At 64.3% G+C, this 113239-nt stretch carries 105 protein-coding genes (2 of these 105 cut by a window edge); 53 read left to right on the forward strand and 52 right to left on the reverse strand.

Annotated features, from left to right (window positions below; translation table 11 throughout):
• The 8 genes from QM470_RS17030 to QM470_RS17065 form a co-directional block, all read right to left on the reverse strand.
• Nucleotides 1-285: the start of a hypothetical protein gene (locus tag QM470_RS17030; protein WP_283340082.1), read on the reverse strand. 861 nt of this gene lie to the left of the window's left edge; 285 of the gene's 1146 nt are visible here — the first part of the coding sequence; its start codon is at nt 283-285; the stop codon falls past the left edge of the window.
• A gap of 84 nt (nt 286-369) precedes the next feature.
• Nucleotides 370-1281 (reverse strand): alpha/beta hydrolase, encoded by a 912-nt coding sequence (locus tag QM470_RS17035; RefSeq protein ID WP_283340083.1) that lies wholly within the window; start codon nt 1279-1281, stop codon nt 370-372.
• Nucleotides 1278-2009: a DUF4136 domain-containing protein gene (locus QM470_RS17040; protein ID WP_283340084.1), complete on the reverse strand. Its 732-nt coding sequence runs from the start codon at nt 2007-2009 to the stop codon at nt 1278-1280. The genes QM470_RS17035 and QM470_RS17040 overlap by 4 nt, the downstream gene beginning before the upstream one ends.
• 179 nt (nt 2010-2188) lie before the next feature.
• Nucleotides 2189-3151 carry a tRNA 2-thiocytidine(32) synthetase TtcA gene (ttcA, locus tag QM470_RS17045; protein WP_370626162.1) on the reverse strand — a complete coding sequence of 321 codons (963 nt, stop codon included), beginning with the start codon at nt 3149-3151 and terminating at the stop codon, nt 2189-2191.
• Nucleotides 3152-3156: 5 nt separating this feature from the next.
• The gene (locus tag QM470_RS17050; protein WP_066541042.1) at nt 3157-3531 is read right to left on the reverse strand and encodes a dihydroneopterin aldolase; all 375 of its coding nucleotides are present in this window, start codon (nt 3529-3531) and stop codon (nt 3157-3159) included.
• On the reverse strand, nt 3528-3968 hold the full coding sequence (locus tag QM470_RS17055) for a dihydroneopterin aldolase (protein ID WP_283340085.1): 441 nt from the start codon (nt 3966-3968) through the stop codon (nt 3528-3530). Before QM470_RS17055 ends, QM470_RS17050 begins: the two co-directional genes overlap by 4 nt.
• A 43-nt stretch (nt 3969-4011) precedes the next feature.
• On the reverse strand, nt 4012-4800 hold the full coding sequence (locus tag QM470_RS17060) for an SDR family oxidoreductase (protein WP_283340086.1): 789 nt from the start codon (nt 4798-4800) through the stop codon (nt 4012-4014).
• Nucleotides 4797-5537: a hypothetical protein gene (locus QM470_RS17065; protein WP_283340087.1), complete on the reverse strand. Its 741-nt coding sequence runs from the start codon at nt 5535-5537 to the stop codon at nt 4797-4799. The genes QM470_RS17060 and QM470_RS17065 overlap by 4 nt, the downstream gene beginning before the upstream one ends.
• Nucleotides 5538-5647: 110 nt before the next feature.
• On the opposite strand from QM470_RS17065, the gene QM470_RS17070 reads away from it, so the two are divergent.
• The 3 genes from QM470_RS17070 to trxC all read left to right on the forward strand — a co-directional run bounded on the left by QM470_RS17070 (nt 5648) and on the right by trxC (nt 7463).
• Nucleotides 5648-6697: a class I SAM-dependent methyltransferase gene (locus tag QM470_RS17070; RefSeq protein ID WP_283340172.1), complete on the forward strand. Its 1050-nt coding sequence runs from the start codon at nt 5648-5650 to the stop codon at nt 6695-6697.
• Between the two features lie 22 nt (nt 6698-6719).
• Complete coding sequence (locus QM470_RS17075) at nt 6720-6926, forward strand: DUF2905 domain-containing protein (RefSeq protein WP_066541035.1); 207 nt, start codon at nt 6720-6722, stop codon at nt 6924-6926.
• A gap of 96 nt (nt 6927-7022) precedes the next feature.
• Nucleotides 7023-7463 carry a thioredoxin TrxC gene (trxC, locus tag QM470_RS17080; protein WP_283340088.1) on the forward strand — a complete coding sequence of 147 codons (441 nt, stop codon included), beginning with the start codon at nt 7023-7025 and terminating at the stop codon, nt 7461-7463.
• 57 nt (nt 7464-7520) lie between these two features.
• On the opposite strand, the gene QM470_RS17085 is transcribed toward trxC, so the two are convergent.
• The 8 genes from QM470_RS17085 to QM470_RS17120 form a co-directional block, all read right to left on the reverse strand.
• Nucleotides 7521-8699, reverse strand: coding sequence for an aminotransferase class V-fold PLP-dependent enzyme (locus tag QM470_RS17085; RefSeq protein WP_283340089.1), 1179 nt, complete (start codon nt 8697-8699; stop codon nt 7521-7523).
• A 121-nt stretch (nt 8700-8820) separates the two neighbouring features.
• Nucleotides 8821-9141 (reverse strand): hypothetical protein, encoded by a 321-nt coding sequence (locus QM470_RS17090; protein WP_283340090.1) that lies wholly within the window; start codon nt 9139-9141, stop codon nt 8821-8823.
• 158 nt (nt 9142-9299) lie between these two features.
• Nucleotides 9300-9665 carry a hypothetical protein gene (locus tag QM470_RS17095; protein ID WP_283340091.1) on the reverse strand — a complete coding sequence of 122 codons (366 nt, stop codon included), beginning with the start codon at nt 9663-9665 and terminating at the stop codon, nt 9300-9302.
• Nucleotides 9666-9728: 63 nt separating this feature from the next.
• Nucleotides 9729-10103, reverse strand: coding sequence for a DUF779 domain-containing protein (locus QM470_RS17100; RefSeq protein WP_283340092.1), 375 nt, complete (start codon nt 10101-10103; stop codon nt 9729-9731).
• A gap of 79 nt (nt 10104-10182) precedes the next feature.
• On the reverse strand, nt 10183-11217 hold the full coding sequence (gene adhP, locus QM470_RS17105; protein ID WP_283340093.1) for an alcohol dehydrogenase AdhP: 1035 nt from the start codon (nt 11215-11217) through the stop codon (nt 10183-10185).
• A 295-nt stretch (nt 11218-11512) separates the two neighbouring features.
• The gene (gene exaC, locus QM470_RS17110) at nt 11513-13033 is read right to left on the reverse strand and encodes an acetaldehyde dehydrogenase ExaC (RefSeq protein WP_283340094.1); all 1521 of its coding nucleotides are present in this window, start codon (nt 13031-13033) and stop codon (nt 11513-11515) included.
• A gap of 197 nt (nt 13034-13230) precedes the next feature.
• On the reverse strand, nt 13231-14484 hold the full coding sequence (locus QM470_RS17115) for a multifunctional CCA addition/repair protein (protein ID WP_283340095.1): 1254 nt from the start codon (nt 14482-14484) through the stop codon (nt 13231-13233).
• Between the two features lie 62 nt (nt 14485-14546).
• On the reverse strand, nt 14547-15263 hold the full coding sequence (locus QM470_RS17120; protein WP_283340096.1) for a glutathione S-transferase family protein: 717 nt from the start codon (nt 15261-15263) through the stop codon (nt 14547-14549).
• A 100-nt stretch (nt 15264-15363) separates the two neighbouring features.
• Between QM470_RS17120 and queC the strand changes: the two genes are divergently transcribed.
• Nucleotides 15364-16068, forward strand: coding sequence for a 7-cyano-7-deazaguanine synthase QueC (gene queC / locus QM470_RS17125; protein ID WP_283340097.1), 705 nt, complete (start codon nt 15364-15366; stop codon nt 16066-16068).
• Between the two features lie 108 nt (nt 16069-16176).
• On the opposite strand, the gene QM470_RS17130 is transcribed toward queC, so the two are convergent.
• Nucleotides 16177-16608, reverse strand: coding sequence for a hypothetical protein (locus QM470_RS17130; RefSeq protein ID WP_283340098.1), 432 nt, complete (start codon nt 16606-16608; stop codon nt 16177-16179).
• An 8-nt stretch (nt 16609-16616) separates the two neighbouring features.
• Nucleotides 16617-17207 (reverse strand): 5-formyltetrahydrofolate cyclo-ligase, encoded by a 591-nt coding sequence (locus tag QM470_RS17135; protein ID WP_066541015.1) that lies wholly within the window; start codon nt 17205-17207, stop codon nt 16617-16619.
• Between the two features lie 14 nt (nt 17208-17221).
• Here QM470_RS17135 and QM470_RS17140 point away from each other — a divergent pair, with 14 nt between their 5' ends.
• The 6 genes from QM470_RS17140 to QM470_RS17165 all read left to right on the forward strand — a co-directional run bounded on the left by QM470_RS17140 (nt 17222) and on the right by QM470_RS17165 (nt 25562).
• Nucleotides 17222-19210: a lytic transglycosylase domain-containing protein gene (locus QM470_RS17140; RefSeq protein WP_283340099.1), complete on the forward strand. Its 1989-nt coding sequence runs from the start codon at nt 17222-17224 to the stop codon at nt 19208-19210.
• A gap of 485 nt (nt 19211-19695) precedes the next feature.
• Nucleotides 19696-20028, forward strand: coding sequence for a hypothetical protein (locus QM470_RS17145; RefSeq protein ID WP_283340100.1), 333 nt, complete (start codon nt 19696-19698; stop codon nt 20026-20028).
• A 58-nt stretch (nt 20029-20086) separates the two neighbouring features.
• On the forward strand, nt 20087-22855 hold the full coding sequence (gene mgtA, locus QM470_RS17150; RefSeq protein WP_283340101.1) for a magnesium-translocating P-type ATPase: 2769 nt from the start codon (nt 20087-20089) through the stop codon (nt 22853-22855).
• A gap of 64 nt (nt 22856-22919) precedes the next feature.
• Nucleotides 22920-23648 (forward strand): MgtC/SapB family protein, encoded by a 729-nt coding sequence (locus tag QM470_RS17155; RefSeq protein ID WP_283340102.1) that lies wholly within the window; start codon nt 22920-22922, stop codon nt 23646-23648.
• Nucleotides 23649-23802: 154 nt separating this feature from the next.
• Nucleotides 23803-24894 (forward strand): sensor histidine kinase, encoded by a 1092-nt coding sequence (locus QM470_RS17160; protein WP_283340103.1) that lies wholly within the window; start codon nt 23803-23805, stop codon nt 24892-24894.
• Nucleotides 24891-25562 carry a response regulator transcription factor gene (locus tag QM470_RS17165; RefSeq protein WP_283340104.1) on the forward strand — a complete coding sequence of 224 codons (672 nt, stop codon included), beginning with the start codon at nt 24891-24893 and terminating at the stop codon, nt 25560-25562. Before QM470_RS17160 ends, QM470_RS17165 begins: the two co-directional genes overlap by 4 nt.
• Here the strand turns inward: QM470_RS17165 and QM470_RS17170 are convergent, their stop codons facing one another.
• Together QM470_RS17170 and QM470_RS17175 are read right to left on the reverse strand one after the other, a co-directional pair.
• Complete coding sequence (locus tag QM470_RS17170; protein WP_283340105.1) at nt 25563-26498, reverse strand: MBL fold metallo-hydrolase; 936 nt, start codon at nt 26496-26498, stop codon at nt 25563-25565. It abuts the gene before it with no gap.
• Between the two features lie 74 nt (nt 26499-26572).
• Nucleotides 26573-28270, reverse strand: a complete 1698-nt coding sequence (locus QM470_RS17175; protein WP_283340106.1) for an AMP-binding protein — start codon at nt 28268-28270, stop codon at nt 26573-26575.
• 189 nt (nt 28271-28459) lie between these two features.
• Here QM470_RS17175 and QM470_RS17180 point away from each other — a divergent pair, with 189 nt between their 5' ends.
• Nucleotides 28460-29443, forward strand: a complete 984-nt coding sequence (locus tag QM470_RS17180; RefSeq protein WP_283340107.1) for an esterase/lipase family protein — start codon at nt 28460-28462, stop codon at nt 29441-29443.
• Between the two features lie 42 nt (nt 29444-29485).
• Here the strand turns inward: QM470_RS17180 and QM470_RS17185 are convergent, their stop codons facing one another.
• The 3 genes from QM470_RS17185 to hppD all read right to left on the reverse strand — a co-directional run bounded on the left by QM470_RS17185 (nt 29486) and on the right by hppD (nt 34381).
• Nucleotides 29486-31978, reverse strand: coding sequence for a DUF3772 domain-containing protein (locus QM470_RS17185; protein WP_283340108.1), 2493 nt, complete (start codon nt 31976-31978; stop codon nt 29486-29488).
• A 365-nt stretch (nt 31979-32343) separates the two neighbouring features.
• Complete coding sequence (gene phhA / locus QM470_RS17190; protein ID WP_283340109.1) at nt 32344-33195, reverse strand: phenylalanine 4-monooxygenase; 852 nt, start codon at nt 33193-33195, stop codon at nt 32344-32346.
• Nucleotides 33196-33253: 58 nt separating this feature from the next.
• Nucleotides 33254-34381, reverse strand: coding sequence for a 4-hydroxyphenylpyruvate dioxygenase (gene hppD, locus QM470_RS17195; RefSeq protein ID WP_283340110.1), 1128 nt, complete (start codon nt 34379-34381; stop codon nt 33254-33256).
• A gap of 187 nt (nt 34382-34568) precedes the next feature.
• Here hppD and QM470_RS17200 point away from each other — a divergent pair, with 187 nt between their 5' ends.
• From QM470_RS17200 to fabB, 6 genes are all read left to right on the forward strand, one after another.
• Nucleotides 34569-35051, forward strand: a complete 483-nt coding sequence (locus tag QM470_RS17200; RefSeq protein WP_066541005.1) for an Lrp/AsnC family transcriptional regulator — start codon at nt 34569-34571, stop codon at nt 35049-35051.
• Nucleotides 35052-35264: 213 nt separating this feature from the next.
• The gene (locus tag QM470_RS17205; protein ID WP_066541003.1) at nt 35265-35969 is read left to right on the forward strand and encodes a GNAT family N-acetyltransferase; all 705 of its coding nucleotides are present in this window, start codon (nt 35265-35267) and stop codon (nt 35967-35969) included.
• A gap of 214 nt (nt 35970-36183) precedes the next feature.
• Nucleotides 36184-37050, forward strand: a complete 867-nt coding sequence (locus QM470_RS17210) for a CorC family transporter (protein ID WP_280011188.1) — start codon at nt 36184-36186, stop codon at nt 37048-37050.
• A 206-nt stretch (nt 37051-37256) separates the two neighbouring features.
• Complete coding sequence (lnt, locus tag QM470_RS17215) at nt 37257-38795, forward strand: apolipoprotein N-acyltransferase (protein WP_283340173.1); 1539 nt, start codon at nt 37257-37259, stop codon at nt 38793-38795.
• A gap of 142 nt (nt 38796-38937) precedes the next feature.
• Nucleotides 38938-39462 carry a bifunctional 3-hydroxydecanoyl-ACP dehydratase/trans-2-decenoyl-ACP isomerase gene (fabA, locus tag QM470_RS17220; protein ID WP_066540995.1) on the forward strand — a complete coding sequence of 175 codons (525 nt, stop codon included), beginning with the start codon at nt 38938-38940 and terminating at the stop codon, nt 39460-39462.
• On the forward strand, nt 39459-40682 hold the full coding sequence (gene fabB / locus QM470_RS17225) for a beta-ketoacyl-ACP synthase I (protein ID WP_066540994.1): 1224 nt from the start codon (nt 39459-39461) through the stop codon (nt 40680-40682). Before fabA ends, fabB begins: the two co-directional genes overlap by 4 nt.
• Before the next feature lie 111 nt (nt 40683-40793).
• Here fabB and QM470_RS17230 read toward each other — a convergent pair whose 3' ends face one another.
• Complete coding sequence (locus QM470_RS17230) at nt 40794-41675, reverse strand: LysR substrate-binding domain-containing protein (RefSeq protein ID WP_283340111.1); 882 nt, start codon at nt 41673-41675, stop codon at nt 40794-40796.
• Nucleotides 41676-41907: 232 nt separating this feature from the next.
• On the opposite strand from QM470_RS17230, the gene QM470_RS17235 reads away from it, so the two are divergent.
• From QM470_RS17235 to QM470_RS17270, 8 genes are all read left to right on the forward strand, one after another.
• On the forward strand, nt 41908-42954 hold the full coding sequence (locus QM470_RS17235; protein ID WP_283340112.1) for a putative 2-aminoethylphosphonate ABC transporter substrate-binding protein: 1047 nt from the start codon (nt 41908-41910) through the stop codon (nt 42952-42954).
• A gap of 132 nt (nt 42955-43086) precedes the next feature.
• Complete coding sequence (locus tag QM470_RS17240; protein WP_283340113.1) at nt 43087-44163, forward strand: ABC transporter ATP-binding protein; 1077 nt, start codon at nt 43087-43089, stop codon at nt 44161-44163.
• Nucleotides 44163-45938, forward strand: a complete 1776-nt coding sequence (locus QM470_RS17245; RefSeq protein WP_283340174.1) for a putative 2-aminoethylphosphonate ABC transporter permease subunit — start codon at nt 44163-44165, stop codon at nt 45936-45938. The genes QM470_RS17240 and QM470_RS17245 overlap by 1 nt, the downstream gene beginning before the upstream one ends.
• Before the next feature lie 116 nt (nt 45939-46054).
• A complete protein-coding gene (locus QM470_RS17250; RefSeq protein WP_283340114.1) occupies nt 46055-47170 on the forward strand; it encodes a TIGR03364 family FAD-dependent oxidoreductase in 1116 nt (371 codons plus the stop codon).
• A gap of 336 nt (nt 47171-47506) precedes the next feature.
• Nucleotides 47507-48076, forward strand: a complete 570-nt coding sequence (locus QM470_RS17255) for a D-glycero-alpha-D-manno-heptose-1,7-bisphosphate 7-phosphatase (protein ID WP_283340115.1) — start codon at nt 47507-47509, stop codon at nt 48074-48076.
• Nucleotides 48077-48143: 67 nt separating this feature from the next.
• The gene (locus QM470_RS17260; protein WP_283340116.1) at nt 48144-48917 is read left to right on the forward strand and encodes a lysophospholipid acyltransferase family protein; all 774 of its coding nucleotides are present in this window, start codon (nt 48144-48146) and stop codon (nt 48915-48917) included.
• 32 nt (nt 48918-48949) lie between these two features.
• Nucleotides 48950-49804 carry a M48 family metallopeptidase gene (locus tag QM470_RS17265; protein WP_283340117.1) on the forward strand — a complete coding sequence of 285 codons (855 nt, stop codon included), beginning with the start codon at nt 48950-48952 and terminating at the stop codon, nt 49802-49804.
• 271 nt (nt 49805-50075) lie between these two features.
• Nucleotides 50076-50501 carry a rhodanese-like domain-containing protein gene (locus tag QM470_RS17270; protein ID WP_283340118.1) on the forward strand — a complete coding sequence of 142 codons (426 nt, stop codon included), beginning with the start codon at nt 50076-50078 and terminating at the stop codon, nt 50499-50501.
• Nucleotides 50502-50562: 61 nt separating this feature from the next.
• Here the strand turns inward: QM470_RS17270 and lysM are convergent, their stop codons facing one another.
• A complete protein-coding gene (lysM, locus tag QM470_RS17275) occupies nt 50563-51033 on the reverse strand; it encodes a peptidoglycan-binding protein LysM (RefSeq protein ID WP_283340119.1) in 471 nt (156 codons plus the stop codon).
• 176 nt (nt 51034-51209) lie between these two features.
• On the opposite strand from lysM, the gene QM470_RS17280 reads away from it, so the two are divergent.
• The 5 genes from QM470_RS17280 to rfbC all read left to right on the forward strand — a co-directional run bounded on the left by QM470_RS17280 (nt 51210) and on the right by rfbC (nt 55558).
• A complete protein-coding gene (locus QM470_RS17280) occupies nt 51210-51983 on the forward strand; it encodes a type III pantothenate kinase (RefSeq protein WP_066540972.1) in 774 nt (257 codons plus the stop codon).
• A gap of 154 nt (nt 51984-52137) precedes the next feature.
• A complete protein-coding gene (gene rfbB, locus QM470_RS17285; RefSeq protein ID WP_283340120.1) occupies nt 52138-53205 on the forward strand; it encodes a dTDP-glucose 4,6-dehydratase in 1068 nt (355 codons plus the stop codon).
• Between the two features lie 2 nt (nt 53206-53207).
• Entirely contained in the window at nt 53208-54101 is an 894-nt protein-coding gene (rfbD, locus tag QM470_RS17290; protein ID WP_283340121.1) for a dTDP-4-dehydrorhamnose reductase, read from the forward strand.
• Nucleotides 54102-54119: 18 nt separating this feature from the next.
• Nucleotides 54120-55007 (forward strand): glucose-1-phosphate thymidylyltransferase RfbA, encoded by an 888-nt coding sequence (rfbA, locus tag QM470_RS17295; RefSeq protein WP_283340122.1) that lies wholly within the window; start codon nt 54120-54122, stop codon nt 55005-55007.
• Nucleotides 55004-55558, forward strand: a complete 555-nt coding sequence (rfbC, locus tag QM470_RS17300; protein ID WP_283340123.1) for a dTDP-4-dehydrorhamnose 3,5-epimerase — start codon at nt 55004-55006, stop codon at nt 55556-55558. Before rfbA ends, rfbC begins: the two co-directional genes overlap by 4 nt.
• Nucleotides 55559-55627: 69 nt before the next feature.
• Here rfbC and QM470_RS17305 read toward each other — a convergent pair whose 3' ends face one another.
• Both QM470_RS17305 and QM470_RS17310 read right to left on the reverse strand, forming a co-directional pair.
• Nucleotides 55628-56722 (reverse strand): TFIIB-type zinc ribbon-containing protein, encoded by a 1095-nt coding sequence (locus tag QM470_RS17305; protein ID WP_349307070.1) that lies wholly within the window; start codon nt 56720-56722, stop codon nt 55628-55630.
• A gap of 212 nt (nt 56723-56934) precedes the next feature.
• Entirely contained in the window at nt 56935-58050 is a 1116-nt protein-coding gene (locus QM470_RS17310; protein WP_283340125.1) for an SPFH and helix-turn-helix domain-containing protein, read from the reverse strand.
• Nucleotides 58051-58420: 370 nt separating this feature from the next.
• On the opposite strand from QM470_RS17310, the gene glyQ reads away from it, so the two are divergent.
• Together glyQ and glyS are read left to right on the forward strand one after the other, a co-directional pair.
• A complete protein-coding gene (glyQ, locus tag QM470_RS17315) occupies nt 58421-59359 on the forward strand; it encodes a glycine--tRNA ligase subunit alpha (protein ID WP_283340126.1) in 939 nt (312 codons plus the stop codon).
• An 86-nt stretch (nt 59360-59445) separates the two neighbouring features.
• Complete coding sequence (gene glyS / locus QM470_RS17320) at nt 59446-61560, forward strand: glycine--tRNA ligase subunit beta (protein ID WP_283340127.1); 2115 nt, start codon at nt 59446-59448, stop codon at nt 61558-61560.
• Between the two features lie 105 nt (nt 61561-61665).
• On the opposite strand, the gene QM470_RS17325 is transcribed toward glyS, so the two are convergent.
• The 19 genes from QM470_RS17325 to QM470_RS17415 all read right to left on the reverse strand — a co-directional run bounded on the left by QM470_RS17325 (nt 61666) and on the right by QM470_RS17415 (nt 82134).
• Complete coding sequence (locus QM470_RS17325) at nt 61666-62820, reverse strand: glycosyltransferase (protein WP_283340128.1); 1155 nt, start codon at nt 62818-62820, stop codon at nt 61666-61668.
• Between the two features lie 38 nt (nt 62821-62858).
• The gene (locus QM470_RS17330) at nt 62859-63791 is read right to left on the reverse strand and encodes a GDP-mannose 4,6-dehydratase (protein ID WP_283340129.1); all 933 of its coding nucleotides are present in this window, start codon (nt 63789-63791) and stop codon (nt 62859-62861) included.
• A 1-nt stretch (nt 63792) separates the two neighbouring features.
• Complete coding sequence (gmd, locus tag QM470_RS17335; RefSeq protein WP_283340130.1) at nt 63793-64830, reverse strand: GDP-mannose 4,6-dehydratase; 1038 nt, start codon at nt 64828-64830, stop codon at nt 63793-63795.
• Between the two features lie 42 nt (nt 64831-64872).
• A complete protein-coding gene (locus QM470_RS17340; protein WP_283340131.1) occupies nt 64873-66003 on the reverse strand; it encodes a glycosyltransferase family 4 protein in 1131 nt (376 codons plus the stop codon).
• A gap of 5 nt (nt 66004-66008) precedes the next feature.
• Entirely contained in the window at nt 66009-67334 is a 1326-nt protein-coding gene (locus QM470_RS17345; RefSeq protein ID WP_283340132.1) for an O-antigen ligase family protein, read from the reverse strand.
• Nucleotides 67331-68503: a glycosyltransferase gene (locus QM470_RS17350; RefSeq protein WP_283340133.1), complete on the reverse strand. Its 1173-nt coding sequence runs from the start codon at nt 68501-68503 to the stop codon at nt 67331-67333. The genes QM470_RS17345 and QM470_RS17350 overlap by 4 nt, the downstream gene beginning before the upstream one ends.
• Nucleotides 68504-68505: 2 nt before the next feature.
• A complete protein-coding gene (locus QM470_RS17355; RefSeq protein WP_283340134.1) occupies nt 68506-69456 on the reverse strand; it encodes an NAD-dependent epimerase/dehydratase family protein in 951 nt (316 codons plus the stop codon).
• A gap of 18 nt (nt 69457-69474) precedes the next feature.
• Complete coding sequence (locus QM470_RS17360) at nt 69475-70182, reverse strand: acyltransferase (protein WP_283340135.1); 708 nt, start codon at nt 70180-70182, stop codon at nt 69475-69477.
• Nucleotides 70179-71468: a lipopolysaccharide biosynthesis protein gene (locus tag QM470_RS17365; protein ID WP_283340136.1), complete on the reverse strand. Its 1290-nt coding sequence runs from the start codon at nt 71466-71468 to the stop codon at nt 70179-70181. Before QM470_RS17365 ends, QM470_RS17360 begins: the two co-directional genes overlap by 4 nt.
• Nucleotides 71465-72409, reverse strand: coding sequence for a glycosyltransferase family 2 protein (locus QM470_RS17370; RefSeq protein WP_283340137.1), 945 nt, complete (start codon nt 72407-72409; stop codon nt 71465-71467). Before QM470_RS17370 ends, QM470_RS17365 begins: the two co-directional genes overlap by 4 nt.
• A gap of 13 nt (nt 72410-72422) precedes the next feature.
• Entirely contained in the window at nt 72423-73493 is a 1071-nt protein-coding gene (locus QM470_RS17375; protein ID WP_283340138.1) for an NAD-dependent epimerase/dehydratase family protein, read from the reverse strand.
• Nucleotides 73490-74434, reverse strand: coding sequence for a transketolase family protein (locus QM470_RS17380; RefSeq protein ID WP_283340139.1), 945 nt, complete (start codon nt 74432-74434; stop codon nt 73490-73492). The genes QM470_RS17375 and QM470_RS17380 overlap by 4 nt, the downstream gene beginning before the upstream one ends.
• The gene (locus tag QM470_RS17385; RefSeq protein ID WP_283340140.1) at nt 74431-75285 is read right to left on the reverse strand and encodes a transketolase; all 855 of its coding nucleotides are present in this window, start codon (nt 75283-75285) and stop codon (nt 74431-74433) included. The genes QM470_RS17380 and QM470_RS17385 overlap by 4 nt, the downstream gene beginning before the upstream one ends.
• On the reverse strand, nt 75285-76637 hold the full coding sequence (gene rfbH, locus QM470_RS17390; RefSeq protein ID WP_283340141.1) for a lipopolysaccharide biosynthesis protein RfbH: 1353 nt from the start codon (nt 76635-76637) through the stop codon (nt 75285-75287). Before rfbH ends, QM470_RS17385 begins: the two co-directional genes overlap by 1 nt.
• Nucleotides 76634-77707, reverse strand: a complete 1074-nt coding sequence (gene rfbG / locus QM470_RS17395; protein ID WP_283340142.1) for a CDP-glucose 4,6-dehydratase — start codon at nt 77705-77707, stop codon at nt 76634-76636. The genes rfbH and rfbG overlap by 4 nt, the downstream gene beginning before the upstream one ends.
• Nucleotides 77704-78477: a glucose-1-phosphate cytidylyltransferase gene (rfbF, locus tag QM470_RS17400; RefSeq protein ID WP_283340143.1), complete on the reverse strand. Its 774-nt coding sequence runs from the start codon at nt 78475-78477 to the stop codon at nt 77704-77706. Before rfbF ends, rfbG begins: the two co-directional genes overlap by 4 nt.
• A gap of 14 nt (nt 78478-78491) precedes the next feature.
• Nucleotides 78492-79490, reverse strand: a complete 999-nt coding sequence (locus tag QM470_RS17405; RefSeq protein ID WP_283340144.1) for a 2Fe-2S iron-sulfur cluster-binding protein — start codon at nt 79488-79490, stop codon at nt 78492-78494.
• Between the two features lie 68 nt (nt 79491-79558).
• Nucleotides 79559-81025 (reverse strand): mannose-1-phosphate guanylyltransferase/mannose-6-phosphate isomerase, encoded by a 1467-nt coding sequence (locus tag QM470_RS17410; protein ID WP_283340145.1) that lies wholly within the window; start codon nt 81023-81025, stop codon nt 79559-79561.
• On the reverse strand, nt 81022-82134 hold the full coding sequence (locus tag QM470_RS17415) for an MraY family glycosyltransferase (protein WP_283340146.1): 1113 nt from the start codon (nt 82132-82134) through the stop codon (nt 81022-81024). The genes QM470_RS17410 and QM470_RS17415 overlap by 4 nt, the downstream gene beginning before the upstream one ends.
• A 188-nt stretch (nt 82135-82322) precedes the next feature.
• Here QM470_RS17415 and argB point away from each other — a divergent pair, with 188 nt between their 5' ends.
• From argB to QM470_RS17485, 14 genes are all read left to right on the forward strand, one after another.
• Nucleotides 82323-83216 (forward strand): acetylglutamate kinase, encoded by an 894-nt coding sequence (argB, locus tag QM470_RS17420; RefSeq protein ID WP_279997767.1) that lies wholly within the window; start codon nt 82323-82325, stop codon nt 83214-83216.
• 337 nt (nt 83217-83553) lie between these two features.
• A complete protein-coding gene (locus tag QM470_RS17425; protein ID WP_283340147.1) occupies nt 83554-84276 on the forward strand; it encodes a response regulator transcription factor in 723 nt (240 codons plus the stop codon).
• A 298-nt stretch (nt 84277-84574) separates the two neighbouring features.
• Nucleotides 84575-86008: a sensor histidine kinase gene (locus QM470_RS17430; protein ID WP_283340175.1), complete on the forward strand. Its 1434-nt coding sequence runs from the start codon at nt 84575-84577 to the stop codon at nt 86006-86008.
• A gap of 393 nt (nt 86009-86401) precedes the next feature.
• Nucleotides 86402-87082: a nucleoid occlusion factor SlmA gene (slmA, locus tag QM470_RS17435; RefSeq protein ID WP_066540943.1), complete on the forward strand. Its 681-nt coding sequence runs from the start codon at nt 86402-86404 to the stop codon at nt 87080-87082.
• Between the two features lie 233 nt (nt 87083-87315).
• Nucleotides 87316-88008, forward strand: a complete 693-nt coding sequence (locus tag QM470_RS17440; protein ID WP_083520602.1) for a TetR/AcrR family transcriptional regulator — start codon at nt 87316-87318, stop codon at nt 88006-88008.
• Nucleotides 88009-88057: 49 nt separating this feature from the next.
• Nucleotides 88058-89854 carry an acyl-CoA dehydrogenase C-terminal domain-containing protein gene (locus QM470_RS17445; RefSeq protein WP_283340148.1) on the forward strand — a complete coding sequence of 599 codons (1797 nt, stop codon included), beginning with the start codon at nt 88058-88060 and terminating at the stop codon, nt 89852-89854.
• 89 nt (nt 89855-89943) lie between these two features.
• Entirely contained in the window at nt 89944-90390 is a 447-nt protein-coding gene (locus QM470_RS17450; RefSeq protein ID WP_283340149.1) for a DUF2147 domain-containing protein, read from the forward strand.
• A gap of 84 nt (nt 90391-90474) precedes the next feature.
• Nucleotides 90475-92877, forward strand: a complete 2403-nt coding sequence (locus QM470_RS17455) for a 3-hydroxyacyl-CoA dehydrogenase/enoyl-CoA hydratase family protein (RefSeq protein ID WP_283340150.1) — start codon at nt 90475-90477, stop codon at nt 92875-92877.
• 20 nt (nt 92878-92897) lie between these two features.
• Entirely contained in the window at nt 92898-94091 is a 1194-nt protein-coding gene (locus QM470_RS17460) for an acetyl-CoA C-acyltransferase (protein ID WP_283340151.1), read from the forward strand.
• Nucleotides 94092-94095: 4 nt separating this feature from the next.
• Nucleotides 94096-95160: an alpha/beta hydrolase family protein gene (locus QM470_RS17465; protein WP_283340152.1), complete on the forward strand. Its 1065-nt coding sequence runs from the start codon at nt 94096-94098 to the stop codon at nt 95158-95160.
• The gene (locus QM470_RS17470; protein ID WP_218334222.1) at nt 95157-95996 is read left to right on the forward strand and encodes an acyl-CoA thioesterase; all 840 of its coding nucleotides are present in this window, start codon (nt 95157-95159) and stop codon (nt 95994-95996) included. The genes QM470_RS17465 and QM470_RS17470 overlap by 4 nt, the downstream gene beginning before the upstream one ends.
• 66 nt (nt 95997-96062) lie before the next feature.
• Entirely contained in the window at nt 96063-96848 is a 786-nt protein-coding gene (locus QM470_RS17475; RefSeq protein ID WP_283340153.1) for an enoyl-CoA hydratase, read from the forward strand.
• A gap of 229 nt (nt 96849-97077) precedes the next feature.
• On the forward strand, nt 97078-97560 hold the full coding sequence (locus tag QM470_RS17480; protein ID WP_066541517.1) for a thioesterase family protein: 483 nt from the start codon (nt 97078-97080) through the stop codon (nt 97558-97560).
• 241 nt (nt 97561-97801) lie between these two features.
• Nucleotides 97802-98425: a bactofilin family protein gene (locus QM470_RS17485; protein WP_283340154.1), complete on the forward strand. Its 624-nt coding sequence runs from the start codon at nt 97802-97804 to the stop codon at nt 98423-98425.
• A gap of 110 nt (nt 98426-98535) precedes the next feature.
• On the opposite strand, the gene QM470_RS17490 is transcribed toward QM470_RS17485, so the two are convergent.
• Complete coding sequence (locus QM470_RS17490; protein ID WP_066540928.1) at nt 98536-98958, reverse strand: acyl-CoA thioesterase; 423 nt, start codon at nt 98956-98958, stop codon at nt 98536-98538.
• Nucleotides 98959-99002: 44 nt separating this feature from the next.
• Between QM470_RS17490 and QM470_RS17495 the strand changes: the two genes are divergently transcribed.
• A complete protein-coding gene (locus QM470_RS17495; RefSeq protein WP_066540926.1) occupies nt 99003-100859 on the forward strand; it encodes an ABCB family ABC transporter ATP-binding protein/permease in 1857 nt (618 codons plus the stop codon).
• A gap of 90 nt (nt 100860-100949) precedes the next feature.
• Nucleotides 100950-101924, forward strand: a complete 975-nt coding sequence (locus QM470_RS17500) for a 2-hydroxyacid dehydrogenase (protein WP_283340155.1) — start codon at nt 100950-100952, stop codon at nt 101922-101924.
• A 71-nt stretch (nt 101925-101995) separates the two neighbouring features.
• On the opposite strand, the gene QM470_RS17505 is transcribed toward QM470_RS17500, so the two are convergent.
• The gene (locus QM470_RS17505; protein ID WP_283340156.1) at nt 101996-103108 is read right to left on the reverse strand and encodes a malate/lactate/ureidoglycolate dehydrogenase; all 1113 of its coding nucleotides are present in this window, start codon (nt 103106-103108) and stop codon (nt 101996-101998) included.
• Between the two features lie 262 nt (nt 103109-103370).
• Between QM470_RS17505 and QM470_RS17510 the strand changes: the two genes are divergently transcribed.
• Nucleotides 103371-105212, forward strand: a complete 1842-nt coding sequence (locus QM470_RS17510; RefSeq protein WP_272971411.1) for a Na/Pi cotransporter family protein — start codon at nt 103371-103373, stop codon at nt 105210-105212.
• A 127-nt stretch (nt 105213-105339) separates the two neighbouring features.
• On the opposite strand, the gene QM470_RS17515 is transcribed toward QM470_RS17510, so the two are convergent.
• The 4 genes from QM470_RS17515 to QM470_RS17530 form a co-directional block, all read right to left on the reverse strand.
• Nucleotides 105340-106377 (reverse strand): DctP family TRAP transporter solute-binding subunit, encoded by a 1038-nt coding sequence (locus tag QM470_RS17515; protein WP_066540912.1) that lies wholly within the window; start codon nt 106375-106377, stop codon nt 105340-105342.
• Nucleotides 106378-106421: 44 nt separating this feature from the next.
• Nucleotides 106422-107720, reverse strand: coding sequence for a TRAP transporter large permease (locus tag QM470_RS17520; protein WP_218334229.1), 1299 nt, complete (start codon nt 107718-107720; stop codon nt 106422-106424).
• A complete protein-coding gene (locus QM470_RS17525; protein ID WP_218334230.1) occupies nt 107717-108280 on the reverse strand; it encodes a TRAP transporter small permease in 564 nt (187 codons plus the stop codon). Before QM470_RS17525 ends, QM470_RS17520 begins: the two co-directional genes overlap by 4 nt.
• Nucleotides 108281-108691: 411 nt before the next feature.
• A complete protein-coding gene (locus QM470_RS17530; RefSeq protein WP_283340157.1) occupies nt 108692-109387 on the reverse strand; it encodes a hypothetical protein in 696 nt (231 codons plus the stop codon).
• Between the two features lie 284 nt (nt 109388-109671).
• Between QM470_RS17530 and QM470_RS17535 the strand changes: the two genes are divergently transcribed.
• From QM470_RS17535 to QM470_RS17550, 4 genes are all read left to right on the forward strand, one after another.
• Entirely contained in the window at nt 109672-110613 is a 942-nt protein-coding gene (locus tag QM470_RS17535; protein ID WP_172591766.1) for a LysR substrate-binding domain-containing protein, read from the forward strand.
• Nucleotides 110614-110901: 288 nt separating this feature from the next.
• On the forward strand, nt 110902-111801 hold the full coding sequence (locus QM470_RS17540) for an amino acid ABC transporter substrate-binding protein (protein WP_192334791.1): 900 nt from the start codon (nt 110902-110904) through the stop codon (nt 111799-111801).
• Nucleotides 111802-111907: 106 nt separating this feature from the next.
• Nucleotides 111908-112663: an amino acid ABC transporter permease gene (locus tag QM470_RS17545; protein ID WP_218334232.1), complete on the forward strand. Its 756-nt coding sequence runs from the start codon at nt 111908-111910 to the stop codon at nt 112661-112663.
• A 1-nt stretch (nt 112664) separates the two neighbouring features.
• A protein-coding gene (locus QM470_RS17550; RefSeq protein WP_066540906.1) for an amino acid ABC transporter permease crosses the window boundary here: on the forward strand, nt 112665-113239 show its 5' portion. The gene runs 97 nt beyond the window's last position; only the first 575 of its 672 coding nucleotides appear in the window; it begins with the start codon at nt 112665-112667; the stop codon falls past the right edge of the window.

A 113239-nucleotide genomic window follows, 5' to 3' on the forward strand; every position in this document is an offset into this window, starting at 1 on the left:
CAGGGCCACCGGGAACAGCACGCGCGGGTCGGCATCGTCTTCCACCAGGGTGCCGCACATCAGGGCCAGCATGGCCGCGCGCTGGGGCGGCAGCTTGGGCAGCAGGGTGGCGCAGCCTTGCAGGATGGATGCGGTGTGCAAGGGGTCGCGGGCCCGCTGGTAGAGCGTGGCCAGCGCGGGCCGGGCGAAGAAGGTGGCGATGGTTTCCTGTGCATCGGCGCAGGTCAGGGGCTGGCGCAGCAGGGCCAGCAGATCGGCGGGGAAGTCGGCGGTGTCCAGAGGCATGGCGGTGGATGGTAGCCGAGTGCGTGGCCTGCGCCGCGCAACCGTGCGGCTGGTGGCGCCTCCTGCTGGCGCCGCCGGCAGCGATCACGCAGGCCGCAACTGGCCGCGCAGGTCGATGCGCAGCCTGCGCGGCCCCTGGGTCGGCTGCGGGGCGTGCAGCGCCTGCTGCATCAGGCCCGCCAGGGTGCGGGCCACGGCCGGGTGTTGCTGCAGGTGGGCGGCCACGCGGTGGTCGGCCCCTTCCAGCACGATGTGCTGCAGGCGGGCGCCGGCGGCATCGGCCAGGGCGCTGAACACCTCGGCGGGGATGGGGCTCCACACGGTGTGGTGGCTGCCGTCGGCCCGCTGCAGCGTGGTCTCTCCGGCGGCCCGGCCGGCGGGGGCACCGTGGGCCGTGGCCTGCAGGCCGTCCCATTCGCCCTGGATCAGCAGCAGCCGGCCAGCAAAGCGGCGCACAAAGTCCAGCGAGCGCGACTGCAGAAAGCCGAAGGGGGTGGAAATCGCCTCCCGGAACGGGGCGCCGAAGTGCGTGGCGCTCCAGGCGGCTTCCGGGTACAGCGCAGGGCCGCACAGGGCCAGCACCTGCACCTGGTCGGCATGGTGTTCGGCCACGCGCATGGCCAGTGCGCCGCCCATGCTGGAACCGTAGACCATGCGCAGCTGCGGTCCCAGGCGTGCGGCAAAGCGCAGCGCTTCCTGCAGGTTGTGGGCCAGCGATGTCTGCTCCACCGGCATTGGTGAATCCGGCCCGTGGCCCGACAGGCTGGGGGCCAGGCTGCCCACGCCCAGCTGCTGCAGCGGCGCGAGCAGGCCGTTCAGGCGCTGCAGATTGGAGCGCGCACCGTGCAGGGCCAGCAGCGGGCAGTCGGCTGCCGCCCCGGCGGGACGCAGCTGACCGGGCAGGCGGTAGCCCGCAAATGCTTCGGAACAGGCGGTGGTGTCAGCCGTCAGGGCGTCCGGGGCCTCATCGGCCTGCTGTGCGCCGCGCGCGTTCACGGCGTGCTGCGCGGCGCAGTGGCGGGCGTGGCACCTGCCGGTGTGGCGGCCGGCGCCGCCGTGGCGGGAGCCCCGGTTGCCCCCGGGGCCTGGTTGGCTGGCAGCTGCTGGATGGTGGAGCGCACCGCGCGGTCGCCCTGGGGCGGATGGGGGAAGCCGGTCAGCGCAGCGTCAAACAGTACGCTGTAGATCACGCGGTCGTCGGTCCAGACCTCGTCGTAGGCGGCCGAGGTCTCGTAGACGATTTTCTGGGTCTGCTGGTCGCGCATCACCAGCTTGACGGAGCGGTAGTACACCATGGGGGGGGCGTCCATCATCCAGCTCATGCCCATGCCGCCGCCCCAGCGGCCGCCATAGCCCAGGCCCCAGCCAAACATCGGGCCGGGCGGCCCGTAGTACGGCCAGTTGTTGGCCCGGCCATAGCTGGCTGCAGCCATCACCTGGACCACCAGCTTGGCCTTGCCCGGGGTTTCGTCGCGGGTCAGGCCCACGCGCTGCAGCGACTGTTCCGCCTGGCGCTCGATCAGTGCAAAGCTTTGCTGCTGGGCCATGGAAGGCAGCAGCTCCATGCGGTAGGTGGGGGGCACGGGCAACTGGGCCAGCGTGGAGTAGCTGCTGACACTGCTGGTGATCTCGCGCGGGCCGGAGGCGCAGCCGGCCAGCGCCAGTGCGGCGGCTGCGACGGCGGCCAGTGCCAGGCGGCGGGATGTCAAAAGGTGGTGCGACATAGAAAGCTCCCGGTCGGTGCGGCGGCCGTGCAGGCCGCCTTCATGCAGATTGTGACCCGTTTGTGGCCCGGCAAGTTCCGGGCTGCTGCGCAGGCGCGGGCCGACGGGCACAAAAAAGCCCCGCAGAGCGGGGCTGGATGCCGGGGCAGGCGCGGGCCTGCCCAGAGGGCACAGGGCGGTCAGCCCAGCTGCACCACCTGCAGGCCGCCGGGCAGGGCGGAGGCGGTCGGCAGCTCTTCGTGGTCGAAAGCCATGTCGCCATTCGGGTCGGCAATGCCGGTGGCCTTGGCGTCCTTGAAGTTGTGCAGCTGGGGATCCATCATGTGCGTGGTCACGATGTTGCCCATGGCGCGGAACATGCTCTCGATGCGGCCGGGGAATTTCTTGTCCCACTCGCGCAGCATCTCGCCGATGGCCACGCGCTGCAGGCCGTCCTGGCTGCCGCAGAGGTTGCAGGGGATGATGGGGAAGTTCTGGTACTGCGCCCAGCGGGTGGTGTCCTTCTCGGGCACATAGGCCATGGGGCGGATCACCACATGCTTGCCGTCGTCGCTGACCAGCTTCGGGGGCATGCCCTTCATGCGGCCGCCGTAGAACATGTTCAGCATCAGCGTCTGCACGATGTCGTCGCGGTGGTGGCCCAGCGCCACCTTGGTGCAGCCCAGCTCGTCGGCCACCTTGTACAGAATGGCGCGGCGCAGGCGCGAGCATAGGCCGCAGGTGGTCTTGCCCTCGGGCACCACGCGCTTGACCACGCTGTAGGTGTCCTGGGTTTCGATGTGGTAGTCCACACCGATGGACTTGAAGTACTCGGGCAGGATGTGGTCGGGGAAGCCGGGCTGCTTCTGGTCCAGGTTCACGGCCACCAGGTCGAACTTCACCGGCGCGCGCTTTTGCAGCTTGCGCAGGATGTCCAGCAGCGTGTAGCTGTCCTTGCCGCCGGACATGCAGACCATGATCTTGTCGCCTTCTTCAATCATGTTGAAGTCGGTGATGGCCTTGCCCACTTCGCGGCACAGGCGCTTTTCCAGCTTGATCTGTTCGCGTTCGATCTTGATCTTGCCGGGCTTGGCGTCGGCGGCGGTGGTTTCGTCTGCCGCGGGTTCTTCGGCAATCCAGGGGTTGTCAGTCACAGCATTCATGGGGTTCACCATTGTCCGGTTTCGATGCGAATGGCCACTTCGCAGTCGTCAAAAATTTCCAGTTTCGCAATCTTCACGCGCACGCCGTACACGCCGGGCAGCAGCATCAGGCGCTGGGCCAGCTTACCGATCAGGCTTTCGAGCAGGTTCACATGCTCGGCGGTGCACTCGTCGATGATGATCTGGCGCACCTTGCGGTAGTCCAGCACATGGGTGATGTCATCGTCCTGCGGGCGCAGCGGCTGGGGGCCCAGGTTCAGCTCCGCGTCCACCTGAATCGGCTGGGGCGCGGTTTTCTCGTGGGCCAGAATGCCCAGATTGGCGTTGAAACGCAGGCCGGTGAGGGTCAGCGTCTGGCTGCCTGTCGCAGCGTGGGTCATGGTTGTGCTTCGGTTAAAAGCGCTGCGGCGTTCGGGCGCAGACGGAAAGTCTCCACGCCCACGGCTTCGCAGTCGGGGTATACATCGGGTTTGCTGGTGGCCACGCGGGCGGCCACCACACCGGGGTGGGCCAGCAGCGCGTCCAGGATGGCATCGCCCAGGGTTTCCTGCAGCCCGATGTGTCCCTGGCCCACGGCCCGGTGCACCACCTGGCGCACAAAGTCGTAGTCCACCACTTCCTCGATGGCATCGCGCTGTGGCGTGCTGGTGTGCAGCGGCACGTACAGATCGATGTCAAAGCGCATGCGCTGGGGCGCTTCGCGTTCGAAACCGTGGATGCCGATGGACGCCTGCACCTGCAGGCCGCGCAGAAACAGCCGGCGGCATTGTGCCAGCAAGGCGGAAACAGCGTGCGGGCTGGGAAATGGCGAGGTCATGGGGAAATGGTAAAAAAGTGGGCGTGGGTGCCTCTGGCGGTGCTCAGGCGTCGTGGTGGACCATGAACATCACGTCGCGCTCCAGCGGCACCAGATGCTGGCCATTGTCCACGCTGAGGGATACGCCCGTGATGGCCGGGTTTTCGGCCAAGAATACCGCCGTGCCCGCCACATCGGCTGCCGCCAGCGGGCGGCGCAGCAGGTTGACGCGGGCGGCGCGCTGGTAATTGGCTTCGCTTTGCGGGCCGCTGGGGTACATCAGTCCCGGCGACAGGCCCACCACCCGCACGGCGGGCGCCAGCGCCTGGGCCTGCAGCACCACGGACCGCTCCAGCGCCAGCTTGCTCAGGGTGTAGGAGAAGTAGTCGGGGTTGAGGTTGTGCACCTTCTGGTCCAGCACATGGATGGCCACCGGGCTGTGGGGGCCGGCCAGCGGTGTCTGGCCCAGGCGCACCGCCCATTCGCCGGCCAGGGACAGCGGCGCCAGCGTGTTGGTGTGCAGCTGGCGGTCGACCCGGCCCCAGTCCAGGTGAAAGTCCTGGGCGCTGTCGGGCTCGAAGGTGGAGGCACTGTTGACCAGGGCCGTGGGCAGGGTGCCGGTGGCAGAGGTGAAGGCATCCAGCAGCGCAGGCAGGGCAGCGCGGTCGGCCAGATCCGCTTGCAGGGCCACGGCCTGCACGCCCAGGGCGCGCAGCTCGGTGCAGGTGGCCTCGGCCGCCTCGCTGCTGCGCAGGTAGTGGCAGGCCACGTTCCAGCCGGCGCGGGCAAAGGCCAGACAGAATTCGCGGCCCAGGCGCAGGCCGCCGCCGGTGATCAGAACCCAGGGTGTCATGTGCGGGGGGCTTTCGTGTGCAGCGCGTGCCAGACGCCGGCCATGAAGAAGGACAGGTCTTGTATGAAATACAGGCGCTGTGCCGGTTCCAGCAGGAAATCCTTGGGCAGGCTGCGGTAGAGGATCAGCGCCTGGCAGTCGCTGCCGTCGGCGCACTGCAGCTTGCCGGGGCTGGGGTTGAGCAGGTAGCCCTCGGCCTCGGCGCCCTGCAGGGTGTGGGACAGCGGGCCCAGCACGGGGTCGCCCAGCTGCACGCGGGCGGGCAGCTCGAACGGCACGGCCAGCACTACATTCACCTTGTAGACATTCAGCTCCACCTGGAACTGCACGCCCGCCAGCCCGTTTGCGTGCATGCGGTAGAGCCCGCAGCAGCCGCGGACCTGGGTGTCCAGCTGCACGCGCTCATGCAGTTGCTGGCCCAGGGTGCGGGGAAAATCCTTGCCCAGCAGCTGGTGGGTCAGGGCCAGCAGCTTGGCGTCGCTGTTCTGGCCGAAAACCAGGGCCAGCACGACCACCAGCACCGGCAGCGACAGGGTGATGAGTTGCATGGCGCGCGAGGCCATATCGTCTTTTTGTGCCCAAAGCCCGTAGGCCAGCATGGTCAGGCCGCCGACAACGACGACAATCATCAACCCGAAGATGACGACGCGCGCCCACAACGGCAGCACCAGCAGGCGCAGCCAGCGCAGCAATTCACTCGAAAGACCCAGTTGGTTGGTAGAGGCAGCGTCGCTCACAAGGCATACATTGAAGGTGGAAGACCCAGGTCTTCCGTCGGGAAGAGACCTGCATGATGGAAAGCTCCGAAAGTTTACCGGGCGCCCTGGCGTCGCACATCCAAAACGCCATGGCCCAGCAGGGCGGCTGGCTGCCGTTCGACCGGTTCATGGCACTGGCGCTGTACCAGCCGGGCCTGGGCTACTACGCCAACGACCGCGCCAAGTTCGGCCAGATGCCCCAGTCGGGCAGCGATTTTGTGACCGCGCCCGAACTGTCCCCCATTTTCGGCCAGTTGCTGGCTGTCCAGCTGGCCGAGGCGCTGGCCCAGACCGGTACCGACGAGCTGTGGGAATTCGGTGCCGGCACCGGCGCGCTGGCGTTGCAGGTGCTGCAGGCCTTGCGGGCGCAGGGCGTGCCCGTGCGCCGCTACACCATTGTCGATCTGTCTGGCACGCTGCGGGCGCGCCAGCAGGAGACGCTGGCCGAATTTGCCGGTCTGGTGCATTGGGCGGATGCCTTGCCCGCACAGTTCAACGGCGTGGTGCTGGGCAACGAGGTGCTGGATGCCATGCCGGTGCAGCTGCTGCAGCGCACCCAGGGGCGCTGGCATGAGCGCGGCGTGGTGGCGGACGGCGTCGGCTTTGCCTGGCAGGACCGGCTGACCGAGCTGCGCCCGCCCCAGGAGATCGAGGGCGCGCACGACTACCTGACCGAGATCCACCTCCAGGGCGACGCCTTTGTCCGCACGCTGGGCGAGCGGTTGCAGCGTGGTGCGGCCTTTTTCATCGATTACGGCTTTGGCGAGAGCGAGTACTACCACCCGCAGCGCCATATGGGCACGCTGGTCTGCCACCACCTGCACCAGGTGGACAGCGATCCGCTGGACAAGGTGGGCCTGAAGGACATCACCGCCCACGTCAACTTCACCGGCACCGCTGTGGCGGCGCAGGACGCCGGCTTTGACGTGCTGGGCTACACCACCCAGGCGCATTTCCTCATCAACTGCGGACTTCAGCAGAAACTGGAGCAGCTCACGCTGGCGCAGCGCGCTCCCGCGCTCAAACTGATGCTGGAGCACGAAATGGGCGAGCTGTTCAAGGTGATCGGTCTGGTCAAGGGCGTGGAGGCCTGGGAGGCCCGCGGTTTTGCCCAGGGCGACCGCACCCACCGCCTGTGACGGCGAGAGAAAGCCTTCTCCCATGATCCGCTGGATGCTGCTGATGTTCATGGTGCTGGTGCTGGTCAACAGCGCCACCGGCTGGGTGCGCAAGATCGGCCTGGGCCGGCTGCCGGGCGATGTCACCCTGCGCCTGCTGGGGCGTGAGATTTTTCTGCCCTGCGCCAGTTCGGTGCTGCTGACGGTGGGTCTGTTCAGCCTGGTCAAACTGGTGGCCTGGCTGATGTGAGGCGGACCCGGGCAGCCTGGGGCTGCACCCGGCTTGCAAAACCGGCATCCGGCGTCACCTACAGACATTGCTTTCGACCACGGAACGAGGAAACGCATGACCACGCCCGAGACCCTGCACATCGTCTGCCCCCATTGCCACAAGACCAACCGGGTGGCGGCGGAACAACTGGCCAGCGCGCCCGGTTGCGGCAGCTGCCACCAGCCGCTGTTCACCGGTGCTCCGGTCGAACTGGACGCCGATAGCTTTGCCCGGCAGGTGGGGCGCAACCAGATTCCGGTGGTGGTGGACTTCTGGGCGCCCTGGTGCGGTCCCTGCCGCATGATGGCCCCGGGCTATGCCCAGGCCGCCCAGCAGATGGAGCCGGCCGTGCGTTTTGCCAAGCTGGACACGGAGGCCTTCCCCCAGGTGGCCGCACCGTTCAATGTGCGCAGCATTCCCACCATGATCGTCTTCAAGGGCGGCCAGGAAGTCGCCCGCGTCTCCGGCGCCATGCCACCGGGCGAGATCATGCGCTGGGTGCAGTCGGTGGTGTAGGCCCCAGGCGGGCCGTCCAGCGAGGGAAGGCCTGCGGGTACCAGACCACGCCGCCGCTCAGGCCGGCACGGTCTGCGAAGCCGCCAGCCGCTGCAAGGCCGACACCAGCGCGGTGATGTCCGCGTCGCTGGTGTGCCAGGCCACCGAGGCGCGCACCACGGCGGTCAGGCCCCGGGCCTGCATGTCCAGCGGGGTGTAGCCCATGCCGCTGGCGGCCACCTGGATGTCCTGGGCCAGCAGGGCCTGCTGCACCTGGGCGGGGGTGTAGCCCTCCAGCGTGAAAGGCACGATGCCGCAGCCCGCAGGCGCATCCGGCAGGCTGTGTAAGGTCAATCCCGGCACCTGCGCCAGGGCAGCACGCAACTGGGCGGCGCGCTGGGCAATGGCGGCAAAGCGCTGCGGCCAGCCCTGGGCCTGTGCGGTATCCAGTGCGGCCAGCAGGCCGAGCCGCAAGGCCATGGAGGCTTCCGACTGCTCCAGCACCCGCGCATCCTGGCGCAGCACCGGGCCGGTGGGCATGATGGGGCAGGACACATGGTCCACCGTCATGGGCTGCAGCTGGGCAGCAAAACCGGGTTTCAGGTACACCAGCCCCGTGCCGCGTGGGCCGCACAGCCATTTGCGGCCGGGGGCCGTCAGCGCATCGCACTGCAGCGCCTGGACGTCCACGGGGATGTGGCCCAGTGCCTGGGCCGCGTCCACGATGTAGGGAATGCCGTGGCGGGCACAGAGTTGGCCCAGGGCGGCGGCGTCATACACCGTGCAGCCGTTGGCGGGCACCCAGGTGAGGGCGACCAGCTTGACGCGTGTATCCAGCGAGGCCTGCAGTGCCGCCATGTCCAGTGCGCCGCCGGGCGTGCAGGGCATTTCCTCGACCACGCAGCCGGTGCGTGCCTGCAACTGGCGCAGCATGGCGTAGTTGCCGCCCCATTCCCCAGGCGTGACCAGCACGCGGTCACCGGCCTCCAGCGGCAGCGCACCTACGACGGCGCACCAGCCATGGCTGTTGCCGGTGGTCAGTGCGATATCAGCGGGCTGGCAGTGCAGCAGTTCGGCCAGCCGGGCATAGAGCTGCTGGAGCTGGGGCTGCACCTGCTGGGAGGCAATGTAGGCACCCAGCGCCTGCTCGCGCTGCATGTAGTGGGAGACGGCGTGGAGCACGCTGTCCGGCATCAGACCGCCGGCGGCTTGGTTCAGGTAGTGCATGGAGTCGGTGGTGGGCAAGGGTGCCTCCATGCTAACGCCTGGCTGCGGGTGGCCGACCCCGACGTGGGACGCTGACCGTGTTTTCTGGGCAGGGTGCGCATCGCCGCCCCGGACGACCGGATGGCTCCTGCGGGGTGTGGCTTGCGGGGCCTCAGTTCCAGGAGCGGCCGGAGCCCAGCTGCTGCCAGGCTGCCGGCGCCGGTATGCCGTGCTGGAACACCCCATCCCAGGCAATCAGCGCCTGCTGGCGCAGCGGCTGGCCCAGTTCGTCGGCCAGCAGCAGTTCGGCGCAGGCGTAGACGCGGGAGATCAGGCCTTCGCGCGTGCGGGCGCGCACCAGCAGGCCGGGCAGGCAGCTGCTGGTGGCGCTGTAACAGCCGGTATCGGAATTCCGCTGAACCTGCACACGCAACAACAGGACTGCACCTTGGCGGCCGCACCAGCGCCACAGCGGAAAGCCTACGGGATACATCGTTTTCTCCTGCCCGGCGCGATGGTCCGCGGGCGTGATTGCGGGGGCTGCACGTCTCCAAAATGAGGGCGCTACTGCCAAGATTGCGCGTATCGTGCGTTGCCCAGATGAATATTGGATGAATGCAGGAACGGAAGTGGGGGACTTGCCTGGGCCGTTCAGCAGCGCAGCACCGTGTAGCGCAGGCGGGCCAAGGCCAGGGTGTGTTCCGCTTCGGCCTTGACGTCGGGTTTGGCGCGTCGGACGGCGCGCTCCAGCACCGGCAGGCGGGTATCGAGGGCGCTGCATTCCAGCTTGGCCGCAAAGGACAGCTGGCTGCGCCGTGCCGCGATGGCCAGCTGTTCAGGGGTGAGGTTGAGGTTGGGCGACAGCGCCACGGGCCGCAAGGGCTGGGCGGCAGGGGCGGATTCCGGGCGGTACAGCAGTTGCAGGCGTGCGTCTTCCACCGCCAGGCTGCCCGCATGGCTGCCGCCGAGGCCCAGGGCCAGCGCAATGCCAAGGATCACAGCGTGCAGAGAGGGCATGGTGGAGTGGAGGTGGAACAAGACCCCCCATGGTGCGCGCGGTACCGTGGCATGGCGCAGGCCTCAGCCGGGTTCGGACGTCCGCAGCGCGGCCAGTTCCGCGTCGGTGAACACCCGCGACCGGGTGAGAAAGGCCTTGCCCTCCGGCCCTTCCAGGGAAAAGGTGCCGCCGCCGTGGGTTTCGATCACGTCGATGATGAGCTGGGTGTGCTTCCAGTAGGCAAACTGCGAGACGCTCATGTAGAACGGCAGGCCGCCGATCGTGCCCAGCTGCACGTCGCCGGGGCCGATGGTCAGCTCCCCTTCGATATAGCAGTTGGCAGCGCTGTTGTCACAGCAGCCGCCGGACTGGTGAAAGAACAGGTGCGGCCCGTGCTTGGCCCGGAGCAGCTCGATCAGCTCCAGCGTCGCCGGGGTGGCAATGACACGCTCGACCATGGTTGTCTCCTGTGAATGCACCGCCACCAGAGAAGGCCGCTGTTGGCGGTGCAGGCGTTGCTGCCGCTGCGGCCGGGGCTCAGGTGGCGATGTCCAGCACCACCCGGCCTTCGATTTGGCCCTGGTGCATGCGGGCGAAGATGTCGTTGATGTTTTCCAGCTTGTCGGTGGAGACCGTGGCTTTCACCTTGCCCTGTGCGGCAAAGTCCAGCGACTCCTGCAGGTCCAGCCGGGTGCCGACGATGGAGCCGCGCACCGTGATGCCCTTGAGCACCATGCTGAAGATGGGCAACGGGAAATCCCCCGGGGGCAGACCGTTGAGGGAGATGGTGCCGCCGCGGCGCACCATGCCCAGCGCCTGCTCGAAGGCCTTGGGTGAGACGGCCGTGACCAGCACGCCGTGCGCCCCCTCGATTTCCTTTTGCAGGTAGGCCGCCGGGTCGGTGTTCCTGGCGTTGACCGTCACCGTGGCGCCCAGCTTGCGGGCCAGTGCCAGCTTGGTGTCATCGATGTCCACGGCCGCCACATTGAAGCCCATGGCCTTGGCGTACTGCACGGCCATGTGGCCCAGCCCGCCCACGCCGGAGATCACCACCCAGTCGCCGGGTTTGGCCTCGGTCACCTTCAGGCCCTTGTAGACCGTGACGCCGGCGCACAGCACGGGCGCGATCTCGATGAAGTTCACATTCGACGGCAGGTGGCCCACATAGTTGGGGTCGGCCAGCGCATAGTCGGCAAAGCCGCCGTTGACCGAGTAGCCGGTGTTGGTCTGCGATTCGCACAGCGTTTCCCAGCCGCCGATGCAATGGCGGCAGAAGCCGCAGGCGCTGTGCAGCCAGGGCACGCCCACGCGGTCGCCTTCCTTGACGTGCTTGACGTTCTTTCCCACCGCCGCCACATAGCCCACGCCCTCGTGGCCGGGGATGAAGGGCGGGTGGGGTTTGACCGGCCAGTCGCCTTCGGCAGCGTGCAGGTCGGTGTGGCAGACCCCCGAGGCGGCGATCTTCACCAGGATCTGGTCGTCGGCCGGGCGGGGGACAGGCATTTCTTCGATGGTCAGCGGTTTGCCAAAAGTGCGCACCACGGCAGCTTGCATGGTCTGGGGAAGCGTCATCCGAACATCTCCTTGAAGCAAGGGGCGCAGCCGTCGCCATGCGGCAGGGGTACGCCCTGGACAGGATCCTGCACACTTCAGGTCTGTGTCTGCTGGTATGGCAGGGCAAGGTGCACCGGGGCCAGGTTGCCCGGTGCGGCATTCATCGTGGAAACCGATAAAAGGTAGGTTGCCGTGGTGCAGCTTGCGCACCATCGGAATGGGTGTCAAGTGCGGGGAGGGGGAGGGAGGCGCCTGCTGCAGGCCTTGTCTGACCTGCAGCAGGAAACAGCAGGAAACAGCAGGAAACAGGGCTTCAGAAGAAGCCGAGTTTCTGCTCGGAGTAGGACACCAGCAGGTTCTTGGTCTGCTGGTAATGGGACAGCATCATCTTGTGGTTCTCCCGTCCCACCCCCGATTCCTTGTAGCCGCCGAACGCGGCGTGTGCCGGGTAGTGGTGGTAGCAGTTGGTCCACACGCGACCGGCCTTGATGGCGCGGCCCATGCGGTAAGCGACGTTGCCGTTGCGGCTCCACACGCCCGCACCCAGGCCATAGAGGGTGTCGTTGGCCAGGGCCAGGGCTTCTTCCTCGGTCTTGAAGGTGGTCACCGCCAGCACGGGGCCGAAGATTTCCTCCTGGAAGATCCGCATCTTGTTGTGGCCCTTGAAGATGGTGGGCTGCACGTAGTAGCCGCCTTCCAGCTCCGGGCCCAGCTGGGCCTGGGCGCCGCCGATCAGCACCTCGGCGCCTTCCTGCTTGCCCAGATCCAGATAGGACAGGATCTTGGTTAGCTGCTCCTTGCTGGCCTGCGCGCCCATCATGGAGCTGGGGTTCAGCGGGTCTCCATGCTGGATGGCGGCCACGCGTTTGAGCACCCGTTCCATGAATTTTTCATAGATGGATTCCTGGATCAGCGCGCGGCTGGGGCAGGTGCAGACTTCGCCCTGGTTGAAGGCAAACAGCACCAAGCCTTCGATGGCCTTGTCCAGAAAGCTGTCGTCCTGGTCCATCACGTCGGCAAAGAAGATGTTGGGCGACTTGCCGCCCAGCTCCAGGGTGGCCGGAATCAGGCTGTTGGCCGCTGCCTGGGCAATCACCCGGCCGGTGCTGGTGGAGCCGGTGAAGGCGATCTTGGCAATCCGCTTGCTGGTGGCCAGCGGCATGCCGGCTTCACGGCCAAAGCCGTTGACGATGTTCAGCACGCCCGGTGGCAGCAGGTCGCCGATCAGGCTGACCAGCACCAGGATGGAGATGGGCGTGGATTCCGCGGGTTTCAGCACCACGCAGTTGCCGGCGGCCAGCGCAGGCGCCAGCTTCCAGGCGGCCATCAGGATGGGGAAGTTCCAGGGAATGATCTGCCCGACCACGCCCAGCGGCTCGTGGAAGTGGTAGGCCACGGTGTCGTTGTCGATCTGGCTGATACCGCCTTCCTGGGTGCGGATGGCGCCGGCAAAGTAGCGGAAATGGTCGGCCGACAGCGGGATGTCGGCATTCAGCGTCTCGCGGATGGCCTTGCCGTTGTCGATGGTTTCCACATAGGCCAGCAGCTCGCGGTTGGCATCGATGCGATCGGCAATCTGCAGCAGGATGTTGCTGCGCTCGGTGGCCGAGGTCTTGCCCCAGGCATCGGCCGCCGCATGGGCGGCGTCCAGCGCCTTGTCGATGTCGGCAGCCGTGCCCCGGGCCACCTGGGTATAGACCCTGCCGTTGATGGGCGTGACCACGTCGAAGTACTCGCCATTGCTGGGAGGCACCCACTGGCCGCCGATGTAGTTGTCGTAGCGGTCTTGGTATTTGTGCAGCGCACCGGACTGACCGGGAAGGGCATAGGCCATGGCAAATCTCCAGCAACAAGAGGACACAGGGGGTGGATGGGTGTGGGCGTGTTCCCACGAGGCTGTGGGACCCAACCCCTCCATATTCCTCCGTCGTCCTGCCCCCGGGAGAGGCGGTTTTCCCTTGCGGGTGTTCCCGCAGCGCAGCACACCTCCCAGGCGGGCCGCAGTGGCCCGGCTGCCGCCTGGCGCTGGGTTCAGTCCGTCGGGTGCAGGGCGCGCAGTGCGGCGGCCACGGCCTGTTCCCGGGCCTGGGCCACGGCATCGCCAATGGCCTTGCCTTTCAGCCCCCGCTGGGCGGCGGCCTGGGCCACGGGGGCGGTCTCCACTGCCAGGGCCGCATCCAGCGCGGCCTGCAGGCGCGGGCGCTGGGGGTAGGCCGCGTTCTCAAAGCCGGTGCGGCCACGGGCGTCGCATTCGCAGGCCAGCAGGGCTTCGGCAAAGCGCGCCGGCTTGCGGATGGCATCGCAGCGTTCCAGCAGGCGCAGCACGGCGGCGGCATTCAGCTCGCTGCTGCGGTGGATGTTGCCGTGCTCGCGCGCCACCACATCGGCCAGTTCCCGGCAGTCATTGGGAACGCGCCAGCGCTCGCACACGGCCTGCAGCAGCCGGGCGCTGCGCTGCTCGTGGCCGATGTGGCGCGGCAGCACATCGGCCGGCGTGGTGCCCTTGCCGAAATCGTGGCACAGGCAGGCAAAGCGCACCGTCAGCGGGGCGTCCAGCCGGGCCGCCATGTCCAGCACCAGCATGGCGTGCACGCCGGTGTCCACCTCGGGGTGGTATTCGGCGCGCTGGGGCACGCCCCACAGGCGGTCCAGCTCGGGCAGCACGCGTTCCAGCGCGCCGCAGTCGCGCAGCAGGCCGAACATGCGCGAGGGCTGTGCTTCCATCAGCCCGCGACTGATCTCCTGCCAGATGCGCTCGGGCACCAGGTGGTCGACCTCGCCGGCGTCCACCATTTCGCGCATCAGCTGCAGGGTTTCGGGGGCCAGCGTGAAATCGGTGAAGCGCGCCGCAAAGCGCGCCACGCGCAGGATGCGCACGGGGTCTTCGCGGAAGGCGTCGGTCACATGGCGCAGCACGCGGGCGGCCAGATCGGCCTGGCCGCCATAGGGGTCGCACAGGGCGTCTGTGCTGCCCCAGTCGGCTGGCGCGGCGATGGCATTGATCGTCAGATCGCGCCGCGCCAGGTCTTCCTCCAGCGTCACATCGGGGGCGGTGTGGACCACAAAGCCGCGGTAGCCGTGGCCGTTCTTGCGCTCGGTGCGGGCCAGCGCATATTCCTCGTGCGTGTCGGGGTGCAGGAATACGGGGAAGTCGCGTCCCACCGGGGTGTAGCCCCGGGCCGCCATGTCCTCGGGTGTGGCACCCACCACCACCCAGTCGGTGTCGTGGAAAGGTCGTCCCAACAGGCGGTCGCGCACTGCGCCGCCAACCATATAGATCTTCATGGCCGAAGTGTAGGCGGGGGCGCCATGCCCTGCAGCCGGTACCCGGGCACCGCTGCGGGGCCTCAGGGCTGGGGCAGGCTGCGTTCGGCCAGCATCCCGCTGGCGGTGCGGTAAGGCTCCTCGAACTCGCGGAAGTCTTTTTCCTCCAGTGCGGCACGGGTCCATTCGCGCACGGACGGCAGGGCCAGCACGCGCTGCACATAGGGCTGGATGTGCTGGGGCAGCGGCAGGGCATAGCGGTCCAGCCGCAGGCAGACCGGGGCGAAGAAGGCGTCGGCTGCACAGAAGTTGCCGAACAGCAGCGGGCCGCCGTGGGTGGACAGCTGCTGGCCCCACATGTCGATCAGGCGGTAGACATCGTCGCGCACGCCGGCCTGCTCGGCCCAGATCCGGGCGCCCACTTCGGGCAGGTGGGCTTCCACATTCATGGGGCAGTGGCTGCGCAGCGCGGTGAAGCCGCTGTGCATTTCGGCGCACAGGCTGCGGGCGCGGGCACGGTCGGCCACCGGGGTGGGCCAGACGCCCGCTTGCGGAAAGCGCTCGGCTAGGTACTCGGTAATGGCCAGGGTATCCCAGATGGCCAGCCCGTCGTCCACCAGCAGCGGCACCTTGCCGGTGGGGGTCAGCCCCAGCATCGTCTGCTTGAAGTGCGAATCCGGGGCAAAGCTGTCGAAGCGCACCTTCATCTCTTCAAATGGAATGCCCAGCTGGTGCAGCACCAGCCAGGGCCGCAACGACCAAGATGAGTAGTTCTTGTTGCCTATGTACAGCTGAAGCATGGGCCGACCTTTCTGTGCCGAGAATGCGTGCAGTGGGCGGGGGAGCGCAGATGTCCTACTGTAGCCGCAGCGCTACATTTGCGGTGTGTAATCGGGCGCTATGCATACCTCGGCCCTTGTCATGTTCTCGGGCGGTCAGGACTCCACCACCTGCCTGGCCCACGCCCTTTCCAAGTACGACCGCGTCGAAACCCTGGGGTTCGACTACGGCCAGCGCCACCGGGTGGAGTTGCAGGCGCGCCACACCGTGCGCGACCGGCTGCGCGCCCAGTTCCCGCAATGGGCGCCCCGGTTGGGTGAAGACCATGTGCTGACGCTGGATGTGCTGCAGCAGATCGGCGGCTCGTCGCTCACCGAGGACGTGGCCTTTGCCATGCAGGCCGACGGCCTGCCCAACACCTTTGTGCCCGGGCGCAATCTGCTGTTTCTGACCCTGGCCGGTGCACTGGCCTACCGGCGCGGGCTGCAGGTCATCGTCACCGGCGTGTGCGAGACCGATTTTTCCGGCTACCCCGACTGCCGTGACGACACCATGAAGGCCATGCAGCTGGCGCTGAACCTGGGCCTGGAGCGGCGGCTGCGCATCGAGACGCCGCTGATGTGGATCGACAAGGCCCAGACCTGGCAGATGGCACAGGACCTGGGAGGCGAAGCGCTGGTGGAACTGATCGTGCGCGACACCCACACCTGCTACCAGGGCACGCGCGATGCACTGCACGACTGGGGCTACGGCTGCGGCAGCTGCCCGGCCTGCGAGCTGCGCGCCAAGGGCTGGCAGCGCTGGCGGGCGGCGGCAGTGGACTGAGCGACTGCCGCGCGGCAAGTCCACAGCCCACAGCCTGCTCACCAGGCGTTTTTTATCCGGAGTGGGTACTTCCTTGTGATATACCGCAGGCCCGATTGGGCGTGCGGCTCAACGCGCCGTGTGGGGGTGTTGCCGGGGACGCCGGCCGCGTTCCTGCAGCTCGCCCTGCAAGGCGGTGAGCTGGGCCGCCAGCCAGGCCTGGCTTTCGGGCAGTTCCCGCAGGCAGTCCCAAAGGGCATGGTGCTGGTCCGGTGTCAGCGCCTGCGGACCCTGGCTGCGGCCAATGGCCATCAGCCGCTGTGCTTCGGCGTAGCTGATGCGCGGCCCGGAGGTGGGTGGCGCAGAGGCATCTTCCGCAGGACGGCTTTCCTCCAGGGGAGGGATGGCAGCGCCGGAGGGGGAGTACTCCTCAGCGCAGACGGGAGCAGGCGGCGCCGCGGGTTCCGCATCCAGGTCGGCAAACAGGTCGCGCGTGGGGTCCATGCCCTGCCCGCTGGCGGCGCGGGCGTCGTTGGCAGCGGGACGGGTGGGCCGGGCCATGGCGGGCCTCAGCGTGTTGGCAGATCCGGCAGGGGCCAGACCACACCGTTGTCGTTCAGCAGGGCGTCCAGTGGCTGGTCGTGGGCCTCGGGCTCGAAGTCGTCCACATAGGCTTCACGAAAGCCCAGGCCCACGGTGAAGGGCTTGGGCCGCAGCGTGGCCAGGGTGCGGTCGTAAAAGCCGCCGCCATAGCCCAGGCGGTAGCCGCCGGTGCCGTAGCCCACGCAGGGCACGAACAGCAGCGTGGGCTGGATCACCTCGGTGTCCTTGGGCTTGGGAATGCCGTAGGCGTCTTCCTCCATGGGGCAGCCCGGGTACCAGACGTGGAAGGTCAGCGTCTTGTGTTCCTTGTTGATCACCGGCAGGCCGATGCGACGGCGCAGGGGTTTGTCCAGCAATTCCCCGTCTTCCTTCCAGCGGTGCAGAATGGGCAGCGGATCGAATTCGCCCTTGATGGGCCAGTAGGCGCCGATCACGGTGTCCGGGCGATCCACCAACCAGATGCGCATCACCTGCTGCAGCAGGTCGCTGCGGTGTAGGCGGTCTTCCATATTCCGGCGCTGTTCCACCAATCGGCGGCGTAGGGCTGTTTTGTCCATCACATAATTCCCCCATGCATTGGCTGAAGATTCTGACACCGCTTTGCGCGGCCTCCCTGCTTTCCGTCGTTCCCTCTTTGGGTTTTACCCAGACGACCGGGGATGATGTGCTACTGCAAATGCAGCAAGCCTTCCGCAAGGGCGACAAAGCCGCGCTGGCGCGGCTGCTGCCGGCCGCCCAAGGCCATGCGCTGGAGCCCTGGGCCGCCTACTGGGAGCTGCGTGTGCGTCTGGATTCCGCCACACCGCAGGAGGTCCAGGCCTTTTTGCAGCGCTGGCGCGGTACCTACCAGGAAGACCGCTTGCGCAACGACTGGCTGCTGCAGCTGGGCAAGAACCGCGACTGGACCACCTTTGCGCAGCAGCACGCGGATTTCCGCATGCAGGACGACCGCGAGGTGCGCTGCTATGCGCTGACGGCGGATCTGCTGCAGGGCAAGGCACCGCAGAACGTGGCAGAAGAGGCCGTGCGGCTGTGGCACACGCAGGGCGCGAACGACGACGGCTGCGCCAACCTGGCCGCCACGCTGTACGCCAACAAGCAGCTCAAGGAAGAGGTCATCTGGCAGCGTGCGCGCCTGGGCGCAGAACTCAACCGCCAGGGCCAGACCAGCCGTGCCGTGGGCATCGTCGCGCCGGAGATGCAATCCCAGGTGGGCGATGTGTTTGCTTCGCCCATCAAATACCTCAGCGGCACCAGCAAGAACGCGCGCGGCAATGTGCGGCGTGAACTGGCCCTGCTGGCCATCATCCGCATGGCCGCCAACGACCCATCCCAGGCCGCCGATCAGATGAACGCGCGCTGGGCCAACCAGCTGCGCACCGAGGAACGCAACTGGGCCTGGGGCGTGATCGGCAAGATGGCCGCACGCAAGCTGGACCCCACGGCCGTGACCTACTTTGACAAGGTCACGCGCAGCAGCGATCTGGACGACGACGCCCTGGCCTGGAAGACCCGCGCCGCGCTGCGCGCCGGCAACTGGAGCCTGGCCCGCAAGGCCATCGACGGCATGAGCAACACTGCCCAGGCCGATCCGAGCTGGGTCTACTGGAAGGCCAAGGCGATCGCCTCCGGCCGCGTGGTGACCGAGCACGAAAAGAACGAATCGCGGGCCCTGTTCGAGCGCATTGCCGGCGTGGACGGCTTTTACGAGCAGCTGGCACTGGAAGAGCTGGGCCAGCGCGTGACCGTGCCGCCCGCCCCGCAGCCGCTGACGCCGGCGGAAAAAGAGGCGGCCGAGAAGAACCCCAGCCTGAGCCGCGCGCTGTACGCCATCCGCATGGGGCTGCGCAGCGAAGGCGTGCGCGAATGGAACTACGCCACCAATCTGCATGACAGCGGTGGCATGGGCGACCGTGCGCTGTACGCCGCCGCCGACCGTGCCTGCCGCGCCCAGGTGTGGGACCGCTGCATCAACACCAGCGAACGCACCCGCGGCTTCATGGACTGGAAGCAGCGCTACCCCATGCCTTTCCAGGAGACGGTGCTGGCGCGCTCGGGCAACATCGGGTTGGATCCGGCCTACGTCTATGGCCTGATCCGCCAGGAGAGCCGGTTCATCATGGATGCGCGCTCCGGTGTGGGCGCTTCCGGTCTGATGCAGGTGATGCCTGCCACGGCCAAGTGGACGGCACGCAAGATCGGCATGAACGACTTCACGCCGGGCATGATCAATGACCGGGACGTCAACATCCAGATCGGCACCGCCTACCTGAAGCTGGCGCTGGACGATTTCCAGGGCTCCATGGCCATGGCCGCTGCCGGCTACAACGCCGGCCCCGGCCGCCCGCGCAACTGGCGCAACGGCCCGGTGCTGGATGGTGCCATCTGGGCGGAGAACGTACCCTTCACCGAAACGCGTGACTATGTGAAGAAGGTGCTGGCCAACACCACCAACTACGCCGCACTGATCACCGGCCAGCCCCAGAGCCTGCGCGCACGGCTGGGCACCGTGGGGCCCAAGCCGGTGGAGGCACCGGCCGACAACGCCGAGCTGCCGTGACTCCTCGTGTCCGCCGGCATGCTGCTGGCGGCGCTGGTCGCGGTGGTGCAGGCCGTGTTGCGGAAAGCACGGCGTTGCCCGGCACCTCCTGATGCATGAGTTGCCTTTGGCAGCTCCAAGTGGTTTCACCGCGAGCCAGAGTGAACGTACCGGTGAATGGACGAAGGCGGCTCTGTGGCAAGAGCGGCCCACCGGCGTTGGGCGCTATACCAAGGTATAGCCCTGCCTTCCCAAAAGTGGCTGGGCAATGCGGCTGTGGCACGGGACAATGCCACCCAGCGCAGCATCCGTAACTGCTGCATTCAGCCCCTCTCTTCACACTTTTTGCAATGGAGGACCACGCCATGGAAACAGACCCTGACGGGCGCTTGTGCGCCACCTCCCATCTGTCCCCATCGTTGCATCCGGCCGCCCTGGTCCGGAGGTTCTCCATCGTCTGACGCATGCGAGGTCTCCACCCGGGTTGCCCACCCAGGAGAACTCCCATGCACTGCTCCAACACCTTGCAGATCGACCTGCGTGCGGCCCTGATGGCCCGCCAGGCAACCCAGGTCCGTGCACTGCTGGCCACCCATGGCCTGCCTGCGTTTGCACGCGCCATTTCCCGTTGCTCAGCCCGTGTGGCCGCGGATGCGCTGAGCCTGCTGTGCCCCGATGACCGCCAAGCCGTGCTGCGCCACCTGCCGCATCCGGTGTGCGACAGCCTGCGTCCACTGGGCATCGCATTGGTGGTCGCACAGCGGGGGGCGCCGCTTGTCGCCTCGACAGCGCAGTGCCAGCCGCTGCGTACCGACGCCCGCCTGCGCGTTGACGCCTGACCCGGGACGTCCCCGTATTGTTTATTGCGTTGCTCCAGGCCGCGCAAGGAGCCCTCCCATGCACTTTCTCACCACCTGGTTTGGTAGTTTTCTGCGCCGCCGCCACAACCTGCGGCTTTTTCGCCGCAGCGCCTTGCCGGGCATGGAGCGCGGTCCCGGCGGCAAGCCGCTGGCGCCCGGCGTCGTGCCGGAACAGCTGACCCGTGCGCTGTGGCGTGCGGCTTGCGACGACATTCCCGGCGCGCTGGCACGCCTGCAGTCGCACGAGCAAGGTCTGAGCGAGGCCGAAGCCGCCGAGCGCCTGCGCCATGTGGGGCCCAACGAGGTGGATCACGAAAAGCCGCTGCCGTGGTGGAGCCACCTGTGGCAGTGTTACCGCAATCCGTTCAATGTGCTGCTCACGCTGCTGGCGGTGGTGTCCTATCTGACCGAGGACGTGCAGGCCACCGTCGTCATCGGTGCCATGGTGCTGCTGTCCACGCTGATCCGTTTTGTGCAGGAAGGCCGCTCGCAGCGCAGCGCCGAACAGCTCAAGGCCATGGTCAGCAGCACGGCCACTGTGCTCCGACGCCCTTTCGACCCCGAGATCGGTGCCGCGCACGGTCATGCCACCGCCGTGCGCCGTGAAGTGGCCATGCGTGCGCTGGTGCCGGGCGACCACATCCAGCTGTCTGCCGGCGATATGGTGCCTGCCGACTGTCGCGTGCTGGTGGCCAAAGATCTGTTCGTCGCCCAGGCCGCGATGACGGGCGAGTCGCTGCCGGTAGAGAAGTTTGCCGAGCGCCAGCAACTGTCTGACGGCATTCTGGAGCAGACCAACCTGTTGTTCATGGGCACCACCGTGGTGTCCGGCGTGGCCATGGCCGTGGTGGTGGCCACAGGCAACCAGACCTACTTTGGCCAACTGGCCCAGCGCGTGGTGGCCACAGACCGGGCGCCCACCGCATTCCAGGCCGGGGTCAACAGTGTGTCGTGGCTGTTGATCCGCTTTGCGCTGGTGATGGTGCCGCTGGTACTGCTGCTCAATGGCTTTACCAAGGGCGACTGGATGGAGGCATTTCTCTTTGCGTTGTCGGTGGCCGTGGGCCTGACGCCGGAGATGTTGCCCATGATCGTGACGTCCACGCTGGCCAAGGGGGCGGTGGTGCTGTCGCGGCAGAAGGTCATCGTCAAGCGGCTGGATGCCATCCAGAACTTCGGTGCCATGGACGTGCTGTGCACCGATAAGACCGGTACGTTGACGCAGGACCGTATCGTGCTGGAGCGCCATACCGATGTCTTCGGCCACGAATCGCAGGAGGTGCTGAATCTGGCCTGGCTCAACAGCTACCACCAGACCGGATTGAAGAACCTGCTGGACCGTGCCGTCATCGAGCACCTGCAGCAGCACCCGGAACCCGGTCTGGAAGCCGCTTGGCGCAAGGTGGACGAGATTCCCTTTGACTTCGAGCGTCGGCGCATGTCAGTGTTGCTGCAACCCCAGGCCGGGGGTGACACGCTGCTGGTATGCAAAGGGGCGGTCGAGGAAATGCTGGCCGTGTGTACCCAGGTACAGGTACTGGGGGGCGGTGGCGAGCAGACCGTGACGCTGGATGCAGCCATGCTGGAACGTGTGCGCGGCGTGACCGAAGGTCTGAACCTCCAGGGCCTGCGCGTGGTGGCCGTGGCCTGTCGCCAGCTGCCGGTGGGGCCGCTGTCGGCATACAGCTACGGCGTGGCCGACGAGGCCGGGCTGACCCTGGTGGGCTATATCGCCTTTCTGGACCCACCCAAGGAATCTTCGGCACCGGCGCTGCAGGCCCTGGCGGCACATGGCGTGCAGGTGAAGGTGCTGACGGGGGACAACGAACTGGTGGCCGCCCGTGTGTGCGAGCAGGTGGGCCTGGATGGCGGCCCTGCGGTGACCGGCCCCCAGGTGGAGCGGATGGACGATGCGGCGCTGGCCGCCGCGGTGCAGCGCCACCAGCTCTTTGCCCGGCTGACGCCGCTGCACAAGGAGCGCATCGTGCACGTGTTGCGCGGCCAGGGGCATGTGGTGGGGTTCATGGGCGATGGCATCAATGATGCACCGGCGCTGCGCGCGGCGGACATTGGCATCAGCGTGGACAGTGCAGTGGACATCGCCAAGGAAGCGGCCGACATCATCCTGCTGGAAAAAAGCCTGATGGTGCTGGAGCAGGGCGTGGTCGAGGGGCGGCGCACCTTCTGCAACATGCTCAAGTACATCCGCATGACTGCCAGCTCCAACTTCGGCAATGTGTTTTCGGTGCTGGTGGCTTCCGTCTTTCTGCCGTTTCTGCCCATGTTGCCACTGCAGCTGCTGGTGCAAAACCTGCTGTACGACATCTCGCAGATCGCCATCCCTTTCGACCGGGTGGATGAAGAACTGGTTCGTCTGCCGCTGCGCTGGAGTCCGCAGGACATCGGCCGCTTCATGCTGTGCTTCGGTCCGCTGAGCTCGCTGTTCGATATCCTGTGCTTTGCCATGATGTGGTGGGTCTTTCAGGCCAACACGCCGTCGCAGCAGACATTGTTCCAGTCCGGCTGGTTCGTGCTGGGCCTGCTGACGCAGACGCTGATCGTGCACATGATCCGTACGCCACGCCTGTCCTTTGTGCAAAGCCGTGCTGCCTGGCCGTTGCTGTGGACCACGGCCGCCATCATGGCGGTGGGAGTGTTCCTGCCCATGGGGCCGCTGGCCGGCTACTTCAAGCTGCAGGCGTTGCCGCCGCTGTACTGGCCGTTGCTGGTGCTGATTGTGCTGGGCTATGCGGTGCTGACCACGGTGGTCAAGCGCTGGTACAGCCGCCGCTTTGGCTGGCAATGAGCGGACTGTCATCTTCTGGCGCTACGCTGGTGTTCTTTTTTGCTTCGCCCTGCAAGGATTTCGCATGAGCCAATGGCCCGCCTTTGATGTGTCTGCCTCGTTGAGCACGCTGGCCAGCCTTCTGCTGGCCTTCGTGCTGGGGGCAGTGATCGGTTTCGAACGCCAGGTGCGCCAGCGCACGGCGGGCCTGCGCACCAACACGCTGGTGGCCGTTGGGGCCGCGGTTTTCGTCGATCTGGCCGTGCGCTTTCATGGTCTGTATGGGGGCTCGCCCAGTCCGCTGCAGGTGATTGCCTATGTGGTCTCGGGTATCGGTTTTCTGGGGGCCGGTGCCATCATGAAGGAAGGGGCCAATGTCTCCGGCTTGAACACGGCGGCCACGTTGTGGGGCTCGGCGGCCGTGGGCTGTTGTGCCGGTGCCAAGCTGTTGCCCGAGGCGGTGCTGGCCGCACTGTTCGTGCTGGCGGCCAACACCTTGCTGCGCCCGGTGGTCAACCGCATCAACCGCCAGCCCATGCAGGAGGAGTTCAGCGAAGCCACCTATGCCGTCTATGTGATCTGCCGGCGCGATCGCCAGTCGGAGGTGCGCGAACAGCTCACCGCCTGGCTGGACGCGGCCAATTACCCGGTGCGCGACCTGGACCACCATGCCTTCGGTCAGGGCGATACCGAGATCGCCGCCACGCTGTACGCCACCGCAGTGGACGGGGTCGAGCTGGACCAGATCATGGCGCGCCTGGAAGCCGAGGAAGGCGTGCTGCAGGCCTTCTGGAATGCCCGCGCCGAAGACTGAGCCGGTAGCCGCACAGGCGCTTGCGTGGCATGGCACGCACGACGCGCCGTTGATCGGAGGCGGATGGCGCAGAAGCCGCCCATTTTCTGCAAGAGGCATTTGTTTCCATCCGCGCCACAATGCGGGCCATCACGCCCTGTTTCTGGATACCGCCATGCCTGCCCGACTGCACTTTCCCTCCCATGTGCGCCGCGTTCTGATGGCGCTGTTGCTGGCCCTGGCCATGGCTGCCATCTTTGTGGCGGACACGATCACCGAGTACGCCGTGGCGGCGGCCGTGTTCCATTCGGCGGTGATTCTGGTGGCGGTGCGCTGGTTTCGTCCGCGCACCGTGGTGGCGTTGGCGCTGCTGTGCATGCTGCTGACCGTGGTCAGCTTTGCGCTCACTCCCGGGGGCTTGTACCGCGTGGGCCTGGTCAACACCGGCATCAGCATGCTGGCCATTGCCATGACCGCCTATCTGGGGCTGAAGATGGTGGCGGCACAGGCCGATGCCCACGCTGCCCAGGCGCGGCTGTTGCAGATGGCACGCGCCACCAGCCTGGGCACGCTGACCGCCTCCATCGCCCATGAGGTGAACCAGCCGTTGGCGGCCATTGTCACCAGCGGCCATGCCTGCCAGCGCTGGCTGGCCCAGCAGCCACCGCAACTGGAGAAGGCGGGCCAAGCGCTGCAGCGCATCCTGGCCGATGCCGAGCGCGCCAGCAACGTCATCACCCGCATTCGCGGCCTGGCCCGTGGCGAGGCCCCGCATTGCCAGCGCGGGAGTCTGCAGGCGTCTGTGCGCGAGGTCGTGCAACTGTCGCACGGTGCGCTGGACGCACAGGGCATTGTCGTGCGCTGGGATTTCGAGCCGGGCCTGCCCGATGTCTGGACCGATCCCGTGCAACTGCAGCAGGTGGTGGGCAATCTGCTGTTGAACGCCATCGATGCCATCGGCACGGCGGCTGCCACCCGTCCCGCCGGGGCCGTGCTGGAGATCGTGCTGTCTGCCCACCGTCTGGGCGAGGACCAGGTGCAGCTGACCGTGACGGACAGCGGCATCGGCTTGTCGCCTGCCGTCAGTGCCCACCTGTTCGATGCGTTCTGGACCACCAAGGACCAGGGCATGGGGCTGGGCCTGACCTTGAGCCGCAGCATGCTGGAGGCACAGGGCGGCCGCATCTGGGCCGGGCCGCGCAGCGATGGCCGCATGGGCAGTAGCTTTCACATCAGCCTGCCCGTAGCGCGGGAGAATGGGGTATGAACACCACTGCTTCTTGCACCGATGAGGCCGCCATGGTCTACGTGGTCGATGACGACGCTTCGGTGCGCGCTGCGATCGAGGATTTGCTGGCCTCCGTCGGCCTGCAGGCGCAGGGCTTTGGCGCCACGGCCGACTTCGTGGCCCATTGGCGCCAGCATGGCGACAGCGCGCCAGCCTGCCTGGTGCTGGATGTTCGCATGCCGGGGCAAAGCGGTCTGGACTTCCAGCGCCAGATGCAGACCCTGGGCGTGCAGCTGTCGGTGATTTTCGTCACCGGTCACGGCGATATTCCCATGAGCGTGCAGGCCATGAAGGGCGGCGCCATCGAGTTTCTGACGAAGCCATTTCGCGATCAGGACCTACTGGATGCGATCCAGCAAGGTATTGCGCACGACCGTGACCGGCGGGCGCAGGCCGGTGCTGCGCAGTCGCTGCAGGCGCAGTGGGGCGGTTTGACGCAGGGCGAGCGGGATGTGGTGCGGGGCGTGGTGGCCGGACAGCTGAACAAGCAGGTGGCGGCCGCACTGGGGGTCAGTGAGATCACCGTGAAGGTGCGCCGCGCTCAGGCCATGCGCAAGCTGCAGGTCAAGACACTGGCCGAACTGGTGCGGGCGGTGGACCGGCTGGACCCGGGCGAGGCCGGTGGGCCCGGAGAGGTCACTGGCTGATCATCGGTTGTGCAGCACCCCGCCCTGCACGGCGGCGGCGCCGGAGCGCTCCAGCTCATGTACCAGGCTCTGTGCCCAGTCTTCGGGCGTGTCGGCGGCAAAGTAGAGGGTGTGCAGCGTGCGGAAGTAGGGGGTGGCCAGCATCCATTGGAGGGCGTCGGTCGTGGCAATCTGCTGCCACTCCAGCAGCTTGTATTTCAGCAGCACCTTGGCGGCATAGCGTGCGTGTTTGCGCGGATCGGCCACAAAGCCGGCCAGCTTGCGCCGCGCTTCGACCAGGGCTGCGGTCACGTCGGTGAACAGTGCGCCGTGGCCGGGCAGCACCACGGCGGGCTGCAGTGCCTCGATGATGTCCAGCGTGGCGCCGACATCGGCAAAGGCGTGGATGCCTTCGATCTCGGGGAAGACCACGCCAAAGCCGTGCTCCCACAGCGCGTCGGCCGAGATCAGCAAGCGCCGCTCGGGCTCGAACAGGATGACGGAGTGCGGGTCGTGGCCCGGTGCCGCATGCACCTGCCAGGGGCGGCTGCCCAGCATGACCTCGGTGCCGGCCTGCAACACTCCCTCCACGCGAAAGCGCGGGCAGTCCTGGCCGGTGGGGCGGTAGCTCAGCCTCTCTTCGTCCCAGGCGCGGACGGCGGCGGCTTCGCCAGGGGGGATCCAGGTCTGCACGTCCGGGTAGGCGGCCTGCAGCGCGGCATTGCCGCCGCAGTGGTCGCTGTGCAGATGGGTGTTGAGGATGCGTGCCAGCGGCTGGGCCCCCAGGCTGTCCTGCACCAGGGCCACGGTCTGGTCGGCATGGAGGCAGTAGCCGGTGTCCACCAGCGCGGCGCCGCCGTCAGGCCCGCTCGCCTGGAACAGGTAGTTGTTGGCGGACAGCCAGCCGCGTTCGAGGACGGTGATTTCGGGCCAGAGCAGGGAGGCAGCAGCAGTCATGCAATCTCAGCAAAGCAAACCCCGCGCCACCAGAGCGGGCGCGGGGCATCGGTAGGGACACCGTAGGGGCAGGATCAATGCGGTGCGGTCGCAGCCGGGCTGCGCAGCTCGCGCCGCAGGATCTTGCCCACGTTGGTCTTGGGCAGCTCGTCGCGGAACTCCACGAAGCGCGGGCATTTGTAGCCTGTCAGGTGGGCATGGCAGTGGCGAATCACGGCCTCTTCGGTCAGCGACGGGTCATTGCGCACCACAAACACCTTCACGGCCTCGCCCGAGTGTTCATCCGGCACGCCGATGGCCGCACATTCCACCACACCGGGGCACAGGGAGATGACGTTCTCGACCTCGTTGGGGAAGACGTTGAAGCCGCTGACCAGGATCATGTCCTTCTTGCGGTCGATGATGCGGGTATAGCCTTGCTCGTCCATGACGCCGATGTCGCCGGTGCGCATGAAGCCGTCGGCGGTGAAGGTCTTGGCGGTTTCCTCGGGCTGGTTGTAATAGCCGGCCATCACATTGGGGCCGCGGATGCAGATCTCGCCGGATTCGCCCAGCGGGCGGTCGTTGCCTGCGTCGTCCTTGATGGCGATGTCGATGCCCGGCAGCGGCAGCCCGATGCTGCCGCTGAAATGCTGGGATGTCACCGGGTTGTTGGTGCCGATGGCGCAGGTCTCGCTCATGCCCCAGCCTTCGATCATGGGACAGCCCGTCACCTGCTGCCACTGCTTGGCCGTGCCTTCGCTGGCGGCCATGCCGCCGGCCTGCGAGGCGCGCAGCTGCGAGAAGTCCAGCGTGCGGAACTTGGGGTTCTGCAGCAGGGCGTTGAACAGCGTGTTCACCGCCGGCAGGATGTGGAAAGGCCGCTTGGCCAGCACATCGACAAACTTGGGGATGTCGCGCGGGTTGGGAATCAGGCTCAGGCTGGAGCCCTGGCGAATGGCGAGCAGGCACAGCGTGAGCGCGAAGATGTGGTACAGCGGCAGCGCAGCGATGCTGTGGACTTTCGACAGGTCGGGCAGGCCCTTGAGCGCGGGGGCAAACCAGGCTTCGGCCTGCAGGGTGGCGGCGATGATGTTGCGGTGGGTCAGCACCGCGCCCTTGGACAGGCCGGTGGTGCCGCCGGTGTACTGCAGAAAGGCGATGGAGTCGTGCGTGGCCTGGCTGGGCTGCAGCGTGCGGTTGGCACCCTGGGACAGCGTATCGCGGAAGTGGGTGAGCGTGCGCCCTTGTAGCGGCAGGTCGAAGGCCGGCACCATCTTGGCCAGGTGGCGCACGGCAAAGGTGATCCAGCGGCCGAATACCGGGCCCAGCAGATCGCCCATGGCGGTCAGACACACATGCCGGACCTGGGTGCGTTCCAGCACCTGGCCCAGCGTGTGGGCAAAGTTCTCCAGAATCACGATGGCCGTGGCGCCCGAATCCTTGAGCTGGTGTTCCAGTTCGCGCGGGGTGTAGAGCGGATTCACGTTCACGCAGGTGTAGCCGGCACGCAGCACGGCGGCCATGGTCACCGCGAACTGCGGCACATTGGGCAGCATGATGGCCACGCGCGCGCCCGGTTCCAGCCCCAGGCTTTGCAGCCAGGCGCCCAGGCGGGCGGAGAGCCGGTCCAGCTCGGCATAGTCCATCCACACGTCCATGCAGACCGAAAACGGATGGCTGGCATGGCGCTTGAAGGACTCTTCCAGCAAATCGGCCACCGAGCGGTACTGGGTGGTGTCTATGTCGGTGGGTACGCCTTCGGGGTAGTGCGGCAGCCAGATGCGGTCCATGCTTTCTCCTGTTGCGGGGAAATGGGTGACGGAAAGTGTGTTCATTCTGTGTGGCTGCCGGGGTCGCGCCATCGGGCTTGTCCTAGGAATTAGGGAAGGTCCGCAAAGGGTGCGCGGGGCGGCCCGGGCCTGCATGGTCACAATGCAGGCAGGAGGTGCTGACACATGGTGGCCTGGTGGTTGCGGGGAATGACACTGCTGAATCTGGCGGTGCTGGTCGTCTGGCTGGCCTGGGCCTGGCCCCAGTCGGTGCCATGGGCGCTGGGTGGTGCCGTGCTGTGGGCGCTGGCCGGGCGCTGGTGGCTGGGGCAGCAGTTTGTCTGCCTGGCCCTGGTGCGGCGCAGCCGGGGCGAGCCACCGCTGGCGCTGGCCACACTGCTGCGGGCCTGGAATGCCGAATGCCGGCTGATGCTGCGGGCCTTTGGCTGGGACATGCCCTGGGCTGAACATGCCCAGGCGGACTACGTGCCCGACCGCCCGGCGGGCCGACCGGTGGACCACGCTGGCGTGGTGCTGGTGCACGGCTGGCTCTGCAACCGCGCCATCTGGGCCGATGCGCTGCACCAGCTGCGTGCCGCAGGGGTGCCTTGCATTGCGGTCAGCATGCCGTTGCTGCTGCACCGTGTGGGCACGGGCCGGGCGGTGCTGGACGGGGCAGCACGGCGCATGCAGGCGGCCACGGGCCGGGCGCCGGTGGTGGTGGCGCACAGCATGGGCGGGCTGGTGGTGAGGGACTGGTTGCGCAGCCTGACGGATGCCGATGCGCCCCACTGCCCGCAGCAGGTGGTGACGGTGGGCAGCCCCCACCACGGCACCTGGATGGCCCGCTGGGCACTGGGGCCGAATGTGGCGCAGATGCGCCCCGGCAATGTCTGGCTGCAGCAGCTGCAGCGGGACGAGGCCCGGCCCGGTAGCGCGGCCAGCCGGGTGCAGTGGCACTGTGCGCTGTCCGACACGGACAATATGGTCTTCCCCGGCACCACAGCCTTGCTGGATGGCGCCACGCCGCTGTGGCTGAACGGCATGGCCCATGTGGAGATGCTGCAGGACCCGGCGCTGTGGACGCTGGTGCGCCAGTTGGTGGTGCAGGCGCCGCAGGCACCGTCAGTGGGTCGCCCGGTGGGAGAGATGGCGCCTGGGACTGCGCAGGCCGAGCCTCGGTCCATCATGTAGACGGCCGAACTCGGCGCTGCCTGTGCGTCAGGCGCTGCGAGGTCAGTCGGTTGGCGTGTGGCTGGCGGGCTCTGGCGCAGCCGGCGTGGCCGGGGGCACCGGCGCCGCATCGGCGCGGTCGGGCACCAGGTGGATGTCCGTGGCCGAGGACAGCGCAATGCCTTGCTCGGCGGTCTGGCGCAGCAGCTCGAACAGCAGGTCGCTGCGCGTGCTGTAGACCTGGCGCGGGCTGGAGACATGGCCGAAGCTGGTGATGTTGATCACGCTACCGCTGAGCGAATCCACGTACATCGACGGAGCCGGGGCCTCCAGCACGGCTTCGTGGCTGCGGTAAATACCCAGCAGCAGTTCCTTGAGGCGGACCACATCGGTGCTCAGCGGCACCGCAAAAGCGATGGAAATGCGGCCCAAGGCGCCGTCCATCGTCAGGTTCTGCACGGACTTGGTGATCAGCTCGGAGTTGGGAACGATCAGCGTGGACTTGTCGTCGGTCTGGATTTCGGTGGCCCGCACGCTGATGCGGCGGATGTCGCCCACCTGGTCGCCGATGCGTACGCGGTCGCCCAGCTTCACCGGGCGTTCGGCCAGCAGGATCAGGCCGGAGACAAAGTTCTGCGTGATGGCTTGCAGACCGAAACCGATACCCACGGACAGTGCACTGGCCAGCAGCGCCACTTTCTCAAAGCCGATGCCCAGAGCGGCCAGGGTCCACAGGCCCGAGAGGATGATGCCCACATAGCGGGCCACCGTGCTGATGGAGTTGCGCGCGCCGATGTCCAGATCGGTCTTGGGCAGATAGGTTTCCACCAGCCAGTGCTGCAGCACGCGGAAGACGGTCAGGCCGATCACCAGCACCACCAGCGCGCGGCCGATGGCCATGGGCTTGAGCACGGTGTCTCCGATCGGCAGCCCGCCCTGGGCGGCGCTGGCCGTCCAGCCCAGCAGGCTGCTGGCGTTGCCAAAAGGCGCGGTCAGCGCGGCCAGGCCCAGCAGCAGCAGGGACACCCGCAGCAGGGCCGACAGCAGCACGCCCACCTGTTCCACCCGGGTGGGGCGCAGGCCCATGCCCTGGGCCAGACCGCGGCCGGGGCGACTGTCCGGTGAGAAGAACCAGGTGCACAGGTCGTCGACAAACTTCATCAGCAGCGACGTGGCCAGCACCACCACTGTGATCCACACCATCTGCGTGGCCACGAACACCGAGAAGTTCAGATAGCCCAGCAGGGCCGCCACCAGGGCGGCCAGCACCGTCAGATGTCCGCCCAGCCAGGCGAACATCAGCCAGCTGCTGCGCTGCACGGGACGGCCGGCGTCCCCATGTTCGCCCTTGGTAGCGGGCGCGGCCAGGCGCTGGCGCTGCTGGGTGATGGTGACCAGCACCGACAGGATCAGGCCCACATAGGTCAGCGCGATCAGCCCGTCCAGCGCCACCGTGCTCACCGCGCTGGTGCGCGCGGCAATGTCCACGGCATTGAGCATCATGGCGAACCAGGTCAGGAAGGCAGCGCCCCAGGCGTAGCGGGTGAGGGTGGGGGCGGCAATGTCGTCGATCGCCAGCAGGCGCCAGCTGGGGCGCTTGGGCACCAGCGTGCTGGCGCTGATGGACAGGAAGAAGGCCGCCACGAAGGCCGCCTGGATCCAGGCGTCGGCCACGCTTTGCAAGCGCGGCGTGATGGCATCGATGGCACGCAGGTGTTCGATGAACACCAGGCTGGCCAGACCGGGCAGCACCGTGCCCACCAGCAGCAGCCACACGGCCAGGCCGGTGCGGCGCAGGCGGCCGTCCGGGGCGCGCTCCGACGCGGCATAGCGGTAGCCCAGGTGGCGCAGGCCCATGCGCAGCGGGAACAGCAGCAGCAAGGCCAGCACGATGCCGCGCAGCGGCATGGCCCAACCATGTTCGGCAATCGCCGCGCGGAAGCTGGCCTGGCCCAGGCGGGTGAGCCCGCTGATGCGCTGCAGGTCCAGCGGCAGCTGTTCGGAGAATTGCTTCCACAGCGCGGGCGACAGCGGCGACAAGGCCTTGCTGGCGATCTGGGCGTTGAACTGCTGGGTGCGCAGCTTCTCGATGGAATCGGCCGTCTGCGCAGCTTCCACCGACAGCAGCTTGCCGCGCTTGATGGCGGAGTCCAGGTCGCTGTGCTCCTGGGCCAGTTCCTTGCGCTGGCGGGTGAGATCGGTGCTTTCCTCCACCCCGTCGACCTTGGTGCCGAGCTGTTCCACCCGCTGGTCCAGCTGCTTGAGCAGCGGCTCCAGGGCGGTGACGGCGGCATCGGCGTCGCGCTTGGATTTCAGCGCCTGATCGGCCAGGACCTGCAGCGTGTCCGAGGTCTCGGCGTCGTCCAGCGATTTGCGCACCTTGTCGAGCGAGGCCGCGGCGGCCTGGATCTGTGCCTGTGGCGTGATCTGGGGTTCGGGAGGGAGCAGCGCGTCGGCTGCATGGGCCAGACCCACGCAGCCCAGCAGGGCCAGATGCAGGGCCAGCAGCCAGCGCAGCAGGCGGGTGGGGCACAAGGACAGGATGGAAGTCGGCACAGTCAAAGCGGTGAAAAACAAGGGGTGCGGTGGATGGGACACAGGCGCTGCGCGCGGCACAGCCGTGCCGGCCTGCGCAGAAAAGCCGATGGTCGTGACTATAGGCACTGTACGTGCATAGCGGTGTCGGCGTGTGACGTCTGGACGGGACGGCGCCGCTGCGGCAGGTTCCTGGTCCGCAGAGACCGGCCTTGTGCGGCGCACGGGCGGGAGCGGAGCGCAGGTGTGCTGCTTGCAAAAGCGGCGCTGCCGGTGGGGTTGTGCGGGCGGTTGGTGATGCAAATGCACACCAAATGAAGCACGATCGCACAGCAGCTGCTATGAAAAACAGACTGCCCCCAGTGGCATGTGCCGCTGAGCGCGGCTCAGACCGGAATGCTGGCTTCGCCCGGCAGCCGTTCATCGGCCGCGATCTCCGGCAGCTGGCGCAGCCGGTCATACAGCGGTGCAAAGTCGCTGCTGGCAAAGTCCAGCAGCTGCTGCAGGTCGTCGATGACGAAATAGGTGTGCTGGTAGTCGTCGATGCGGTAGCGCGTGCGCATGGTGCGCTCCAGCTGCAGCGGCAGGCGCTGGGGAATGGGGCTGGTCACGCTGTAGGCCAGCTCGCCGGCGGAGCTGAGGATGCCCGCGCCATAGGCCTTGATGCCGTCGGCTTCACGCACCAGGCCGAATTCGATGGTGTACCAGTACAGGCGCGCCAGCAGCTCGGTGGCGCCCAGGTCGGCCGCCTTGAGCCCCCCCGCGCCGTAGGCCTGCATGTAGTCGGCCAGCACCGGATGAAAGAGCAGCGGCACATGGCCGAACAGGTCGTGAAAGATGTCCGGCTCGACGATGTAGTCCAGCTCGTCCCGGGTGCGGATCCAGTCGGTCACTGGAAACCGGCGCTGGCTGAGCAGGCGGAAGAAATCCACTTCCGGAATCAGCCCGGGCACGCCGACGAGCTGCCAGCCGGTGGCAGCCTGCAGGCGGGTGTTGATGTCCTCGAAGTGCGGAATGCGCTCGGACGCCCCGAGCAGGGGCAGGCAGGTGATGAAGTCGCTGCTGGCCCGGCCGGGCAGCAGCGCCTGCTGGCGTGCATACAGCTGGCGCCAGGTGGCGTGCTCCACCTCGGTGTAGGCCGCATAGTTCTGCGTGCAGGTGTAGTCGCTGGCCGCACGGCTGTAGTCTCCGCGCGGCGGGCGGCTGGACTGGCCGTAGACGACAGGGCGGACTTCCATGGTGGCTCTCCTGACAGATTGGATATCGCAACGTGGCTGGAAGTTCGGGTGTCCCCGCTCAGAGCACGCCCCGGCGCATCTGGTCGAGTTCGATGCTCTCGAACAGCGCCTTGAAGTTGCCGTTGCCAAAGCCGTCATCGCCCTTGCGCTGGATGAACTCGAAGAAGATCGGTCCGAGCTGGTTCTCGCTGAAGATCTGCAGCAGCAGCTTCTGGCCCGCGCCGTCGATCAGGATCTTGCGTCGCTTCAGCTCGGCCAGCGGCTCGCCATGTTCGGGCAGGCGCTTGTCGATCAGTTCGTAGTAGGTGTCGATGGTGTCGAGCAGGCGCACGCCGCTGGCACGCAGGTGGTCCACGGTGGTGTACAGGTTGTCCGATCCCATGGCGATGTGCTGGATGCCTTCGCCCTGGTACATGTCCAGGTACTCCTGGATCTGGCCGGCTTTTTCCTTGCCTTCCTCGTTGATGGGGATGCGGATCTTGCCGCAGGGGCTGGTCATGGCCTTGCTCTTGACGCCGGTGACCTGGCCTTCGATGTCGAAGTACTTGATCTCGCGGAAGTTGAACAGGCGCTCGTAGAAGCTGGCCCATTCCACCATGCGGCCACGGTGGACGTTGTGGGTCAGGTGGTCGATATAGGTCAGGCCATGGCCGGGCACGTGCAGCATGTCCTGGCTGCTGATGCCGGGCAGTGGCACAAAGTCCACGTCAAAGAAGCCAATGTTGCCGATATCGCCGGGCTGTGCGTCGCCTTTGCCGCGCCAGCGGTCCACCAGATAGATCAGGCTGTCCCCCACGCCCTTGATGGCGGGGATGTTCAGCTCGCCCGGGGTGGCCGTGCCGGCATAGCCCCAGGCGCCCAGGGCGATGGCCCGCTCATAGGCGGCCTTGGCATCGTGCACGCGGAAGGCAATCGCGCAGACGCTGGGGCCGTGCAGGCGGGCGAAGCGCTGGGCAAAGCTGTCGGGCTCGGCGTTGACGATGAAGTTGATCTCGCCCTGGCGGTACAGCAGCACGTTCTTGTGGCGGTGGCGGGCCACGGCGCGAAAGCCCATGCTTTCGAACACCTTGCCCATGGCCTGGGGGTCGGGGGCGGCAAATTCGATGAACTCGAATCCGTCCGTGCCCATGGGGTTGTCCCAGGCTGAGGTGCTGTCGGAAGCGGCGGCGGGCAGGGGGGCGTTCATGGCGGTCTCCTGTGTGCTGTGGGGCAGTGATGGTCACCAATGTAGATTTGCTGCGCGTCAAGAAAGCTGCGTCCTGTGCGGAAGGTGGGTGGTGGGTGGCAGGAAAAATGCGCCGAATGTGGTTTTGCTGCATATTTCCCAAGCATCTAGGGTTAATACTTAGCTGTTTGGTATAAAATCCTGCGTCATGAGTTCACTCCACGCAATAGACAAGCTTGACCGCGCCATCCTGCGCCGGTTGATGGAAAACGGGCGCGAAACCTATGACGTCATCGGCGAGCAGGTGGGCCTGTCGCCCAGTGCGGTGCTGCGCCGGGTCAAGCGGCTGGAGGAGTGCGGCGTCATCGACCGCTATGTGGCCCTGGTGCCGCCCGAAAGCGTGGGCCTGGGCCTGACGGCCTATCTGAACGTGCGCCTGGAGAAGAACACCGAGACGCACAAGCGCAATCCCATGGACCTGTTCAAGGCCAGTGTGCAGACCTGGCCGGAAGTGGTGGAATGTGCTTCGCTGACCGGAGAGATGGACTATCTGCTGCGCGTGGTGGTGTCCGATATGCAGCACTACAGCCGCTTCATCATGGATACGCTGCTCAAGCACCCCAGTGTGTCGGACTGCAAGACCAGCTTTGTGCTGGACCGTGTCAAGGGCACTACGGCAATTCCGCTGTAACTGCGGCCCCGACCGAAGGGGCAGCTTGTGGCAGCGCAAACAAGGGCGGTGCAGGGGTAGATTCCGGGTAAACCCTGTGGCAATGTTGCCACCGGACGGCGCAACGTCCTTATTTATGTTGCAATGCAGCAATTCGTGCAGGCCGGCACTTTCCGGCCACAGGTTGGTCAACGTGCCCCGAGGGGGCCTAAACGGAAAGAGTGGGGAAGTGTCATGAGCAGTGAATGGCTGTCTGCCTCGTTGAGAGCGGGATCGAGCATCTTTTTGCCCCGGTTCGCCTCGAACCGCCTGCCCAGTCTGGTGCCCATCCGTGAGCTGGCACCGCGCCACCGCGACCGCATCCTGGCCCACCTGCTGAAGCTGGACACCGGTGACCGCTATCTGCGCTTCGGCTATGCCGCCAATGACGAGCAGGTCAAGCGCTATGTGGAGCAGCTTGATTTCGAGCGCGACGACATCTTCGGCATCTTCAACCGCCGCTTGGAGCTGGTGGCCATGGCCCACCTGGCGTATGTGGACCTGGCCAACCACAGCAACTGCGCCGAGTTCGGCGTATCCGTGCTCAAGAGCGCCCGGGGCAAGGGCCTGGGTGGCCGTCTGTTCGAGCGTGCGGCGCTGCATGCGCGCAACCATGGCGTGGACATGATGTTCATCCATGCCCTGTCCGAAAACACGCCCATGCTGAAGATTGCCCGCAGCGCCGGGGCCAAGGTGCAGCGTGACGGCACCGAATCGGAAGCCTATCTGCAGCTGCCGCCGGGCGATTTCGACTCGCGCATGGCGGAGATGGTGGAGACCCATGTGGCCGCCGTGGACTACCAGTTCAAGAAGCAGGCCAAGCAGTTCTGGGAGATCCTGGCCGATGTGCAGGAAATCCGCAAAGGTGTGCAGGAAGGCCGCCACCAGGCCGGCGAATAAGGCCCGCCGCCTCTGTCATCCATAAGGGCTGCCCACGCTGGGCGGCCCTTTTTCATGGGCAGGCCATGCCTGCCCTGGGGGGCTGCGGTGGGCCGGCGTGTGCCATGCCGCAGCAGTGCCTGGGCCATGGGCTTGCGGGGCGTATGGGGCCTGTGCGGGGGAATCCGCTATCCTAGGAGCCTGTTTCACTACCGCACGTCCTGCACCTCTGTCTGTGTCAGACCCCCACCCGCAGCGCTCTTCCGACCGCGAAGACAAGCGCAGCTTTCTGCAGAAAGTCGTCGAGTTCATCAATCCCGGTCCCGACAGTCCCGGTGAACTCATCGAAACCCTGGCGGATGCCGAAGACAACGAAGTCATTGGCGCCGACTCCCGCGTGATGCTCGAAGGCGTCATCCGCATGGCCGATATGACAGCCGGTGATGTGATGGTGGCTGCGCCGCGCATCGACTTTCTGGACATCAACGAAACCTACGAAGCCCTGCTGCACCAGGTGATCACCACGGCGCACTCGCGCTTTCCGGTGTACGAGGGCGAGCGTGACAACATCATTGGCGTGCTGCTGGCCAAGGACCTGCTCAAGCTGCAGCGTTCCCCGGGCCTGAATCTGCGCGCGCTGCTGCGACCGGCCATTTTTGTGCCGGAGAGCAAGCCCCTCAACGATCTGTTGCGCGTTTTCCGCAGCAACCGCAACCACCTGGCCATGGTCATCGACGAGTTCGGTGCCACGGCCGGTCTGGTGACCATCGAGGATGTGCTGGAAGAGATCGTCGGCGAGATCGAGGACGAATTCGACATTCCGGAGGAAGAGGGCGACATCTTTGCGCTGGCCGATGCCACCTACCGTGTCGCCGGCCGCACGCCGGTGGAGCGCGTGGCCGAATTCTTCGGCGTGGCGCTGGTGGCCCGCGACCCGGAAGAGGAATTTGACACCATCGGCGGTCTGGTGGCCCATGCGCTGGGGCATATGCCGCGCCGCGGCGAGCACTGGGAGAGTGCCGGTCTGCGCTTTGAAGTGCTGCACGCCAAGGGCGGCGCGGTGCACTGGTTCAAGGTCACGCGCCTGGGCGCGGGCGATTAACTGCTAATCTGCGGGGCCCGCGCCGCTGTGGCGCAGCCCTTGCGGTGGCAGCGCGTCCTGATCCTGGAACCAGGGAGCGGCCGCCGGGGGCCACCCGCGCCGTGCCAGCTGTTCCCTGACTTCACCCGCCCATGCCTTCCGTGTTTGCCCCTTCTTCCCACACCGCTGCCACCCACCGTTTTCTGGGTTGGGGCTGGTCCGCCGGCATGCTGCTGGCCGGTGAGCTGCAGGCCATGTCCCTGGCCTGGCCGGGCTCGGGCCAGGCTCTCTGGTGGCTGCAGCTGCTGAGCCTGGCGGCACTGGCGACCGGCCTGCTGCATGCGCCCACGGCGCGCAGCGCGGCCTGGCGCGGTTTTGTCTTTGCCACGGCCTGGCTGGCAGGCACCTTCTGGTGGCTGTTCATTTCCATGCACACCTATGGCGGCCTGCCGGCGCCGCTGGCGGTGCTGGCGGTGCTGGCGCTGGCGGCCTTTTTGGGCGCGTACTACGCGATTGCCGCCTGGGGCTTTGTGCGCCTGCGGCCCATGCAGCCTGCCTGGGCTGCCCTGGTGTTTGCCGCCTGCTGGACGCTGGCGGAGCTGGCACGCGGAACGCTGTGGACCGGTTTTCCCTGGGGCGCTGCCGGCTACGCGCATGTGGACGGGCCGTTGGCGGCCCTCCCGCGCTGGGTGGGCGTTTACGGCACGGGCGCTGTCGCGGCCTGGTTGGCCATGCTGCTGGCCCAGGTGCTGGCCACGCCGGCACGCCGTGCGCTGCGCTGGGCAGCCCCGTTGGTCCTGACGGCCGGTGCCGTCGCCGGTTTAGGGGTCTGGCAGCAACGGGCCCTGGCCGAAGGCGATGCCCAGGCCCTGGCCGAAGGCCGCCCGGTGCTGGACGTGGCCTTGCTGCAAGGCAATATTCCGCAGGATGTGAAGTTCGAGCCCGGCGAAGGCATTGCGCTGTCGCTGAACTGGTACGGCCGCCAGTTGCTGCAGCCGGCCGCGCCGCTGGTGGTGGCGCCCGAAACCGCCATTCCGCTGCTGCCGCGCCAGCTGCCCGAAGGCTATCTGGATGCCGTCACCGCGCCCTACCGCTACCAGGAAGCCGGAACCGGCGCCCATGCGGCGCTGGTGGGCATGCCGCTGGGCGACGAGGAGCAGGGCTACGCCAATGCGGTGGTGGGCTGGCAGCCCGGTGCCGGTAGCAGCTACCGCTATGACAAGCACCATCTGGTGCCGTTTGGCGAGTTCATTCCCCCGCTGTTTCACTGGTTTGTGCGCATGATGCACATTCCGCTGGGCGACTTTGCCCGGGGCGCCGTCGCCCAGCCTCCCATGCTGTGGCGGGGCGAGCGCCTGGCGCCGAATATCTGCTACGAGGATTTGTTCGGCGAGGAGCTGGGCGCACGCTTTGCCGACCCGGCCCAGGCGCCCACGGTGTTCGTGAACATCAGCAATATTGGCTGGTTTGGTGACAGCCCGGCCATTGACCAGCATCTGCACATTAGCCGCATGCGCTCCTTGGAATTCGAACGCCCCATGCTGCGCGCCACCAACACCGGCGCTACAGTGGCGATCGATCACCGCGGGGTGGTCACCCACCAACTGCCGGCTTTCGAGCGGGGCGTGCTGCTGGCCACCACCCAGGGCAGGGAACATTTGACCCCTTATGCCAGATGGGTGGCTGCGGCCGGTCTGTGGCCGCTGGGCCTGCTGTGCGCCGCTGTGCTGGCGCTGGCGGGGTGGCTGCTGCGCCGCAGCAAATAGAAAGTTCGACCTGGGTCACAGGGTTTGTGGTGCACAGACAACAAAGAGCTTCGATAATGCCCGCCTGCGGCGCCCGTACACTCAGCGGCGAGCACAACATAAAAACGCGCTGGCAATCCGCCGCGCTGGAGTAAGTTTGACAATGGCCGAATCTTTTTCCTACGAACAACTGATCGCTTCCGGTGAAGGCAAGCTGTTTGGCGCCGACAGTGGCCGCCTGCCCCTGCCTCCCATGCTGATGTTCGACCGCATCACCCATATCTCCGAAGATGGCGGTGCCCATGGCCTGGGCAAGATCGTGGCCGAACTCGACGTGAACCCCGATCTGTGGTTCTTCAAGTGCCACTTCCAGGGCGACCCCGTCATGCCCGGCTGCCTGGGCCTGGACGCCATGTGGCAGCTGATCGGTTTTTACCTGACCTGGCTGCGCCTGCCCGGCCGCGGTCGCGCCCTGGGGGCCGGCGAAGTGAAGTTCACCGGCGAAGTCGGTCCCGACGTCAAACTGGTGACATACGAGATTGATATCAAGCGGGTGATCAAGCGCAAGCTGAACATGGCCATTGGCGATGCACGCCTGCTGGCCGATGGCAAGGAAATCTACGTGGCCAATGACCTGCGCGTGGGTCTGTTTCTGCGCGAAGGGGACGGCCAGGGAACGGCAGCATGAGCAAGAAGCGGGTAGTCATCACCGGCGCGGGCATCGTCTCGTGCATTGGCAACGACCTGGAGACGGTCGAAGCGTCGCTGCGTGCCAGCCGCTCGGGCATCAAGGCCGTGGCCAAGTTCACTGAACTGGGCTTGCGCAGCCAGGTGGGCGGTGTGCCGGAAATCGACATCGAAGCACGCATTGACCGCAAGCAGCTGCGCTTCATGGGCGACGCCGCGGCCTACTCGCAGATTGCGCTGGAAGACGCCATCAAGCAGGCAGGGCTGACACCCGAGCAGGTGAGCCATCCGCGCACCGGCCTGATCATGGGCTCGGGCGGCGGCTCTCCGGCCAACCAGATCGAGGCGGCAGACACGCTGCGCGAGAAGGGCATCCGCCGCGTGGGACCGTACCAGGTCACGCGCTGCATGAGTTCCACAGTGTCGGCATGCCTGGCGACCAATTTCAAGGTCAAGGGCATCAACTACTCCATCACCTCGGCTTGCTCGACTTCGGCCCACTGCATCGGTGCGGCAGCCCAGCAGATCGCCTGGGGCATGCAGGACGTGATGTTCGCCGGCGGCGGTGAAGAACTGTCCTGGGGCATGTCGCTGCTGTTTGACGGCATGGGTGCCATGTCCAGCAAGTACAACGAGACGCCCGAGAAGGCCTCGCGTGCCTATGACGCCAACCGCGACGGTTTTGTGATTGCCGGCGGTGGCGGTGCGGTGGTGCTGGAAAGCCTGGACCACGCTCTGGCCCGTGGCGCCCATATCCTGGCGGAAGTGGTGGGTTTCGGCGCCACCAGCGACGGTGAGGACATGGTTGCCCCTTCGGGTGACGGCGCCATTGCGTGCATGAAGCAGGCCATGGAAAACGTGGATGCGCCCGTTGACTACATCAACACGCACGGTACATCGACCCCGGTGGGCGATATGCAGGAAGTGCGCGCCATGCGCGAGCTGTTCGGCGACAAGGTGCCTCCGTTCTCGTCCACCAAGTCGCTGACCGGCCACTCGCTGGGTGCGACGGGCGTGCAGGAAGCGATCTACTGCCTGATCATGCTGAACAAGGGCTTTATCGCCGGTTCGGCCAATGTGGAAACACCCGATCCGCTGCTGGGCGACATGCCGCTGGTCACGACCACGCGCGATGCCCAGCTGAAGACCGTGCTGTCCAACAGCTTCGGTTTCGGCGGCACCAACGCATCCCTGCTGCTCCAGCGCTGGGACGGCCAGTAAGCCGGTTGCGGACCAGCCGGCTGCGGCCCGTAGAGGCCGCTCTCCATGACAAAGCCCTGTGTGCACACACAGGGCTTTTTTCTTGGGCTGCGGCGGGACCATTCGCCGTGGTCAAGGCGGGGTGGTGCCGGGGCGGCCCCGGCTGGCCGCCAGGAAGGCTGCAATCAGCGGCGCCTGGCTGCGGCTGTGCAGGCAGTACAGGTATTCGGGCAGGTGGGGCACGCTGCCGGCAAAGGCCAGCACCACCAGGTCGGGGTGGGCCGAGGCCTCATGCCGGGCAAACACGCTGATGCCCATCTGGCGAATCACGGCCTCGCGTATGGCCTCGCGGCTGGCAATCTCCAGCACGCGGCCTGGGGGCACGCCGGCGTCGGCCAGCAGCTGTTCGGTCAGCCGGCGGGTCACCGAGCCGGGCTCGCGCAGGATCAAGGTTTCGCCGGCCAGGTCCGCCACGTCCACGGACGGGCGGCGTGCCAGACGGTGGCTACGGTGCACCAGCAGGGCCAGTGGGTCCTGGCCCAGTTCCAGCCGCAGCAGGCGCGGATCGCTTTCCGGGGTGGACGAGGTGGCCAGGTCCACCTGGTAGGCCGCCAGTGCCTGGCCCATCTGCAGAGAGTTGCCGCTGACCATTGACATCTGCACGCGCGGGTACTGCTGGGTAAAGCGCTGCACGATGTCTAGCACGTAGTACGGCGCCGTGGCACCGATGCGCAGCTGCCCGCCCTGGCTGCCATCGCCTGCGTGGCGCAGTGCGGACTCCACCTCCACGGCGCGCAGCAGCAGCAACTCCACCTGCGGCAGCAGCTGCAGGCCTTCCTCCGACACGGTCAGCCGCCCGCCCTGGCGGTGGAACAGCTCCACGCCGTAATGTGCCTCCAGCGCGCGGATCTGCGTGGTGACGGTGGGCTGGCTCAGCCCCAGGTGGCGTGCCGCCAGCGTGATGCTGCCCAGCCGGGCCACCCAGAAAAAGGATTGCAGTTGCGTGACGAACATGGTGTGTGGCGCCGTCCGGCAGGGACGGCTGCCGCATTTCACCATGGCGGCCTGGACCGTGGAGCATCTCCCACTGCGAAGAAGACCCAAATTTGCCAATAGGCGCTTCGGCAGATTTCGGTTCTGTGACACGCAGATTTCACATGCGATTTCTAGAGTGCAGGGCAGGGAGTTGGCCGTGTGGGCCGGCTCCGCAAAGGTTTCCATTCCCACCATTTTTCAGGAATCTGCCATGCGCCTTGCCCTTGTTTCCCACCCCCGCCGCCTTGCCCTGTGGACCGCTGCTGCCTGTGCACTGCTGGGTGCCGCCGGTCAGGCGCTGGCCGCCAAGACCGAGCTGCTGGTCTATTCGGCCCTGGAAGCCGACCAGATCAAGGCCTACAAGGTCGGTTTCGAAAAAGTGCACCCCGAGATCGAGCTGAAGTTTGTGCGCGACAGCACCGGCATCATCACGGCCCGCCTGCTGGCCGAGAAGGCCAATCCCCAGGCCGATGTGATCTGGGGGGTGGCGGCCACGTCGCTGATGCTGCTGGACAAGCAGGGCATGCTGGCTCCCTACGCCCCCAAGAACCTGGGCAAGGTGCGCTCCACCATGCGCGACCCGGCAGCCACGCCCACCTGGGTGGGCATGGATCTGTGGTCGTCGGCCGTGTGTGCCAACACCGTGGAGGCAGCCAAGCGCAAGCTGCCGGCCATCACCAGCTGGGCCGATCTGACCAAACCCGAATTCAAGGGCACGATCACCATGCCCCACCCGGCTTCCAGCGGTACCGGCTACCTGATGGTGGCGGCCTGGTTGCAGATGATGGGCGAGGACAAGGGCTGGGCCTATATGGACGCGCTGCACCAGAACATCGGCGTCTATACCCACAGCGGCTCCAAGCCCTGCCGCCAGGCGGGTGCGGGTGAGTTCCCCGTGGGCCTGAGCTTCGAGTACCGGGCCAACAAGACCAAGAAGGACGGTGCGCCCATCGATATCGTCTTCCCCAGGGAAGGCCTGGGGTGGGACGTGGAAGCCACGGCCATCATGAAGACCAGCAAAAAGCAGGAGGCCGCCAAGGCCCTGGCCGACTGGGCCGTGACCCCCGAGGCCAATCAGCTCTATGCCGCCAACTTTGCCGTGCTGGCCTTGCCCGAGGCCCAGGAAAAGCATGAATTCATTCCGGCGGACCTGGAGAAGCGCCTGGCCAAGAACGACTTCAACTGGTCGGCCGCCAACCGCGAGCGCATCCTGACCGAATGGGCGCGCCGCTATGAAGCCAAGGCGGAAAAGAAGTAACCACCGCTGATGCCTTCTCTCTGTGGCTCGTGCTGCAGGAGAAGGCGGAGCACGCTCGGCGGAACGGCCTGGTCATGGCGCCGTGGCCGGGCGGGTGGGCTGTCTGTTGTTTTTGCACGTTGAAAGAGATACATGCTGCGCATTGACCATATCGCCAAGCAGTACAAGGACACGCCGGTGCTGCGCGGTATCGACCTGGCGGTCGATGGCGGCGAGTTCGTCAGCCTGCTGGGGCCTTCGGGCTGTGGCAAGACCACGCTGCTGCGCATTCTGTGCGGCATTGAGCAGGCGGACGAGGGCCGAGTCCTGTTTCAGGGCGAGGACATCACGCGCTGGCCGGCGGCACGCAGGGGATTCGGGGTGGTGTTTCAAAGCTATGCACTGTTCCCCAATCTGACGGCGGCGCAGAACGTGGCGTTCGGCCTGCGGGGACAGCCTGCGCACCAGGTCCAGGTCCGTGTGCAGGAAATGCTGGCCCTGGTGGGCCTGGGCGCGCAGGCGCAGCGCTACCCGGCGCAGCTGTCCGGCGGGCAGCAGCAGCGTGTTGCACTGGCCCGTGCGCTGGCCCCCCGGCCCTGCCTGCTGCTGCTGGATGAGCCCCTGTCCGCACTGGATGCCCAGGTGCGCACCGAGCTGCGTAGCGAGATCCGCCGATTGCAGCGTCAGCTGGAGATCACCTGCATCATGGTCACACACGACCAGGAAGAGGCGCTGTCGATGGCGGACCGGGTGGTGCTGATGCACCAGGGGCGCATCGAGCAGCAAGGCTCGCCCGAGCAGCTCTATGCCCAGCCGGTCAGTCACTTTGCGGCCGGGTTTGTGGGGCGCATGAACCTGCTGCCCGCGACGGCGGAGGTGGGTCACATGGTGCGCGTGGGGGAAGGACGGCTGGATTGCAGCACGGCGGGTTTTACACCCGGTGATGCGGTGCTGGTGGGTGTCCGGCCCGAAAGCGTGGTGCTGCACCCGGCCCAGCCGATTGCACTGGCCAATCTGTTCCGCGCCCGGGTGATGGAGTCCTCGTTCCTCGGTTCGATGGTGCTGGTGCGGGTGTGCAGTCCCACGCTGCAATGCCAGATCGATGTGCAATGGCCGCTGCGCCACGATGCCCGGCTGCCCGAATGGTTGCAAGGGGAGGTGCTGGTGGAACTGCCCGCCGCAGCGCTGCAGGTGCTGGCGGCGCCAGAGGCCTTGCGGAGGGCTGCATGATGGCGGTCGCGACACCGGCCTTGCTGCTGGGGGCAGATCCGGTGGCCCCCTCTGCCGTGCCGCACACTGCCCGGCGCCAACAGGATGCAGGTCCTGCCGCGCCGCGGCCATCCCGCACCTTCCATGGGGAAAGGCTTTGGCTGGGGGTGTTGGTGCTGGGCCTGCTGGGTGTGCTGCTGATCGCGATTGCCTTGCCGGTGGGGGCGCTGCTGGGCCGCAGTTTCTGGTCGGCCGACGGACAGTTCTCGGGCCTGGCGCAGTACGTGGCGTATGCCCGAACACCGGGGGTAGCGCAGTCCCTGTTCAACAGCCTGTGGCTCTCGGCCGCCAGCAGCACACTGTGTGTGGCACTGGCCTATGGCTATGCCTACGGGGTGGTGCGCTGCTGCATGCCGCTGGCCGCATGGTTCCGCGCCATCGCCCTGGTGCCGCTGCTGGCGCCGTCGCTGCTGATGGCCATCAGCCTGATCTACCTGTTCGGCGCCCAGGGGCTGCTGAAAAGCTGGTTGCTGGGTGGTTCGGCCTACGGGCCTTTCGGCATCATCCTGGGCTCGGTGCTGTGGACTTTTCCGCATGCACTGATGATTCTGTGCACCACGCTGGCGTCGGGCGATGCGCGGCTGTATGAGGCCGCAGCCACGCTGGGTGCGGGCCGCTGGCGCAGCTTCTGCCAGGTCACGCTGCCGTCCAGCCGCTACGGGCTGCTGATTGCCTGGATCGTGGTGTTTGTGCTGGTGGTGACGGATTTTGGCGTGCCCAAGGTGATTGGGGGCAACACGCCCATGCTGGCCACCGACATCTACAAGCAGGTGATTGGCCAGCACAACCTGTCCATGGGGGCGGTGGTGGCCATGCTGCTGCTGGTGCCTGCCGGCCTGGCGTTCGCTGCCGAACGCCATCTGCGCGCGCGCCAGGCCGCCACCATGGCGGTGCGTGCCGCACCGCTGGTGCCACAGCCTGCGGCGCTGCGGGACCGTGCGTTGCTGCTGTACTGCAGCCTGGTGGCCATGGGGCTGCTGGCGGTGATGGGCACGGCCGTGCTGGCTTCGCTGGTCACGTTCTGGCCCTACAACCTGAGCCTGGGGTTCAGGCACTACCAGTTCGACATGATGGACGGCGGCGGCTGGGCCAGCTATGGCAATTCGCTGGCGATGGCGGCGGCAACCGCTGTGGTGGGAGCGCTCCTGAGTTTCCTGAGTGCCTACCTGGTGGCCAAACCCACGGGCTGGGCGCGTGCGCGCCAGTGGCTGCATGCCGTGGCCACGCTGCCGATGGCGGTGCCCGGGCTGGCGCTGGGGCTGGGTTACATCCTGTTCTTCAATGCCGCCAGCAATCCGCTGCACTTTCTGTATGGCTCGCTCGGCATTCTGGTGCTGTGCTCGGTGGCGCATTTCTTTTCGGTGGCGCACATCACCCAGCTCACGGCCTTGCAGCAACTGGATGCCGAATATGAACGCGTGGCCGATTCCATGGGCGTGCCGTTCTGGACGGTGCTGTGGCGGGTGCACTTGCCGGTGTGCCTGCCGGCCGTGATGCAGGTGGCGGGCTACTTCTTTGTGAATGCCATGACCACGGTGTCGGCCGTCGTCTTTCTGTATGCACCCGAAACCTCGCTGGCCTCGGTGGCGGTGCTGGCCATGGACGATGCCGGCGACATTGCGCCCGCTGCCGCCATGGCCACGCTGATCTTTGCCACGGCGGCGGTCGGGCGCCTGCTGATTGCCGCACTGGACGCCTGGACACAGCAACGCACCCAGCACTGGCGCCACCGCTGACCGCGCCGCGCGGCCCGTTCCCCACTCTCCTCCCGTGGACTTCCCTGTGCCCTGCCGTCGGGTGGGGCGCCAGGGTGTTCCTTTGCCTTTTGTTTCCTCTCTTGGCTGTTCATGCTATGAAAAATTACGATCTGATCGTCGTCGGTGCCGGTATCGTCGGCCTGGCCCATGCCTATACCGCGGCGGTTCGCGGCAAATCCGTGCTGGTGATTGAACGCGACAGTGCCTGTCTGGGTGCCTCCATCCGCAACTTCGGCTTTGTCACCATCACCGGCCAGCGTGCCGGTGACCACTGGCAGCGTGCCCTGCGTTCACGCGCCATCTGGGCCGATGTGGCGCCGAAGGCGGGGATCGATGTGGTCCACTCCGGCCTGTGGCTGACCGCACGCCGCCCGGCAGCCGCGGCTGTGCTGGATGCCTTCATGCGCACCGACATGGCTGCGGACTGTGCGCTGCTCACGCCGGCCCAGGCCGCCGAGCGCCACCCGGCACTGCGCACCGAGGGGCTGCAATCGGTGCTCTACAGCCCGCACGAGCTGCGTGTGGAGTCCCGCACCGCCATTCCGATGCTGGCGCAGTGGCTGCAGCAGGCGCTGGGGGTGGATTTCCGCTTCAGCGAGACCGTGACGCAAGTGGCCACGCCGCGTGTCACCACGTCACGCGGCAGCTACCACGCCGAGCGTGTGGTGGTTTGCAACAATGCCGATCCCGGAGGCCTGTTTGCAGACGCCTGGACGGAGCACCAGGTGCAGCTGTGCCAGTTGCAGATGCTCAGGGTGCAGCCGCAGGCCGGTTTTGCGCTGCAGGGCTCGGTCATGGGCGATCTGAGCCTGGTCCGCTACGAAGGCTATAGCGCACTGCCGGAAGCGGCGGTACTGCGTGCCGAGCTGGAGCGGGACGAGGCCGAAAGCCTGGCCCATGGCATCCACCTGATTGCCGTGCAAAGCGCGGACGGCTCACTGGTGGTGGGCGACTCCCACCACTACGGACCGGCGCCGTCGCCTTTTGCCAGCGAGGCGGTGGACCGGCTGATGCTGCGCCATCTGCGCGAAGCATTGCGCCTGGAAGGCGAGCATGTGGTGGAGCGCTGGGTGGGGACCTATCCTGTGTCGCCCGATGCGCCCTGTCTGGTCAAGGCCCCTGACGATGCGACGCGGGTGGTGGCGGTGACCAGCGGCTCGGGCGCCAGCACGGCGTTTGGCCTGGCCGAAGAGGTGTGGAGCGGCTGGTAAGCCGGTGGAAGCTGCCGCGCAGCTGAAAGTTGCGGCAGCGGCCTGGAATCCGACCGGGTACCGGGACCCACCGCAGTACCCGGGGCGTTGGCAATCCGGAAAAGCGCAGGCTGCGCTGGAATGTTGCGCAAAAAGAAGTGGCTTCCCTGCGGGAGGCACTGCTGCGGCGAGCGAATAGTTGCTGCGCTGCATCATTGGTGGGTGCTCACGGGCGGTTGCACCTGCACGCTGGGCATGGCGCCCTAGAATGCGTGCAGGCGCCGAGCCGGTTTTTGCACGCAAAGCCGGGTCTGGCGGTTTTGTCTGCCACCGCTGCGGGTTTTGCCCGAATCCACCATGAAGCTCGCGATCCTGGACCGAATTGGCACCCTTCACCCCGAGGGGGAGGACGCCGTGGTGGGCGCGCGGGACTGGCAGCCCCAGGCCGGGGTGCTGGATGCGATTGCCCAGCTCAACCGTGCCGGCTGGCATGTGGTGGTCGCCACCAACCAGCCGGGGTTGGGACGTGGCAACTTCGATGTGAACGAGCTCAATGCCGTGCACCAGCGCATGCAGCGCGAACTGGCCGCTGCCGGCGCCCGGGTGGAGGCCGCGTTCTTCTGTCCCCATGCTCCGGACGAGGGCTGCGCCTGCCGCAAGCCCGCGCCAGGTCTGCTGCAGCAGATTGCCGTCCGCTACGGGGCCGAGCCACATGAAATATGGGTGATTGGCCAGGACCATGCCCATCTGCAGGCCGGAGCGGCCATCGGTGCCCACCTGGTGTGGGTGGAGCAGGGCAGTGGCGTGGCGACCATGCCGGCACCGCCCCTGCCACAGGCAGTACAGCGCTATGCCGACTGGGCGGAACTGGCCCAGGCTCTGGCCCCTGCGGCGACCGAAGCGCCTGCACCGTCCCCTTCCGTCTGACGCAAAACCGCGCAAGCCTTATCCTCTAGGGTCTGACGCCTGTGTCAACCGACTGTTTCTGACATCCATGCCTTTTCTCCGTTCCCTGTTGCACATGCTGTTCATGTGCGTCACCGTCATTCCCTACACCCTGGTCATCCTGCTGTTGCGGGTGTGCGGTGCCTCGCCCGACGCGCGCTGGAAAGTGGCCCGGGCCTGGCTGGCACTGTGCGTGGACGCGGCGGGCTGGTTCTGCGGTGTGCGCTACCGTGTGCAGGGCATGGAGCATCTGCCGGACAGCGATACCGAAGGTGTGGTGCTGCTGTCCAAGCACCAGTCGACCTACGAGACCTTCCTGTTGCCGGCCATCATGCCGCGGCCGCTGGCCTATGTGTTCAAGAAGGAGCTGCTGCAGATTCCGTTCTTCGGCTGGTCCATCGGCAGCCTGGACATGATCCACATCGACCGCAAGCACGGTTCGCGCGCGTTCCACAAGGTGGTGGAGCAAGGCAAGCGCCTGCTGGAAAAAGGGGTATGGGTCATCATGTTCCCCGAGGGAACCCGCATGGCACGCGGCGAAGTGGGGGAATACAAGACGGGCGCCACCCGCCTGGCCATCATGGCCGGCAAGCCGGTGGTGCCGGTGGCGGTGACGTCGGCCAAATGCTGGCCACGCAAGGCGTTTGTCAAGACCCCTGGCGTGGTGGATGTGTCCATTGGCCAACCCATTCCCACGGTCGGGCGCAAGCATGAAGAGCTGATGGCCGAGGTGCAGGCCTGGATTGAAGCCGAGATGCGCCGCCTGGACCCGGAGGCCTACCCGGCCGTCCCGGCACCGCTGCCCGCACCTGCGCAGGACTGAGCCACCGCGCGCGCACGTCCACGGCAGGCAGCATGCCCCATCGCTTTTCCACACCAGCCCGGCGTGCGCCAGCGGCACTGGCTTCTGTCGCCAAGCCGGTGTCGCAGGTGGGTGGCCAGGCGCTGCTGTGGGGCGGGCAGGACTTTCAGCACCCCGCGGCCACGCACCAGATTCTGCTGCGGGACGGCACGCGTGTGGCCTACCGGCTGGAACGCGCCATGCGCCGCAGCATTGGTTTTCAGGTGGGCGCAGAAGGCCTGGCCATCCGCGCACCGCGCTGGATCTCGCTGGAGCAGCTGGACGCTGCCATCCATGAAAAAGCGCACTGGATTGTGCAAAAGCTGCAGGAGCAGCGCGAACGCACCGAGCAGGCGCAGACGCAACGCATCGCCTGGGCCGATGGCGCCGTGCTGCCTTTTCTGGGCGGCCAGATCACCTTGCACCTGCACCCGGCTGCACCGCGCGGCGGAAGTTTGCTGGCGATCGGTGAAGGTGCCTGGGCGCTGCATCTGCCGGTGGCCGCGGACGCCGGTGCTGCCCAGGTGCGCGCTGCAGTGGCCGCCTGGTGGCTGCGCCATGCGCGCAACCTGTTCACCGAACGCCTGCGCCACTATGCCCCGCAACTGGGGGTGGAGTGGCGCAGCCTGCGTCTGTCCAACGCGCGCACGCGCTGGGGCAGCGCCAAGAGCGACGGCAGCATCATGCTGAACTGGCGCTTGCTGCACTGTCGCATGGCGGTGCTGGACTATGTGGTGGTGCATGAGCTGTCCCATCTGCGGGTGATGGACCACAGTCCGCGCTTCTGGGCCACGGTGGCAGAGACCACCCCCGACTATGCGGCACTGCGGGCCGAGCTGCGCGAGCACGCTTCGCCGTTGTGGGCCTGAGCGGCGGTGCTTGGTGGCTGGGAAATGATGGAAAGCATCGCCCCTGGCAAGCAGGGTGCGCCGATAAACGGTGAACTCCCCGGCAAATAGCGAGAGGCGGCAGCCGCGCATTGTTTGCATGGGTCGGGGCCGGCAGCTGGCTGAAACCCGCATGATGGCAGTGCTGCGCGCTGTGCAGCAAGCTCCGCAGCGCGCACAATGCGCACTAGCGTTGCCTGGCCGCACATGGCCTTGGCATGATTTGACGGATTTTTTGCTTCAGGACCCGCATATGACAGCCTCCGCTACCGATCTCCAGGTCACTCCCGCAGCGGGCTATGCCGGCGATATTCCTGCGCCTCTGGCCTGGCAATGGGTGCAGGCCGGACAGGCTGTGCTGGTGGATGTGCGCACCGATGCCGAGCGCGCCTGGGTGGGCCAGGTGCCCGGGGCCATTCCCGTGGCGCTCAAGCAATGGCCGGGCATGCAAGCCAACCCCGACTTCGATGCCCAGCTGCGCGCCGCGGTACCGCCCGGAGGCAAGGTCGTGCTGCTGTGCCGCAGCGGCGTGCGTTCCGTCGCAGCGGCCCAGCGTGCGGCGGCGCTGGGCATCGAGGCCTACAACATCCTCGAAGGCTTTGAAGGTAATCTGGACGCCCACAACCAGCGTGGCCAGAAAAGCGGCTGGCGCAAGCAGGGCCTGCCCTGGCACCAGTGAAGCGCCAAGCACCCATGAAAAAAGGCTCCCGACGGGAGCCTTTTTGACAGCGGCACAGGGCTTACAGGGCCGGGATGCGCAGTTTCTGGCCGGGGTAGATCTTGTCGGGGTGCGACAGCATGGGCTTGTTGGCCTCGAAAATCGCCGGGTACTTGTTGGCATCGCCGTAGTACTTCTTGGCGATGGCCGACAGCGTGTCGCCGCGCACCACGTCGTGGTACTGGGCTTCGGGTTCGGGGTTGGTGACGGACATCTGGTTGTCCACACTGGTCACACTGGAAACATTGCCGCAGCACAGGGTGACTTTTTCCTTGGCACCCTGGGTGGGCGCCACGCCGGTTACGGTGACCTTGCCCTGGCTGCCGTCATAGGCGATCTGCAGATTGCTCACACCCAGGTTCTGGGCATTGATGTAGGTGGCAATGGCCTGCGCGGCCTTGGCATTCAGGTCGTCCGCTGGGGTGGCTGCGTTGGCATCCTTGCCGCCGAACAGCTTTTCGCCGGCTTCCTTGATGAAACTGAAAAGTCCCATGGATTGACTCCTTGAAGTGGTGGACAGGGAAGAAAACCGCCCCACTGTAGCGGCAAATCCGCGCTTGGCAAGACAGGGCCGGCGGCTGTTCCATTTGTTCACAATTGCCCGCGTCGCGTGTCTTGTATGAGACGTTGCTGTCCGGTTGGGAAACAAAAATACAGATAATCCGCCGCATGACTTTTCTGGCCATTGACATCGGCAACACCCGCTTGAAGTGGGCCATGTACGACGATCACCGCCCCGGGGCTGCGCTGCTGGCCCATGGCGCGGAGTTTCTGGAACATATCGAGCGCCTGGCGGAGGGCTGCTGGGCCGGCCTGCCAGCGCCCACGCGCATGCTGGGCTGCGTGGTGGCGGGGGATACCGCCAAACGCCGCGTGCACGACCAGATCGAGCTGATGCTGGGCTGGACCCTGGAGCCGCAATGGGTGGTGCCGTCGGTGGAGGAAGCCGGTGTGGTCAATGGCTATGACCATCCTTCGCGCCTGGGGGCCGACCGGTGGGTGGCCATGATCGGTGCGCGCCACCAGATGCTGCAGCAGGGGCCGGCCAGGCCCCTGATTGTGGTGATGGTGGGCACGGCGGTGACGGTGGATGCGCTGGATGCCGAAGGCAATTTTCTGGGCGGCTTGATCATCCCCGGCCACGGCATCATGCTGCGCGCGCTGGAAGGCGGGACGGCGGGTCTGCATGTGCCGACCGGCGAAGTCAGGCTGTTTCCCAAGAACACCAGCGATGCACTGACCAGCGGCGGGACCTATGCCATTGCGGGGGCAGTGGAGCGCATGTACCAGCATCTGTCCCAGCACTGCGGGGCGGAGCCTGCCTGCATCATGGCCGGGGGCGCCGGCTGGAAGATGGCCCCCAGCATGACGCGTCCCTTCCAGTTGTTGGACAACCTGATTTTCGATGGCCTGCTGGTGATGGCGCAACGGCGCTGGGGCTGACAGCGGGGCAATGCCTGCGGGCACGTGCGCCGCAGGAGAATATCTGGGGTCGATGCCATCCCCACGTGGGGTCGCGCGGGGCAGAAAAAGCTGCTTGCCCAGGTTGGAGAGTGCCGCGGGATAATCGGCCCACATTCTCAAAAAAAATCCTTCCATGATTCTTGTCACCGGTGGCGCCGGCTTTATTGGCGCAAATTTTGTTTTGGATTGGCTGGCCACTCACCAGGAGCCGGTGGTCAATGTGGACAAGCTGACCTATGCCGGCAATGTGGAAAACTTGGCCTCGGTGCAAGGCGATGCACGGCATGTGTTCGTGCAGGCGGATATCGGGGACAGCGTTGCCATGGAGGCGTTGCTGGCCCGGCATCGGCCGCGTGCGGTGATCAATTTCGCGGCCGAAAGCCATGTGGACCGTTCCATCCATGGTCCGGAAGACTTCATCCAGACCAATGTGGTGGGCACGTTCCGCTTGCTGGAAGCCGTGCGGGGCTACTGGAACGGGCTGCAGGGCAACGCCAAGTCGGATTTCCGCTTTCTGCATGTGTCGACGGACGAGGTCTACGGCACGCTGTCGCCTTCCGATCCCGCTTTCACGGAAGAGCACAACTACGAACCCAACAGCCCGTATTCGGCCAGCAAGGCCGCCAGCGACCATCTGGTGCGTGCCTGGCACCACACCTATGGCCTGCCGGTGCTGACCACCAACTGCAGCAACAACTACGGCCCGCTGCATTTCCCCGAAAAGCTGATTCCGCTGGTGATCGTCAATGCGCTGGCCGGCAAACCGCTGCCGGTGTACGGCGACGGTATGCAGGTGCGCGACTGGCTCTATGTGCGCGACCACTGCAGTGCCATCCGTCGCGTGCTGGAAGCGGGCAAGCTGGGCGATACCTACAACGTCGGGGGCTGGAACGAACAGGCCAATATCGACATTGTCAAGACCGTGTGTGCCCTGCTGGACGAGCTGCGTCCGCGCGCCGACGGCAAGGGCTATGCCGAGCAGATCATCTATGTGACCGACCGTCCGGGGCATGATCGCCGCTACGCCATCGATGCCCGCAAGCTGGAGCGCGAACTGGGCTGGAAGCCGACAGAAACATTTGACACAGGCATCCGCAAGACCGTGCAGTGGTATCTGGACCACCCGCAATGGGTCGCCAATGTGCAGTCCGGCGCCTACCGCGACTGGGTGCAAAAGCAGTACACCGCCGCCGCAGAGTGAACATGAAGATTCTGCTGCTGGGCAAGGATGGTCAGGTGGGTTGGGAGCTACAGCGCAGCCTGGCACCGCTGGGGGAACTGGTGGCACTGGGGCGGCACGGTGCGGACGGACTGTGCGGTGATCTGGGCCATCTGGAGGGTCTGGTGCAGACGGTGCGCCAGCTGCGGCCCGATGTGATTGTCAATGCCGCCGCCCATACGGCGGTGGACAAGGCCGAGTCCGAGCCGGAACTGGCACGTACGCTCAATGCCCTGGCGCCAGGGGGGCTGGCCCAGGAAGCCAAGGCCTTGAATGCTTTGCTGGTGCACTACAGCACCGACTATGTGTTCGATGGCAGCGGCTCCGTGCCACGGCTTGAGACCGATGCCGTCGCGCCGCTGTCGGTGTACGGCCGCACCAAGCTGGAAGGGGAGCAGCGCATCCAGGCTTCCGGCTGCAGGCACCTGATCTTTCGCACCAGCTGGGTCTATGCGGCGCGGGGCGGCAATTTTGCCAAGACCATGCTGCGCCTGGCGCAGGAGCGGGAGTCGCTGACGGTGATCGATGACCAGTGGGGAGCCCCCACCGGAGCGGACCTGATTGCCGACGTGACGGCCCATGCCATCCGGCAGGTGATTCGCTGCCCACAGGATGCGGGCCTGTACCATCTGGTGGCGCAGGGCGAAACCACCTGGAACGCCTATGCCCGCTATGTGCTGGCGCAAGCCCAGCAGGTGCAGTCTGCGCTGGCGATCCAGGTCAGGGAAGTTCGCCCGGTGCCCAGCAGCGCCTTTCCGACGCCGGCCCAGCGACCGCACAACTCGCGGCTGGACACCCGCAAGCTGCAAGCCACATTCGGCTTGCAGCTCCCTTCCTGGCAGCAGGGCGTGACGCGCATGCTGCATGAAATTCTGTAATTCCACTAATTCAACGCCATGGCATCTGCACGCAAAGGCATTATTTTGGCGGGTGGCTCCGGCACCCGTTTGCATCCTGCCACCCTGGCCATCAGCAAGCAGCTGCTGCCCATTTACGACAAGCCCATGATTTACTACCCGCTCAGCACGCTGATGCTGGCGGGGATTCGTGAAATTCTGATCATCAGCACGCCGCAAGACACGCCGCGTTTTCAGCAGTTGCTGGGTGATGGCAGCCAATGGGGCTTGCAACTGCAATACGCGGTGCAGCCTTCCCCCGATGGCCTGGCACAGGCCTTTCTGATTGGTGAGGAGTTTCTGGCTGGCGCTCCCAGTGCCTTGGTGCTGGGCGACAACATTTTCTACGGCCATGATTTCCAGGGACTGTTGAAGAACGCAGAAAGCCAGCCTAACGGGGCGACGGTGTTTGCCTACCATGTGCAGGACCCGGAGCGCTATGGCGTGGCGGAATTCGATGCCCAGGGCCAGGTACTGTCGCTGGAGGAAAAGCCTGCCCAGCCCAAATCCAACTATGCCGTCACCGGCCTGTATTTCTACGACGGCCAGGTGGTGGACATGGCCAAATCGCTGCAGCCTTCGCCACGCGGAGAGTTGGAAATCACGGACCTGAACCGCCTGTATCTGGAGCAGGGGCAGTTGAATGTGCAACTGATGGGCCGGGGCTATGCATGGCTGGATACCGGCACGCACGACAGCCTGCTCGAAGCCGGCCAGTTCATTGCCACCCTGGAGCAGCGCCAGGGGCTGAAAGTGGCTTGTCCCGAGGAAGTAGCCTTCCGTGCCGGCTGGATTGATGCCGCACAGCTGGAGAAGCTGGCACAGCCATTGCTCAAGAATGGCTACGGCAAGTATTTGATGCAATGCCTCAAAGGCGGTATGCGATGAAAGCCACCCCTACTGCGATTCCGGATGTAATGGTGGTCGAGCCCAAGGTGTTCGGGGATGCCCGTGGGTTCTTCTACGAGAGCTTCAACCAGCAGGCGTTCAATGCCGCCACAGGCACCAATTTCGAGTTTGTGCAAGACAACCACAGCCGCAGCCGCAAAGGGGTGCTGCGTGGCCTGCATTACCAATTGCCTCCACATGCCCAAGGCAAGCTGGTGCGTGTGGTGCGTGGCTCTGTGTGGGATGTGGCAGTGGACATCCGCCAGGGGTCTGCGACCTTTGGCAAATGGGTGGCCGAGGAATTGACGGAGTACAGTCACAAGCAGTTCTGGATTCCCCCCGGTTTCGCCCATGGCTTTGTGGTGCTGAGTGAATCGGCCGATTTCCTCTACAAGACAACGGATTACTACGCACCCGAGTCGGACCGGGGCATTGCCTGGAATGACCCGCAGATTGGCATTGTCTGGCCGGATTTGGGCATGGATTGGCTGCTGTCGGAGAAAGACCTGAAGCAGCCTTTGCTGCAGGATGCGGATACCTTCATCGGATAAGGCGCGGTACCATTGAGCCACCCAAAAAGAGCTGCCAACGGCAGCTCTTTTTTATTCATCTGTCATCTGTTATCTGTTCTGCGCCAGGCCCAGCACAATCAGCAACAGCAGTACAGCGCACAGCACGGCGAAGCTGATCTTCACCCAGCTGTATGGGCGTTCCCCCGCAATCTGGCCGGTATAGCCATTGGCCACGATCTGGTAGGTGGTGCGGCCATAGGTGTAGCCCACCAGCCATACGGGCACCAGTGTGTGTTTGAAGGTTCTGCCGGTGTATTGGCGCTGCACCTGCAGATTGCGCATGGTGTCGCCGGGCACCTGGCGGGCGCACAGGCTGCGCAGCTGGGCATCCATGTCCTGTTCGTTCAGCTGTGCGGCTTTGGACAGGTCGACCTGGTAGCGCTCCACGGTCCAGCCGCGGACAAATTCCGGGGTGTAAGGCTTCAGGTCGGTGGTGGTCGGAAAGGGCTCCACCTGGCGCAGCAAATCGGGTTGCACGCCGACGGTGCCCGGCACCAGCGCGTCGTCGAAGAAATGCTGCAACTGGCCGGAAGCCGATTCCCAGCGCACATGGCGCACCTCGCGGGTTTGCTGCGAGCCATCGGCGTCGCGGTAGGTTTCGGTTCTGTAATAGTAGTAACCGGCCTCGGCCTGCCATTGGGCATCGGCATGGGCATCAAAGGTCCAGTAAGGCAGGTAGATGCCGTGCAGCGTATCGGTCAGTGCTGCGGTTTTGAGTGTGCTGGGCGCGAACCAGCGGCTGCCATACCACTGGCGGATGCGGTCGCGGATCTGCCCATCACTGATCTGGAACGGCAGGATGCTCTGCGGCGTGATGGCATCGTTGCGCTCTTCGTGTGCCACGATGGCTGGTGAGCCACAGAAGTCGCAGCGCTGGGCTGCGGTCTTGTTCAGGAAGACCGAGATGGCACGGCAGTTCTGGCATTGCACCTCGTAGCGCGCATCGGTGCCCCAGCCGCGACCGCTGGCAGGGTTGCGCAGGGCTTCGGCGAGATACTGCTCCACCACGGCGGGGCCCAGCTCTTCGCGCGTGGCTTCGCTCCAGGGCGCGGTGGTGCCGCAGTACGGGCATTTGAGTGCCTGGGCCTTGGCATTCCATTCCAGATTGCCTCCGCATTCCGGGCAAGGGTGCTTGCGCACCATGGACGGCGGGGCTGCTGGCGCAGCGGGGGCATGGCTGGAAGAGGTGGGGGCAGTGTGGTCGGTCACGGCGCAAAAATATCAGGTGGACTGCACATGGCCCTTGCTGCTGGCACACAGGCCAGGAGGCCGTGCACGGGCCGCCGGGCAGGTCCCCCCTTCAGTGAGGCGCTCTGGACAGGTGGACGCGGCCCAGCCGCTGAGAGGGCGTTTGTTTATCCGCGCAGGAATTCATCCAGCGCTGCCTGGCCAATCCGCCACTGGCTGCCGATCTGGCGTGCTTTCAGGTGGCCGGCCTGGATTTCGGCCAGGACATCGGCTTCGGCCACCCCCAGAACCTGGGCGGCCTGGGCCGGAGTGAAGACCTGCATGGCCGCGGGTGTTGCCTGGGTGTGTGCAGCCTGTGCAGCCGCCGGCGAGAAAGGATCTGCAGAGGACGCACTGGATCCAGGCGCACCGTGCGCCGCCGCTGCGCCGCCTTGCATGCTCTTCATCATCTCTTGCGCCATGCCGAAGCCCATGGCCATGGTGGCGGGCAGGGTGGCAGCCGCCGCGCCTTCGCTGCCGTTGGCCATGGCCTGGCCCATCTGGTATTTCACATAGTCATTCAGGTTGCCGATGGCGCCCATGCTGGAGCGCTTGTCGATGGCCTGCTCCACCTCGGGCGGTACGGACACGTTTTCCAGGATGAAGCTGGTGATCTCCAGACCGTATTTCTCGGTGACGGCTGGATTGATGATCTGCAGCAGCGCATCGCCCAGGTCGCTGTAGCGGGTGGCCACGTCGAGCACCGGCACCTGGGCCTTGGCCAGGGCTTCGGTGAAGATGCTGACAATGCGCGAGCGCATGGTGTCGGCGAATTCGTCCAGGCGGAAGTTCTGGTCCGTGCCCGCCACCTCTTTCAGGAACTTGGCCGGCTGGACGATGCGGAAGTCATACGTGCCAAAGGCGCGAATGCGTACCACGCCAAAGTCCTTGTCACGCAGCATGACGGGGTTGGATGTGCCCCATTTGTTGCCGGTGAACAGGCGTGTGTTGAGGTAGTAGACATCGCACTTGAACGGCGACTGGAAGCCATGTTTCCAGCCCTGGATGGTCGAGAGGATGGGGATGTTCTGCGTGGTCAGGGCATGCTTGCCCGGTCCGAACAGGTCGGCGTACTGGCCTGCAGAGACAAATTGCACCTGCTGCGATTCGCGCACGATCAACTGGGCGCCGTTTTTGATCTCCTTGTCCTCATCCGGCCAGCGGTAGGACAGGGTGTCGCGCGAGTCATCGGTCCACTCGATGATTTCGATCAGCTGGTTTTTGATGATATTGAACAGATTCATGCCAAACCTCGCAGGCAGGTGGAAAAGTGGGCCAATGCGCGGCCATTGTAGAACCCGGGCTGTTGGCAGAGATGATGGCGAGTATCAAAAGCGTAGCTGTTGGCGCGCCTGTAACAAGGTTTTGAAAATGACTAATTTGGGAGATGCAAGAAAGACGGGCGTGGTGTGCTCCTAATTTGTGCATGCCACTCATCCGTGTAACACCGTAGCCCGGTCTGGCTTCGTGAATACAGGGCGGCAGGCCTAAAATCACTCCTTTCGCGCGCGTAGCCGTGCCGCTGGTTTGTTCCCGGCGGTGGGGCGCCTGCCTCCATAACGATAGATAAAAGGTGTAGCCGCCCGCCGTCTGCACCGATCCGAGTAGCCCGTCATGCTGACCTTCCAACAAATCATTCTGAAACTGCAGTCCTACTGGGCCGATCATGGCTGTGCATTGCTCCAGCCCTATGACATGGAAGTCGGCGCCGGTACCTCGCACACCGCCACGTTCCTGCGTGCCATTGGCCCGGAACCCTGGAAGGCAGCATATGTGCAACCCAGCCGCCGTCCCAAGGATGGCCGCTATGGCGAGAACCCCAACCGTTTGCAGCACTACTACCAGTTTCAGGTGGTGCTCAAGCCTGCTCCCGACAACATCCTCGAGCTGTACCTGGGTTCGCTGGAAGCCCTGGGCTTTGATCTGAAGAAGAACGACATCCGTTTTGTTGAAGACGATTGGGAAAATCCCACCCTGGGCGCCTGGGGCTTGGGCTGGGAAGTCTGGCTCAATGGCATGGAAGTGACCCAGTTCACCTATTTCCAGCAAGTGGCCGGCATCGACTGCAAACCCGCCACCGGTGAAATCACCTACGGCCTGGAGCGTCTGGCCATGTACCTGCAGGGCAAGGAATCGGTGTACGACCTGGTCTATACCGATGGCCTGAGTTATGGCGACGTGTTCCACCAGAACGAAGTGGAGCAGTCCACTTACAACTTCGAGCATTCGAATGCCGAGTTTCTGTTCAGCGCCTTTGCTGCGCACGAAGGCACGGCCAACCAACTGATCAACGCCCAGCTGGCGCTGCCGGCCTATGAGCAGGTGCTCAAGGCGGCCCACACCTTCAACCTGCTGGACGCCCGTGGTGCCATCAGCGTGACCGAGCGCGCCGCCTATATCGGCCGTATCCGCAATCTGGCACGTGCGGTGGGCAAGAGCTATCTGGACAGCCGCGCTCGCCTGGGCTTCCCCATGGCGCCCAAGGCCCATGCCGACGAAGTGCTGGCCGAACTGGCCAAGGCCGCAGAGCAGGCCGCCAAGAAAGCGGCCTGAAGCGCCGCTACCGCAGACCGTCCACTTACACGTAATTTCAGCCGATCAAGCCCATCTGGTGCGCTGAATCGGCTATCCAAATCATCATGAACGCATCGAATCTACTGGTTGAACTGTTTGTCGAAGAGCTGCCACCCAAGGCACTGCAAAAGCTGGGTGACGCTTTTGCTGCCGTGCTGTTTGACCAGCTCAAGGCCCAGGGCCTGCTGGCGTCGACCGAATCGCGCCTGACGGCCTATGCATCGCCCCGCCGGTTGGCAGCACACATCACCGAAGTGCTGCCCCAGGCCGACGACAAGGCGGTTTCGCAAAAGCTGATGCCTGTGGCCGTGGGCCTGGACGCCGAAGGCAAGCCCACGCCCGCGCTGCTCAAGAAGCTGAGTGCTTTGGGTGCGGACGACTCCGCCGTGGCTGGCCTGAAGCGCCAGGGCGAAGGCAAGGCCGAAGCCCTGTTCTACGAATCCACGGCCAAGGGGGTGCTGCTGACCGACGGCGTGCAGAAAGCGCTGGACGAAGCGCTGGCCAAGCTGCCCATTCCCAAGGTCATGCGTTACCAGTTGCAGGATGGCTGGACCAGCGTGCACTTTGTGCGCCCGGCCCACGGTCTGGTGGTGATGCATGGCACCGAGGTGCTGATCGGCGTGAAGGCACTGGGCCTGACGGCCGGTACCGCCACCCACGGCCACCGTTTTGAAGCGGCCGTGGACCCGGTGGTGATCCGCAATGCAGACAGCTATGCCGAGCAACTGCGCGAAGAAGGCGCCGTGATTGCCAGCTTTGCGGAGCGCCGTGCAGACATTGCCCGGCAACTGCAGGCCGCGGCCGAGCGCATCGGCGGTGGCGTGCGTCCCATTGAGGATGACGCCCTGCTGGACGAGGTGACGGCCCTGGTCGAGCGCCCCAATGTGCTGGTCTGCGAATTCGAAAAGGAATTTCTGGCCGTGCCCCAGGAATGCCTGATCCTGACCATGAAGGCCAACCAGAAGTACTTCCCACTGCTGGACGCCAGCGGCAAGCTGACCCATCAGTTCCTGATTGTCAGCAACATCCAGCCCCAGGATGCATCGGCCGTTGTTGGTGGCAATGAGCGCGTGGTGCGTCCCCGTCTGGCCGATGCCAAGTTCTTCTTCGACCAGGATCGCAAGAAGACCCTGGCCAGCCGCGTTGAACTGCTGGACAAGGTGGTCTATCACAACAAGCTGGGTACCCAGGGTGAACGCATCGCCCGCGTGCGTGCCATTGCCAAGAGCATTGCCCAGCAACTGGGCAACCCCGAACTGGGCCGCCAGGCCGATCAGGCCGCCATGCTGGCCAAGACCGACCTGGTGACCGACATGGTGGGCGAGTTCCCCGAGCTGCAAGGCACCATGGGCCGCTATTACGCCCTGAACGACCAACTGGATGTGGCCGTGGCCGATGCCATCGAAGACCACTACAAGCCCCGCTTTGCAGGCGATGAACTGCCGCGCGGCGATGTCGGTGTGGTGGTAGCACTGGCCGACAAGTTGGAAACCCTGGCCGGCATGTTCGGTATCGGCAACCTGCCCACCGGCGACCGCGACCCCTTTGCGCTGCGCCGCCATGCACTGGGCGTGATCCGCATGCTGGTGGAAAAGGACCTGGAGCTGGATCTGGAAACGCTGCTGGTCAGCACCTTGCCGGCCTTTGGCGACAAGATCACCGATGCGACGCCCCAACTGGTCGAGTTCATCTACGACCGTCTGGCCAACATGTTCCGCGAGCGAGGCTACAGCGCCCAGGAAGTCGAAGCCGTGCTGGCATTGCACCCCCAGCGCCTCTCCGATGTGCAAAAGCGCCTGGAAGCCGTGCGCGCGTTTGCGGCGCTGCCCGAAGCACCTGCGTTGGCCGCGGCCAACAAGCGCGTAAGCAACATCCTGAAGAAGGCGGAAGAAGCGGTTCAACCCCAGGTGAATGCCGCACTGCTGATGGAGCAAGCCGAAAAAGATCTGTATGCCGCGCTGCAACAGGTGGCCCCGAAAGCCGAGCAACAGTTTGCTGCAGGTGATTACACCGCCAGCCTGCAGACCTTGGCAGCATTACGCGCTCCGGTGGATGCGTTCTTTGAGCATGTGATGGTGAATGCGGAAGAGGCTGCACTCAAGGCCAATCGCCTGGGTTTGCTTGCCACTTTGCACCAGGCCATGAACCGCGTAGCAGATTTGGCGAATTTGGCGGCCTAAAACTGAGGGCTGCAGCACCCCAGGATTTTCGAACTCTGTGCCCCGCTCGGTGCACAGTCGATTCTCCTAGGGGGCGGCCGTGCAAGAGCTCCAGCTATGCGAGTGTCAGGCTCGGGGAGTGTTTAGCAAGTGCTCGTACACGCCGAGCAGAGCATCGGTCATTTTCTCTACGGTAAACAGGGCTTCGTAGCGGCGGCGGCTCCCCTCCCCGAGCCGACGTGCCAAGGCCGGGTCATCCAGCACTTGCCGGATCGCCTGCGCCAGGGACACCGGATCGCCAGGCTCTGCGTTGAGCCCGCTTTCGCCGTGTGCGTTCACCCATGGGACGCCAGAGCCCACGATATTGGTTGCAACCACAGGGCGGCTTAAAGCCATGGCTTCAGGCATCACTAATCCAAAAGCTTCGGAGCGCAGCAATGAGGGAAGGCAGAACAAATCTGCAGCTTCATAGTGCGCCGGCAGATCGGCGTCCTCAATACGGCCTAACAGGTGCACTTTATTGCCAAGGCCTGCCGAGATGACTTTATCGCGCAGTGGTTGCAGTAGTTCACCACTGCCACCGATCAGTACGACAGTGTCATCGTCGAGCATAGCTGCGGCGTCGATGAGAACATCAAAGCCCTTGTAGTAGGTCATTCTGCCGAGCGCAAAGACGATCTTCTTGCCTGGGTAGCGAGCGCGCAATGCTGCTGCGCGCTCGCGGCGTTTCACAGCGTCGTCTAGTGCTGCCGTATCTCGTACGCACAGCGGCACGATATGGACTTTCTTCGCAAAAGCCTTCAGCCATGGCGAGGTCTCCGCGTAAGGCGGGGAGGTTGCAATGATCGCGTCAGCGCGGCGCAGCAACCAGTTCTGTAGTGGCGCATACAGCTTGAGTAGTCGTTGCTGCTTGACAATGTCGCTGTGCCAGTGAACGACTACAAGCGCCTTGGGGCGTGTGAGCCATAGGGCCAGGTTGGCCATGGGGTTGGGCAGGTGCACGTGCACGATCTCATGCTCAGCTTGGCGGCGACGCAGCCACGGGATGAGCGATGGGGTTAGCGACGTGGAGGCCACTTGGCCCCATGAGGCTACGCGTGTGACAGGTATGGCATCGGTTTCCATAACGGTCTCACGGCGATTGTTGGCGCACAGAATCTCGACTTGCCATTGGCGTGATGACAGGCCGTCAGCAATATCACGTACGGCAGTTTCAATCCCTCCGTTGATTGGAGGGTAGAACTTCGTCAACTGCAGGCTGCGCATGATAGAGGGAGACATAGAGAATAAATTAGTGTGCACAGCCAAACTGAGGCCATTTATGGGGTCGGTTGGGTGGACGAGTGCAGTTGGGCACTGTCCAGCATCCACGCCAGTGTGTTGGAGAGCGGGCGGGGTTGCCAGTCTGGCATGAACTTTCGCAGCCGGGCCGCACTGCCACGTAGGACACGCACTTCGTTGGCGCGAACGAACTGAGGGTTGACCTCGATATCCAGCGAGTGGCCAGACAGGTGGCTCGCCATTGCAAGGATCTCACGCAGCGTGTGTACTTGCTCTGAGCACACATTGAGTGTCGTGCGTGGTGACAGCATCAGCAGTCGCGTGTACACCTCAACGACATCTCGTACGTCGGAGAAATCGCGGTAGACGTCCAGGTTGCCCAGTTCCAGCTTGGGCGATCGTTGTGCGAATGCATTCACGATCTTTGGAATCAGGAATTGCAAGGACTGACCAACACCGGTGTAGTTGAAGGGGCGCACCACGGTAATGGGGAGCCGATCCGACCACAGTGCGGCCATCTGCTCCATCGCAGCTTTGCTGATGGCATAGTCATTGGCAGGGTGAGGCGGTTGATCTTCATTAATCAGCGTCACTTCGGTATTGCCATAGATATTGGCGCTGCTTGCCAGCAGTACGGTGCCCAGCGTCGATGCAATGCTGGAGGAGGCGAGCGCACTCAGCAGGTTTCTGCTGCCAACGATGTTGGTGCGATAGATATCCTCTACATCGTTGTGTGCAACGAAGGATACCGCAGCGAGATGAATGACATGGCGCGGTCGTACCGTCTCGATTGCTTCAAGCAGGGCTGCCCGATCATTCAGCTCAGCTACATGCCGCTCAGGTCCTATGGGTTCGCCAGTACGTACCGTGCCATGCACCTCATAGCCGGCACGTCCCAGAGCCACCGCGAGGTGGTGTCCGGTGAAGCTGTTCAGCCCCGTCACAAGGACGCGCCCTTGCTGTGTGCTCATATCAGAACGATACGCCGCGTTCGACGCGCCGGATGTCTTCCTTGACCATCATGGCACACAGATCCTCTAGCGTGGTGGTGGGTTTCCAACCCAGTATGCGCTCGGCCTTGGCAGGGTCGCCGATCAGCAACTCTACTTCTGCAGGGCGATAAAACGCCGGGTTGACACGCACCAGCGTACGTCCCGTGGCAGCGTCTATGCCGATCTCTTGCTCGGCGCTGCCTTCGAACTTCAGTGTGTAGCCGGCGGCCTTTGCAGTCATGGCAACGAAATCCCGCACCGTCTCTGTCCGGTTTGTTGCCAGCACAAAGGTGTCAGGCTTATCTGCCTGCAGCATGCGCCACATGCCTTCGACGTAGTCTTTGGCAAAACCCCAGTCGCGCTTGGCATCCAGGTTGCCCAGTTCCAGTATCTCTTGTTTACCTGCACGGATGCGGGCAAAGGCGTCAGTAATTTTGCGGGTCACAAATTCACGACCGCGCAACGGCGATTCATGGTTGAACAGAATGCCGCTGGTGGCGAACAGACCATGCGCCTCGCGGTAGTTGACGGTCATCCAGTGCGCGTACAACTTGGCCACGCCATAGGGGCTGCGAGGGTAGAAGGGGGTGTCTTCGGTCTGTGGGATGGCCTGGACCTTACCGAACATCTCTGACGTGGATGCTTGGTAAAAGCGGATTTTGGGGTTGACCAGACGGATGGCCTCAAGCAGGTGCAAGGCTCCCACGCCGGTGATTTGTGCCGTGGTGGTAGGTTGCTCGAACGATACTCCCACAAAGCTCTGCGCGGCCAAGTTGTAGATTTCGTCGGGTTGGATGCGTTTGATCAGTGAGATGCAGACACCCGGGTCGGTCAGGTCGAATTCCACCAGCTTCAGCCGCTCGTGGTTGACGACGCCCAGTTCTTCCAGGCGCCAGAAATTCACTGAACTGGTGCGACGGTAGGCACCATAGACGGTATACCCTTTGGACAGCAGGAGCTCAGCGAGGTAAGCACCGTCTTGGCCGGTAACGCCAGTAATCAAGGCAATTCGAGACATAAAAGGCTTTCGAAAATACGGAGGTTTGTTCGCAGGAGGATGTTATGCCGGTGATGACTGATTCGGTCGGTCGGCCGACTGGGAGATCAGCCCGGCTGTGTTCAGATGGTCAAATAATTGGCGCGCGCCGCGTTCCCAGGTGAACTGGCACACCCGGACGGCGCCACGCTGGCGCAGCGTCTCGCGCAGTGTGTCGTCTGTCAGGATGCGCTCCAATGCGGCGGTGATGTCGGAGATGTCGAGCGGATCAAAGAACAGCGCGGCATCGCCGCAGATCTCTGGAATCGAGGCCGCTTGTGCTGCCACGACCGGGCAGCCGAGCGACATCGCCTCCAGCGGGGGGATACCAAAGCCTTCGTACAGTGACGGAAAGACAAAGGCGTGGGCGTGGCGGTAGAGCGCACTTAGCTCACCGTCGCTGATGGCGCCGGTGGTGATCACACGCGGGTCGCTGGTCGTGTCTAGCGACTCCCCAGCAAACACCGCATTGTTACCACCGCCTACAAGCACCAGGCGCACGTCAGACGCGCTGGTGGCGCGGAACGCCGAAACCAGTGCGGGTAAATTCTTCGTCGGATTCATGCTACCCACGGCGAGCAGGTACTTGACGTCGCTGAGTGCGAGGCGCTCTAAAACCGCGGGTTCAGGCGTCACGCTCTTCATGTGTGTGGCGGCGCAATAAACCAGCTGCAGGCGGCGAGCGTGCGGACCCAAGGCATGAATGAGCCGCTGGCGCGAGAACTCCGAGATCGTCAGCACCAGTCGCGCCGAATGGCTAACGGTACGGAACAGCAGCCGGTACCAGGTTCCGTAGGCGGACGTGTAGGCCTGTGGGTGGTCGTAGACGGCTGCGTCAGGAATCATGCAGACCTGCTTGCGCTTGAACAGTGGCGCGGGGCCTGCGAGATTGAGCAGGGTGCGGCCAGCCGTATAGATGGGCAGAAAGAACTGTTCCCACGCATGAAGGCCGCCGGGCATTGCGCCGACAAAACGCACTTCAATACGCTTGAGTGCCGGTGGCTTCGCTCCGGGCGGACAGAGCAATATCCAGCGGTCGGTATTGCCGGACTCCTGCAGGAGTTGGTCCAGCGCCTGAAGCAAGCTGGCAGCGAGTCGTTGCACGCCGGTCATACGTTGGGCAGCGAACTTGCCGTTGATGAAAAGGGTGCGCATAGAGTTCAGGGGGGCGTCGTTGTCGCCAACGTCGCTGGTGGAAGGGCGGGGCCTGGAAGGGGCGGCGATGAGGCCGTTCGTGGCGATGCGCTTTTGAGGACGAGGCCGAAGAATACCCAGATGAAAACGACGGTGTACGTAGGGAAAGCGTTCCAGTACAGCAACACACCGGTCAAGCCCAGCAACCAATGTCGCCGGCCAGCGCCGGTGCGTTTCCAAGCCAGGCGAATCAACGAGAGCAAAAAGCCGCAGAACAGCACCAGTCCAACCAAGCCCATTTCGGAGGCCAGTTCTGCATAGATGTTGTTGGCGATGCGACGATAGCTCTCATCGTAGATAGTGAGAAGTGGTCCGGATAGCAGTTCGTTGCTGAGAAACCCGTAGGTTTGCAGGCCCTGGCCAAAGATAGGAGCGTTCTCAAAGAGCAGCAGAGCGGCGTTGATGGACTCAAGGCGGTCAATGCGCGAGAACGATGCCGGCGTGACCTCTTCTTCGAAGAGCTTCTCGTGAATGCCAAAGTCCAAACCTGCCAGCACGAGCCCGATGGCCACAGCTGGTGTGACAATGAATACTATGAGGCTGCGTAGCAAAAGCCTGCTACGTGTGCGGGCGGAAAAGACGTAATAAGTGCTCAGCAGCATCGCCAACAAGACCAGGCTGGCCGAACTCTGTGACAGCACCACTCCGATCAATGCCAGCAAGAGGTAGCAGTTGGCGGCTCGTGATGGTGCTGCTTGGCGGTATTCCAGCGCCACGAAGATCGACAGCAGGTAGTACATACCGGCCAGGTTGCCTTCGTTGAAGGTGCCGGCTCGCTGCAGCAGGGGGTCGGCAGTAATGACATAGGTGAGCGCGTGCAGTACCACTGCTACAGTCAGACCCTGCAGCCACCAGCGCATCAACTGGCGAATCGGGTGGCGGGTGTGGCGTACCACCTCGAAGGCCACGAGGACCAGCATTACCTGCAGCAGCCGCTCCAACACCACGCGGGAGTAGGCCACGCCACCAGTGGTCAAATGCAGGGTCAGCTTACCCATCCCATCAAGGTGCATGTAACCATATAAGGCTGACGCCAAGCAGTAGACGAAAAACACCACGACCCACTGTCGAAGTGCGCCTGGGTCTCTTAGCCACAGCCGAAGGACCAGTGGCTGCATGAGTGCGAAAAAGGCCCACAGCAGCAGAAACAGGCTGGCCGCTGGTGGACGGTAGGCGGTGCTGGCCGGAATGGCGAACTGCGGCAGCAGCCACATGAACAACGCCATGGCCGGCAGGCGCCCCGACGTGCTGGCGTCGTGTTCGCGTATGGGCTGTGGCGGGGTGAGGCTCATCGTGCCTGCGCGGTGGCCACTCGCATGGTCTGCGTGACGTAGTCGACGTAGAGTTTCCCGAAGGCGCGCAAGCGTTGCTGATAGCTGGCTGTAATGGCTGCTTCATCCACCGGTAGGGTGGGTTCGGCGAGCGTTTGGGCCATGTGGTCGGCCAGCGCGGCGGCGTCATCCGTGGCGAAGAAGCGGCCATTCTGTGGCGCCTGCTCGCGGTGGACGGCCAAGTCCGACAGCAGCAAACGCTTTTGCAGCGTTTTGGCCTCCTCCACCGAGGTGCTCCAGCCTTCAAAGCGCGATGGGTTGATCACCGCCGCCGAGTGGGCCATCAGACCCTGTAGATCCGTATGCGGCACCACGCCAAGCACCCGGAAGCGGTCATCCACACCCTGTGCCTGGCAGTGGGCCATCAGTTCGTCAAAATATTGCGGCATGCGTGCGTCATAGGGCTTGCCGGTGCAGACAATGGTGGCGTGGATGCCGCGCTGCTTCAGCAGCGCCAGCGCGTCAATCGCCAGTCGATGGTTTTTGTTGGACCAGAACTGATTAGGTAGATGAAAGTAGCGCTCCGGCAAGTGGTAACGCGTGCGGATCTCCTGCGCAGAGGGCAGGCACGAGAAGTCCACAGGGTTGGAGACGAACTGCATCACGTACACCGGTTTTTGGTATCCGGGCGCGAACGTGTGCAGGTCGTTGCAGGCATCCTCGCTGCTGACGATGATGCCGTCGCCATGCTTGCAGGCGTTGTTGTAGCGCTTGGTCGACCAAGCGATCTGCTTGGGCGTCCAGTACTCTGGCAGATGCATGAACTGGAAGTCATACAGCCACGGAAGTGTGCGGATGGAGGAGCGTTTGCCAAGGTAGGCGGAATGCGACAGCAGATCGATGCTGTGGCGCGATAGGTAGCATGACAGCAGGTAATCGTTCTCGAACCCCCGCAGCGTCACCTGGCGCGCGAACCAAGCTGGTGCCAGCCGGTCCATCAACGGCGTGCGCAGTACTTCCAGCCAGGGAAATTCTTCCGGAAGGGAGGAGACGGTTTTGTTGCCCAGCACCAGTACGATCTGCCACGACGGAGGAGCGACTTCGTGGATGGCGCTGAACAGGCTGGCGAAGTAGTTGCGGCCGCCCAGCCAGTCTTTGTCGTTGAAGTGGTACGCGAAAGCGATGCGCATGCTCAGAGGTGTCCTTCAGTCTTGAACCAGTTGGCGTAGCGCTGCAGTCCCTGCTGTAGGTCGATGCAAGGCTGGAAACCCAGGGTGACGGCGGCGCGCTCGTGGCTGGCGGTCAGTCGGCGCGGATTGCCTGGATGGGCCTCGCCAGAAAATATCGGCTGTAGTCCTGTATTGCCGGCCTCGGCCAGCAGCGTCAGGACTTCCCGGGTGTTGGCGCGGACATGGCCGCCGTTGTATATGGCATGGCCTGCACCGTGGGACAACGCGGCAGTGCACAGCAGCCGTGCGGCGTCATCCACATGAATCCAGTCACGTAGCTCTTCACCGGTACCGAAAAACGATGGTGTGCCATGCTGGAACTTGTTGAGCGCATCCCACAGCAGCTGCTTGCGCAGGCCTTCGCCATATACGGAGAACAGCCGAACGATGCGGGTCTCCAGGCCAAAAAAGCGGCTGTAGGACTCACAGAGCATCTCGGCCATGGCCTTGTGATACCCATAGGGGGATATCGGTGCGACGGGGGTGTCCTCGCGAATGTCGCGGTCGCCCTGGTCTCCATAGACCGCGGCGCTGGAAGCCAGCACCACGCGCGGAGGCGTGGGCCGCAGCCGCGCGAACTCCAGCATTGCCAGCGTGGTGTCCACCGAGCGCGAGAAATCGGTTGCCGGCGCGGAAAATGAGTGCGAGACCGCGCCGCTGCCGGCGCAATGCACGACCAGCACGGGCTGCTGGTCTGCGCAGATGGATTGGATGGTGGCGGGCGTGATGTCCGCGTCCAGCCAGGCAATCAGGCCATGCTGTTGGCGCTCTTCGGTGTTCCACTGGCCGTGGCCCAGGCCCAGCACGCTGAAACCTTGTGCAGCCAGTTGCCGGCAGACATGACGCCCGACGAAGCCGGCGGCGCCCAGAACCAGGGCCGTGCGGCGGTCGCTTTGAACAGTTGGGTCACTCATAGATATTTCGGTCGGGGCTTAGCTCTTCAGTTGGAGGACGTAGTCGGCTTCTTGCGGAATTGTCGCCAGATGGTGTGCCAGCGCTGCGTCTCGCGCAGGCGTGTCATCAGGCAGGCGGGTCCAGCAACGAGTGGGCCAGTCGAAGACCTTCAGTACCCGCGCCGGCTGACCGCCAGCGAGGCACAAGGGTGGCAGCGACTGTCGCACCACCGAGCCTGCGGCTACCACAGTGCCGTAGCCGACCTCGATGCCACCCAGTAACGTACTACCTACGCCAATCCAGGTGTTGGGCCCCAGGCGCATGCGGCCGTAGGACAGCACTGGCGCTGCCACATAGGGCCGGGTTGGATCGTCATAGGCATGTCCTGCGGCAAGCAATTGGCAGGCGGCGCCAATGTTGCACTGGCGGCCGATGTGGATGGATTCGCCGGCGGAGAAGAAGCAGTGGCGGCCAACGAAGCTACCGTCCTCGATGACAATGCGCGCGCCTTCTCCGTTGTCGTTCGTGTGAAAGTGCGTGCCCGGGTCGATGATGACACCGGTCCCCAATTTCACCTGTCGCCACAGCCGCGCGGAGGCATGGCGGGAAATTGAGGCATGCAGGCCAGCGGCGCCCCAGCGGCCCGTTAGGTCGGCGAGCCCATGCAGGGAGCGCAGGCGAGCAATCGCTCGCCGCAGCGGAAATGGCAGCATGGCTCTTAGCCAATGATGAAACGATTCATTCATGTTCGGGAAGGAACCTCGGATGGAGCGGGCACCAGCGCGCCGATGATGTGACGGCGGGCGTAGTAGCTGAAATACAGCGCACCGGGTAGCACCACCAGCAGCGTGGCCAGCGGAATCGCGGCGATGCCTGCCGCGTGGCGCTGCAACAGGAAGAACAGTGGAAGGAACAGTGCCGTGGATGCGATGGCAAACAGAATCTGTATGCGCAGCCGCTCCGCTGCATTCAAGAAAACGGCTCCGGCATAGGCCACCATCTGGACGGCCACCTGGGCTGCGAACCAGAACACCTCCGCTGGCTGGACTTCCAGTTGGCCATGGCTGTATAGGCGCACGAACGGCGCGACCACCATCATTGAGATCGCCAGTAACAGCACGCCGCCCCCCACACTGGCCGCCAATAACTGAACCTGTAGCCGCTTAACATTTGCCACCTGTCGTTGGCTGATCAACGTGGCGATGGTCGACCAAGCGACGGCGATCAACACATTAAACAAAGTCATCGGGATCTGATAGACCTTGTTCAGGATGTCATAGCGTGCTGCAGCGCTGGCCGAAAAGTAGGTGTAGGCTAGGTAGGTGCCCAGGTTGAAAAGCACCAGAGCGGTCATCTGTAGAATGAAAAAGGCGCCGCCGATGCGCAGCAGCGGCCACGCATCGGCCAGTGGCCGTCTGCTGACCAAGCGGGCGCCGAAGCCCTGCTGACTGAGACCCAGCGCACGGTATCCTCGCAAGAAAGTGTAGGTGCCATTGAGCAGCCAAAGCACGGCGAACGCCACAGCCAGAGTGTGCAGGGACGCGTCACGTCCCAGCGCCAGCACCAGCAGCAGCCAAGCCAAGCTCTGCAGCATCGAGGCCTGGAACGAGACGGTAGACCGGTTCAGCCCCTGCAGAATGTTGACGCCGATCATGGCAGGCAGGCACAGGAAAGCGCAGATGTAGAGCACGCTGGCTTCCAGCGGAAAATCCCGTACCACCGACAGACGCGAACCGCCCAGAACGTAAAGCACGATCAGCGCCAGGCCGATCAGGAAGGCCAGACGCACCGCCACGGCGATCTGGTCACACAGCACTTCCAAGTCGCCCCGCGCTGCCACACGGTTCTTGATGACGTACCCGATGCCCAGGTCAGACATCTGAATCCACACCAATGCCGACACCAGTGTTGCCCAGGCGCCATAGTGCTCCGGCCCCAGATTCCTGATCAGGAGGGAGACGCTGGCGAAGCTGAAGCCGATGGTGCCAATGCGGTAGAGCAGCGACAGGATGGTTTCGCGGGAAGCGATCATTTCCGGCGTGGCAGCAGCAGATGGGCTAATAGTTTGGCTTGGGACAACAGACTCGCTTTGTATGGATACCGGTTAGCCAAAAGGTGTCGCCAGGCGCCCAAGTACTGGCCTCGCGACTTCAACGCGCCGATGCCTGCTCGGAGGTTGGCTGTGTAAATTTCATCACGCAGCGAATTCCGGTACTGGTAATTGCTGTGGTTGAGAGCAAATTCCTGTACGTTGCTGCACCAGAAGTCAATCTCCTGCATCCAAGCGCGTGAGGCAATGGTAGACATCGTCGAGCCCGAGTTCCATACCCGATAGCCCGAGACAATAGTGGGAACAAAAAGCGTGTTGCCGATCAAGCTTGCTCGCTGATAGAAATGGTTATCGCCCGCGGTAACTGCAAATGTCTCGTTGAACCCGCCTAATTTTCGAAAAAGCGCAGAGCGAAACGCGATGCTCGGAGGGCGAGCAGGTGCGCCCAGGCGAATTTGTTCAAAACCGGCGGGCGCGCTGAGTAGCGCGCCGCTGGGCTGCCAACTCGATGTCACCTTGTCCTGTTCGTTGATGATGTGATGCCCGAAAAAAGCGATGTCGGCCTCAGGATGCGCCTGCAGGTGCTCGAGCATTGTGGCGAATGAGTCTGGGTAATAGAGATCATCGTCGCCAGGCATGACGATCCACTCCGAATCAAGAGAGCTCGCAGCGCGATTCCAGTTCTTTAGAACCGTGACTTCCGGCCCACTTAAGAATTTGACCGCAGGATAACGGGCCTTGAACGTGTCAGAGAGGTAACCTCCGTTGTCACTTACAACGATAGGTAACTCTGTATTGATGGAGTCGAGTAAGCGAGCAAGCAACGATTCCCGCTTGTATGCGGGAATCGCAATGCCTAGCAAAGCAGGGCGCTGTAGGGGCGATCTGCTCTGTGAGTCGGTAGCGGTGTTGGGTGGCGACATGGACTGGCGGATATCAGAGAGATTGATGGCTATTGAAGACAGCGTGCCAATGTGCTGTTCTTGTAATTGCGTCGTCGAGTGCCATGGGTGCAGCCAGCGTCAGTTCACTTTGCGCTCTTGAGATGTCTGGTACGTATTGCTCCGGCGTTGAACCTGAACTCGCCTGCTTTTGCACGGTAATCTGTGACGTCGCTGTTAAGACACGACAGATTCGCTCAGCGAGCGAGCGGATAGACAGTCTTTCGTTGGAGCCAATGTTGTACGCGCGTCCCGTTTGCCCGCGTATCAGCACAGCCCAGAGCCACGCCGCCATGTCTGCGGCATATAGATAACTCCGATACGGTGTGCCATCGCCTTGGATCACGATGTCCTCGTTTGCCATCGCTGCGCGCAAGAAATTGCCGATTGCGAAGTGCTTTTCCAGGGGAAGGTGTGGTCCTACTGCCGCGAACAGTCTGGCAATGCCTACGCTCAGGCCTCCGGCACTGGCCTCTGCCGCCAACCACTCCGCGGCCCGTTTGCCTTCACCATAGGCGGACCTGAGCGACAAGGGGTCGGGGCCGCCAAGGTGGGTTTCCTGCACATGTGTCATGCCGGAAGGAAGGGGACCATAGACGGCTCCGGAGCTCAGAAGCAGAAGCCGGCTCGCACCGCAGGCGCGTGCTAGCGTCAGGACCCTGCGTGTTCCGTCAATGCAGGTCGAGAATACGTCCAGCGGCGAGGACTGTGCCACCACGTCGGTAGCAGCATGCACAACGACATCGTGGCGGCCAGGTCCGACGGGGAAGTCCCGCACGTCGCCAGCCAACCAGTCGACTCGGTCCACCATGGCGGGCCACTCGCGCAAAAAGCTGTCGGGGTTGCGACTTAGCACCGTGATGCGGCAGCCCAGGTCGAAGGCTTCGTTCGCATCCAGCAGTGTTGCCAGCAGCCATTTCCCGACAAAGCCGGTGCCTCCGGTTATGAAAATTCGCTGCCCGGCCAGAGTGCGCCATGCAGCAGCGCCGAGCAGGTCGTGGCAGCGTTGCAGATCCTGGGTCGGAACGTTCAGCTGCGATGGGCGGGGCCTTAGCTGCATCGTCATGCCGTGAGTGTCGCTGCTGCCGTGGGTGCGGTGTCTTGGCAGAAGGCATGGAGCCGCGTACGCACGCTGTCGGTGTCCAGGCCGTGCTCACGCAGTAGGTAGGCGTGTGTGCCGCAGTGTTCAGAGAATCGGTCTGGCACGCCGATGCGGAGTACGCGCGTGGGGTAATGCTCGCTGGTGATCTCCGTGACTGCCGCGCCAAGGCCACCCAGCACGGAGTGCTCCTCCAGAGTCACCAAGCCGGAGCTGTTGCGTGCGGCGGCACAGACGTCCTGCACCGACAGCGGCTTGAGCGATGGTGCACTCCACACTGACAGATCGCATTCCAGTGCAAGATCCAACGCAGTGCGAGTCATTGAGCCGGTGGCGATCAAGCCCGGCAGCTCGGCCCGTCCAGCCCGGATCTGCAGGAGACGCCCTGGCGAAATCGCATCGACAGGGCTAGCGTGTACATCGCCACGATCTGATTTTCCCATACGCAGGTACACCGGACCGTTGGCTGCGTAAGCACGGTCCATGCTCGCGGTCATCTCGAAACGATCGGCTGGCGACAGTACTTCAAGCCCCGGGATTGCGCGCGTGCATGCGATATCTTCGGTGGATTGGTGACTAGTGCCGAGATGGCTGTAGACGAACCCGGCGCCATCGCCCAGCAGCACGACGGGCAGGCTGTCATGGGCGACGTCGAGCTTGATTTGTTCGACGGTGCGGATAGGCACGAAGGCTGCCAGCCCATAGACAAATGGGCGAAAGCCGACACGTGCGAGGCCGGCGGCCATGCCGACCATATTCTGTTCGGCGATACCTGCGTTGATGTACTGATCCGGGCAGCGTTTGCGGAATTCGTCGAAAAGTGCGTAGCCGTGATCACCGGTTAACAACAAGACCTTTGGATCGGCCAACGCGAGACGTACCAACGCGTTGGAGAAGGCTTCTCTCATGTCGATGCTCCCGGAAGGCCAAGCGCATTGATTGCGTCGGCGAAGGTTTGCTCATTCAGACGGGTGTAGTGCCAGCGGTTGTCCGACTCCATGAAATGCACACCCTTGCCCTTCACGGTGTGCGCGATCAGCGCCTTGGGCTTGCTGGGCCCGGAGGCCCAGAGCCGGTGTATTGCGGTATCGAGCGCGACTTCGTCATGGCCGTCGACCTCCAGTGTCTCGAAGCCGAAACTCGAGAACTTCGCAGCCAAGTCTCCCAGCCCCAGCACGTCGTCCGTCGTGCCCATTGCCTGGAAACCGTTCTTGTCAACAATCAGCATGAGGTTGTCCATCTTGTGGTGTGCTGCAACAAGTGCGCCTTCCCAGATCGGGCCTTCATTGAGCTCACCATCGCCGACTATTGCGTAGACCTTCTGATCGGTCCCCTTGCGCTGCAGGCCCATCGCGATGCCGACGCCCACGGAGAAGCCGTGGCCCAGCGAGCCCGAGGTGACTTCCAGACCCGGTACGCGCGAGTCGGAAAGGCCCTTCAGGTCACTCCCATCCTTGAAATAGCACTGGACGTGCGAGTCATCGAGCCAACCTAGCTCGTGCATGCAAGCGTACTGGGCCATCACGCCGTGGCCCTTGCTCAGGACCAGATAGTCGCGTCCCTCGGCGCGCGGATCGTTGCCCGGGTATCGCAGGTGGTGCCGGTACAGCACAGTCATCAGCTCGATGATTGAGAATGCGCAGGCAATGTGCACCGTAGATCCGGCGTAAGCCATTTCGAGCACGATGCGACGCATTTGGGCAGGAGCGAAGCGCGGTGCGTTGCCGTTATCCGTAGTAGGGGACGCGACGATTGACATCAGAAGTTCACTCCAAAGAACTCTTCGAGTTTGTCCGCGATGTAGTCCAGTTGCTCTGAGCCCAGCGCCGGGAAGGTGCCTAGCCAGAAGGTCTGGTTCATTACGACGTCGGTGTTGGTCAGCTCGCCGCTGATACGGAAGTTGCGCCTGGCCATGTAAGGCTGCTTGGTCAGGTTGCCGGCAAACAGCAGCCGCGTGCCGATCTTGTTTTCTTCCAGGAAATTGATCAGGTCAGTGCGCTTCACGCCGGCCGTCTCCTTCAGGATCAGCGGGAACCCGAACCACGACGGTTCGCTGTTCGGCGTTGCTTCCGGCAAGTGCAGGAATTCGGCGACGCTGGCCAGCTTGGCCTTCAGGTATGTGAAGTTGGCGCGGCGCTTGGCGATGAATTCCTCGACCCGGTCCATCTGCGCCAGAGCGCAGGCTGCCTGCATGTCGGAGATCTTGAGGTTGTAGCCCAGGTGGCTGTACGTGTACTTGTGGTCGTAGCCGTCGGGCAGGTCGCCGCCCAGTTGTTCCTTGGTCCAGCAAAAGCGCTTGTCGCAGGTATTGTCCTTGCCGGGTGGGCAGTAGCAGTCGCGACCCCAGTCGCGGAAAGACTCGGCGATCAGCTTGAGTTCAGGATTGTTGGTGAACACAGCGCCGCCTTCACCCATCGTGATGTGGTGAGCAGGGTAGAAACTCAACGTACCGATATCGCCGAAGGTACCGACCAGTTTGCCGTCGTAGGTGGCGCCCAGCGCATCGCAGCAATCCTCGACCAACCACAGCTTGTATTTCTTGCACAGCGCCGTCACCACCTCCAGGTTGAAAGGGTTGCCCAGGCTGTGCGCCAGCATGATGGCCTTGGTCTTGGGCGTGATTGCCGCTTCAATCTTGCTGGCGTCAATATTGTGCGTGGCCAGGTCTACGTCTACGAACACCGGCACGGCGCCAAACTGCAGGATAGGGTTGACCGTGGTCGGGAAGCCGGCTGCCACACCAATCACCTCGTCGCCCTGCTTGATTGCGCGATCACCCAGCTTGGGGCTGGTCAGTGTAGAGAATGCCACCAGGTTGGCTGAAGAGCCCGAGTTGACGGTGATCAGGTACTTGACGCCCAGAAATTCGGACAGGCGCTGCTCGAACATGGCGTTGAAGCGGCCGGTGGTGAGCCAGCCGTCCAGCGAGGCATCGACCATCATCTTCAGTTCGCCTGCGCCGATCACCTTGCCCGAGACGGGCACGGCGCTTTGGCCGGGCACAAAGGGCTTTGGAGCGTAGGCGATATCGGCATACTGCTGGACCAATTCGCTGATCTGGCTGCGCAGTTTGTCCAGCTGGGGTTGAAAATTAACTGGCGTGCTGTTCATACGTGGGATCGATATTGGGAAATTTGATGCAGGCACAGGGCTCGCATGTCCTGGTTTGCAAGCCACGCTTGATGCCATTCGGTGATGCGAGACAGCGCGGTTTCGAGCGACCAGCGCGGGGTCCATTGCAGGCGCTGTCGCGCTTTGGAGATATCCAATTTCAGAAAATTGGCTTCGTGCGGGTGCTCTCCGGGTTGCAGCGTCCAGCTTGCCCCGTTGCCCCAATCCTGGCACAAATGCTCGACGATCCATTGCACCGGTTTGGCGTCTTCGTCGCGCGGACCGAAGTTCCAGCCTTCAGCATTTGCTTGCCCTTGATTGTAAAGGCGCTCAGCCAGCAACAGGTAACCGGACAGAGGCTCAAGAACGTGCTGCCAAGGGCGGATCGCGTGGGGGTTGCGGATAAGCACCGGCTGGGTTTGCTGCAGGGCCCGGAGGACATCGGGAACCAAGCGGTCAACTGCCCAGTCACCTCCGCCAATCACATTGCCCGCACGGGCAGTTGCAATCGCAATGCCGTCTTTTGACAGGAAAGATTTGCGATACGCCGCGCTGACCAATTCCGCACAACCTTTACTATTGGAATAGGGGTCATGTCCTCCCATGGGCTCATCTTCGCGATAGCCCCAGGCCCACTCCCGGTTTTCGTAACATTTATCGGTCGTGACATTGACGATGGCTTTGACGGATCCCGCATGGCGGGCGGCCTCCAGCACATGCACCGTGCCCATGACATTGGTCGCATAGGTTTCGACTGGCTGCTGGTAAGACAGTCGTACCAGCGGCTGCGCTGCCATATGGAGGATGATTTCCGGCTGGAATGCGGATATCTGCGTCTGTACCGCGGAAAAATCGCGGATATCACCAACGCAATGCTCCATGCCTTCCGCCACGCGGGCCACATGAAACAGAGCGGGCTCTGTGGGGGCGGGTAATGCGAAACCGCGTACCACGGCGCCCATTGATTGCAGCCAGAGGCTCAGCCAGCTTCCTTTGAATCCCGTGTGCCCGGTCAGAAAAACCCGTTTTCCCTGCCAGAAGGCGGTGTCTGTCTGCGTGATCGGAGTCATTTCCAGACTTTCCAAGGTGCTTGGCCAGTGGCCCACAGCTCTTCAAGGTGATTTTTGTCGCGCAGTGTGTCCATGGGTTGCCAGAAGCCTTGGTGTTCGTAAGCCATAAGCTGTCCTTCGGAGGCGAGACGCTGCAGGGGTTGCTGCTCCCATACGGTCGAATCACCATCCAAGTAGTCCAAGACACGGGGCGAGAGTACAAAGAAGCCGCCGTTGATCATGGCCCCGTCGCCTTTGGGCTTTTCCTTAAAGCTCATGACCTGCTGGCTCTGAATATCCAGCGCGCCAAATCGGCCTGGCGGGTAGGTTGCTGTCAGCGTAGCGGCCTTGCCATGTTGCTTGTGGAACTGGATGGTTGCTGAAATGTCCACGTCGCCCACTCCGTCGCCATACGTGAAACAAAATGCTTCATCATTGCGAACATAGTCGGCAACGCGTCGCAGGCGTCCACCAGTCATCGATTCATCGCCGGTGTCTACCAGCGTCACACTCCATGGTTCTGCACGCTTGTGATGGACTTCCATGTGATTGTTGCGCATGTCAAAAGTGACATCTGACATGTGCAGAAAGTAATTGGCGAAGTATTCCTTGATGACATAACCTTTGTAGCCGCAGCAAATCACAAAATCAGTGACTCCATGGTGCGAGTACATCTTCATGATGTGCCAAAGAATGGGCTTGCCTCCAATTTCCACCATGGGCTTGGGGCGTGTCGAAGTCTCTTCGCTCAAGCGAGTTCCGAGTCCACCAGCAAGAATCACAGCTTTCATAGAAAATTCTCTAATTAATTGATATTGTTTGAAGAAACAAAAGCGTCTGAGTAGAAGGACTTCGCTGGCAGTCCAGCGTTAGTCAGAGACTGTTTGGCACTTTGAATCATTGCGTCCGAGCCGCAGGCATACACCATGGCTTGCTTCAGCTGGATTTCACTATTCAGCACAGCATCTTGCACATACCCTCGAATACCCTGCCAGCCGGGGTGCTCTCTCGATAGAACGAAGTTCCAGTTCTGAGTTCCGACGGCGCTTTCTGGTTTGATATAGAAATCATCAGGCGTACGGCCTCCCCAGAAAATATGTATGGAGCGGGGGCGATTGTTGGCTGGCATGCTGTCTATGGAGGTCAGCATGGACTTGATGGGGGCAATCCCCGTGCCTGTCGCCAAAAAAATGAGATCCGTACCTTGCACATCGCGAAGAAAGAACGTACCCAGAGGTCCGTGGATGCGCAATAGATCGTTGGGCTTTGCTTGGCTGAACCAGTAGTTACTCATGGCGCCACCGTCGACCTTGCGAATATGCAGTTCCAGTTGTCGATTCAGAAAATCTGCATTGGCCAGCGAGTAACTGCGGCGAATACCACCGGGTCCAATTACATCCACGTATTGGCCGGCCAAGAATTGGAAATCCGCAGTGGGAGGGAAGCGCAAGAAGACGCGGACCACATCTGGGGCCAAGAAATCTATCTGGCTGATGCGGCAGGGCAACGTCTTTGCGTCGGGAACGCAGACATCTCCCAGATCTTCAGCCTCCAAGACCATGTTGGTGGTGGCGGCGCTGATGCAACTGAGGATCCAGCCTTCGGATTTCTCCTGCGCATCTAACCCGATTGCATCCTGCAAGGTATCAGCCTTGCCGCTAATTACGCGGCACTTGCAACTGCTGCACCGCCCCGTCTTGCAGCTGTAGTTGAGGCGAATTCCTGCGCGAGCGGCGGCATCAAGTAGAGGCTCGTTGACTTCGGCTTGAAAATTTTTTCCGTTGATTAATTCGACGGTGAACATTGATTAATTACGATTTGATTTTTGAATTTATAAAATTCAATAGACATGATGGACGTGCGAGGTGGATATCAGAGATCACCTCGGCCATAACTGTCTTCTAGTCGCACAATGTCATCTTCGCCTAGATAACTGCCTGATTGTACTTCGACGATTTCCAGCGGAATCGTGCCCGGATTGGCCAGTCGGTGGACGGTTCCAAGCGGGATATACGTTGATTGGTTCTCGGTCAGCATGATCACTTTGTCACCATTGGTGATTTCCGCCGTGCCTTTAACCACCACCCAGTGCTCTGCGCGATGGTGGTGTTTTTGCAGGCTGAGGCTGGCTTGGGGTTTGACTTGAATGCGTTTGACCTTGAAGCGTTCGCCTTCATCAATGCTGTCATACCAGCCCCAGGGACGGTGTACTTTGCGATGCAGGCTGCGCTCGTCCCGTTGTTCCCGGTCGAGCGTGGTGACGATGTGTTTGACATCCTGGCAGCGGTCTTTGGCCGCCACAAGTATTGCGTCAGGAGTCTCGACAACCACCATGTCTTTGACTCCGACCAGAGCCACCAGTCGGCTGGTGGCGTGGGTCAGGTTGTTGCTGCTGTCAGTCGTGATCACATCCCCGACGCTGGCATTTCCATATGCGTCTTTCGGAAGAACTTGCCAGACTGCATCCCAGGCGCCTAAATCGTTCCAACCGGCCTCCAGCGGAACCATCTTGATCGAGAATTCGCTGCCTGGACAATGCTCCATCACCGCATAGTCAACTGACTCGGCCGCAACCGTTGCAAATAGAGCTGGGTCGGGGCGGGTGAATTGAGCATCTACCCTGCGCGCCTGCCAGGCTTGCTGGACTGTTTCCAGGATGTCTGGCCGGAAATGGGCAAGCGCTTTGAGCCAGACCGATGCCTTCAGAACAAAAATGCCGGCATTCCAGAAATAGTGGCCCGCTTCCAGATAGGCTTGGGCTCGCGCGGCATCGGGTTTCTCGATGAACTGCTGCACGTTCCATGGCTCCATGGTCGCTTCAGGATGTTCGCCGAGGATGTATCCATATCCCGTTTCAGGCCGATGCGGTGTTATGCCGAGGATGGTGATACTGCCCTTCTCGGCTTCCTTGATGGCCTGGTGCATGGCCAGCTTGAAGGCCGCAGCATCGGTTATGGTCTGATCTGCCGGTGTGACGGCCAAGATGGTGTCTTGGCCTGATTCCACGGCTGCCAGTGCTGCAAGAGTAAGGGCGGGTGCTGTGTTGCGGCCTATAGGTTCTAACAGTGCACTGCCCAGTGGGATATCCATTTCTCGCAGCTGTTCAGAGGTCAAAAAGCGATGCTCTTCGCCTGTGACCACGAGAGGTGGCGCTACTTGCACTTCTTCTGTTGCCAATGCTGCCAGTCGCTGAGCCGCTTGCTGAAATAGACTGGTTTGACCCGTGAGGCAGATAAATTGCTTGGGAAATCCTGCACGTGACAACGGCCACAAGCGGGTGCCCGAACCGCCGCAAAGAATGACGGGTGTAATGTTAATAGCTTTTACTTGTTGTGTCATTTCTTTGGGATCCAGCGAAAAAATGCCAATTTGCTATACATTGAAATATAAAGTGCCAGGCAAAAAAGTAAAGAAATAAGTGTAAATGGTTTGCTCTGATAAAAGTAAACGGCCGCAGCACAGGATGTTAGTGCATATCCCCAAAGAAATGGCGATGTAAATCCATTTTGAGTTGTCTTTGTTGCATTGGGAAATAATTTCCTGGCCCAGCGTTTATTGGCAAGTGTATGCAAGTGAACAGCATCTGGTTGCGTGGCAGGGTGCCCTTCTCGCCAGAATCTTCGTCTGAATATGCTGAAAATTACCTCAGTGATGGGGTAGGAGCAAATAAGGAGGCTGGTCCATGGAGATATCGCTGAATTTCTTTCAGGCAGCAACACAGCAATCCATGCCAATGTGAACCCCAAAAAATAGGCGCCGCCATCGCCAAGGAAGATTTTCCCACTGGGCCAGTTGACCAGAAAAAAACCTGCCACAGATCCTGCCACCAGCAAGCAGGTAAAGGCCAAGGGCAAGTCTCCCACTTGGCGCGCAATCAGGCCAAACGCGGTCAGCATGATCAAGGCGGTGCCTGCGGTCAGTCCGTTGAATCCATCAATGATATTGATGGCGTTTGCGACGCCGCCCACTGCGAACGCCGTAAATAAAACAGAAATCACTGTGTAACCCAGCAGCCAATCGATACCAGGTAAATCCAGATGTGTCAGTGCGGTACCTGTAATTCCCCAGCCAAGGATGCCGGATGCCATAGTGGCCAGTAAGCGGATCTTGACAGTTACTTTTTTGGTAACGTCTTCCAATAGTCCGAAAATAAATGCTGGAATTCCTGCCAAGAGAATCGCGCTGAGAATTGCGCGCTTCTCTGCCGCAGCGATGCCATGGCTGGATGCTGCGAATCCTGCGAAAACGCCGATGGCTATGGCAATGCCCCCGATGCGAGGTGTCGGGCTTGTGTGGACCTTTTGAACTCCTGTGCTCGAGTCCATGGAAAAAGCCCCGTGCCATTTTTTTGTGCACACCAACAATAGACAGGTTACGAATGATGCAAGAAGAGCAATCACTGCGTCATACCGAAGGATCTCAGTGACAGAGAAGTTGGAGGGAAGCATGTATTGGAGTTTTTTGGGGAAATTTTTTCAAACAAGATGCATGATTCTGGCGAAGGTCTGCGTGTTCGATGTAAGCGCTGATGCCAGATTGTCTCAGGGAGTAGATGGGGTAGGAGCCAACACACTTGCGGCACAATGCGGCATCTCTTCTATCTTGTATTGTTCCAAGCGACGCGCAACTGATTGCCATGACCGACACCATCTCCCACATTGCCCCCCGCGACAAAGCCGAAATCCTTGCCCAGGCGCTGCCCTACATCCGCAAGTTCCATGGCAAGACTATGGTCATCAAGTATGGCGGCAATGCCATGACCGATCCTGCCCTTCAGGCGGACTTTGCGGAAGATGTGGTGCTGCTGAAGTTGGTGGGTATCAATCCGGTGGTGGTGCACGGGGGGGGGCCCCAGATCGAGACCGCTTTGAACCGATTGGGCAAGAAGGGGGAGTTCATCCAGGGCATGCGTGTGACAGACGCAGAAACCATGGAGGTGGTGGAGTGGGTGCTGGCTGGCGAGGTGCAGCAGGACATCGTGGGCCTGATCCATCAGGCGGGTGGCAAGGCTGTGGGTCTGACGGGGCGCGATGGCGGTCTGATCCGTGCCAAGAAGCTGAAGATGGTGGACAACAAGGACCCGAGCGTGGAGTACGACGTGGGCCAAGTGGGCGATATCGTGGCCATCGACCCCAGCGTGGTCAAGGCACTGCAGGACGATGCTTTCATTCCGGTCATCAGCCCCATCGGCTTCGGTGAAGAAAACGAAAGCTACAACATTAACGCCGACGTGGTGGCCAGCAAGCTGGCCACCGTGCTGCAGGCGGAAAAGCTGGTGCTGCTGACCAACACCCCCGGCGTGCTGGACAAGGCCGGCAACCTGCTGACCGACCTGACAGCGCGTGAGATCGACGGTCTGTTTGCCGACGGCACCATCTCCGGCGGCATGCTGCCCAAGATCAGTGGCGCCCTGGATGCCGCCAAGGCCGGGGTGAATGCCGTGCACATCATCGATGGCCGCGTGCCGCACTCCATGCTGCTGGAAATCCTGACCGATCAGGCCTATGGCACCATGATTCGCAGCCATTGAGCGTGGGCTTGCGCTGTGCCGCAAGCTGCCATCTTGGAAACGCCTGCCCATGCAGTTGAGCTGCGCCGGCAGGCGTTTTTTGTGGAGCATGCGGGCTGCAGTGATCGGAAGGGTCAGGAAAGCCGCTCTGCAGGTGCAGGGCTGGCCGCGTACACTCGCGCGCTACAGAGTGGGGGTTGGCGCCGTTTCGAAACGGAACGAAGCTGCCGACATGGCGCGCCATGGTTGCTTGTTTTACATGTGGTTGCTCTTTGGGCGGCCATGCCAGCGCTCCAGGATGCAGCTCCAGCGGTTGCATACCCCGTAGACACAGAGCGACGAGTCAGGAGTGCAGAGCATGCGTTTGCTGTTGGTGGAAGACGATGTGATGGTGGCCAGTGGCATCAAGCTGGGTCTGGCCGACGCGGGCTATGCCGTGGACTGGGTGGGCAGCGGTGAACGCGCACTGGAAGTGCTGGCGGCCGAAACCTTTGATGTGGCGGTGATCGACATCGGCCTGCCCGGCATGGATGGCTTGGAGCTGACGCGCCGGTTGCGGCACAAGGACATGGCCAGCAGCGGTATGCCGGTCCTGATTCTGACGGCGCGTGATGCCCTGCAGGACCGCGTGCAGGGGCTGGATCTGGGGGCCGACGACTACATGGTCAAGCCTTTCGAGTTGCCTGAACTGCTGGCCCGGCTGCGTGCGTTGCTGCGCCGCTCTCAGGCGGCCACTTCGGCGGTGCTGAGCTTTGGTCCGCTGGAACTGGACACGGCCGGGCGCAGCGCCGGCGTGCGCAGCAAGGATCCGGTGCTGGGTGAGCAATTGCTGCCCATCGACCTGGGGCCGCGCGAATGGACGGTACTGGAATACCTGCTGATCCACGCGCCCAAGCCTGCCAGCAAAGACAAGCTGCTGCAGGCGCTGACGGGCTGGGACAAGGAAATCACCCCCAATGCGGTGGAAGTCTATGTGTCGCGCCTGCGCGGCAAGCTGGAGCCGCACGGTGTGGCGCTGCGCTCGATTCGCGGCTTTGGCTACCGGCTGGAGCTGGCGGCGATGGATTCTTCTGCCGCCTGAGGTGGGCTCTGCAACGCAGTGCTTTGCGCGCCGCCGCGGCCGCGTGCTTCACATCGTGGCAGCGGTGAGCGCGCATGCCCCTGCGGCCACTGATCCCGATCGGCAAGCGGCCCGCAGAGCGGCTGCACCCTGTGCATCAAGGAACTCCATGCAATTCAGGTCTGAGGATGGCGCAGCAGGCGCACACACGGCGTTGGCAGCGGTTTTTTTGACACGCTTGGCGGCACATGCTCCGGCGTCGCAGGCTGCTGCGGTATGGACTGTGGTGCTGGAGCGCTGAGTTATGACCCGCGGCACCATGACGACCACCTTGCGCAACCGGCTGCTGCTGCTGCTGGTGCTGCCGGTGTGCGTGCTGGCCGTAGCGGGCAGCTGGTGGGGCTATCGCTCGGCCGAGACGGCGGCCGGCCAGCATGACCAGCGTTTGCTGCGCCTGCTGCCGCAGCTGGCCGATTCGGTGATGGCGCCGGCCATTGGCAAGGACATGGAGCCGCTGATGGCCCTGTCCCCCAGCATTGACGACTTTGTGCGCAACCGCAGCGGCATCACGGGCTTTGCCGTGGCCGACCTGGACGGCCATGTGCTGGCGGGTGACCCGTGGATCAGTGTGGTGGTGCCGACCACACCGGCGGCGGAATTTCACAGCCAGGAGTTCGGCGGCATTACCTACCGTGTGGCCGTGCAGCGCGCCATGACGGCGGGTGCCGGTGAAATGGTGGTGGCCCTGGCGGATGGTTCTGACGTGCGCCAGCAGTGGCGCCACCAGTTGCTCACCCATGTGCTGCTGCCCAATATGCTGCTGGTGGTGGTGGCGGCGCTGTTGATCTACTGGTCGGTGCGCAAGGCGTTCAAACCACTGCTGGACCTTGCTCAGGCGGTGGAAAGCCGTTCACCCCGCGATTTGAGTCCGATTGACGAAACCACCTCGCCCAAGGAAGTCCGGCCGCTGGTGCAGTCGCTCAACCGGCTGTTCGGCCTGGTGCAGGCACAGTCCGAAACCCAGCGCCGCTTTGTCGCCGATGCCGCCCACCAGCTGCGCACACCCCTGGCGGCGCTGCAGGCCCAGGTGGAAGCCTGGGCACTGATGGCCGCCCAGGTGGAACGGCTGGGGCCGGCCTCTGCCGGGGCCGAAGCCGATCAGCCGCAGTCCGGCCTGTTTCTGAAGACCGAGCAGATCGAAAAGCTGCGCAATGCCACCCGCCGCACCTCCCAGCTGGCCCACCAGTTGCTGGCCCTGTCGCGCGCCGATGCGCGGCATGTGCAGTCCCAGGCACACGAGCGGGTGGATTTGAAGGAGCTGTGCGAAAACCTGCTCGAAGCCTTCTGGGACAGCGCGGCAGCCAAGCAGATCGATCTGGGCCTGGAGGTGGAGGCCGTGTACATCAGCGGGCAGGCCTGGCTGCTGCGTGAGCTGCTCTCCAATCTGGTGGACAACGCCATCAAATACACGCCCTCGGGCGGGCAGGTCACGCTGCGCTGTGGGCGCCGTCGCTTGGGCGGGCGCCAGCCGCAGGCTTTTCTGCAGGTGGAGGACGATGGGCCGGGCGTGCCTTTGGGCGAAACCGGGCGTATTCTGGAGCGGTTTTACCGTCTGCCGGGTTCGGTGGGCGAAGGCTCGGGCCTGGGGCTGGCCATTGCACACGAAATTGCCCAGGGTCACCATGCCGCGCTGCGGCTGACGCCGGGGGCCGGCCAGCAGGGGCTGCAAGTCACCCTGGTGTTTCCAGAGTAAGGCTTTCAATATTTCTTCATGCCCTCGCGGCATGTACGGGCTGCTACACTTTTTATCTGTCCCCAATGGTTGTTACGACGGGGGATGGGCGGCTGTGACCGCTGTGCACGGGAATTGCATGTCCGCAGGGGCAGTGTTGGCCGTGCACTGCTGGTGTCTTTGGACACCTGGTGTCGGCTGGTTGCATGGACCTGGAATGCGGCAGATGGCGTGCTTGTGCAAGCGCTGCCTCTGTGCCGGCAGGCTGGAGTCCATGGTCTCGTGGGGTGCCCATGGCTCTGTGCGCAGTGCAGGAAGACATGGTGCCCTAGACGAAATTGGCGAGTCATGACAAGCGGTTACTTTTGAAAAGTGCTGTGCGAGAATGACTGCGTTGTTACATTTAAATGCCTTATGTCAGTGTCTGAAGTGATTTGCCCGCCCGCCGAAACCGAAGAGCCTGTGGCCGTTGCCGCTGATACCACGCGTACGCGCAAACGTCCCAAGCCAGGCGAGCGCCGCGAGCAGATCCTGCAGGCCCTGGCGGCCATGCTGGAAAAGCCCGGTGCTGACCGCATCACCACCGCCGCGCTGGCTGCCAGCCTGTCGGTGAGCGAAGCGGCGCTCTACCGCCATTTCGCCAGCAAGGCCCAGATGTTTGAAGGCCTGATCGAGTTCATCGAGCAGTCGGTCTTTGCATTGGTGCAGCAGATCGTCACCCGCGAAGTGGAAGAAGGTACGGTCACGCCCGAAGACGGTGCCCGCCGCGCTGCCCGCGCCGTGGGGGTGGTGCTGCAGTTTGCCGAACGCAACCCCGGCATGGTGCGCGTGATGGTGGGCGACGCCATCCTGTTCGAGCACGAGCGCCTGCAGACCCGCATGAACCAGTTCTTCGATCGCATCGAATCCACGCTGCGCCAGTGCCTGCGTCCGGCTGCCGATGCCCTGGGCTCTGCCACCCCGACGGTGGATGCCAATGTGGCCGCCAGTGTGCTGACCGCCTTCATGCTGGGCCGCATGCAGCGCTTTGCGCGCACGGGCTTCCGCCGCCTGCCGACCGAACACCTAGACGCCAGCCTGGCCATGCTGATCTGAGGCTTTGCGCCTGCACAAGCGTGGCCTGGAGGCTGCGCCTGGCCTTCGTCCGCGTGCTGGGACGGGGGCTTTTTTCGTAGAGGAGTGCGGCTTTCCTCTGCCCGCACCTGCCGACTTTCTGTCGGGTAAACACGACAGTCTGCGGATCCGGGGTTTGAGTGTTTACCCTTGGTCAGCTTTTCGAAAGCCGGAAGTTTGCGCAAAATAGAACGATCGTTCGTTTTATTTGTGTCATGACAGCTTCCGCGCCCGCTCCCACTTCTGTTTCCGATGACCGCCCCCTGGGCGATCAACCGCTGCCGCCGGTCGCTGGTGCCCGCCCGCGCGCCGCCCACAAAGGCCAGCAGACCAAGGCCGCCATCATCGACACCGCGCTCGACATGGCCATGCACATCGGCCTGGAAGGCCTGTCCATCGGCGCGCTGGCCCAGGCACTGGGCATGAGCAAATCGGGCGTGTTCGCCCATTTTGGCTCACGTGAAGAGCTGCAGATCTCCGTGGTGGTCGAATACCACCGCCGCTTCGAGCACGAAGTGTTCTTCACCGCCATCCGCCAGCCGCGCGGCCTGCCGCGCTTGCGCGCGCTGTTCGCCAACTGGATGCAGCGCACCTCCATCGAACTGGATTCCGGTTGCATCTACATCAGCGGCGCCATTGAATTTGACGAGCGCACCGGTCCGGTGCGCGATGCCCTGGTCGAATCGGTCAGCACCTGGCATGCCGCGCTGCGCCGCGCCATCGTCCAGTGCAAGGAATGCGGCGACCTGCGCGCCGATACCGATGAATCCCAGGTGCTGTTCGAAGTGCATGGCCTGATCCTGGTGCTGCACTACGAAGCGCGCTTCATGCGCCTGCCCGACTCCCTGCCGCGCGCCCAGCGTGGCTTTGACAACATCCTGCAGCGCTACGGCATCACCCAGGCCTGAGCTGCCGCGCCATTCCAGACCCATACCTACATCCCGAGGAGACCGACCCATGCCCAGCTATAACCCGCCCCTGCGCGACATGCAATTCCTGATGCACGAAGTGTTCAAGGTGACCGACGCCTACCAGGCCATGCCCCAGCATGCCGAGGTGGATGCCGACACCATCAATGCGGTGCTGGAAGAAGCGGGCAAGTTCGCTGCCAACGTCACCTTCCCGCTGAACATCAGCGGTGACGAAGAAGGGTGCCATCTGGACAAGACCACGCACGAGGTGACCACGCCCAAGGGCTACAAGGAAGCCTATGCCCAGTTCGTCGAAGGCGGTTGGCCGGCACTGTCGTGCGACACCAAGTACGGCGGCCAGGGCCTGCCCTTCGTGGTGAACTCCGCGCTGTATGAAATGCTCAACAGCGCCAACCAGGCGTGGACCATGTACCCCGGTCTGTCGCATGGCGCCTATGAAGCCTTGCACGCCCACGGCTCTCCCGAACTGCAGGCCAAGTACCTGCCCAAGCTGACCAGCGGTGAATGGACAGGCACCATGTGCCTGACCGAGCCGCATTGCGGCACCGACCTGGGTCTGCTGCGCTCCAAGGCCGAGCCCCAGGCCGACGGCAGCTACAAGATCACCGGCAACAAGATCTTCATCTCCGCTGGCGAGCACGATTTCACCAGCAACATCGTCCACCTGGTGCTCGCCCGCCTGCCCGATGCACCCGCCGGCTCCAAGGGGATCAGCCTGTTCGTGGTGCCCAAGTACCTGGTGAACGCCGACGGCTCGCTGGGTGCGCGCAACGGCATCTACTGCGGTGGCCTGGAGCACAAGATGGGCATCAAGTCCAACGCCACGGCCCAGATCGTGATGGAAGACGCCGTGGGCGAGCTGGTGGGTCAGCCCAACAAGGGCCTGCAAGCCATGTTCGTGATGATGAACGCGGCCCGCCTGGGTGTGGGCAACCAGTCGCTGGGCCTGACCGAAGTGGCTTTCCAGAACGCGCTGGCCTATGCCAAGGACCGCCTGCAGATGCGCAGCCTGTCCGGCACCAAGGCCAAAGACAAGCCGGCCGACCCCATCATCGTGCACCCCGATGTGCGCCGCATGCTGCTGACCGCCAAGGCCTATGCAGAAGGCGGCCGCGCGCTGTCGACCTTCTGCGCACTGCTGATCGACCAGGAACTGAACCACCCCGATGAGAAAGTGCGCAGCGACAGCGCCGATCTGGTGGCCCTGCTGACCCCCATCGTCAAAGCCTTCCTGACCGACAACGGCTGGATCGCCACCACGCAAAGCCAGCAGGTGTTTGGCGGCCATGGCTTCATCAAGGAATGGGGCATGGAGCAGTATGTGCGCGACAACCGCATCAACATGATCTATGAAGGCACGAACGGCGTGCAGGCCCTGGACCTGCTGGGCCGCAAGGTGCTGGGCAACCAGGGCGCATCGCTGAAGAAGTTCGGCAAGCTGATCGCCAAGCTGGTGGAGGAAGAGGGCGTCAACGAAAAGATGAGTGAATTCATCACGCCCGTGGCCATGCTGGGTGAGCAGATGACCAAGTTCACCACCGAAATCGGCTTCAAGGGCATGCAGAACCCCGACGAAGTGGGCGCCGCCAGCGTGGACTACCTGCGCGTGGCCGGCCACCTGGTGTTCGGCTACCTGTTCGCCCGCATGGCCCAGGTGTCGCTGCGCGCCATCGCCGACGGCAACACCGACCCCTTCTACGTGGCCAAGCTGCAGGTGGCGCGCTTCTACTTCGCCAAGCTGTTCCCGGAAACCGCAACGCTGATGCGCACCGCCCGCGCTGGCGGCAAGACGCTGATGGACAGCGACGCCGCACTGGCCTGATGCACTGGGGAGGCCGCTTTGCAACACCCTCAAACAGCGGAGCGGCCTGTGGAGACAAATCCTGAAGTTCGAACCGAAAGGACCTGGATATGAAGACCGTAAAAGTACTGGCAGCTGCTGTGGTGGTGATGGTCGGTGGCATGTCTGCCGCCTGGGCGCAGATGACGCCTGTGGGCACCTGGCAGAGCGTGGACGACAAGACCGGCGAAGCCAAATCGGAGATCCAGATCAGTGACAACGCGGGCGTGCTCAGCGGCCATGTCACCAAGCTGCTGCGCAAGGGTGCCGATCCTGCCGCCGTCTGCACCGAATGCAAGGACGGCCTCAAGGGCAAGCCCATGGTGGGCCTGCCCATCATCACCGGCGCCAAGAAGGCCGAGGGCAAGACCGTCTGGGAGGACGGCAAGATCCTCGACCCCGAAAGCGGCAAGAGCTACACCCTGCGCCTGACTCCCATCGACGACGGCAAGAAGCTGGAGGTGCGCGGCTCCATCGGCCCGTTTGGCCGCACCCAGACCTGGGTGCGCGTGCCGTAAGCACCGCACGCCCGCCCGTCCTACACCCCAATTTCAACGCAGCCCGGCCGCTGGCCGGGGCTGCGTCTTTTCACCCAGAACACCATGTCCCGATTCAACGTCAAGAAAGTCGCCGTGCTCGGCGCCGGCGTGATGGGCGCGCAGATCGCCGCCCACCTGGTCAACGTCAAGGTGCCGGTCATCCTGTTTGACCTGCCCGCCAAGGAAGGCCCCAAGAGCGGCATTGCCGAACGCGCCATCGCCAATCTGAAAAAGCTCAAGCCTTCGCCCATCGGCGTGGCTGAAGATGCCGACCTGATCCAGGCGGCCAACTACGAGGAGCACCTGAAGCTGCTCAAAGGCTGCGATTTGGTCATCGAAGCCATTGCCGAGCGCATGGACTGGAAGCTGGACCTCTACACCAAGGTCGCCCCCTTCATCGCCAAGCATGCGCTGGTGGCATCCAACACCTCGGGCCTGTCCATCACCAAGCTGAGCGAGGCGCTGCCCGATGCCATCAAGCCGCGTTTCTGCGGCATCCACTTCTTCAATCCCCCGCGCTACATGCCGCTGGTGGAACTGATCAACACCCCCACCACCCGTCCCGAGGTGCTGGACCAGCTGGAAGCCTTTGTCACCAGCGGTCTGGGCAAGGGCGTGGTGCGCGCGCACGACACCCCCAACTTCATCGCCAACCGCATCGGCATTGCCGGCATGCTGTCCACAATGAAGCAGGCCGAGAACTTTGGCCTGACGTTCGATGTGGTCGATGACCTGACCGGCAAGAAGCTGGGCCGCGCCTCCAGCGGCACCTTCCGCACCGCCGACGTGGTGGGCCTGGACACCATGGCCCATGTGATCAAGACGCTGCAGGACAACCTGAGCCCGGAGACCGATCCCTTCTACGGCAACTTCGGCACGCCCGCCGTGCTGCAGAAACTGCTGGACCTGGGCCATCTGGGCCAGAAGGCGAAAAAAGGCTTCTACCAGAAGGTGGGCCGCGAGGTGCTGCAGTTCGAGCTGGACAGCGAGGACTACGTGCCCGGCGGCCAGAAGGCCGACGAGGTCTATGGCCGCATGCTGAAGAAGCCCGCAGCCGAACGCCTGCCGCTGCTGCGCAATGCTGAAGGCGCCCCCGGCCAGTTCCTGTGGGCCATTCTGCGCGACAGCTTCCACTACGCGGCCATCCACCTGGAGACGATTGCCGAATCCGCCCGCGATGTGGACCAGGCCATGCGCTGGGGCTTCGGCATGAAGCAGGGCCCGTTCGAGCTCTGGCAGGAAGCCGGCTGGCTGCAGGTGGCCACGATGATCCAGGAAGACATCGATGCCGGCAAGGCGCTGTCCACGGCGCCACTGCCCCGCTGGGTGTTCGAAGGCCCGGTGGCGCAAGCCGGCGGCGTGCACACGGCCCAAGGTTCCTGGAGCCCGGCGCAGAAGAAGTTTGTCGCCCGCCGCGTGCTGCCCGTCTATGAACGCCAGATCTTCCCCGAGAAGCTGCTGGGCGAAGACAGCCTGCCGGACTGGAAGACGGCCGGCACCACCATTGCCGAGACCAAGGCGCTGCGCACCTGGACGCTGGACGGTCAGGTGCTGATCGCCAGCATCAAGAACAAGATGCACGCCATCAGCCCCGAGGTGATGGAAGGCCTGGTGGAAGCCGTGGAAACCGCCGAGAGCGATTTCGAGGCCATGGTGATCTGGTCCGGTGACGCGCCCTTCAGCGTGGGCGCCGATCTGGAAGCCACCATGCCCGCCTTTGTGATCGGGGGCGCCGACGCCATCGAAAGCATCGAAGCCGAGCTGCAGAACATGATGCTGCGCATCCGCTACGCGCAGGTGCCGGTGGTGGCGGCCATCCATGGCATGGCCCTGGGCGGCGGCTGCGAGCTGGCCGTCTACAGCGCCCGCCGCGTGGCGCACATGGAAAGCTATATCGGCCTGGTGGAAGTGGGCGTGGGCCTGATCCCCGGTGCCGGCGGCCTGACCTATATCGCCCGCCGTGCGGCCGAGAACATGGCCCAGTCCACCAGCAAGGATGTGCTGCCCTTCCTGACCGAGGGCTTCACCGCTGCGGCCATGGCCAAGGTGGGCACCAGTGCCATCGAATCGCGCAAGCTGGGCTATCTGCTGGATTCCGACCTGATCGTGCCGCACAAGGACGAGGTGCTGTTCACCGCCATCAACGAAGCCCGCTCCATGGCTGCGGGTGGCTGGCGCGCGCCGCTCAAACGCCTGTTCCCGGTGGCAGGTCGCAGCGGCATGGCCACCATCAAGGCCCAGCTGGTGAACATGCGCGATGGCGGCTTCATCAGCGCCTACGACTTCAAGATCGCTTCGATGATTGCCGAGATCGTCTGCGGCGGCGACGTGGATGCCGGCTCGCTGGTGACCGAGGAATACCTGCTGGCGCTGGAACGCAAGGCCTTCTGCCACCTGATCGGCCAACCCAAGACCCATGAACGCATCTTGGGCATGTTGAACACCGGCAAGCCGGTTCGCAACTGATTGGCAAGGAGACAAGAACCATGAAACAAGTACAAGACGCCTACATCGTTGCCGCCACGCGCACGCCCATCGGCCGCTCGGGCCGGGGCTATTTCAAGAACACCCGTCCGGATGATCTGCTGGTGGCCACGCTGAAATCCGCCATGGCCCAGGTGCCCACGCTGGACCCCAAGGCGATCGAGGATGCCATCATCGGCTGCTCCTTCCCCGAAGGCGAGCAGGGCATGAACATGGCGCGCATTGCCGTGGGCTTGGCGTTCGACCACCCCATCGGCGGCGTGACGGTGAACCGCTTCTGCGCCTCGGGCGTGACGGCCATCCAGATGGCGGCCGACCGCATCCGCGTGGGCGAAGCCGATGTGCTGATCGCGGGCGGTGCCGAGTCCATGAGCATGGTGCCCATGGGCGGCAACAAACCTTCGTTCAATCCCGAGATCTTTGCGCGGGACGAAAACGTGGGCATTGCCTACGGCATGGGCCTGACCGCCGAGAAAGTGGCCCAGCAGTGGAAGGTGACGCGCGAGATGCAGGACGCCTTCGCGCTGGAATCCCACCTGCGTGCCGTGCGCGCCCAGCAGGCGGGTGAATTCGCCGACGAAATCACGCCCATCGACATCATCGACCGCAGCCCCGATCTGGCCTCCGGCGAAGTCATCACCAGGACCCGCACCGTGAGCCTGGATGAAGGTCCCCGCCCCGACACCACGCTGGAAGCGCTGGGCAAGTTGCGCCCGGTGTTCGCTGCACGCGGCAGCGTGACGGCAGGCAACAGCTCGCAGACCAGCGATGGCGCCGGTGCGCTGATCTTGGCCAGCGAGAAGGCCGTCAAGCAGTTCGGCCTGACGCCGCTGGCCCGCTTCGTCAGCTTTGCCGCCCGCGGCGTGCCCCCCGAAATCATGGGCATCGGCCCCATCGAAGCCATTCCTGCTGCGTTGCGCTATGCCGGCATCAACCACCAGGACATCGGCTGGTTCGAGCTGAACGAAGCCTTTGCCGCCCAATCGCTGGCGGTCATCAACAGCCTGGGTCTGGACCCGGCCAAGGTCAACCCCATGGGCGGTGCCATTGCCCTGGGTCACCCCCTGGGGGCGACCGGTGCCATCCGTGCGGCCACCGTGGTCCACGCGCTGCGCCGCCACAAGCTGAAGTACGGCATGGTGACCATGTGCGTGGGCACCGGTCAGGGCGCCGCCGGCATCTTTGAGAGCGTCTGAGGCCATGACCACCCTTCTGCAACCAGTCGGGTGGACCGAAGCCCAGCTGGCCGTGCCGGGCAGCGATGCCCGGCTGGCGCTGCGCCACTGCCAGCCCACCGACGCGCCCGTGCGCGGCCGGGTGGTGCTGGCACCGGCCGTGGGCGTGCCACAAACCTTTTATGCGGCGTTTGCCGAATGGCTGGCCGCACGCGGTCTGGCCGTGACCACTTTTGACTACCGGGGCCATGCGGCCTCGCTGCAGGGCCCGCTGCGCCAGGCCAAGGTCGATCTGCTGGATTGGGCCCAGGACTGCCTGGCCGTGGCCCAGCACCTGCGCGCGCTGGACGCCGCCGAGGGCCTGCAGCGTCCGGTGCTGTGGGTGGGCCACAGCGTGGGGGCCCAGCTGCCGGGCTTGTGCCGGCCGGTGCTGCCGGTGGACGGCATGCTGACCGTTGCCAGCGGCAGCGGCTACTGGCGTGACAATGCTCCGCCGACCAAGCGCAAGGCGCTGCTGTGGTGGTGGTGCATACAGCCTGTGATCACGGCGTTGTGCGGCTGTCTGCCGGGCAAGCGCCTGGGGCTGATTGGCGATCTGCCGGCCGGCGTGGTCTGGCAGTGGCGGCGCTGGTGCATGCACCCCAGCTACAGCCTGGGCGTGGAAGGCGAGCGTGCACGCCAAAGCTATGCCGCGGTGCGCTATCCGGTGCATGCGCTGTCGATGACCGACGACGAGATGATGTCCTGGAACAGCACGCGTTCGCTGCTGAGCTGGTACCGCAACGCCCCCCAGGTGCTCGAACGGGTGCGGCCTGCCGATGCCGGTCAGCCGCGCATCGGGCATTTCGGGTTTTTCCGCCGTGACATGGCCGATACGCTGTGGCCGCGTGCGGCGGCCGTGCTGGAGCAGTGGCTGGGCCCGGCGGGTGACATGGAGGGGCTGCCGCGGCGACCGCATGGCGGTTCGGCGGTGGCGCCTGCGAGTCAGGCGGCCCTGGCGGAACCCGCTACAGTGGTGGCCAAGCATTGCCCCCCTGCTGCGCCCTCGATGGCGGCGGGGCAGGGTGATCGGTTCACGGAGGCAACATGACAGATTCGAGCACCCCCCCAGGCCATGCGCTGGACGCCATGCTGGCGCTGCAGCCGCGCGAGCCCGGGGTTTACGAAGGCCATACCCACGCCGGTTACTGGAACATGGTGGGCCCCTACGGTGGCGCCACCGCTGCGTTGATGCTGCACAGCATCCTGCAGCACCCGGACTGCCTGGGCGATCCGGTGGCGCTGACGGTGAACTTTGCCGGCCCAGTGGCTGCAGGGCCCTACCGCATCGAAGCCACTCCGGTGCGCACCAACCGCTCCACCCAGCACTGGACGGTGGTATTGCTGCAGGATGACGAGAACGGCGATCAGCAGGTCACCACCACGGCGACGGCCGTGACGGCCGTGCGGCGCGACACCTTCAGCATCGAAGACGGCCGTCCGCCCCACATGCCCGACCCTGCCACCTGCGAGCGTTTCGACACCACCGGCGCCATGGAGTGGCTGCAGCGCTACGACATGCGCGTGGTGACCGGTGCCATTCCCAAAGTGTGGGACGACAGCGCGCACGAGCCCGTGAGCCAGCTGTGGGTGCGCGACAATCCGCCGCGTGCGCTGGATTTTCCGGCGCTGGCGGCGCTGTGCGACGTGTTCTTCCCCCGCGTGTGGCTGCGCCGTGCGCGGCGGGTGCCGGCGGGCACGGTGTCGATCACCACCTATTTTCATGCCGACCGTGCCCAGCTCGCTGCGCAGGGCGACCAGCATGTGCTGGGCCAGGCCGATGCCCAGGCTTTCCGCAACGGCTTTTTCGACCAGAGCGCCCAGGTCTGGGATGCGAAAGGCCAGTTGCTGGCCACATCGCACCAGACCGTGTACTACAAAGAGTGAAGCGTCGCTGTGTGCAGCCAGGCTGCACAGCGTGCTGATTTTTCCTTCTCCCCAGGAAGCCTATCCATGAGCGAAACCACCTCCGATATCCTGGTCCACACCGAAGCCGGTGTGCGCACCATCACCTTCAACCGCGTCGACAAGAAGAACTCCATCACGCAGCTGATGTACGGCACCATGGCCGATGCCCTGGCCAGCGCCGCCACCGATGACGCGGTGCGCGTGGTGGTGATCCAGGGGGATGCCACCATCTTCAGTGCCGGCAATGACATCGGCGACTTCCTGAACCGCCAGGACGGCCAGGGCCTGCCGCAGGAAAGCCCCACCTTCCGCTTCCTGCACGGCATTGCCAGTTTCCCCAAGCCCTTGCTGGCGGCCGTGGCCGGCCCGGCCGTGGGCATCGGCACCACCTTGCTGCTGCACTGCGACCTGGTCTACGCCGGTGACAACGCCGCGTTCTCCATGCCTTTCGTGAATCTGGGTCTGTGCCCGGAAGCGGCCTCCAGCCTGCTGCTGCCGCAGATGCTGGGCTACCACCGTGCCGCCGAAGCCCTGCTGCTGGGCGAGCCCTTCATGGCCGAGGCCGCGCTGGAAGTGGGTTTGGTCAACCGCGTGCTGCCGCCCACTGAAGTCAATGCCTATGCCCAGGCACAGGCCAAGAAGCTGGCGGCCAAGCCCGTGAGCGCGCTGATCGAGACCAAGCGCCTGATGAAGGGCGGCCAGCAAGCCGCCGTGAAGGCACAGATGGCCGAAGAGGGTGCCAGCTTCGGCCGCATGCTGACGGCTCCTGCGGCCAAGGAAGCCTTCACCGCGTTCATGCAAAAGCGCAAGCCCGATTTCAGCCACTGCTGAGACCGGCAGGCCGGGGGCTCCGGCTGCTTCCCGCAGCGCCATCCGGCGAAGCGATGCCCGATCCCCCGTGCCACGGCCCACAGCATCTGCTGCGGGCCGTTTTCGTGGGACTTTTGCACGCTAAAAATAGGAGCATCCTGTGTTCCGGCGGTGGCGGATTCCGAAGCGCAAGGTCCGGAATCTGCGGCCGCATAGCCACAGGCTGTTCCTGATTGGACAGGACATGGACATGCCCCAGACCCCCGCGGTTCCCACGGCGTTCGAGCCGGAATTCATTGCCGCCATGCGCCAGCTGACGGAGGAGCTGATCAGCTTCCACAAGGTGCTGGGCCTGCAGCTGGTCTCCGTCACCCCGCAGGAGGCCCAGGCCCGCATGGTGATGAAGCCCGAGCTGGTGGGCCACTTTGGCTACAACCGCCTCCACGGCGGTGCCATCAGCGCTGCACTGGATGCCATGGGGGGCGTGGCGGTGATGGCCGCCATTGCTGCCAAGCACATGGACGAGCCGGTGGTGCAGCGCATGCAGCGTTTTGCGCGCCTGGGCACCATCGACCTGCGGGTGGATTTTCTGCGCCAGGGGATTGGCGAGGTGTTCAGTGTCCAGGCGCGTGTGCTGCGCCTGGGCTCGCGCGTGGCATCCACGCGCATGGAGTTCCTGGGTGAGGACGGCACCTTGCTGACCGCCGGTGCGGCGGCCTACATCGTCTCGTAATCACGGCCGACACGAAGTCGGCCGGGCGCGGCACTGCCGTACGCCCCTTGCGGTTTCATGATGTGCAAGCCCAAGTGCTGGCGAAGCGCGCCGCACCAGCGTCGCATGCTCTCAAAATACTTGCAAACGAAAGAACTGCAAGTGCATGTTGCATGTGCGATTTTTGCTTACAACTCTTGCGATCTTGCTGTCTTCGTTGCACAACATCCTTTCTAGGATGCAGCTTTTCGCAGGAGGAACCATGGCAGTGCAGAACCCCTTTTTCGGCAAGCGCGACAACGACACTTTTTCCACACGTACCTCGACCAGCGGCAGTGCGCTGGGCACAGGCAGTTCCAGCAGCTACGGCAGCACATCCAGTACATCCGGCACCAGCATGTCTTCCACCAGCCCCCGCTCCAGCACCTCTTCGGCATCCAGTGACAGCAGCGGCAGCAAGCTCACCGTCGGCCCCAACATCAAGCTCAAAGGGGTGGAGATCACCGACTGCGACACCCTGGTGGTGGAAGGCACGGTCGAGGCAACCATGAATTCCCGCGTGATCCAGATCGCCGAGCAGGGCGCGTTCCGTGGCTCCGCCGAGATCGACATCGCCGAAATCCACGGTGAGTTCAATGGCAACCTGACCGTGCGCCAGAAGCTGGTGATCTTCAGCACCGGCAAGGTGAGCGGCTCCATCCGCTACGGCAAGATCGTGATCGAAGAAGGCGGCCAGCTCAGCGGCGACATCCAGGTGGGGGCAGGCGGCACCGCTTCCAGCTCCGGCAGCGCATTCTCCAGCAGCAGCGCCAGCGGCACGTCCAGCAGCACGGGCCTGCAACTGGCCGACGAGACCTCGTCTTCGTCGTCCTCGCTGGCCGTGTAAGCCAGCCACGCCCTCCTGTGCTGCGGGAGGGCGGCCACTGCGGAAGGCCGGGATCTTGCTCCCGCAGTGCTGCAGGCGGGTGTGCTGCCGCCTCAGGCGGCACAGGCGTTTCAGTTGCCGCTGACTTCGGGCGGAATGGCGCGGGGGCGGCCGGCTTCGTCGATGGCCACATAGGTCAGCGTGGCCTCGGTCACCTTGATGTAGCGGCCCTGGCGCTGGATGCGCTCGGCATAGACCTCCACCTCCACCGTCACCGAGGTGCGGCCCACATGCGACAGGTGGGCATAGAACGACAGCAGATCCCCCACGCGCACCGGCTGCTTGAAGATGAATTCCTTCACCGCCACCGTGGCCATGCGGCCCTGCACGCGGCGCGCCGGCAGCACGGAGCCGGCCAGATCGACCTGCGACATCACCCAGCCGCCAAAGATATCGCCATTGGCATTGCAGTCGCCGGGCATGGGAATGACCTTGAGCACCAGCTCCTTGTCTGTGGGCAAGGTGACATGGGCGGGGGAGTTGGGGGTGGACATGGGCACAATCTCGCAAAACAACAAAACTGCGAAATTGTCACCGCATGCGCCACCACGCCGCTCCCCCCGATCCCATTTCCACGACCACGCCCCAGGCTTCTGGCCGTGACGCCGCCACGCTGCGCCGTTTGCTGCCCTATCTGTGGGAATACAAATGGCGGGTGATCGCCGCCCTGCTGTTCATGGTGGGAGCCAAGCTGGCCAATGTGGGCGTGCCGGTGCTGCTGAAGAACCTGGTGGATGCGCTGACGCTGAAGCCTGGTGACCCGCTTGCCATCCTGGTGGTGCCCGTGGGCCTGCTGCTGGCCTACGGCCTGCTGCGGCTGTGCACCTCGCTGTTCTCGGAGCTGCGGGAGCTGGTGTTTGCCAAGGCCACCCATGGCGCGGCGCGCAGCATTGCGCTGGCGACCTTTCTCCATCTGCATGCCTTGAGCATGCGTTTCCACCTGGAGCGCCAGACCGGCGGCATGACCCGCGACATCGAGCGCGGGGTGAAGGGCGTGGAGTCGCTGATCTCGTACTCGCTCTACAGCATCGTGCCCACGCTGATCGAGGTGGCGCTGGTGCTGGGCATCATGGCCGTGCAGTTCGACCCCTGGTTCGCCGCCATCACCTTGGCGGCGCTGGCGGTCTACATCACCTTCACCGTCAAGGTGACGGAGTGGCGCACCCAGTTTCGCCGTGCGGCCAACCAGCATGACTCTGCCGCCCACACCCAGGCGATCGATTCGCTGATCAATTACGAAACCGTCAAATACTTCAACAACGAAGCCTTCGAAGCGGCGCGCTACGACGAGAACCTGGAGCGCCTGCGCAAGGTGCGCCTCAAGAGCCAGAGCACCCTGACGCTGCTCAACAGCGGCCAGCAACTGGTCATTGCCGTGGCGTTGGTGGCCATTCTGTGGCGCGCCACCCAGGGCGTGGTGGCGGGTACGCTGACGCTGGGCGATCTGGTGATGATCAATGCCTTCATGATCCAGCTGTACATCCCGCTGAACTTTCTGGGCGTGCTCTACCGGGAGATCAAGCAAAGCCTGGTGGACCTGGACCGCATGTTCACCTTGATGGACAAGGAGCGCGAAGTGGCCGATGCGCCGGATGCTGCGCCGTTGCAGCTGGCGGGAGAGCCGGCCGTGCGCTTTGAGCAGGTGCGCTTTGCCTACGATCCGGCGCGGCCCATTCTGCAGGATGTGAGCTTCGAAATTCCGGCCGGCAAGACTGTGGCGGTGGTGGGGCCCTCCGGCTCGGGCAAGAGCACGCTGGCACGGCTGCTGTTCCGCTTCTATGACCTGCAGGGCGGACGCATCACCATCGCCGGCCAGGACATCCGCCATGTCACGCAGGACAGTCTGCGGTGCGCGATCGGCATCGTGCCGCAGGACACGGTGCTGTTCAACGACACGGTGGAATACAACATCGCCTATGGCCGGCCCGGCGCCCGCCACGACGAGGTGGTGGCCGTGGCCCAGGCGGCCCGCATCCATGATTTCATTGCGGCCACGCCCCAGGGCTATGCCACGCGCGTGGGGGAACGGGGGCTGAAGCTGTCCGGTGGCGAAAAGCAGCGCGTGGCCATTGCCCGCACGCTGCTGAAGAACCCGCCGGTGCTGATTTTTGACGAGGCCACCTCGGCACTGGACAGCGCCAACGAGCGGGCCATCCAGGCGGAACTGGCCCAGGTGGCGCGCAACAAGACCACCTTGCTGATCGCCCACCGGCTGTCCACGGTGGTGGATGCACACGAGATTCTGGTGATGGAGGCCGGCCGCATTCTGGAGCGTGGCCGCCACAGCGAGCTGCTGGCGCTGAACGGGCGCTATGCGCAGATGTGGGCCTTGCAGCAAAGCGGTGAGGCGGATGGCAGCGAAGGTGGCACGGAAGCTGCACCGCTGAAAGCATAGCCCGTCCACATGTTCTATATCAGCACGGCCACGCGCAGGGAATGCGGTACGGTCGGGGCTGTGTTTCCTGCGTTCCCCTGAAAGACTCTCATGACTTCCGCTACCGCCCCCATCGCCGCCGCCTCCCGCCCCATCCTGCTGATCAACACCGTCGTTGCCGACGAGGATCTGCAGCAGATTGCCCAGCGCCTGCCCAGTCTGGAACTGGTCTACGCGCCCGAACCCGCCGCCGCCGAGGCGGCGCTGCAGCAGCACGCTGCGCGCGTGCAGGTGGTGCTGACCATCGGCTCCGTGGGTTTGAGTGCGGTGCAGATGGACCAACTGCCGGCTTTGCAACTGGTCTGCGCGCTGGGGGCCGGCTACGAGAAAGTGGACGTGGCCCATGCCCGCACGCGTGGCATTGCCACCGGCAACGGTGCGGGCACCAATGACAGCTGCGTGGCCGACCACACCCTGGCCCTGGTGCTGGCCAGCGTGCGCCAGCTGGACTACTACGGTGCACAGCTGCGTGCCGGGGTGTGGCGCACCACGCTGCCGCTGCCCGCGGGCATCACCGGCAAGCGCCTGGGCGTGCTGGGTCTGGGCACCATCGGCCGCAAGATCGCGCTGCGTGCCCAGGCGTTCGAGATGGAGGTGGGCTACCACAACCGCTCGCCCAAGGCCGATGCACCGTGGACCTACTTCGACAGCCTGCTGGCGCTGGCGGAATGGGCCGATGTGCTGGTGGTGGCCACGCCTGGCGGCGCCGGGACCCTGCACCTGGTGGATGCCTCCGTGATGCGCGCCCTGGGCCCGCAGGGCCACCTGGTCAACATCGCCCGCGGCAGCGTGGTGGATACCCAGGCCCTGGCCGCTGCGCTGCGCAGCGGCGAGCTGGGTTTTGCCGCGCTGGACGTGTACGAGAGCGAGCCGCTCGCTCCCCAGGATCTGCTGGATCTGCCCAATGCACTGCTGACGCCGCACGTGGCCGGATGGTCGCCCGAATCGGTGCAGGCCACGGTGGACCGCTTTGTGGCCAATGTGCAGGCCCATCTGGCCGGTCGCCCGCTGGTCTCGCCGGTCTGAGCGGTCTCTGCCAGCAGCCTGGCGCCGACATGCAAGGCCGCAGGGTCAAGGAGTGAGCAGCTGCGGCTTGCTCAGGAACCGGTCTGCACCAGCGCGGACAGCGGCCCCGGCCCGCTGCCGCGTGCGGCCTGCACCTGGGCCGCTGCACGGTCCAGCTCGGCCAGCGTGGCGGCATCCAGGGGGATGGCCTGGGCACGGGCGCGGCGCATGGCCTGTTCGGGCTCTCCGGGCACGGCAATGCCTGGCACGCCGGGCTGGCATTCAGCGGAGCGCACCCAGTCGATAAAGGCCTGCACCTCGTGGCCCAGCGTGGCGCTGCTACCCAGACGGGCCGGATCGAACACAATGGCCAGCATGTTGTTCCACACGCCGGCGTTGCGCTGCAGTGTGGCGGGGCGGATGGTCTGGCCGCCGGCCACGGCCGCACCCAGCAATTCGCACATGAACGCCAGCGCATAGCCTTTGTGCCCGGCCACCGGGCCGCCGAAGGTCTGCAGCGCACCCATGTCGTCACCGGTGGCCGGGTACATGGCCTGCGGGTCGGTGGTGGGGGCACCGTCGGCATCCAGCAGGCAGCCGGCCGGCACGGCGTGGCCCTGGTTCAGCGCCACGCGCACCTTGCCCATGGCGATGGCGCTGGTGGCGAAGTCCAGCAGCAGCGGGGGCGCACCGTCGACCGGCACGCCGATGGTGAAGGGGTTGGTGCCAAAGCGGGCCTGGCGCCCGCCCCAGGGCGCGACCAAGGCACTGGAGAGCACGTTCACGAAATGGATGGCAATCAGTCCGGCGCGGCAGGCCTGCTCGGCCCAGTGGCCCACGCGGCCGATGTGGTGGCTGTGGTGCAGGCCCAGGATGCACACCCCGTGCTGCTGCGCGCGGGTGATGGCCAGGGCCATGGCTTCCTCGGCCACGGCCTGGCCCATGCCGCACTGGCCGTCCAGATTCAGCAGGCTGCCGCCGTCGTGCACCACGCGCACCGACTGGTTGAGTTGCAGCGCATCGGCCTGCCAGGACAGCACATAGCGCGGCACCATGCCCACGCCGTGGGAGTCGTGGCCGCTGAGGTTGGCCTGCACCAGGTGGTCGGCGGTCAGGGCTGCTTCGCGGGCGTTGGAGCCGGCGGCGGTCCACAGGTCCTGCACCCAGCGGTGCAGCGTGGCGGGAGCAATCAGGGCGTGGGACATGGCGGCAAGGGGAAGCGGAGGTGCTGCCAGCTTGCAAAGCACGCAGCGCAGGGGCAACCCGGGAAACCATGAGGTGCCGTCGCACAGGTGTCGCATTGCGCGGTGCCCGCGGGCGTGCTGCAATGGCGTCGCAAGAGGCGGTTGATGCAGGTCAAGTGCGGGCAGGCCCTGAGATGGACCGCTTCCGCTAAGCTCAGCCGCTTTTCCATATGCCCGCCATATGCCTTCCATATGACCGCCGTATGACAACGGGAGATCCTCCGTGCTGGCCGCAGCGTATTCCACGTATTCCAAACATTCGCTGATTGCGCTGGCCGCCGGGGCGCTGGCCTGGTCGTTCTGGTTCAGCCCGGGCTGGCTCACGCTGTGCGCCGGTCTGGCGCTGTTCCTGTTCGGTATGCAGCAACTGGAACAGGGGCTCAAAAGCCTGGCCGGGGGGCGCCTGCAGACGCTGCTGGCCGCCAGCACGGCCACCCCGGGCAAAGGTCTGCTGTTCGGCTGTGTGGCCACCTTTTTGCTGCAGTCCAGCACCTTGGTGTCGCTGCTGACGATTGCGTTTCTGAGCACCGGCCTGATCACCCTGGCGGGCAGCCTGGCCGTGCTGTTTGGCGCCAACCTGGGAGCCACCAGCGGCATCTGGCTGCTGGCCATGGCCGGCCAGAACCTGAGCATGGCGCCACTGGCCATGCCGCTGCTGGTGTTCGGGGTGCTGCTGGGCTTTTCCGGTGCCCGCGGTGCGGCCATCGGGCGGTTGTTGCTGGGCATCGGTCTGATCTTTCTGGGCATTGACGAGATCAAGCAGGGCTTCACCAGCTTTGGCGACATGGACCTGCAGCGTTACAGCGCCGACGGTCTGCAGGGCGCGTTGCTGTTTGTGGCCGTCGGGGCGCTGATCACCGTGGTGGTGCAGTCCAGCCACGCCACCTTGATGCTGACGCTGGCGGCCCTGGGCAGCGGCCAGCTGGAGCTGCAGCAGTCGCTGTGCATCGCGATCGGCTCCAATGTGGGCTCCAGCGTATCTACGGCCGTGATGGGCATGATCGGCAGCAGCCGCAGCGGCCAGCGCCTGGCCATTGCCCATGTGGTGTTCAACTGCAGCACGGCCGTGGTCAGCTTTGCGCTGCTGTCACCGCTGAGCTGGCTGGTGGTGCAGGCCACGGGGTGGTTTGGCGCGGGCAGCAATCTGCTGATCCAGCTGGCGCTGTTCCATACCCTGTTCAATGTGCTGGGAGTGCTGTTGTTCTGGCCCTGGCAGCCGCAGCTGGCGGCGGCGCTCACGCGCTGGCTGCCGGACAAGGCCGAGCCCGCCGTGCTGATCGCCACCCAGACCGAGCAGGCCGCCGAAGCCACGCAGGCCCGCTACCTGCAGACCAGTGCGCTGCAGACCACCGAAAGCGCGGCACGTGCCGTGGCCCAGGAGCTGCAGCACATGGGGCGGCTGAGCCTGGAAGTGATCTGCCATGCGCTGTACTGCCCCTTGGCCATGCTGGAAGACCCGCCGCGCGACGATGCCCAGTTGCGCGCCCGGGTGGAGCTGCAGCGTGTGGATGCCGACCGGCTCTACCAGCTGCACATCAAGGGCGTGTACGCCCAGCTGCTGGCCTTCATGGGCAAGGTGGACCTGCCGGCCGACCCGGCCCAGCAACAGTTCTGGCACGACAGCCAGGTGGCCGCCTTCCAGATGGTGGATGCCGTCAAGAACGCCCACCGCCTGCAGCGCAATATGCACCGCTACCTGCCGGAGCCCACCGAGAGTGCGGCGCGGCGCAGCTATATCGAGCTGCGCCACCATGTGCTGCTGGCGCTGCGCGATGTGCGCGCACTGGGCCGCTCCGATGCGCCGGACACCGAATGGGCTGCCCAGCTGCAGGCACTGGACGACCGCAACCAGAACTTTGCCGACCAGTTTCGCCAGCACCTGTTCGCCGGCATCCGCAGCGGGGCCTTGCCCGGCCTGGTGGCGAGCTCGCTGATGAATGATCTGGGGTTTGCGCAGCGCATGCTGGCCAGTCTGCGCCAGGTGCTGCTGCTGGGCGAGGGTCACGCCGTGGCGCGCCAGATGGAAGTGCTGATGGGGGAGGCGCCGCTGATCGAAGGGCTGTGAGTGCGGCGCACTGCGGGCGCCCGACCGGGAGCGCTGGGGGCAGCAGCAGAATCTGAACTGCGCTGCAGCGCCCCGTGCAGCCGGGGCACGCCGCTGCCAGGCGGCAGCGATGTGCCCGTGGCGCTGTTTACTTGCGGCTGCCGGCGATGGCCTTCTCGGCCATGTCCACCAGGTTGGTGCCGATCTGGGGCTTCCACTTGGTGTAGACGCTCTTGGTGGCGTCGGCAAACACCTTGCGCTGTGCCGCATTCAGGTCGACCACCGTCACGCCCAGGCCTTCCAGGTCCTTGACCAGCGGCTTGCCGGGCTCCACCAGCCCCTTGCGTGCGATGGCGATCTGTTCCTTGGCCGCGTCCAGTGCGGCCTGCTTGACGATGGCCTGGTCGGCCGGAGTCCAGCTGGCCCACACGTCCTTGTTCACCACAAACACCAGCGGGTCGTTCATGTAGCCCCACAGCGTCATGTGCTTCTGGCCCACGGACTGCAGCTTGGCGGCCATGTACACGGCAATCGGGTTCTCCTGGCCATCCACGGCGCTGCTGGCCATGGCGGGCTGGGCATCGGCCCAGCTCATCTGCGTGGGGTTGGCGCCCAGGGCGGTGAAGGTGTCCAGGAACAGCGGGGAACCGACCACGCGGATCTTCAGACCCTTGAGGTCTTCGGGCTTGGTGATGGCCTTCTTGGAGTTGGAGATCTCGCGGTAGCCGTTCTCGCCCCAGGCCAGCGGTAGCACGCCGGCCTTGTCGATGGTCTTGAAGATTTCCTTGCCGGTGTCGCCCTGCACCACGGCGTCCACGGCCGCGTAGTCGGGGAACAGGAAGGGCAGCGAGAACAGGTTCAGTGCCTTGACCTGGGGCGACCAGTTGATGGTGGAGCCCACGGCCATGTCGATCACGCCCTGGCGGATGGCGCTGAACTCACGCGTCTGGTCGCCCTGCACCAGCGAGGTGCCGGGGTAGAGCTTGATGTTGATGCGGCCCTGGGTGCGCTCACGCACCTTGTCGGCCCAGATTTCGCCACCCTTGCCCCAGGGGAAGGCGGTGCCCAGCACCAGGGACATGCGGTATTCGCTCTTGTACTTGGTCTCGGCCATGGCGGAAGGCAGGGCAAAGGCCAGGGTGGCGGCGGCCGCCACGGCGGTGGTCAGGAAAGTGCGCAGTTGCATGGTTTTGTCTCCTTATAGGTTGGGAATCGGAACCGGGGGAACACTCAATAGCCCAGCTTCGCCGGGAGCCACAGCGCCAGCTGCGGGAAGGCAATGACCAGCACCATGACCAGGAACATGGCCAGCAGCATCCAGCCCACCCAGCGCACGGTGGACTCCATGCGCACACCGGCGATGCGGCAGGACACCATCAGGTTGACCGCCAGCGGTGGGGTGAACTGGCCCAACGCCACCTTGAGCGTGAGGATCACGCCGAACCACACGGGGTCCCAGTGGTAGTGGTTCATGATGGGCAGCAGCAGCGGCACAAAGATCAGGAAGATGGAGATGCCGTCCAGGAACATGCCCACGGTGATGAGCAGCAGGATCAGCAGCGCCATCACGCCGTATTCGCCCAGGCCGGAGTTCACGATGGCGGCGGCCACCGGGTCGATCACGCCCAGGGTGGACAGGGAGAAGGCAAAGATGCCGGCCAGCGAGACCACGATCAGGATCACGGCGGACAGCTCGCCCGCTTCGCGCAGGATGGGGTAGAGGTCGCGCACGCGGATGGTGCGGTGAATGACCATGCCCACGAACAGGCCGTAGAACACGGCCACCACGGCGGCTTCGGTGGGGGTGAACCAGCCGGCGCGCATGCCGCCCAGGATCAGCACCGGCGCGGCCAGGCCCCAGGAGGCTTCCTTCAGGCTCTTCCAGAAAGCCGGGCGGGGCAGGGTGGCTTCCAGTGCCCCCATCTTGTGCCGGCGTGCCATCCATACGGCCGGCACGATCAGGGCAATTCCCGCCAGCACGCCGGGCACCATGCCGGCGGCAAACAGGGCCGGCACCGAGGCGCCGGGCACCAGCACCGAGTAGATGATGAAGGCCACGGATGGCGGGATCAGGATGTCGGTCGCTGCGGCAGCGCCCACCACGCTGGCGGAGAAGCTCTTGGGGTAGCCGGCGCGGCTCATGGCGGCAATCATCACGCCGCCCACGGCGGCGGCATTGGCCGGGCCGGAGCCCGAGATGCCGCCCAGGAACATGGCCACGCAGATGGCCACCAGCGGCAGCATGCCGGGGCCGCGGCCCACGATGGCGATGGCGAAGTTGACCAGGCGCAAGGCCACGCCCGAGCGGTCAAAGATGGAGCCCACCAGAACGAACATGGGGATCGCCAGCAGCGGGTACTTGCCCAGGCCGGCATAGAAGTTCTGCGGCACGGCCAGCAGGCCGAACCACTGGGTATCGGCATTGGCCAGCGCAATCGCGGCCGCACCGGCCAGGCCTAGGGCAGCGCCAATGGGCACGCCGACGAACATCAGGCCTAGAAAGGCCAGAAACAGCAGGGTGGCGATCATGGGGCCTCCTTGCCGGAGGCTTCGATGGTCTCGTCTTCGGTGAAGGCGCCGGGCTTGCCCTGGCGCACAAACAGGCCCAGGGCGCGCAGGGTGATCAGGGCTGACACCAGGGGCAGCCAGATCGAATACCACCACTGCGGCACGCCAATGCCGGGCGAGGTCTCTTCAAAGCGGTAATCGTCCCAGACCACACGCACGCTGAGCACGGCGATCACCGCAAACAGCAGGGCCACCATCAGCGTGCCGAAGCGCGCCAGTGCACGGCGGCGGGCCACGGAGCCCCGGTCGGCAAAGAACTCGATGCGGATGTGCTGGTTGCGCGCCACCGCACCGGAGCCGGCCACCAGGGCCAGCAGGATCATCAGGAACACCGAGATTTCTTCGGTCCAGGCGAAGGAGGAGTCGGTGAAGTAGCGCACCAGCACATTGGCAAAGGTGATCAGGGCCAGTGCGGCCATGATGGCCACCGTCAGCCAGTCTTCGATGCGCAGGGAGCGAGGCTCATCCGGGCGCGCGCCGGCATCGGCCGCACCTTCGGTCTCGGGAGGAATGGAGGACATGAACGCGGGAAGTCAGAAAAACACACATGGTTGAAATGCAGTCCCTCTACCGCCGCGGCGTTGTGCACCGTGAGGTGTGGAGTGGAGAACGCACCGGTGGGTGCGCTGGGGCATTATCGAGGAACAACGCGGCACGGCCTGTCGTCAAACAATAGGCATTTCCCTTGGTTTGGAGCATCCGCGCAACGAATGCGCAAGGCCTGTCAGAGGTCGGCCGCGATCGCCGGCTGCCTGCGGCGGTCGGCGGGCACGGCAGCGGCTTCACCCCCTGAACGGCAACCGGCCCTCACAAGGGCCGGTGTGCAGAGGGCCGGGCGGCGCTGCGTTCGCGGTTGCCACGCCGGGCCCATGGGCATGGGCACGGGCGCGCGCCGGGGTGGCACCGCCGGGTGCCACATCACCGGCAGGATGTCACGCCGCGGCCTTTTTACCCGCCTTGGGGCTGCTGCGCCCGGTGGTGGCACTGGTTGCGGCAGACTTCTTGGCCGCGGTGGCGCGCACTGACTTGGCCGGGGTTTTGGCGGGTGCGGCGACTGCCTTGGTGCGGACCGTCTTGGCGGCGGAGGTGGTGGCGGTTTTGGCTGCCGTAGAGGGCGTTGCACGTTTTTTGGCGGCAGGCTTGGGGGTGGCGGCGCGCGACTGCACGACTTCCTGCGCCACATCGGCTGCCGCGCGTCGGGTGCGCGCCAGCTGCCGTGGGGTGGTGCCTTTCATCCCGCGCATGGCGATGTCGGCCTTGCCTGTGGGCTTGCCTGGCGCCCGCTTGGCAGCAGGTGCTTTCTTGCTGGCCTGGCCGGGAGGGCTTTGCACCTTCTCGAATTGGGCCTCGAAACGGCCCAGCACTTCCTGCATCACATCGGCTTTGACGTCGGTGCGGAGATTGGCCGTGCCCGTCACCTTGCGCGGGGTGGCCGCAGCGGTCGCGGTGCGCACGGTCTGGCGCTGGTAGAGGTCGCGGTACTTGTCGCGCAGCGCACGTGCACGGGAAATCTTGCCCACCAGCTGCCGGGCGTTGAAGGCCTTGATGGCGCCGATGCGGCTGGCCTGGAACAGTTCCAGCTCCGGCTTGGTCAACAGATTCTGGACTTGGCGGGTGGTGTAGCTCACGGCTTCTCCTGGTTGGGAGATGTGCCGTGCCAGAGCGACACGGCGCATCATGCTGCTATCACTTCGATAGTTATTGGGATTTTCTCGAGATGTCGTAGGACAGGGGCAGGCTTTCGCTTCAGACAGTGCCTACAGCACCATGCGGGTGCGTGGCGATGGGAAAGCGGGTGTTGTGCGTGCGAAGACCGCTGAATACAGCGGTTTTGCGCACTTCCCTGGTGCGCGGGAGGGCGTTGCATGCCAACTATGCATTCCATGCATAGCGCTCGCAGATAATGGCGGACATGGAAACCAAATGGCTCGAAGACTTTGTCAGCCTGGCTGAAACTCGCAGTTTCAGCCGGTCCGCGCAACTGCGTCATGTCACCCAACCGGCGTTCTCGCGGCGCATCCAGGCGCTGGAAGCCTGGGCAGGCACCGATCTGGTGGATCGCAGCTCCTATCCCACGCGGCTGACGCCCGCGGGCAAGACTATGTACGACCAGGCGCTGGAGATGCTGCAGTCGCTGCAAAGCACGCGCACCATGCTGCGCTCGCACGTCAGCGCGGGCAAGGGCATGGTCGGTTTTGCGGTCCCGCACACGTTGGCGTTCACCTTTTTCCCGGCCTGGGTGTCGGCCTTGCATGAGCAGTTCGGCCCCTTCAAGAGCCGCCTGATCGCGCTGAATGTGCATGACGCGGTGATGCGCCTGGTGGAAGGCGGCTGTGACCTGCTGATCGCCTACCACCACTCTTCCCAGCCGCTGCAGCTGGACGCCAACAAATACGAGATGGTCAGCCTGGGCCAGGAACTGCTGGCCCCGTACTCCAAGCCCGACGCACAGGGACGCCCGCTGTACGCGCTGCCCGGCACGGCGGGGCAGCCGCTGCCTTTCCTGGGCTATGCGCCCGGCGCCTACCTGGGCCGGGTGACCGAGCTGATCCTGAAGGATGCGGGCATCCCCATCCACCTGGACCGGGTGTACGAAACGGATATGGCCGAAGGCCTGAAAGCCATGGCACTGGAAGGCCATGGGATTGCCTTCCTGCCCTTCAGTGCGGTACGCAAGGAACTGGAGAGCGGGCGCCTGGTGCAGGCGGCTCCGGCCGAGCTGACCCAGTTCCAAATGCCTATGGATGTCAGGGCTTATAGGGAAAAACCTGTCGGCAAGGATGGGGGCAACAGCGTTGCCCATGCACTGTGGACGTTTCTGCAGGAGCAGGGTGCAGGCACACTGCCCACCTGATGCAGGCTGTGCATACTTTCCAAACAACGCGGCATTGGCGGAGAGTGCCTACTTGCATATGATGCGGCAACCCGGCGCCCGGGCAGAACCTGGCATGAAAATTTCTTACCTAGAGATTTACACGCATACAGGTCAAATCCTGACGACACGGTCACGTGGTGGACACATACTGCGATCCAGCGCAAGCTTGGTTGCACAATGTGCTCCCAGGATGTGAGCATGGCAGGCATCGCTGGTGGTGCGGCCTGCCGTCCTGCGTTGGACCCTATCTATTGAGGAGATACAGATATGAAGAAGCATTTGCTGGCCGTTGCTGTGGCCGCTCTGGCTGCAGGCAGCGCGATGGCGCAAGCCAATGACACCCTGGCCAAGGTCAAGTCCTCCGGCAGCATCACGCTGGGCGTGCGCGAGTCCTCGGGCGCTCTGGCCTATACGCTGGGTGACGGCAAGTACGTGGGCTTCCACACCGAGATGGCCGAGAACATCGTCAAGGACATCCAGAAGCAACTGGGCGTGGCCAAGGTCGACGTCAAGTACCAGCCTGTGACTTCGCAGAACCGTATCCCCCTGGTGGTGAACGGCACGGTGGACCTGGAGTGCGGCTCCACCACCAATGACCTGAACCGCCAGAAGGATGTGGACTTCGCCAACACCACCTACATGGAGCAGGTGCGCATTGCGGTGAAGGCCAACTCCGGCATCAACGACATCAAGGATCTGAACGGCAAGACCGTGGCCACCACCACGGGCACCACTTCGGTGCAACTGCTGCGCCAGAACAAGCGTGCCGAAGGCATCGACTTCAAGAACATCATGGGCAAGGACCATGCCGACAGCTTCCTGCTGCTGGAAACCGGTCGCGCCGATGCGTTCGTGATGGACGGCTCCATCCTGATGGGCAACATCTCCAAGTCCAAGGCTCCCAAGGACTTCAAGCTGGTGGGTGAACCCCTGTCGACCGAACCCATCGCCTGCATGGTGCGCAAGAGCGATCCGGCTTTCCTGAAGGCCGTGAACGACTCCATCGCCCGCCAGGTCAAGGACGGTTCGCTGGAGAAGCTGTACGACAAGTGGTTCATGCAACCCATCCCGCCGGCCAACCAGAAGGTGGGTCTGCCGCTGTCGGAGTCGACCAAGAACGCCTGGCTGCACCCCAACAACAAGCCCAAGGAAGATTTCAACAAGTAAATCGGCCCGGTGACGCCCCTGCGGTGCCTGGCATCGCCAGGGGCGTTTTTTGTTGGGCGGGCGCCGTGGGCCGCGCCCGTAGTTGAAATTTTGTGAAGGAAATCCTATGGCATGGGATTGGCAGATGTTCTGCGAAGACACCCTGGAGCGCACGCAGGTGCAAGGGTGTTTCGGCAAGAACGGTGACATCACCTACCTGGACTGGATGTTGTCGGCCTGGGGCTGGACCATCTCGGTTTCGTTGCTGGCACTGCTGCTGGCATTGGCGGCGGGTATCGTGATCGGCACATTGCGCACTTTGCCCGACCACCCGTGGGTCGTGCGCTTTGGCAATGCATGGGTGGAGTTTTTCCGCAACATCCCCCTGCTGGTGCAAATTTTTCTCTGGTACCACGTGGTGCCTTCGCTGTTCCCGGCGATGAAGTCGGTTTCCGGCTTTGTGCTGGTGGTGCTGGCTCTGGGCTTTTTCACCTCGGCGCGTATTGCCGAGCAGGTGCGCTCCGGTATCCAGGCGCTGCCGCGTGGTCAGCGTTATGCCGGTATGGCCGTGGGCTTCACGACCTGGCAGACCTACCGCTATGTGCTGCTGCCCAACGCGTTCCGCATCATCATTCCGCCGCTGACCAGCGAGACGATGAACATCTTCAAGAACTCGTCCGTGGCGTTTGCCGTGTCGGTGACCGAGCTGACCATGTTCGCCATGCAGGCCCAGGAAGAAACCGGCCGGGGCATCGAGGTCTACATGGCGGTGACAGGTCTGTATGTCATCTCGGCCTTTGCGATCAACCGCATCATGGCTTTCATCGAGAAGCGCTCCCGCGTGCCGGGCATGATCAGCGCATCGGGTGCGGGAGGACACTGATATGAACTTGGCACTCGACTTCTCGTTCTACAACTGGGACCTGGTCCAGAACTTCATCCTCAAGGGGCTGATGTTCAGTGTCACCCTGACGGTGGTGGCCACGCTGGGCGGTATCTTCTTCGGTACCCTGCTGGCGCTGATGCGCCTGTCGGGCAAGCAATGGCTGATCGTGCCGGCCACGATCTACGTCAACGGCATGCGCTCCATCCCGCTGGTGATGGTGATTCTGTGGTTCTTCCTGCTGGTGCCGCTGGTCATCGGCCGCCCGATCGGTGCGGAACTGTCGGCCGTCATCACCTTCGTGGCATTCGAGGCAGCGTATTTCTCGGAAATCATGCGGGCCGGCATCCAGTCCATCCCGCGTGGCCAGGTGTTTGCCGGCCAGGCGCTGGGCATGACCTATGGCCAGAACATGCGTCTGGTGGTGCTGCCACAGGCTTTCCGCAACATGCTGCCGGTGCTGCTGACGCAGACCATCATCCTGTTCCAGGACACCTCGCTGGTCTACGCCATTGGCGCCTACGACATGCTCAAGGGCTTTGAAGTGGCGGGCAAGAATTATGGTCGCCCGATGGA

It is taken from the genome of Comamonas sp. 17RB, from assembly GCF_030056555.1.
GTDB classification, from domain to species: Bacteria; Pseudomonadota; Gammaproteobacteria; order Burkholderiales; family Burkholderiaceae_C; genus Comamonas; species Comamonas terrigena.

Coding starts and splice junctions, on each gene's coding strand:
- QM470_RS17040 (WP_283340084.1), bottom strand. CDS start 2,009: ATGTCGCACCACCTTTTGACATCCCGCCGCCTGGCACTGGCCGCCGTC.
- ttcA (WP_370626162.1), bottom strand. CDS start 3,151: ATGAATGCTGTGACTGACAACCCCTGGATTGCCGAAGAACCCGCGGCA.
- QM470_RS17050 (WP_066541042.1), bottom strand. CDS start 3,531: ATGACCCACGCTGCGACAGGCAGCCAGACGCTGACCCTCACCGGCCTG.
- QM470_RS17055 (WP_283340085.1), bottom strand. CDS start 3,968: ATGACCTCGCCATTTCCCAGCCCGCACGCTGTTTCCGCCTTGCTGGCA.
- QM470_RS17060 (WP_283340086.1), bottom strand. CDS start 4,800: ATGACACCCTGGGTTCTGATCACCGGCGGCGGCCTGCGCCTGGGCCGC.
- QM470_RS17070 (WP_283340172.1), top strand. CDS start 5,648: ATGGCCCAGCAGGGCGGCTGGCTGCCGTTCGACCGGTTCATGGCACTG.
- QM470_RS17075 (WP_066541035.1), top strand. CDS start 6,720: ATGATCCGCTGGATGCTGCTGATGTTCATGGTGCTGGTGCTGGTCAAC.
- trxC (WP_283340088.1), top strand. CDS start 7,023: ATGACCACGCCCGAGACCCTGCACATCGTCTGCCCCCATTGCCACAAG.
- QM470_RS17085 (WP_283340089.1), bottom strand. CDS start 8,699: ATGGAGGCACCCTTGCCCACCACCGACTCCATGCACTACCTGAACCAA.
- QM470_RS17090 (WP_283340090.1), bottom strand. CDS start 9,141: ATGTATCCCGTAGGCTTTCCGCTGTGGCGCTGGTGCGGCCGCCAAGGT.
- QM470_RS17095 (WP_283340091.1), bottom strand. CDS start 9,665: ATGCCCTCTCTGCACGCTGTGATCCTTGGCATTGCGCTGGCCCTGGGC.
- QM470_RS17100 (WP_283340092.1), bottom strand. CDS start 10,103: ATGGTCGAGCGTGTCATTGCCACCCCGGCGACGCTGGAGCTGATCGAG.
- adhP (WP_283340093.1), bottom strand. CDS start 11,217: ATGACGCTTCCCCAGACCATGCAAGCTGCCGTGGTGCGCACTTTTGGC.
- exaC (WP_283340094.1), bottom strand. CDS start 13,033: ATGGCCTATGCCCTTCCCGGTCAGTCCGGTGCGCTGCACAAATACCAA.
- QM470_RS17115 (WP_283340095.1), bottom strand. CDS start 14,484: ATGAAGATCTATATGGTTGGCGGCGCAGTGCGCGACCGCCTGTTGGGA.
- QM470_RS17120 (WP_283340096.1), bottom strand. CDS start 15,263: ATGCTTCAGCTGTACATAGGCAACAAGAACTACTCATCTTGGTCGTTG.
- queC (WP_283340097.1), top strand. CDS start 15,364: ATGCATACCTCGGCCCTTGTCATGTTCTCGGGCGGTCAGGACTCCACC.
- QM470_RS17130 (WP_283340098.1), bottom strand. CDS start 16,608: ATGGCCCGGCCCACCCGTCCCGCTGCCAACGACGCCCGCGCCGCCAGC.
- QM470_RS17135 (WP_066541015.1), bottom strand. CDS start 17,207: ATGGACAAAACAGCCCTACGCCGCCGATTGGTGGAACAGCGCCGGAAT.
- QM470_RS17140 (WP_283340099.1), top strand. CDS start 17,222: ATGCATTGGCTGAAGATTCTGACACCGCTTTGCGCGGCCTCCCTGCTT.
- QM470_RS17145 (WP_283340100.1), top strand. CDS start 19,696: ATGCACTGCTCCAACACCTTGCAGATCGACCTGCGTGCGGCCCTGATG.
- mgtA (WP_283340101.1), top strand. CDS start 20,087: ATGCACTTTCTCACCACCTGGTTTGGTAGTTTTCTGCGCCGCCGCCAC.
- QM470_RS17155 (WP_283340102.1), top strand. CDS start 22,920: ATGAGCCAATGGCCCGCCTTTGATGTGTCTGCCTCGTTGAGCACGCTG.
- QM470_RS17160 (WP_283340103.1), top strand. CDS start 23,803: ATGCCTGCCCGACTGCACTTTCCCTCCCATGTGCGCCGCGTTCTGATG.
- QM470_RS17165 (WP_283340104.1), top strand. CDS start 24,891: ATGAACACCACTGCTTCTTGCACCGATGAGGCCGCCATGGTCTACGTG.
- QM470_RS17170 (WP_283340105.1), bottom strand. CDS start 26,498: ATGACTGCTGCTGCCTCCCTGCTCTGGCCCGAAATCACCGTCCTCGAA.
- QM470_RS17175 (WP_283340106.1), bottom strand. CDS start 28,270: ATGGACCGCATCTGGCTGCCGCACTACCCCGAAGGCGTACCCACCGAC.
- QM470_RS17180 (WP_283340107.1), top strand. CDS start 28,460: ATGACACTGCTGAATCTGGCGGTGCTGGTCGTCTGGCTGGCCTGGGCC.
- phhA (WP_283340109.1), bottom strand. CDS start 33,195: ATGGAAGTCCGCCCTGTCGTCTACGGCCAGTCCAGCCGCCCGCCGCGC.
- hppD (WP_283340110.1), bottom strand. CDS start 34,381: ATGAACGCCCCCCTGCCCGCCGCCGCTTCCGACAGCACCTCAGCCTGG.
- QM470_RS17200 (WP_066541005.1), top strand. CDS start 34,569: ATGAGTTCACTCCACGCAATAGACAAGCTTGACCGCGCCATCCTGCGC.
- QM470_RS17205 (WP_066541003.1), top strand. CDS start 35,265: ATGAGCAGTGAATGGCTGTCTGCCTCGTTGAGAGCGGGATCGAGCATC.
- lnt (WP_283340173.1), top strand. CDS start 37,257: ATGCTGCTGGCCGGTGAGCTGCAGGCCATGTCCCTGGCCTGGCCGGGC.
- fabA (WP_066540995.1), top strand. CDS start 38,938: ATGGCCGAATCTTTTTCCTACGAACAACTGATCGCTTCCGGTGAAGGC.
- fabB (WP_066540994.1), top strand. CDS start 39,459: ATGAGCAAGAAGCGGGTAGTCATCACCGGCGCGGGCATCGTCTCGTGC.
- QM470_RS17230 (WP_283340111.1), bottom strand. CDS start 41,675: ATGTTCGTCACGCAACTGCAATCCTTTTTCTGGGTGGCCCGGCTGGGC.
- QM470_RS17235 (WP_283340112.1), top strand. CDS start 41,908: ATGCGCCTTGCCCTTGTTTCCCACCCCCGCCGCCTTGCCCTGTGGACC.
- QM470_RS17240 (WP_283340113.1), top strand. CDS start 43,087: ATGCTGCGCATTGACCATATCGCCAAGCAGTACAAGGACACGCCGGTG.
- QM470_RS17245 (WP_283340174.1), top strand. CDS start 44,163: ATGGCGGTCGCGACACCGGCCTTGCTGCTGGGGGCAGATCCGGTGGCC.
- QM470_RS17250 (WP_283340114.1), top strand. CDS start 46,055: ATGAAAAATTACGATCTGATCGTCGTCGGTGCCGGTATCGTCGGCCTG.
- QM470_RS17255 (WP_283340115.1), top strand. CDS start 47,507: ATGAAGCTCGCGATCCTGGACCGAATTGGCACCCTTCACCCCGAGGGG.
- QM470_RS17260 (WP_283340116.1), top strand. CDS start 48,144: ATGCCTTTTCTCCGTTCCCTGTTGCACATGCTGTTCATGTGCGTCACC.
- QM470_RS17265 (WP_283340117.1), top strand. CDS start 48,950: ATGCCCCATCGCTTTTCCACACCAGCCCGGCGTGCGCCAGCGGCACTG.
- QM470_RS17270 (WP_283340118.1), top strand. CDS start 50,076: ATGACAGCCTCCGCTACCGATCTCCAGGTCACTCCCGCAGCGGGCTAT.
- lysM (WP_283340119.1), bottom strand. CDS start 51,033: ATGGGACTTTTCAGTTTCATCAAGGAAGCCGGCGAAAAGCTGTTCGGC.
- QM470_RS17280 (WP_066540972.1), top strand. CDS start 51,210: ATGACTTTTCTGGCCATTGACATCGGCAACACCCGCTTGAAGTGGGCC.
- rfbB (WP_283340120.1), top strand. CDS start 52,138: ATGATTCTTGTCACCGGTGGCGCCGGCTTTATTGGCGCAAATTTTGTT.
- rfbD (WP_283340121.1), top strand. CDS start 53,208: ATGAAGATTCTGCTGCTGGGCAAGGATGGTCAGGTGGGTTGGGAGCTA.
- rfbA (WP_283340122.1), top strand. CDS start 54,120: ATGGCATCTGCACGCAAAGGCATTATTTTGGCGGGTGGCTCCGGCACC.
- rfbC (WP_283340123.1), top strand. CDS start 55,004: ATGAAAGCCACCCCTACTGCGATTCCGGATGTAATGGTGGTCGAGCCC.
- QM470_RS17305 (WP_349307070.1), bottom strand. CDS start 56,722: ATGGTGCGCAAGCACCCTTGCCCGGAATGCGGAGGCAATCTGGAATGG.
- QM470_RS17310 (WP_283340125.1), bottom strand. CDS start 58,050: ATGAATCTGTTCAATATCATCAAAAACCAGCTGATCGAAATCATCGAG.
- glyQ (WP_283340126.1), top strand. CDS start 58,421: ATGCTGACCTTCCAACAAATCATTCTGAAACTGCAGTCCTACTGGGCC.
- glyS (WP_283340127.1), top strand. CDS start 59,446: ATGAACGCATCGAATCTACTGGTTGAACTGTTTGTCGAAGAGCTGCCA.
- QM470_RS17325 (WP_283340128.1), bottom strand. CDS start 62,820: ATGTCTCCCTCTATCATGCGCAGCCTGCAGTTGACGAAGTTCTACCCT.
- QM470_RS17330 (WP_283340129.1), bottom strand. CDS start 63,791: ATGAGCACACAGCAAGGGCGCGTCCTTGTGACGGGGCTGAACAGCTTC.
- gmd (WP_283340130.1), bottom strand. CDS start 64,830: ATGTCTCGAATTGCCTTGATTACTGGCGTTACCGGCCAAGACGGTGCT.
- QM470_RS17340 (WP_283340131.1), bottom strand. CDS start 66,003: ATGCGCACCCTTTTCATCAACGGCAAGTTCGCTGCCCAACGTATGACC.
- QM470_RS17345 (WP_283340132.1), bottom strand. CDS start 67,334: ATGAGCCTCACCCCGCCACAGCCCATACGCGAACACGACGCCAGCACG.
- QM470_RS17350 (WP_283340133.1), bottom strand. CDS start 68,503: ATGCGCATCGCTTTCGCGTACCACTTCAACGACAAAGACTGGCTGGGC.
- QM470_RS17355 (WP_283340134.1), bottom strand. CDS start 69,456: ATGAGTGACCCAACTGTTCAAAGCGACCGCCGCACGGCCCTGGTTCTG.
- QM470_RS17360 (WP_283340135.1), bottom strand. CDS start 70,182: ATGAATGAATCGTTTCATCATTGGCTAAGAGCCATGCTGCCATTTCCG.
- QM470_RS17365 (WP_283340136.1), bottom strand. CDS start 71,468: ATGATCGCTTCCCGCGAAACCATCCTGTCGCTGCTCTACCGCATTGGC.
- QM470_RS17370 (WP_283340137.1), bottom strand. CDS start 72,409: ATGTCGCCACCCAACACCGCTACCGACTCACAGAGCAGATCGCCCCTA.
- QM470_RS17375 (WP_283340138.1), bottom strand. CDS start 73,493: ATGACGATGCAGCTAAGGCCCCGCCCATCGCAGCTGAACGTTCCGACC.
- QM470_RS17380 (WP_283340139.1), bottom strand. CDS start 74,434: ATGAGAGAAGCCTTCTCCAACGCGTTGGTACGTCTCGCGTTGGCCGAT.
- QM470_RS17385 (WP_283340140.1), bottom strand. CDS start 75,285: ATGTCAATCGTCGCGTCCCCTACTACGGATAACGGCAACGCACCGCGC.
- rfbH (WP_283340141.1), bottom strand. CDS start 76,637: ATGAACAGCACGCCAGTTAATTTTCAACCCCAGCTGGACAAACTGCGC.
- rfbG (WP_283340142.1), bottom strand. CDS start 77,707: ATGACTCCGATCACGCAGACAGACACCGCCTTCTGGCAGGGAAAACGG.
- rfbF (WP_283340143.1), bottom strand. CDS start 78,477: ATGAAAGCTGTGATTCTTGCTGGTGGACTCGGAACTCGCTTGAGCGAA.
- QM470_RS17405 (WP_283340144.1), bottom strand. CDS start 79,490: ATGTTCACCGTCGAATTAATCAACGGAAAAAATTTTCAAGCCGAAGTC.
- QM470_RS17410 (WP_283340145.1), bottom strand. CDS start 81,025: ATGACACAACAAGTAAAAGCTATTAACATTACACCCGTCATTCTTTGC.
- QM470_RS17415 (WP_283340146.1), bottom strand. CDS start 82,134: ATGCTTCCCTCCAACTTCTCTGTCACTGAGATCCTTCGGTATGACGCA.
- argB (WP_279997767.1), top strand. CDS start 82,323: ATGACCGACACCATCTCCCACATTGCCCCCCGCGACAAAGCCGAAATC.
- QM470_RS17425 (WP_283340147.1), top strand. CDS start 83,554: ATGCGTTTGCTGTTGGTGGAAGACGATGTGATGGTGGCCAGTGGCATC.
- QM470_RS17430 (WP_283340175.1), top strand. CDS start 84,575: ATGACGACCACCTTGCGCAACCGGCTGCTGCTGCTGCTGGTGCTGCCG.
- slmA (WP_066540943.1), top strand. CDS start 86,402: ATGTCAGTGTCTGAAGTGATTTGCCCGCCCGCCGAAACCGAAGAGCCT.
- QM470_RS17440 (WP_083520602.1), top strand. CDS start 87,316: ATGACAGCTTCCGCGCCCGCTCCCACTTCTGTTTCCGATGACCGCCCC.
- QM470_RS17445 (WP_283340148.1), top strand. CDS start 88,058: ATGCCCAGCTATAACCCGCCCCTGCGCGACATGCAATTCCTGATGCAC.
- QM470_RS17450 (WP_283340149.1), top strand. CDS start 89,944: ATGAAGACCGTAAAAGTACTGGCAGCTGCTGTGGTGGTGATGGTCGGT.
- QM470_RS17455 (WP_283340150.1), top strand. CDS start 90,475: ATGTCCCGATTCAACGTCAAGAAAGTCGCCGTGCTCGGCGCCGGCGTG.
- QM470_RS17460 (WP_283340151.1), top strand. CDS start 92,898: ATGAAACAAGTACAAGACGCCTACATCGTTGCCGCCACGCGCACGCCC.
- QM470_RS17465 (WP_283340152.1), top strand. CDS start 94,096: ATGACCACCCTTCTGCAACCAGTCGGGTGGACCGAAGCCCAGCTGGCC.
- QM470_RS17470 (WP_218334222.1), top strand. CDS start 95,157: ATGACAGATTCGAGCACCCCCCCAGGCCATGCGCTGGACGCCATGCTG.
- QM470_RS17475 (WP_283340153.1), top strand. CDS start 96,063: ATGAGCGAAACCACCTCCGATATCCTGGTCCACACCGAAGCCGGTGTG.
- QM470_RS17480 (WP_066541517.1), top strand. CDS start 97,078: ATGCCCCAGACCCCCGCGGTTCCCACGGCGTTCGAGCCGGAATTCATT.
- QM470_RS17485 (WP_283340154.1), top strand. CDS start 97,802: ATGGCAGTGCAGAACCCCTTTTTCGGCAAGCGCGACAACGACACTTTT.
- QM470_RS17490 (WP_066540928.1), bottom strand. CDS start 98,958: ATGTCCACCCCCAACTCCCCCGCCCATGTCACCTTGCCCACAGACAAG.
- QM470_RS17495 (WP_066540926.1), top strand. CDS start 99,003: ATGCGCCACCACGCCGCTCCCCCCGATCCCATTTCCACGACCACGCCC.
- QM470_RS17500 (WP_283340155.1), top strand. CDS start 100,950: ATGACTTCCGCTACCGCCCCCATCGCCGCCGCCTCCCGCCCCATCCTG.
- QM470_RS17505 (WP_283340156.1), bottom strand. CDS start 103,108: ATGTCCCACGCCCTGATTGCTCCCGCCACGCTGCACCGCTGGGTGCAG.
- QM470_RS17515 (WP_066540912.1), bottom strand. CDS start 106,377: ATGCAACTGCGCACTTTCCTGACCACCGCCGTGGCGGCCGCCGCCACC.
- QM470_RS17520 (WP_218334229.1), bottom strand. CDS start 107,720: ATGATCGCCACCCTGCTGTTTCTGGCCTTTCTAGGCCTGATGTTCGTC.
- QM470_RS17525 (WP_218334230.1), bottom strand. CDS start 108,280: ATGTCCTCCATTCCTCCCGAGACCGAAGGTGCGGCCGATGCCGGCGCG.
- QM470_RS17535 (WP_172591766.1), top strand. CDS start 109,672: ATGGAAACCAAATGGCTCGAAGACTTTGTCAGCCTGGCTGAAACTCGC.
- QM470_RS17540 (WP_192334791.1), top strand. CDS start 110,902: ATGAAGAAGCATTTGCTGGCCGTTGCTGTGGCCGCTCTGGCTGCAGGC.
- QM470_RS17545 (WP_218334232.1), top strand. CDS start 111,908: ATGGCATGGGATTGGCAGATGTTCTGCGAAGACACCCTGGAGCGCACG.